The organism is Arcanobacterium phocisimile (genome assembly GCF_016904675.1).
GTDB lineage: Bacteria > Actinomycetota > Actinomycetes > Actinomycetales > Actinomycetaceae > Arcanobacterium > Arcanobacterium phocisimile.
This window is the reverse complement of the sequence record NZ_CP070228.1, coordinates 1903160-1988065: the sequence shown is the minus strand read 5'-3', so window position 1 is coordinate 1988065 and position 84906 is coordinate 1903160. Positions and strand designations below refer to the sequence as shown.

The window sequence follows — 84906 nt, the reverse complement described above, 5'->3', positions numbered from 1 at the left end:
GTCTCCCCCTCATGATGTGTTCTTTGTTGTCAGAACTTCTGGTACTCAGTACATGATATTGGAGAAGACGAAGAAAATCTCAAGTTATCCACAGATTTATACACAGCTGTGGATATTACACGCGTGTAATTACATGTTTTGAACGGCGAGATGTCAGACAAAAAATGTATCCACGTAATTATCCACACCTGTGGAAAGGAGTTGGGAAAGATTTCCCACAATAATCTCTTCGTGTGACAATAGTTACGCAGGTAGTGTCTTTTATTGACGATGAGCCAAAAAGTCGCGTAAAGTCATGAAGTCATGTGTGTGCAGTACACACACGGAGTCAAAGGAATTTGAGTCCGTCCGAGATTCGATAAGTGGGAGATCACCCATGTCTACCAAGCGTACGTTCCAGCCGAATAACCGCCGTCGCGCCAAGGTTCACGGCTTCCGTAAGCGTATGGCCACCCGTGCGGGTCGCGCAGTTCTTGCCTCCCGCCGTCGTAAGGGCCGCGCACGCCTAGCAGCGTAAATGTTGCCAGCCGCTAACCGATTACGAACATCGGGCGATTTTGCTCGAACAGTTCGTCATGGGAGGCGGAGCGGAAACAGTCTTGTCGTTGTCTATTTTTTAGAAGATAGCGACCATAACGAAGCCGACCTTTCTACAAAGGTCGGCTTCGTCGTGGGAAAAAAGGTCGGAAATTCAGTCATCCGGCACACAGTCTCACGCAAACTCCGCCACGTCGTTCGTAACTTCCTTGAAGAAGTCAAACCCGGAATAATCGTCGTGCGAGCAAACCCTGACGCGGCAACGGCGACGTCGTCAGAACTCCACAACGCTCTTACCCGGGCCTTACATCGAGCCCAAGCCTGGACCTCGGATAAATCATGATTGGACGTTTCCTCACCTGGGCCATTCGCTGGTATCAGCGAAATATTTCCGCCGGATTACCCCGGCGTTGCAAATACCAACCAACATGCTCGCAATACGCTATCGATTCCATTCGGGTTCACGGCGCAATAAAAGGTACACTTTTGACTGTATGGCGATTACTGCGATGCAATCCGTGGAGTCATGGCGGCGTGGACTGGGTACCTGAACCTGGAGCTTGGCCAGCAAAACCCCTCGGATACATCGAACTTATGGCGCACCGCGCTAAAGAAGAATCATCAGGCCACAGCGGCCATGGCGATGATTAACACACCGGCAACTGCCCCCAACTGAAAGAAGAACTGTGGATACTATCCTCCTCCCCATTAAGTGGGTCATCTCGTGGATCATGTTCGGCATTCACACCGTACTCACCACTCTTGGAATGAGTACCGGGTCTGGTGCTGCATGGGTTTTGTCCATCGTCGGTCTGACGATTATTATTCGAATCCTTATCATTCCACTGTTCAACAAGCAGATTCGCGCTATGCGCATGGGTCAAGAATTGCAGCCAGAAATTCAGAAACTGCAAAAGAAGTACAAGGGTCGTACGGACGCAGTTTCTAAGCAGCGTCAACAAGAAGAAATGATGGCACTCTACCGGGAGCATGGTACGTCACCATTCGCGTCCTGTATGCCATTGCTTATTCAGATGCCAATCTTCTTTTCGCTATTCGGGTTGTTGAATAACGTCAACTTGGTCTCCAAAGGCGCTGAAAGCATCGGTGCAGTTGATCAACGTGTGGCGACGGAGATCGCTAACTCTACGCTTTTCGGCGCGCCACTATCGTCGTCGCTCGGAACTGCGGGCTCATTCAATCTGACATTGAATGTCCAAGTCGTGACAGTGGTCTTGATCGTCCTGATGATGGCAACTCTGTTCTTCTCGCAGAAGATGATCATGACGAAGAACCTGCCAGAATCGGCTCAGGACCCTGATAACCCTGCATACAAAATGCAGAAGATGATGCTTTACGGCATGCCGTTGATCTACGTCTTCAGTGGTTTTGCTTTCCAGGTTGGTGTGCTTGTTTACTGGCTGACTTCCAACATTTGGAACATCGGCCAGCAGTACTGGTTGATCACCTACAACCCAACTCCTGGCTCACCGGCATACAAGAAGCGTCAAGAAAAGCTCCGTGCTAAGCGCATTGCGGCTGGATTACCACCAGAAGAAGAGCCTGCAGAGCCAGTTCAGCCACGTATTCAGCCATTGGGTAAGGAACGTTCGAAGAAAGCCGGCGGTAAGAAGATTCCAGCTGAGCTACAGACCCAGGAATCCTTCTCTGAGAGCCAGTCTGGTGAGGTTCGTGGACTAGACGGGCTGACTGATGCTGAGCGTGCACAGAAGCGATACGAGCGTCGTATGGCGCAACGCCAACGTGCGAATGAAAAGAAGAAAGCTCGCCAGCAGAAGGCCAAGCAAAACAAGAAGAATCGTAATTTTTAATCGTCTATCACAGATGAAATTAACTCGAAGGAATCATCATGACTGAAGAAAATGTTGATATGCGGGCGTTGCTCGACGAAGAAGGCGATATTGCTGCAGATTATCTAGAAGAACTTCTCGATATTACTGATATTGACGGCGATATCGAAATTACGGTTGAAGCTGACCGTGCCGCTGTAGGAATTGTTGCTGACGACGGTGGAGATCGTCGATTGAAGCGCCTGATCGGTAAGCAAGGAGATACTCTCGATGCTATCCAGGAGTTGACCCGGTTAGCTGTTCAACAACAGACCGGTGAGCGTTCGCGTTTAATGCTCGATATCCTTGGCTACCGTCAGCAGCACCGTCAAGAAATCGCTGAGATTGCTCACGAAGCAATCGATCGAGTCGAGGAGTCAGGTGAGCCTGTAGCATTGAAGCCAATGAACCCATTCGAGCGCAAGGTTGTCCATGACGTCGTTGCAGAAGCTGGCTTGTTCTCGGATTCATCCGGTATCGGTGCTGCTCGTCATGTGGTTATTTCCTTGCCCGACGAGGAAGTTGATGACGAAAACGATGTTTTAGCGGAAAGTACTCAATCAGAAGATTCAATCGATGCCGTCGAGTGACCTCAATAGTTTTGGCCCGCATGATGCGGGCCAAAACTATATCTGTCAAAGTGAAGCAGGCGGTGGGTCCACGTTTATAAGTTCACGTCTCACTGAGGAAATCGTCATTTACCGGGTTTGTGGAGTTGATATGTTACTTTACTGAGCGTGTGAGTATCTGCTTTTTCGTTGTTCGACGATGTGTAGCTTTCGACCCTGCCGTATACTCCGGTATACTCATCGGTTGTATAGGTCAATCATTGTCTATTTCTATAGCCATCATTGCGTGATTCATATTTTTGATAGCTTCTAAGCATCATTATTTATCTTTGGAGTTTTTAATGCATGTTGAACATGTGCCACACGGTGGTGATCGACATTTCGGTGTGGATATCTGGGATCGTCTTGTTCGATTTGCCCAGCTTTTAGAATCTGAAGGAGAACTTCGTGGTTTGATCGGTCCTCGAGAAATGGACAAGTTGTGGTCTCGACATATCCTTAACTCCACCGCCATTCTCGATTTTGTTCCAGAAAATTCCTCCCTCATCGATGTGGGATCGGGTGCTGGTTTTCCAGGTATTGTTACAGCTATCACGCGCCCAGATGTCACTATCCATCTTATTGATTCTCTCGGCCGTAGAACGGATTGGCTGTCCTATGTGGTGCAGGATCTCGATCTCCCTAATGTTTTTGTTCACCATAATCGAGCTGAGGAACTTCATGGTCAATTGGTAGCTGATATTGTCACTGCTCGTGCCGTAGCTGCACTCAAGAAGTTACTTCCGTGGACCATGCCGTTAGTTAAAAGTAAAGGACAATTAGTAGCTCTTAAAGGTGGTAGAGCTGAGCAAGAAATCGACGATGCGCATAAAGAGTTGCGGAAATTCAAAGCGGCTTGGGCTGAAGTACATGACATTGATGTCTGGGGCGCTGATGAAGGAACTCGTGTTGTTGTTGTAGAGAAGCTCTAGACTACTCTCGTAATTTGATAGATCTTTATATGTTTCACGTGAAACTTATAAAGATTCCTTCTCATTTTCAACATATTGGTGATCATCGCCTTTTCGGGTGCTGATCTTTAATATTTTACGAATAGCGTATTCGTAATAAATATTTGATAATGTTGACCTTCTCATTGGAAGAACGTTTCACGTGAAACAATAGAATATCTTTTTGTTTGGTGAAAAAGGTACAGAAGAAATAACGAATGATGAGGTCCGTCATTAGTTTTCCACAGATCTCATGCAGAAATCCCCAATTGTGGGAAAGTCTGTGGATAACATCCTGCTGTGGTTTGAGAGGTTACGAAACCGTCGTTTCCTAGTAGACTTAGATTAATTAAATGATAGGAGCTTTTTGGATGGTCGATCCGCGAAAACGTGCTGCAAGATATTCTGAAGATTCTGATACTTTTCCTGATGCGACATCGTTGTTCAACGACATCAATTCCCCTGTAGGGGCTGATTTATTGCGGGATAGAGAGTTGATGCGCAAACTTGAAAAGGCGCATTTCCGTAAACCCGACCGAACACGGATCATTACTGTTGCGAACCAAAAAGGAGGCGTTGGAAAAACGACCTCTGCAGTTAATGTCGCTGCTGCTTTAGCTCAGGGGGGCTTGAAAGTCATTCTTATTGACGCAGATCCCCAAGGCAATGCGACAACTGCACTCGGCGTTCACCATATCTCTGGAACGCCATCGCTATACAACGTCCTTGAAAATGAGATGCAACTAGTTGATGTGCTCCAGCCGTGCCCGGACGTCCCTGGGCTACTCGTTGCTCCTTCAACGATTGATTTATCGAGTGTTGAAATTTCGCTTGTAATGCAAGAACGCCGAGAATACCGACTTCGGGATGCGGTACAGGCACTCCTTGAGGATTCTCGTCATGGTAGCAACCAGGTTGATTACATTATTATCGATTGTCCACCTAGCTTAGGCCTTCTCACACTCAACGCGCTTGTTGGTGCTGATGAAGTGATGATTCCTATCCAAACTGAGTATTATGCTTTAGAAGGTCTCACACAATTGATGAAGACCATTACAATGGTAAAAGAATCGTTGAATCCGGCGCTCCACATTTCGACGATCTTATTAACGATGTTTGATCGACGTACCAATCTGTCCCAAGATGTTGCTGCTGAAGTTCGAGAATTTTTTCCACGCGAAACATTATCGGTGGAGATTCCCCGAAATATTCGTATTTCTGAAGCACCGAGCTTTCAGCAGACTGTCGTTACCTACGATCCTCGCTCGTCAGGTGCTTTGGCGTATCGAGCAGCCGCATTTGAGATGACAGAGCAGATCGTTAAAGAGGAGAAGTAAGAATATGGCTGAAAAGCGTCGTGGTCTAGGACGTGGTATTGGAGCTCTGTTTCCAGCTGAGCAGGAAGAAACTCGCAAGCGTCCGATTGATATTTTCTTCAGTAATAGCGAAAAGAAAGAACCTTCGGGAGTATCGTCAGGACAAGAATCGCTGAGCCAACTGCAGATTTCTGAGTCTAGTGCAACAGTTGATAAATCTAAGGGAAAGAGTGTAGCTGAAACGAGTATAGCTTCAACTCCCGAGATCGTAGAACCTGCTGAGCGACCTGATAAAGGAACAATAAAGACTGATAGCAAGGATGATAGATCCGCCACGAAACGCGCCTTAAAAGCTAAAAAGTTGTCAGCCAAAACGAACCCGACTGAAATTCAACCTGGTGACGATGCGCAGGAAGTCGATAACGCAGTCATTCACGGAAGTGAAGTCTCTGATCTCGATAATAATGTTTCACGTGAAACACGGGATTCCGTTTCACGTGAAACATTAGGTACCGAAGGATATTCCACTGAGCAAATAGATACCGGCGACCAGCAATTACAGCAGATTCCCGGAGCAACTTTTGGTGAGTTATCACTTGATGAAATTATTCCGAATATGCAACAGCCACGGCAGGTTTTTGATGAGGATGATCTTGCTGAACTTTCGGCTTCTATTCGGGAAGTCGGAGTTCTACAACCGATTGTTGTACGTCCTTTAGCGAGGCCGCTCGAAGAATCTCCAGAAGTGCGCTATGAATTGATCATGGGTGAGCGACGCTGGCGTGCGTCTCGTTTGGCTGGAAATACGACTATACCAGCTATTGTGCGCCATACAGACACTGGGGATATGCTCCGCGATGCTCTTTTGGAGAACTTACATCGTGCACAATTGAACGCTTTGGAAGAGGCTGCTGCTTATCAGCAGTTAATGGAAGATTTCCAATGTACTCAAGAAGAACTATCTCGTCGGATTGCGCGTTCACGACCACAGATATCTAATACTCTACGTCTTTTGAAATTACCACCACTTGTCCAACGCCGTGTTGCTGCGAACGTCATTTCAGCCGGTCACGCACGTGCACTTCTCGGACTTTCGGATCCTTCAGCGATGGAACGTCTTGCGCAACGAATTGTTGCAGAAAACTTGTCTGTCCGAGCTGTAGAAGAGCTCGTAGCAATGGATGACGGTGGAGATACGCCGAAGAAAACAGCCCGTTCCCGAACGTCCCGCTATCAGCCGGAGTTGACCGGCTTAGCCGTACGATTAATGGATCGTTTTGACACCCGAGTCAAAGTTGTCATGGGGCAAAAGAAAGGGCGCATCTCGATTGATTTCGGTTCTATTGATGATCTTAATCGTATCTTAGAGATGATTAATGAGAGCTCCGTCGATGTTTCACGTGAAACATCGGGTCAATGATTCAAGTGTAAGTGTAGATTGAGGAAAACAAACTTTTCTTCGAAGCTATGTTATTAAGCCGAGTTCAGTAGATAATTTGTGAGGGAAGATCGCTAGGATCTTCCCTCACAAATTATCTCGGCCGTAATTATATGTGAAGCTCGTTCACTAGGTGGAACTATTTAGGATCAATAATGAGCGTAGATGGGCGATACCTAGGCGGCTTAGCTACTGAGCGGCTTGAACTACTGCGTGGTTTGAGCTACCAAGCGGATGAAGCTAATGACTCCAAGGACCCAACGCTAAACGGATTCCTTGTGAGACTACCCGATACGATCAGTAAAAGAGTTGTCTTGAACGATCCTATTCCTAGATTAAATCTAACCTCATCGATTGATCTTTCTCGTGACTTCAACTCAAGATGAACGAGCAAGCTCTTCCTGGATAGTTTTAGCCAGACGCTTGACACCTTCAGTGATTTGCTCTGGTGTCGGATAACAGAAAGACAGCCGGATATGATCTGAACCCTGGCCATCGGCGTAAAATGCTGTACCCGATACGTATGCAACGCCATTATCTACAGCACGTGGAAGCATTTCTCGAGCATTAATACCATCAGGAAGCTTTACCCAGATGTAGAAGCCACCGCCAGGAACTGTCCACTCACACTGCGGAAGGTAGGTTTCTAAAGCTTCGTTCATCGCATTTCGGCGGTCACAATACATGGCCCGGTAATCCTTAATTTGACCAAGCCAGTCGTAGGTACGCAAATACTCAGCGATCGATAGTTGACCAACCTTCGTAGGAGAAAGTACCGCATTTTCATTAGCAAGAATAAGTCGGGCAGTGAGTTCTTCGCTGGCAAGTGCCCAACCGACCCGATATCCGGGGGCGAAAATCTTCGAGAAAGATCCTAGGTAGATAACGCCGTCGGGATTCCAATTATAAAGCGCCCGGTTTGTCTGGTCGTCGAATCCGAGCATTCCATAGGGATTGTCTTCAAGGATGATGACCTTGTGGCGTCGAGCTATTTCGACGATCTGTGGCCGACGTTCGATAGCCAAGCAAACACCACCAGGATTATGGAAGTTCGGTACTGTGTAAATGAACTTGACTGGCTTTCCCGCCTCTTCGAGTTCAGTTAAAGTGCGTTCGAGTTCTCCTGGAATGAGTCCATCGCTGTCCATCGGGACATGGACGACGTTTGCTTCGTGTGCAGCAAAGACGCCGAGCGCGCCAACATACGATGGTGCTTCGGCGACGATGATATCACCAGGATTGACAAGTACCTGGGTGACGATATCTAATGCGGCTTGCGAACCAGTTGTCACAGTTATCTGGTCTGGTGATGCATGGACGCCTTCTTGTTCGAGGAGGTGAACAATTTGTTCGCGTAACTCAAGTTCGCCTTGGCCCCCACCATACTGGAGTAGTTGAGTTCCTCGTTCTTTCATCAGTTTTGCTGACATCTCGGCGAGAAAATCCAACGGCAATCCAGAAATATTGGGCATACCACCCGCGAGCGAGACGACCTCTGGACGATTTGCTACTGCGAAAAGCGACCGTGTCTCAGATTGTTTCGTGTTCAGAGCACGATTGGAATATACATGTCCCCACATTTCTTCTTCGCCGTGAGGGTCAATTGGATGGAAAGGTTCCGAGCTATCACCGCTGGCAGCGGCGGCAGCGGCGGAATTAAGGATATGTGTGCTGCCATCCGTTTGTTCTGCCATTTTTACTCCTTTGTTACACGAGCTTTATTGCTGTGTATCTCTAACGCGGTGATGAGATCACTACGTAATGCCAGTTTCGGTCTCGCTCCGATGAGAGTTATGAGATCCTGGCTGTTTGTTGATAACTGGATAGTAGGAACTTTTGTTATACCGTGAGTTTCCACAGGTGCTGGTTCTTGATCGACATCAACAACCAGCACACGAAGTGGTGTTCCCGATAACTCAGGTACGTTTTTTACGTGGCGGTCCAGATCTAATGCTACTTCATCAAATATATGTCGCATCTGTTTGCTTGGGAGTGACCATGATGCGAAATAGAATCGTAGCGTTATCTCAGAATCTGCTACATTCATGGCTTCGTTACTTATTCAGCCTCCAAGTTAATCAAGTAAGTCTCGGCATCGAGCGCTGCTACGCATCCGCTACCGGCAGCTGTCACAGCCTGCTGGTAAGTAGAGTCGACGACGTCGCCACAGGCAAAAACTCCTGGAATGGAGGTTTTTGCAGAAGGCGAATCAACCTTGATATAGCCGTGCGAATCTAGGTCAACTTGACCGTTAAGAACAGCTGTTCGAGGATCGTGACCGATTGCAACAAACATTCCTGAAATGGGCAATTCTGATTGTTCTCCAGTTATCGTATCTTCGAGGGTAAGTGACTCGAGTCCACCTGCTCCGTTGATTTCAGCAACTTTGGAGTTCCAGTGCACCTTGATGTTTTCAATATCGGCGATGCGCTTGGCCATAACTTTAGAAGCACGCAATTCGTCACGACGATGGATGAGGTGAACAGTAGTACCAAAACGAGAAAGGAAGATTGCTTCAGTTACTGCCGAATCGCCACCGCCAATGACGGCGATTTCCTTCCCTTTGAAGAAGAAACCGTCACACGTCGCGCAGTAGGAAACGCCCTTACCAGAATAAGTTGTTTCCCCTTCTAGCCCAAGTTTGCGATATTCAGATCCCAGTGCGAGAATGACGGTTTTTGTGTGATAGGTAGCGTCGTCAGTGGTGACGGTTTTGATGTCGGAAGATAAGTCGAAAGAGATTGCATCTTCATAGCGAACTTCAGCGCCAAAACGCTCTGCTTGTTCTTGCATACGCATCATCAACTCAGGACCCATGATGGGCTCTGGCCAACCGGGGAAGTTTTCAACTTCTGTGGTTGTCATGAGGGCGCCACCAGCGGCAAGTGTCCCGGCAAGCACAATTGGCTTAAGTCCGGCACGTCCGGTGTAGGTTGCTGCAGTCCAGCCAGCTGGACCAGAACCGACGATGACGACGTCGTGAATTTTACTCATGAAAAACCTCTTTGCTTGTGGATATAACAGGTATAACTATATACGTATTGTTGTTGTGGATTATTCCACCGAAATGTCAGCCAAGGAAATGCGGTTGAGTCCCGCGTTATCGACTGGTAATTCAGTGAACCAGATGAGTAAGTCTGCGGTTACTGGCTTCTGATCGAAGGTCACTGTGGTCAGTCCATCGACTGGCCCTTCATATAAGAGTTCGCCAGCGTTCGGGTCAGCTCCAGTCTTAATTTGAACGTTGCCACCCTTTCCAGCAATATTCATAACTAACGCTGATACGTGTGCTTCTTTTTCGAAGATGGCGTGCAGTCCGATTCCGGAGATTGCACCCATCCCTGGCTCATTGAAATACCACGATTGCCAGACTGTTTCGGGGTTACCGTCAGCTATCCGTCCGACATTTTCTGGATAGTTCGGTTCGTCGTCGTCGGGGAAGAATTGGGCACTATCGGGGTCAACCAGCTCTACCGATGCGAGCGCTGGTTTTACAGCTGCCTCACCAGAGGCTTGTTTTGCTTCACTGTCTTGTTGTTCTGAGGTAGCGTCCTGGGAGTCTGGTAAAACTATCGAAACGTCCCGCAATGGCTTAAGTAAATTCGAGATTCCAAAAACAGCGGCAATAACTACGATAGCAACCAGGATGAGGATAACAAATGTTGATGAATTGATCGTCATCTTCCGTTTTTTCTGGATATTTTCACCAGCTGACTGTAGTGCACTAGATGCTTGAGAGATTTTTGCATTAAGGCTACCGTGTAGTTTCGTCGTCGTACTCGGTACAGGTGGCGTTATCTGTGGGTCGTCTTCAATGACGGCAACCGCCCGAGCTGCAACAACCCCTGGCTCATCTTGACCTTCTGAAGTCTCGTTAACCACCAGAGTTTCGCTATCTTCACGATTTTCAGCTGACTCGGAGGCTTCATCTGTCTGTGGTGCCGACGGCTCTATCTCGCCGATCTTTGGCCAAGAATCGATTTCCGGAGCATCTGCATCTGCTGAAATCCCCAGAAGTGTATTGATCTTTTCTGCTGCTTGTTCCGGGGTTTGTACAGGGTCATCGAGTAGCTCCGCATCGACGTCGGATTCTTTAGTATCGGCGACAGTGAAAACCTCGTCGGTGCCGGCGGTTTCCATATCTGAATCAGCAACAGGAGTTTCATCGGATGTAGAATTACCCTCACCAAGTTCGTTTTCTTGGTCATTGCCTTCTTCGGCCGTTCCGTTATCGTCGTCGAAAATCTTCGGGAAAGCGGTTGCCGAGAAATCAATAGCGATGTCGGCTGGCTCAGCCGTGTCCACAGCTATTTCTGGAACGGTTGGTGCAAAGTGTGAGAGTGCAGTGACATCGATGTCTTCCCACGGTACGAGTTCGAGTAGTAAGTTGTTGCTCGACGCAGGTGCCTTGCCTTCGAGATAGGTCTCTAGAATACTCTTAATTTCGGTCGGTAAGTCCGGGATAGAAACTGCATCTTGGATGAGGTCAGTATCGAGACTGTCGAAAGTTTCACGTGAAACATGGCGTCCAAGAAGCAGGCTCGCCATGAGGGACACGAGTCCTTCGGCTTCACGGCGATCGAGTTCAGGTGTTTCAAGATCACGTGGAACACTATTCATCACGGCATTGATGCCGTATCCGTCGATAACAACATTGCCGGCGTCGGTGATATAAATATCGTCTGCATCCAGAGCAAGATGCCGGATCCCTTGGTGTCGCACTGAATTGATCGCAGAGGTTATTTCGCCAATAATCGATCGAACGAGTTCGGGTTCGAGTGGTCGATCAGCCAGGAAATCAGACAATGGCCTGCCGGGTGGAACCTCGGTGAAAACGGCATAGTCACCACCTTGCCCGACGACGGCGACAGTCATCACCATGGAAGCAGCAACGTCGTCGCTATTTTGAAGATATGACGTACGCCGCGCGGCGTCCAATACAGCATCAACGTCCGGAAAATCAGGGTCGATTACGATAGCGCGGATCTCTACTGACCGCGCAGTATCGCGAGCGGCCCATACCGATGAACGATACCGATTTGCCCGTGTGGAGACGGGAAACATGAGTTCAAAACGGTCAGCTATGCGTTTTCCTGCAAAGGCATAGGTTTTACCCACAGTCGTCTCCTTATATGTTCATCTTTCAGTAGCTGGACACACTACAGCTTTAGTCTACTCTGAGTTCGGTAGATCCCGCGTGTTGTGGGTGTGGAGTCGTTGTGCGGTCGCGAGAGAAGCCGCGCGAGGATCTAGAGGTTGGGAGCGTCGCCCCTTCTTAATTGACTTATAGACGCCGGTGATAAACAGTGCTCCGACTAGTAAAGCGATCACCGCAGTCCCAGTATTTTCCCAATCGGCGCGCACACGAACGTGAACTTGGGAGGATTCACCGATAGTCAATCCACTTGCTGTGGTGATATTGACAGTGATGTTCAGATTTCCTGACCCCCATGCCTCTACTGGAATCATCGCTTGGGCGGAACTATTAGCTGGAATGGTTAGGCGATCAGAATCGGTTGGGTGTAAACGTGAATCTGGAACGTCGAGAGATACTGTCACGGTGATTGGATAATTATAGGAGTTCTTTACTCTCACGGGTAGTGAAGAACTGGTAGAAATCAAATTGATCGTCGACGATTTTTCGACCCTGATTGCCTGCCTATCGATAATCTTGAATGCGTCGATAAAAGTGTCACGGTTTTGTGGATCTTGACGCCAAGCGCTACTAAGAACAGTACCGGCGTACTTATCGATTGCGAGTTCGAGCCGGGAACCAACGTTGAAAATACCGGCAACTTGGTGAGCTACCGATAAAGCTTGGTCGTAATTCCGAAGGCCTTGATCGTTGATCTCGCCATTTGATATAAGAGTTTCCGGTAGATTTTCATAATCAAAATCCACGGTTGGTGTGGATAGAAGTGTGGTAAGCGAGGCTGCTTTATTCCAGGGAGCTTGCGCCAAGGCTGCAACGTTGCGTGCTGCATGAGGTATTTGCGGCGAATCTATTTTCGTTCGAGGTAATAGTACGGCTACAGCACGCTGGTTATTCGGTTGCTGACGGTACAACACTGCGGAGATAGCTAAGGCAGCTTGGCGGCTATCAAGTGGGTCAAGATCAATATTCTCGCCATTGACCAGCAGATGACCGTTGATCGCATGCGATAGTGTGGCGTTGGCGACGACGATAGGCATCGGTTCGCCGTCGACATCAAGCGTTGTGTGTGCGTCGTCGTTATAAAGCTGCGCAGAGGCGGGAACGAGCTCAGAATCACTGAGGATTGCGGTGGATATCCCGGAAGCTCGGACAGTTCTCAGCGTTGTGAGATCTGTTGGTCCAGCTGGAATGAACGTGTGTGGAATTCCAGTGCGCAGGAATTTGTTGACACGTTCGGGATTTTGTGAGTGCGCTAGGGCTGCAAGGTCGGCATCGAATGATGGTAGTGGTTGGTGTTCGGCAACCTTGAAATCTAGCTGTTGGTCACTCATTGGGTCGGACATGATGGTGACGCCCGGGAAGTCCCATTGTGCAGAAAAGTCTAATCCTGCTTGTGTCTGAGCTTTTTGGGATTCGGCGCCAGATTCGGTGTTTCCAGCGCCAGAGTTAGTGCTTCCAGTCCCGGATTCGAGGGTTTCGTTTTCAGTTTCGGCTAAAACGTTTCCGATGAGTTCTGGGATTGTTACGGCATGCGATGGCAGGGGCTGAACAACCGGTACGACTGCGGTAAAAGTCGTGCGCGTCAACTCAACATCGGGAGTAACGATGACGAACGAGCGATCAGATAGTTCATCACCGTCGCCAGTGAAGGCGTTGACTTCGATTCCGCGCGGCCCCCAGGCACTAGCAGTATTTGCCCATTCGATAGTTGAACGTGGAATAGTGAGCGTGTGGGTGATGCTTTGGCCAGCGGGTATGGCAAGTTCGGCGTCGGCTGAGAATAAGGAGTAGCCGTAGGTTCTTCCGGAAAGCCAGGTGGAGACAGCAACGGTCGTCGTTGCAGGCCAGGATTGGGATCGGACATTGAATCCGGTAATAGTCATTGGTTCGCCGGTGGGGTTTATCAGCTCGACGCTGAGCGTAAGGTCCGCCCCGGGAGCAAGTGTTGGTTCGCCGACTGAGGTGATGGTCAGTTGTGGTTCTTGCGGGCTGGCGTATGCGAACGTGGTTTGGGATATGGGTGAGTGGGTGGGGAGGAAAACCCCGCCCAGTGGAATAGCCACTGCGGTGAGCGTTGCAAGGATGCTATTGACAATCTGTCGTTTCATCTACGCCTCCAGGAGTGTGCGTGCGACGCTGATGATGCGTCGTTCGTTTGGGTATGCGAGGCGGGCTGCCACCTGATCGATACGTACCCATTCAACCATTTCAGCTTCGTGGTCCGGATCGTTCTCGACGGTGAGAGTGCCGTGGAGAGCTTCGAGGAGGAAGTGGTGAACGACCTTATGGACTCGCCGGTCGTGGCCGGAGAACCAGTAGTCGATGGAGGCTAGGTGGCGCAGGACGCGCCCGGTGATGCCGGTTTCTTCGGAGATTTCTCGCACGGCTGCTTGTTGTGCGGTTTCGAGGCCTTCAAGGTGGCCTTTGGGTAGGCACCATTCGAGGCGTCCGCCGCGGTTCCTACGTGCGATAACGGCGACGTAGGCGCGACCTTCTTTTACTGAAATAATGACTCCACCAGCTGAGGTTTCGTTCACAATGGGTAGAGGTGAACGCCGCGCCGAATGGCTTCGACGCGGTCCGTTTGGTGGCGGAGCCGGATATTTTCGCGACATAACTTCTACTTCACAGTCGCTGAGAATGTGCTTAACAGCGCCTTTCGTGGCACTCTAGGAGGGTGACTTCAAGCGATTCTGTATTCAATTCTCATACGACGACGACGGACACTGATGTTAATCAGCGTGCCCGGCTACTTACTCAAGCGCATCGGCGCCTCAGTGAGTTGCCTGCGGCAATTCTGGAACTAGGTTCTATTTTCGCACGTAATGGCTACGAATTGGCAATGGTAGGTGGACCTGTTCGCGATGCGCTTCTTGGTTTACCGATTCATGATTATGATTTCACGACGTCGGCGCGCCCTGATGAAACCGAACGGTTGCTAGCATCGTGGGGTAGTGCGCATTGGGATATTGGTCGTGATTTTGGCACGATCGGAGCCTCAAAAGACGGTTATGTGGTTGAAGTCACAACATACCGTACGGAGGAGTATGACGCCGACTCTCGTAAGCCGGGAGTCCACTACGGCGATACCCTTGAAGGTGACGTCACCCGCCGCGACTTCACTGTCAACGCGATGGCAATCCGCCTTCCATCTATGGAACTTGCAGACACAACCGGCGGCCTCGACGATCTGATCGCCGGGGTTATACGCACCCCGGTTACTGCCCGGCAAAGTTTCGACGACGATCCGCTGCGCATTATGCGTGCCGCGCGCTTCACTGCCCAACTTGGTTTCGAGGTTGCCGACGACGTGCGCGAAGCCATGACCGATATGGCACAACGTCTCGAGATCGTCTCTGTTGAACGAGTCCAATCCGAACTTCACCGGCTTATTATTTCGTCACACGCCCGCAAAGGTCTTGAGCTTCTGGTCGACACTGGCGTCGCCGATATCGTTTTGCCAGAACTAGCCCAACTGCGTGACACCGTCGATGAACACGGGCTGCATAAAGACGTCTACACACATACTCTCACCGTGCTCGATCAGGCGATTGCTCTCGAAACTGATGACGACGGCGAAGTACCTAGCCCAGATTTTATTTTGCGGTTCGCCGCGCTCATGCATGATATTGGCAAACCAGCTACTCGCCGTTACGAATCCGACGGCACTGTGACGTTCCATGCGCACGACGTCGTCGGCGCCCGAATGGTTGCCAAGCGCATGAAGGCGTTACGGTTCGATAAGGCGACGACGAAAGCTGTGGCACGTCTGGTTGAACTGCATTTACGATTCCATGGTTATGGAGAACAACGGTGGTCAGATTCGGCAGTTCGCCGCTATGTCGCTGATGCTGGAGCGCAACTAGAGCGCCTTAATCGTCTCACGCGCGCCGATGTGACGACCCGAAATAAGCGCAAAGCTCGCTGGCTCGCTGCTGGTATGGACGATCTTGAAGAACGTATCGCATTGTTGAAAGAACAAGAAGAAATCGATGCGATCCGCCCAGATCTCAACGGTCAACAAATCATGGAGCTACTTGATCTGAAACCGGGCCCGGAAGTGGGCCAAGCATACAGTTTCTTACTGGAGCTGCGCATGGAAGAAGGACCGCTAGGAGAAGAGGTCGCAACTGAACGTCTTCAAGCGTGGTGGCAGCAACGCAACGCTTAATCAATGATGGATGTGCATCTTAACCGGATCCTTCCCTATCCGCTCTTTCGTCAACTGCTCACTGTCAGGTTGTTTTCACAAATTGGAGACGGCTTATTCCAAGCAGGCTTAGCGAGTGTGATTCTATTTTCCCCATATCGGGCGGGGAATGTGGCGGATGTTGCGCTCGCGTTTGCGGTGATGTTGTTGCCGTTTACGGTGGTGGTGCCGTTTGTGGGTCCGCTTCTAGATCGGTGGGATCGACGTCGAATTCTGGTGTGGGGTAATTGTCTGCGCGCTGGTGGCGTACTGGGGTTAGCTGGGTTGCTGGCTATCGATCCTGGTACATCAGCTATATTCGTTGGTGCGTTACTGTTACTGGGAGTTAATCGGTTTATTTTGGCGGCGCTTTCTGCCGGGCTGCCGCATACGCTGCCACAGCGGCTGCTCGTGGTGGCGAATTCGATTGTTCCAACCGTAGGGTCGATTGCGGCTAGCTGTGGTGCTGCGATCGGTTTCGGGTTAACTGCCACGCTCGACGTTGGGGTGTGGCGTGATATTACCGCGTTGCTTTTAGCAGGCTTATTGTTCATTGCAGCGAGTGCGACAGCAGGGGCAATGCAGGAGCGAAGCCTGGGGCCGCGAGAGATCCGGCACTGGTCGGCACACCAGATTTTCACGCAACTTGCTGATGGGGTGCGCTACGTGATCGCGCAACGCACGCCCGGATATGCGCTTGCCTTAATGGCGTTGCATCGACTGCTCTACGGCTTGTCCCTCATGATGTTACTGGTGATGAGCCGAAATATATTGGTTGACTCGTCCGTGTCAGATTTTGCCACAACAGATTCTGGTTTTACGGTTTTCGCGGCTATCCTTGCCGTGTCATTTATCGGTCATGCGTGCGCGATTGTTGCCACACCTTTTGCACACCGGTTGATAGGCGCCCACTTATGGATTTTGGTGTGTTTGGCACTCAGTGCTGGCGGGCAGTTAGCTTGGTCATTCAGTTACCGGTTACCGCTCCTCTTCGTGGTTTTCGGAATTTTTGGGTTGAGTGTTCAAGGAGTAAAAATTTCGGTTGATACCATCATCCAACGCGATACGGCAGATAGATATCGTGGCCGGGCTTTTTCGCTTTACGACATGCTCTTTAACGCCGCTCTAGTAGGATCCTCGGTCTTAGCGACGATAGTGTTGCCAATATCGGGATGGTCACCAACAGTCAACATTGGCTGTGCCCTAGCTTATAGTGCAGGTGCGCTCATTTATCATAGTGTTGTTCGGTTACCGCACTAGCAGTGGTATTTTGGCACAATAGGAGCACGTATGCATATACGTCACTCTTATTTAAGGAGAACAGCATGAGTCAAGAAAAGGTTGACGACGCCGTCGTCGTCGCTGAGGACCACAATCGCCACGGTGATGGTGATGAATCCGTCGTCGACATGAACACCAACGGTTTCATGATTCTCGCTGTTTTAGCGTTGCTCACTGTTGTAGGGATAGGTGTTCATTCGATAGCTGACGTCTTCACGCCGTTGTTTTTAGCGTTCACGTTAGTGTTGGCATTGCGTCCCTTCGGCCAGTTTATGATGCGTCATCACCTCCCGTCATGGTTTGCCTCGCTAACAACGCTGGTCTTAACATTGGCAATTATCGTTGCACTACTGGCGTTAACTGTATGGTCGCTGACGCCTGTGCCAGACATGGTCGTTGAATATTCTGGCAAGTTCGAATCCACCATGTACGGATTTTTGCAGTGGTTGCAGGGTCAAGGTGTGAACACACGTGATCTGATGTCATATGCCAACCAACTCAACGTTAATTCAATCGTGGCATGGACGTGGAGCCTTATTGGCGGACTGTTCTCTGTAGCTGGATTGATGTCTATCGTTGCTATCGCAGCTTTCTTCCTAACAATCGATACGACGGTGACGCGCTCGCGAGCCGCCATCGTTTCACAAGATCATTGGAACATGGGCGAAGCATTGCGCGGTTTTGAAAAGCGGGTACGCCACTATTGGATCGTGACAACGGTTTTCGGACTTTTAGTTGCAGGTATCGATGGCATCGTTTTGCAGTGGATGGCGATTCCGCTAGCGTGGACCTGGGCCTACTGGGCTTTTATTACGAACTATGTGCCAAATATTGGTTTCGTGGTGGGTGTTATTCCGCCGATGCTCATTGGTCTTCTTGATTCTGGTTGGCAGACGATGGTGTGGGTCCTCATCGCATACACAGTGATCAACGTCGTTATCCAAACCTTGATCCAACCGAAACTAACGGGCGATATTGTCGGGCTTTCGCCGTCGGTCACATTCTTCTCCCTGATTGTGTGGACCTCGATTGTGGGTATGCTCGGATCAATTCTGGCTGTCCCGTTGACCTTGTTCTTTAAGGCTTTGCTTGTTGATTCGGATCCGCGTACTCGGTGGCTTGATGTGTATCTGGTTTCTGAAAACCAGGCCGGACGTCGTTTCAAGGATGGTTATTATGACTCAGCAGCAGGGCGTGAGGACGATCTTCCAGAATTCCTTAATCCGTTTTCGGAACTTGAACGTAAAGCACGGATGCATTATCGGCCGAAGCTCGAAGCGTTGAGCCGGCAGTTGAAGCGTTCGTCGAAGAAAGAAAGCAAGTAAAAGTGAGCCCAAAGAAGAAGACGAAAAAGCCACGTAAACGTGGATGGAATTATCCGCGGGCAGGCTATGGTCCGGTGCATCGGTGGATTCCTTCATGGCGAGTAGTTCTCGGCACGATATTTGCGTCCTTTGCGTTAGGTATTGGAACATTTATCGGGTTGTATGTGGCAATCAATGTCCCAGAGCCAGATGATTTCGCGTTGGCGCAATCCACCGAGGTTTATTACGGCGATGGGTCTGAAATGCTCGGGAAGTTCGCGGAAGCTGATCGGCGTTCGGTTGAGCTTGCAGATATTTCTGAAGCTTTACAGCATGCGGTTATTTCCTCAGAGGATCGTGGTTTTTACGAAAACAACGGTGTTGATCCGAAGGGTATTGCGCGAGCATTGTGGAATAACATCCAGGGTAACCCTACCCAGGGTGGATCGACGCTCACCCAGCAGTATGCGGAGCGTTACTATACCGGTCAAAATACGTCGCTGACCGGTAAGGTTCGGGAACTTATCTTGGCGATTAAGATCGACCGGGAGCAGTCTAAGGAACAGATTCTTAATAGTTATTTGAACACGATTTATTTTGGCCGCGGCGCATACGGAATTGAGTCTGCTGCACGGAACTATTTCGGTGTTTCCGCTAAGGATCTGGATATTTCTCAGTCTGCGTTGTTAGCGGCTGTTATTCCGGCACCGTCGGCGTGGGATCCAGCTGTTGATCCGGATACGGCGAAGGTGAAGTTTGACCGTGTTCTGCGGCGTATGGTTGAAGATGAATGGATTACTCAAGCTGATGCTGATGCTGTTGTGTTCCCTGAAACTCTTGATCCGAGTGCCTCGCAGTCAGGTATGAGCGGCACGGATGGTTATTTGCTTCAAGAGGTTCGTTCTGAGTTGATTAACGACGCTGGGTTTACCGATGAGCAGATTGACCGTGGTGGTTTTACGATTGTGACGACGATCGATAAGGCGAAGCAGCAAGCTGCCGTAGATGCGGTTAATTCGCTTCCTGAGGATCGCCCGGAGAATAACTATGTGGGTTTGATGTCGGTTGATCCAACGAACGGTGAAACTGTGGCGATGTATGGTGGCCGTGACTATGCGACCCGGCAACGCAATAGCGCTACCCAAGATCGTGCCCAGGCAGGATCGGTGTTCAAGGTTTTTGGTGTGGCTGCCGCACTCAAGAGTGGGTTGTCACCTAACACGAGTTTTAGTTCGCCTGCTTCATATACGATTCCGGGAACTAATCTGACTTTCAGTAATTTCGGTAACGCCTCATTTGGAAACCTGCCGTTACGAGACATGATCGCCTACTCAGTTAATACTGGGTTTATTAAGCTTAATGAAAAGATTGGTCCGGCAGCTACAGCAAAGATGGCGGTAGATCTTGGTCTGCCGAAGGATCTGGTTGGGTTGGATAATAATGCTGGAAACATTTTGGGTTCGGCGTCGCCAACCGCTAAAGAAATGTCGCGGGCTTTGTCCTCCTTGGCTAGCGGTGGTCGCCGACCAAATGCGGTACATATTGTTCGCGAAGTGCAAGATCCACAAGGCAACGTGATTTATCGCGGCGATACTTCTTCGGAGCAGGTTCTCACTGCCGATGTTGCAACGATGGCAACTTATGTTATTCAAGGTGGTACTGCACCGTATGGAACGGCTTCCGATCTAGCAACTTTGAACCGGGATATTGCAGCAAAGACGGGTACTTCTACCGGTCCGCGTTCTGGGTGGGTAGCATCCTATACTCCGAACCTGGTTACGGTTGTTGACATGTATCAGGTGGGTGAAGATGGTAGCGAAGAGGATATCACCCCGTTTGGTGGCGTGAGCTTAGTGACCGGTTCTACGTGGCCGCAGCATATTGCGTTGAATTATTTAGAGGTCGCCTTAGAAGGTATGGAGAAACTGAAGTTCCCGAATGCGAGGAACATTATTAACAAGCGTTTCCCGCCTCCTCCTCCGCCGCCGCCAGTTGAGGAGCCGAAGGAAGAAGAGCCAGCCGTCGAGCAACCTGATGAGGATCCTTCGCAGCCAGTTCCGCCGCCGCAACCAATGCCAGCGCCGGAGAAGCCAGCGGAAGATGCTGGCGAAGGCAATGCTCCTGCAGAACAACCGAATAACAATGATCCGGAGAATCAAGACGGGGGAGCCAATCAACGAAATAATTGATAGCTGGGCCGTGATCTGATTGATTTTCGTGACGAGGACGATAGCGCTGTGTGGTGAAAAACGCACGGCGCTATCGTCATTCTTCAGGTAGTCTTTATACAGTGCGTCCAATGCGCACAGCATGACCCTCCTGTCATGGAAAGACCATGACCGTATTTAGTCCAGAGGAGGTGGGTACACATGCGTCAGTACGAGATGATGATCATCCTCGATCCTGAAACCGATGAGCGTACTCTCCAGGGAACCCTAGAGAAGTTGCTCGCCGTTGTCCCAGCAGAGGGTGGAACCCTCGATAACGTGGACATCCTCGGTAAGCGCCGTCTCGCTTACTCGATTAATAAGAAGTCCGAAGGTATCTACGTAGTTGTCTACATGACTGCTACCCCGGCTACCGCTCAGGAACTTGACCGCCAGCTCGGCTTGAATGAGTCGATCATGCGCACCAAGCTTCTGCGCTACGAGCCAGTAGCTACCACCGAAGCCTGAAAGAAACTGGAGTAAACCATGGCTGGCGAACCGATTATCACCGTCGTCGGAAATCTCACTGCAGATCCGGAACTCAAGTACGTTGGCTCGGGTACGCCTGTTGCCTCGTTTACCGTGGCTTCCACTCCACGTAACCTGAACCGTCAAACAAACGAATGGGAAGATGGCGAAGCCATGTTCATTCGTTGTTCTGTTTGGCGTGAATATGCTGAGAACGTGACTGAAACCCTGTCGAAAGGCATGCGTGTTGTGGTTACTGGAAAGCTCCAGGTGCGTAACTATCAGCGTCAAGATGGCTCACAGGGCACATCGATTGAGATGCAGGTAGATGAAGTTGGTCCATCTTTGCGTTACGCAACCGCGCAGGTGACGCGTACTCAAGGTGGAGCAAACCGTGGGGGCTTCAACCAGAATCAAGGTGGCTTTAACCAGGGAGGTGGCCAGCAAGGTCGCGCTTCCTACGATGCTCCGGCCGGCGGATCCGCATACGATCCGTGGGGTCAAGCACCAGCCGGTGGCTCGTCGTTTGATGATGCTCCACCGTTCTAAGACTTTTTGGGATAACCGCGTTTCACGCTCGGTTATCTCGCAATCGAAAGAGGAATCACAATGGCAAAGCCTGTATTGCGCAAGCCAAAGAAGAAGTCCAATCCGTTGAAGGTAGCTAAGATTGCCGTCATCGATTATAAGGACACCGCAACCCTACGCAAGTTCATCTCGGACCGCGGTAAGATCCGCTCCCGCCGAGTTACTGGCGTTTCCGTTCAAGAGCAGCGTCAGATCGCTCGTGCAGTGAAGAACGCACGCGAGATGGCTCTCTTGCCGTACACGAGCTCCGCTCGCTGATTGAGAGAGGAAAGATAGATTATGAAGATTATCCTCACTCACGAAGTTGAGAACCTCGGTGGTGCTGGCGAAGTCGTTACCGTCAAGGACGGCTACGCTCGTAACTTCTTGATCCCACGTGGCTACGCTACAGTGTGGACCAAGGGTGCACAGCGTCAGATCGATCAGATCGCAGAATCACGCCGTAAGCGTGCAACTGAAGATATCGAAGCATCGCGCGAAATGCGTGACGCTCTCGAAGCAACCGTTCTCACCATCACCAAGACTGCTGGTGCTAACGGTCGCCTCTTCGGCGCTGTGACAACTGCTGATGTTGCTGTTGCAGCATCCGAGGTTGCCGGCAAGCCAGTTGATCGCCGATCGGTCAACCTGCACACTAACATCAAGTCTGTTGGTGACTACACCGGTCAGATCAAGCTTCATGCTGAGGTTGTAGCTAGTATTAAAATTGCTGTTATTGCCGAGTGAAAATTTGTGGTTTTCACCACGAAATGAGATGCGGTGGTATGGATCAAAAGTCCTGCCACCGCATTTTTTATTCGCTTTTACCGCAGGAGTCTGTTGTAGGCTTATAGGCCAGATCGTGTTGTTTTTCGGGCTACTTTTCGTTGATGTAGCAGGTAATAGTCGGTTTTGATTTGGGTTTGACTCGAATTCGTGGTTGGCCATTTCGTGTTGCTGGAAACGTGGTTTTTACTTGGTGTGTTGCCCGAAAGTTGGTGTTGAATTCGGTATGGATTGAGGAATGAAATATCCTCGATGCAAAATGTGTGGCAATGTCATGATCAAACACGGTAAGACAAGTGCTGGCCGGCAGCGTTTCCGGTGTAAGCCTTGTTCGTCTACCCAGAGTCGTTCTTATGATGTTCGCGTTCGTCATTTCACAGCGTTTTTAGACTTTGTTACTGGTAAATACACGTTGGCTGATCACGGGGTAAAAGCACGCACGCTACGACGACGTAACGAGCGTTTTTGGCACCTATGGCCGGTCAGTCCTGTTGTTGATGAGGTCCATCATGTGGTGTTTATTGATGGCATCTATCTTTCTCGCACACTCGTGGTGTTGATAGCGTGCACGAAAACCCATGTCCTTGGCTGGTATGTGGCTAAAGGAGAAACAATGCGTGCCTGGCAGGCGTTAATGTCTCGGATCGCGCCCCAGATGTTGTGGTGTGTGATGGCGGGCAGGCAATAGCTAGCGCGGTAAAGACCACCTGGCCTGGTACGCGAATTCAACGCTGTGTTTTTCATGCCTTTAGCATGGAAAACGCAAGACCACGACCCGTCCTTACACCCAGGCAGGTGTTGACCTATATGCTCTGGGAAAAGCATTACTACATATCACAAGCTTTGATCAGGCAGTGGAATGGATGAGCCAACTCGCAAACTGGAACACCACGTATCACACGTTTTTAGCTCAACAAACCCGACCATCAAATGGTAGCTGGGTTCCCACTCATGCCCGGTTGGTTCAGGCTAAGAACTCGTTAAACACCCTGGTGAAGAAAGGTACCTTGTTTACCTATCTTGACCCCGCACTCCACATCGATGGTGATCCTATTGCATCAACATCGAATCATATCGAGGGTGGGATTAACGCCCAGCTACGGTCACTGTTACGTGTTCACCGGGGGATGAGCCTTGATCGTCAAGTGAAAACCGTGTTGTGGTGGTGCTACTTGCATACTGAATTACCCGCAACACCAGCACGCATCCTACAAACAGTGATCACTGACGAACAAATCATTGACCTGTTCGAGCAAGCCAGGCATCGAGCCAGCGCACAAGCCCAGATCGAACGCTGGGGAACCGCGGTCAACTGGACTCAACTTCCACCACGGAGCAACCTGGCATGAAACCTACTAACCCCCAGCAACACATTTTGGCCTATAAGCCCTGTTGTACTACAACTGTTTGTAAGGTAAGCGTTGAGATAGTATGGAAATATGTTTTTCCGCACTAGCGCAAGAAAATGAATTGAACTACCTTTCCCTATATGCGAACATTAAGTATCTGTCTTTACGTATGTTTATCGAGATTCCATAGGTTTTTGAGATAGTAGCCCTAAGAACTGAGACATATCACGTGCGTCATTCTCAGGATTGATTTTTTGAGGGTAAAAAGGGAGCGATGTCGTTGTAATGGTCTCTAGGCATAGCGGTAAAGGATCGCTGTCTCCCAGATCCTAGATTTCAAGACTCAGTTGAGTATTTATTAGGAAGGAACACTACGAGTGTCATTAAATTTAACAAATAGATACAGTCTGGGGGGCATATCTGTTAAGCGCTGGCGTAAGCCAGTGGCCTTACTGGGAACAGTAGGTTTGCTTAGCGGTATGTTCTTATCCGGAGCTTTAAGCTCTACCTCCTACGCAGCGACCAACTTACTCACTGCTAATCAGCCATTAGCAAGTGATTCAGATAGTTATCTTGGTCAGGAAGTTATCGAATCTGCAGTTGCTAATCCGAAAGATCCACGTACAATCACCGGTACTGTGCGAATTGAAGGTAGCCGAGAGGGTGGTGCGTCGACATATAACATCGGTGCTTATAAAAAGGATACTCCGGTGGAAGCAGATGCTGGAACGACTTTTACGGTTCCAGTTGTTGTGACATATCCAAATAATGGTGGTAGTGAAAGCCTCAATGCTAAGTTTGTTGTGGCGCAAAAGGCTCCAATGTGGGATAAGGAAGGAACTGTTGTTCCTGGTGGCGAGATTACCTTTGAAAACAAGGGAGGGCCAGTACCAGAGGGTTCTCATATTGGAAATCTATCCAATAATGGTACGGCAAGTATGGGGAAAGATGGTACTGTTCGTATCAGTGCGTTCCCAACTGCTAAACCTGGTGAGAAGATTACAGTTGATATTGTTGGTCGCCAGAATAATGTGATACACACGATTACTGTTACTGTTGTGGCTAAGCCTGATTCTGATGGTAATGGTGTTCCTGATCCGAAGGATGATCCTGCTAATCCACAGCCTGGTGAGGATCAGTGTGCTGATACTCCTGCAGGTGCCAAGGTTGACGAAAACGGTTGTGCTCTAGCACCTTCCGTTGGTGATGTTCCTACAATCAATGGCGAAAAGGATAAGTTGATCAATCCGATCACTATCCCGATCGAGAATCTTGGTAAGGCTACCGGTCTTGTTTGTTCAATTGCAGGACTCCCTGACGGGTTAATGATTAAGCTCAACGAAGATGGTAATGGCTGTGTTGTTTCTGGTACTCCTACTGAAGCTACTGATGGTCCTGTTACTGTTACTGTTTTTCTTCACTACAAGAAGCCTGATGGTGTCAAAGGTCCGGGTATTGTAACTAAGGATGGCATTGCTAACATTATTGTCCCAGTTCCGGGTGATTCTGATGGTGATGGTGTTCCTGATCCGAAGGATCCTGCTAATCCGCAGCCTGGTGAGGATCAGTGTGCTGATACTCCTGCAGGTGCCAAGGTTGACAAGAATGGTTGTGCTCTAGCACCTTCCGTTGGTGATGTTCGTGAGGTGAAGGGTGAGAAGGGCAAGGAGATTACTCCGGTTGTCGTTCCTGTTGAGAATCCTGGTAAGGCTACCGGCCTTGTATGTAAGGCCACGGATCTTCCTGATGGTTTGACGGTTACTTATGATAAGGCTAAGGGTGGCTGTGTTATCTCTGGTACTCCAACTGAAGACACGACTCAGAACCAGCTTTTCGCTGTGACGGTTGAGTTTACTAAGCCTGACGGTGATAAGAGTGCTGGTACTCCGATTGTGAAGCATGGAAAGGTGAATATCACTCTTCCAGCTCTAGACGTGAACCCAGATCCTGCTAATCCGCAGCCTGGTGAGGATCAGTGTGCTGATACTCCTGCAGGTGCCAAGGTTGACAAGAATGGTTGTGCTCTAGCACCTTCCGTTGGTGATGTTCCTGAGGTGAAGGGTGAGAAGGGCAAGGAGATTACTCCGGTTGTCGTTCCTGTTGAGAATCCTGGTAAGGCTACCGGCCTTGTATGTAAGGCCACGGATCTTCCTGATGGTTTGACGGTTACTTATGATAAGGCTAAGGGTGGCTGTGTTATCTCTGGTACTCCAACTGAAGACACGACTCAGAACCAGCTTTTCGCTGTGACGGTTGAGTTTACTAAGCCTGACGGTGATAAGAGTGCTGGTACTCCGATTGTGAAGCATGGAAAGGTGAATATCACTCTTCCAGCTCTAGACGTGAACCCAGATACTGCTAAGAAGGATTCTGATGGTGATGGTGTTCCTGATCCGAAGGATCCTGCTAATCCGCAGCCTGGTGAGGATCAGTGTGCTGATACTCCTGCAGGTGCCAAGGTTGACAAGAATGGTTGTGCTCTAGCACCTTCCGTGGAAGGTGACCTTCCAACCATCAACGGTCAGATTGATACTCCAATCAAGGACATTGTTATCCCAATCCAGAATCCTGGAAAGGCTACCGACCTTGTATGCAAGGCTGAAGGTCTTGCTACAGGCCTGACCATCAAGTACGTCGAAGGTAAGGGCTGTGTCATCTCTGGCACCCCAACCGAGACAAAGGATGGCGACTACACAATCACGATTGAATCCAAGCGTCCAGACGGCGACAAGGGTGCAAACACTCTAATCGTTAAGGACTCCGGAAAGATCAAGACCACCGAAGGCCCAGCTGCGCCAAACTGGGAAGACAAGACTGGTCACGCAGGTGACGAGATTGCCGTTCCAAATATTGGTGGCGATGTTCCTGGTGGTACAACCATCGAGACTGAAGGTCCTGGTAAGGGTATGCTTGACAAGGATGGCTCCATTAAGGTAACCATCAATGACAATGCAAAGCCTGGCGACAAGATCATCGTTACCGTGAAGGACAAGGACGGCAACGTCCTCGACACCATCACAGTGACCGTGGCTGAAACCCCAGTTGCTCCAACTATTAAGGAAAAGCTAGCTAAGACTGGTCTTAATATTGCTGGTTTGGTAGCAATCGGACTAGGCTCGCTCCTTGCCGGTGCATTCGCAGTGCGCCGTCGCAAGAACAGCTGACCTCACCAGACAAGCGAGTAATCGCTAGTTAATGCAAAGGGTGGGCATGAACGAAAAAGTTCATGCCCACCCTTTGCATTGGTATTTATAAATGCATCCACTCGGTCCCGCGGGTGCGAACAAATTGAGTACCTGCACGAACAGCCATCGTCACGCCCCCATACCCGAGCCAGAGTACTGCCATACCGGATGTTTGAGTGAACCACTGTGGATTCCACAGAATGATTCCCGCAATTGGAGAAAAAGCAGCAAGAGTTGCCAGCATGTACCACGCTAGACGGTTCGTGTCGCCAGCACCGATGAGTATCCCGTCGAGCATAAAAGCAATCGACGCTAGAGGGATCGCAATACTGGCAATCCACAGTACGGTACGAGAGAGGCTTTGCACGTCACCATCAGTCGTCATGATTGACGGTACGACGAACGATAGTCCAGCAACGATCACACCTAGACCAATACCGACCCACAGCCCCCACAGCATACACCGATTGAGAACGTGCCTGACAGTTTTCGGCTGCTTGAGACCAAGTGCTTGGCCAACCAAAATTTGGGCAGCCGTGGCCAGCGAATCTAGCCCGTAAGACATAAAATTCCACACAGTCATGACGATCTGATTTGTTGCCAACGCAACCGTCCCAAGCCCAGAAGCACCAGCAATCAGCAGGAGAATCGCGGCACGTAACGACAAGGTACGAATAATTAGTGGTATTGCCTGGGCTAAGGAGCCCAATACGCCCGCTCCGGAAGCCAGCAGAGAAGTATGTTCTGCACGTGCTCGCCGAGCAATAATGACGATTAACACCAACGCCATACTAGTTTGAGCCAACGCGGTACCAAGTCCAGCTCCAATAATTCCCCATCCGAATACGTAGATCAGTAATGCGTTAATTGGAATGTTTGCTAGGGCTCCACCGGTGGCAACTTTGAATGGTGTACGAGCATCAGCAAATCCCCGTAAGGTGCCTGTAGCTGCCAACACAATGAGCATTCCGGGTAGCCCCCAGGAACTTGCGTGGAGATACGCCACCGCTTGGGTACTGACTGCCGGGTCTGGACCAAACCAACTGATGATCATCGGGCCGCCAAAGTAAAGAACAGCGCCGAGGAAGGCTCCTAGTCCAGCTGCAAGCCACATGCCGTCGATTCCGTATCGATAACCTTGGCTTTTATTCCCTGCACCGACAGCGCGCGCAGTAGCTGCAGTCGTTGCATAGGTGAGGAAAATACATAACCCAACAAGTGTCGTCAGAATTGTGGAGGCGAGTGAGAGTCCCGCCAGTGGTGCAGTACCGGGGAGTCTGCCGATCATCGTCGTGTCGACGGCGACAAGCAGTGGTTCTGCGAGCAACGCACCGAGTGAGGGTAAAGCGAGCCGAATAATGGATGCGTCAACATCGGCAAGTTCGTTGCGAGACAAGGGGAGTCCTCAAATCTGTTGGGTTAGTGTGGTCAGGGTTGTTAGTTCCAGCCTACCGAAACACCGACGACGTCGACGACACACGAAAACTTAAAGTGGTTGATGTCTATTTGTGAATATATCTTGCAAGAAATGTTCGAAATAACCACAGGTTATCCACATTCGTGGAGAAATTTCTGGCGAAGTTTCGCCGAATCTGCGAAACTATTCCACACACGTGGATAAAATTGTGAAATTCTGTGGATAACTAATGTAGTTAACCACAGGTTTATACACAAATCCACGGAACTTGTCCACATAAAAACTTCAAGTACTCGCAGGCCTGTGGATATCTTTAGGTAGGTATGCGGATAACGACAGCAATTTTGTGGAAAATAGGCAATAATTACCAGAGGTAAAGCACGACTCGAAACTGATGTGACAAGCAGGGGACATCCGCAGACGTCGAATACGTGCTCGTAGCTGCACCTAGAAGAAGCCAAACAGTTAGTGATAGAGGAATTATCGTGAGTGATATGTCGAACTCGCAGTATGAACGTACGCCACCACACGATATTGAAGCAGAGCGCTCAGTTCTCGGCGGAATGATGCTCAGTAAAGACGCCCTAGCTGACGTCCTCGAAATGCTTGACGCAAAAGATTTCTATCGCCCAGCACACGCCACTATATACACCACTATTCTCAACTTATTCGGCACCGGCCAACCAGCGGATGCCATCACAGTCGCCGCAGAGCTTCAACGTCAAGGGCTTCTCGAACAAGTCGGTGGCCGCGCAGTTCTCCACGATCTCGTATCCGCAGTACCCACCGCAGCAAACGCATCCTATTACGCCCAAATTGTTCGCGATCAGGCAATGCTACGCCGGCTCGTTGAAACCGGAACCAGAATCGCACAGTTAGGATACACCACCGACGGCGGCGACGTCACCGAACTACTCAACCTCGCCCAATCCGAAGTCTATGCGATGAGCGAATCGAAATCGTCAAACGATTACGCACAACTTCGCACCATCATCCCCGGCCTCGTCGAAGAACTCGAAATGAACTCTGCACGAGACGGTCAACTAGCTGGCCTAGCTACCGGCTTCCACGATCTTGATAAAGTTCTTCTTGGCCTGCGACCCAACCAAATGATTATCGTCGCTGCCCGCCCAGGTATGGGTAAAACGACGCTCGCTATGGACTTCTGCCGCCATATCGCGATCAAAGACAATAAGCCAGTCGCATTCTTCTCCCTCGAAATGAACCGCAACGAATTAGCGATGCGTATGTTGGCTGCCGAATCCGAAGTATGGCTATCGAAACTCATCGGCGGCGAACTCGAACAGCGCGACTGGGAACGCATCTCGCGCACCCTAGAACGCATCGCTGAAGCGCCACTTTTCGTCGACGATTCACCAAACCTGACCATGATGGAAATTCGATCCAAGGCACGGCGGATGCGCCAACAGCACGGAATCGAAATGATCGTTATCGACTATCTCCAGCTGCTCACCTCTGGCGGACGTAGCCCGGAATCGCGCCAGCAAGAAGTCTCAGAATTCTCACGTTCCATCAAACTATTGGCGAAAGAACTCGAGATTCCAATTATCGCTATCGCCCAGTTGAACCGTGAAACTGAACGTCGCGACTCGAAGAAGCCACAAGTATCGGATCTGCGTGAATCAGGTTCGTTGGAGCAGGACGCCGACGTCGTTATCCTCATTAATCGTCCAAAAGAACGTGACGAGATGGGCGCCTTGCCGCCAGCCCAGATTATCGTCGGGAAGAACCGATCAGGCCCAACATCAGACGATATCGAGCTCGAATTCCAAGGCTCGTTGACTCGCTTCGCGAACTACGCTTCCGCCGACGATTACTAAACAGCTCGCCGATTAACCGATTTCTTCCGCCAATCGGGCAAAGAATGAACGTTGCACATCGACCGCTTCCCGCCACAACCGGGTAGCGGTGGCTGTTGCGCACGGCTGGTTCCACAACCAATCGAGCTTGCCACGATAGCCAGCTAACCAGGTGCGCTGCTCGGCTGTAGGAAGTTCCATGAAGCGAATATATTTCAACGTATCTGCCACCCGGTAAGCACCGAAGCGGTCGATATTATCGCAATCCCCGATCGAACGCGCCAACAAACTCGGCTCGCTATCGAACACCAAATACGGATTACCATGAACATCGTAAGATGTGCCTTCGTCGTCGGTACGCGGATTCCACAGATCGTCAGTATGCATAGCGATACCTTGAACAATCTCTAACCGTTGAGCACTAGGCAAACCCAGCTCGGTTAAAAACTTATCGGCTATCAACGCGCCAGCACGCCCATGGTCAACAGCCCGTTCTGCGTCGAATTTACCCACATCATGGAGCAAGCACCCTAACGCCAACAAATCAGCATCAAAGCCTTCGCCGTCAGCAACTAGCCTGCCAATACGTGCCACCCGCTGGCTATGCTCAAAACGGTAACGTCGAGCCCCGTCACGCACCGGTTCGCCGTCAACCATACGATCTGGAGAAAGCAAATGTTGTTGCAGAAAAGCTAACGCAGGTTCATACGCTTCACGGGCACTAATCATGGGTTACATCTTCGAAAAGTCGTTCGGGTGCGGACTGCGGCGGCCAGCCTCGCCACGATCAAGTCCACGAATCGCCGCGAGATCTTCTCCATCCAGCGTCACGCGCAGTGAATCGAAGTTTTCGCGTTGCCGATCCAAACTCGACGATTTTGGAATAGCCACAAAATTTTCTGCCAAATGCCACGCCAACACCACTTGAGCAGCAGTCACGTTATGCTTGCGAGCAATATCCACGATCACCGGATCTTTGAGATCGTCACCGCGTCCCAACGGCGACCACGACTCCACAGTGATCCCCATTTCACGACAGAAAGCAACAACTTCACGGTTTTGGAAATACGGATGAATCTCGATCTGGTTCACCGCCGGCATCGAACACCCAGCAGCCAGCAGCTTCTCGATGTGTTCGATCTCGAAATTGGAAACACCAACTGAGCGGGCACGCCCCTCACTCATGAAAGACTCCAAAACTTCAAACGTCGAAACGAAATCGCCGTCGTAATACATCGGCAACGGCCAATGAATCAAAAACAGATCAACATAGTCAGTACGCAAGTTACGCAACGATTGAGCGAAAGATTCGCGTGCCTTATCCGCCTCATGGTTCGGGTTATCGAGCTTGGTCGTAATAAAAATACTCTCCCGCGGAATACCGGATTCAACTAGTGCGCGACCTACGCCTGTTTCATTGCCATACATTTGTGCCGTATCAATATGCCGGTAACCTACGGCAAACGCCTGCTGTACCAAACTAGCGGTATCAGCTTCCGGCACCTGATAGGTTCCAAAGCCAAGCGAGGGCATCGTGTAACCAGTAGAAAGTCGAGTCATGTGTCAGTCCTCCACGGGGGATTCGTCGCGCAGGCGCGGCTGCGATGTCAGTTCCGGATTGATTCCGGCAATATTTGCGTAAAATTCTCGGATTCGATCCATATCTGCTTTACGATCGCCAGTAAGCATAAATGAATCACGCCAACCGTATGTTCGAGTACGTGAATCAATGAAGCCGAAAACCACCGGCACTCCGGCCTCATACGCAATATGGTAGAAACCCGAACGCCACGTATCACGCTTACCGCGCGTACCCTTCGGTGCCAGACACAGCGTGAAATCGTCCGACTCGCGGAACTGGCGAGCAATATCGCTCACCACCCCATGCGCCGAATTACGATCCACACCAACCGCGCCAACTGCTCGCGCAAGCGGCCCAAGCGGACTGTGGATCACCGAATCTTTAACTAAGAAGCGCAAGTTACGATCAGCATGCCAAAATGCCACCAGCATATAGATCGCATCCCAATTGGAAGTATGCGGAGCGCCAATCACCACAGCCTTCGGCGGAAGAGGATCAAGTTGTAGTTCCCAGCGGGAAAACTTTTGGAATGTGCGAGAAATGAATCGCTTGAGAGACATACGTATTCCTTGTGTTGATGTGGCTCTAGTGCACTGTGGGAAGAAGAGATCAGGAACGCTGGCGTTCAGATTCAATAGTGGCGAGGAACTTATCGGCTGGCAACGCGCCAGAGACGAAACTGTATCCGATGAGGAAAGCAGGGGTGCCAGAAATTCCCAACGATAACCCGCGGTTACGTTCATCGTTGATAGCTGCCACAGTTTCTGGAGAAACAAGATCAGCGGCAAACTTTTCCGTATCCATGCCAAGCTTTCCAGCCAGCGCAGTTAATGCTTCTGGAGTAGTTTCTGGTGGGTTAGCGAAAAGTTCGGTGTGGTAGTCCCAAAACTTATTTTGCAGAGCAGCAGCGTGGGAAGCCTGAGCGGCAAGAATCGAGGCGTCACCCAAAATCGGGAGAGAATTATATTCAATACGCACGGTTCCATCGTCGATCAAACCCTGAAGTTGCGGCAACGTAGTTAACGACCAGTCGCGGCAGTGTCCACATCGATAGTCAGAATACATTTCGATAATCACCGGCGCATCAATCGAGCCTAGGGCTCGCGGATCGTGAGGATCATTGCGATGCTCAGCTTCTACGGCTTGCTTGAGTTGTGGATCAAGCTCGTTGGTTGCTGGAGCAGATTCACTACCGTCAGCATTCTTGGGAGTGTTCTGCGCATCGCCACTAGCGGTTGTATTTTGTGCCGGCGCCGGTTTGCTGGCTGGCTGGCTAATAAAAGCTCCCGAAATCACGAGCGTAATGATCAACACTGCCACTGTTAACAGTGCAATGAGTGCCGCAATAGTATTGCGCTTACGCTTTGTTGCGTTCGTTGGCTGACTCATAGATTTACCCTATCTGCAATCCGGTAGTAGAACCTGCCGCCATAGCAATATGACGAAGTATGTCTAGCCTAGTGGACAACGAGGCGTTGGTTCCAATGCTTACCTTTGCGCCCATCAGCGAAATCTGCTGTTTTCCCGCTGTGCGTGCAACGTCAGCAACGTGGGCTGAGGTCATTAACGACGTTGGCTCGTTAGTATCGAGTGGAACATGATCATCATTCCATGCCGGGCCGAACGCATTCGGTTCGGCATGCGCACCAGAGAACATCACGCCTGCCAACGCTTGAGCATGAGCGGCGATCTCCACATGTTCGCACGGAGTTGTTGCGTTGCGCCCTTCGATTGCAGACCGTCCCCAGTTGATGACGATGCCAATACCATGTGCCCGGGCGGCAGCAATTTCATCCTCTAAGCTGAGGAAACCTTTTTGCGGAACTTGGCCTTCGATGAACTTATCTTGATGTTCAATCACCAGTTTCGCGCCATCCCAATCCCACTGAGTGACAACATCGAGTGAATTATTGAAAACTACTGGATCAGCTATAGCTGTCGGCGCTGAATGTAAGGCAATATGGGTAAAAACCTGGCGGTTTGCAGCATCGTTTATTGCTTTGATTGCCCAAGAAGCATTGAGTAAATAATCCAAGGCAGCAGTCTGGCCACTTTCATCTGGTGACGCTAGACCGAAAAGTGGATCTTTGCCCACGCGGTGCATCACACCAGGAATAGGAGTCAGCATGTTAGTGGTGAAATTTTCCGAGAGCTGCGAAACAAACCATTCGACGTCATCAGTGATGGAATCACGGAATGGAATCTCTAACCCGTTCACCCACGGTTGGGCCGCAAGTATCTGATAGTACTCGGCTTGTTCCTGTTTCGTTGCCGGAAGTGACGTGTAAGCGCCAATAATGAACGGGACAGACATCTCAGCTACCTTTCGACCAAAACTAAGATCATGTTATTCCAGTTTACGGCTAGCGGGTCAAAGGTGGTATTTTGACAAGCATGAAGGCCGGCATATCTCAGTTTCGTACGATCGTCACCGTCATTGTTGTGATGATCGTTGTTTCCGTTGGCTTTATTGGGATGTATAACGTTGCCAGTAAGAATGATGCTGAAATGGGTTTTCACATGTATTCAGATATCTCTTACCGAACACACAATCCCAGTGAGTCCTATCAATATGCAGCCGATCATGTCGGCGATCAAGAAAACACAAATAAGCTATTACAAAGCTTGCCGCTGAACACCGATATTTCTAGCGTCCAAATCATTGACTCTGGCATAAAAGTAAATCTGCTGAATGTGAATTTAGAAGATGAAATGACTCAGCGCAATATCCTCTACTCGGCTGCAGTCATTATCACTATGGTTAAAGACGTAACTTATGTGTCATACACCAGCGGTACGAAAATTATTGAAGTGACCCGTAGCGACGTCGAAGCATTTATCCCCGAAGAAATGTTTTTCACCTTCAATGAACAGTCGTGGGACCGGGTACGTCGTGCCATCCCCGAAGCCGTCTGGGCAATTATTGAAGTTCGAAAGACCACAACGAAGATCAAAGAACTCTAAGCTCCCGTAAACTAAAGCCCATGGAGCATCTCGGAATCAACGCAATTCACCCAACCGCCCCCGAATATTTAACTGCGGCTGGTTTATTTACCGCGCCGATCGACGTCGGCACTGCAGTTCAACGAATCCGCAATCTGTGGGGTGAGGATATTGAACCGCGTTGGGTCAATGTTGAGGCAGAGAAAACTGGCGGATTAAGCGGCGCGATCTTAACGTTCACGTTGCAAGGCGTTCAGGTCATGATCACTCCAGTTACCGGGCAACTGCAGATCGATAAAGGCCAGCTCCCCGAACATCACACGCATGTGGCAATGACCTTCTACGCTCCGCTTTCTGGGCAAGCGCAAGGCAAACTGGCCGGCGAACGCCCACTGACCGGCGATAACGCTACCGAACTCACTCGCCGTCACCGTATGGTTTCCGCCCACATCGCCTACACCCAGGTTGCTGATGCACTGATGCGCGAAGAGGCGGCTTTAGGCGTCTACCGTCACGAACTAGGAGTCATTCACCCGCCGCACATGGTCAGCGCGCTCGCGGATTCGTTAACCAAGGGCCAAGCTCCGTTGCCGTTGTGGATCAATATTCGTCTCGGTGACGGGCAGACCACACGGGCACGAACCCTCGGTTTGCCGCTCTTTGGGCACCTCGATCTGGAAGTCACGGGCACGGGCCGTTCGCTCGAGGAAACCGCTGCGTTTGTTGAAGCCAGTGCGGACTATATTGTGATGGGTGACAGTTATTTGCTTCCCGGCCAAACAATCGGAGCGAACGACGGCGGTAGCTATCCGGTTTCCCAAGAAGTTTCGGTAGCAGACGGATCCACGGTTATTCGGGTCGACTTTTAACGAAATTGACGATGAACGAACGAAAACAATGAAGGTTGAGCCGTCAGGGCATGACGGATGAACAGCGATAGGTAGAGACGATGTTTGAAATAGAGAATCGACTAGACGGCCAGCTTGGTCGAACTGGCACAATCCATACTCCACACGGCGACATTCAAACCCCGGCGTTTATTCCGGTGGCAACTAAAGCAACCGTGAAGAGCGTGTTGCCAGAAACTATGCGGGAGATCGGTGCACAGGCGTTGCTGTCGAACGCCTATCATCTGTACCTCCAGCCTGGTTCGGACATTGTTGATGAAGCTGGCGGTGTGGGTGCGTTTGAGAATTGGGACGGCCCAACATTCACTGACTCTGGCGGTTTCCAAGTGTTGAGCTTGGGTTCAGGGTTTAAGAAAGTGCTCTCGGAGGAGTTTAACGGTTCGGCACACGTGGATGGCAAAGTTGCCCCCAACAAGGAACGGTTAGCGAATGTGGACGACGACGGAGTATGGTTCCGTTCGCACCTCGATGGTTCGAAGCATCGGTTTACGCCAGAGATTTCGATGCGGATCCAACACGAATTGGGTGCCGATATTATTTTTGCGTTCGACGAATTAACGACGTTGCTCAATTCGCGCGGTTATCAAGAAGAAGCGTTGGAACGTACTCGGTTGTGGGCGCAACGGTGTTTGCGTGCTCATAAGCAGCTCACCGAAGAACGGGAAACGAAGCCCTACCAGCAGTTGTTTGGTGTGATCCAAGGGGCCCAATATGAAGATTTGCGGCGTAAAGCTGCCCGCGACTTGGGGAATATGGACATTGACGGGCAGCGCTTCGATGGTTTCGGCGTCGGCGGCGCGTTAGAAAAAGAAAACCTGGGCACGATCGTGCGGTGGGTGAACGAAGAACTACCCGAAGATCGGGCACGTCATTTGCTCGGCATTTCTGAACCAGATGACCTGTTCGCCGGTGTCGAAAATGGTATCGATACTTTCGACTGTGTCAACCCCTCACGTGTGGCACGCAACGCCGCTATCTATTCGCCAGATGGCCGTTTCAACGTTAATCGCGCCCAACATAAGCGCGAGTTTATTCCGCTGGTTGAAGGCTGTGAATGTTACACCTGTACGCATTACACGCGCGCCTATATTCATCACTTATTTAAGGCAAAGGAAATGGTGGTCAATACGTTGACCACCATCCACAACGAATACTTCACCATCAAACTGGTGGAGGATATCCGTCAGCATATGAATGCCGGAACCTACTGGGAGTTTAAGGAAGAAACCCTCGGCCGGTTCTATACAAACCGTAACAAGTAGCAGCTAGAAGTCGCGAGCACTAGAACTCGCGGTCGGTTGCCGCGCTGAGCTTCTCGAGGGTTTGCGCATCAGGGAATCCGTTGACTTTCCAGCGCGGCGGCCAAGCGTCGTCGTCACGTGTGAAACCTTCGCTCCAGATCTCGCGCGCAACCTGCGAACGTAACGTGATCGATACGGCTGGTTCAGGTTCAAACGGATGCGGGGATTGTTCGCGGGTGAAGGTGATCATTTCCGTATCGGGCACCGAACCGTGATGGTCGGTGGCATCCCAGGTAGTGACGCCAACCAGATCGCCAGTCGGCGCTTCCATGACGCGATAGTGTTTTGTGTTACCGAGGTCTGCCCACCGGTCCATGATCGTAGCTTGTTCATTGTAGATCCACTGCCGGTAGGTGGTCCGTAGCTCGCTGAGTTTCCGAGAAAGGTCATCACCAGGCAATGGAATCCACTCTGTCCATCCGTCGGTGGAAAGCGTGTGCGGTAGCGGATAAACCATCGTTTCAGGGTTGGACGTAGCAATCAACGCATCGAACACGTCGATCAGATGCGGATCGTCTGCGAACGCAATGAAATAGTGGTCGAGAGCAACCGGAATAAACAGCGGGATATCACCCGGGCGATCCGCGATGACTTGTTCTGCAATATTCGCCATCATTTCCACGTCGCACCACCAAGAGAGTTCATATCCGGGTGGAGACATGAATGAGACAACCTGGCCTTTGCCGAGCTGAGCAAAACCGAGCGTAATCTGGTTTTCTTTTCCGCCGCTATTGACGCCCAGCCGTAAATTAGCAACGCCTTCGGAGAGTAACTCACCAATATCACGCAAGTCTCCTTCGGTTTGGGAATAGTAGACCGGGACTTGGCCAAGTGGCGTTTCGCGTACCAACCCCACCGCAACGAAATCGGTGATAGGCAGGTAGATAATCGAATCACCATCGTTATGCGAGCGCAGGAAGAACGGGGCTGAATCTACCCGCGGGAAATAGTTCACGTCAGGGCCGGCGGTGAGGGTAGAAAATGTGGTGTCGTCGTCGCAATCGCTGTGAGAAAGTGGGCTTTGTTCCGAACGTGTGGCACCGGCATCGAAGAAGGAGGAAATAAGCGAATCAAGGTTAGGTTCGCTGGAGTCAACCGGCTCAGGTTCGCTAGTGGTGTTGTGTTCTGGAGTGGTTGGCGCAACGGCCTGTGCGATACCGATAGTGAGCAGACGATTCAAAATATCAGTTCGTGCATCTAAGTTGGCATCCTTGCGGATTAGCGCCCCTGGGCGGAATCGGAAAGAACGACCATCAGCCAATAAAATATCGAGCCACTCGTCATCAACAGTGATGAGCGCGTCTTGTAATTGTGAATGTTTCGATGCCACCTGGTGTGCCCATGTCATAAAGTCCATAACAGCATTGTCGCATGAACTCTTCATTTCGCACACAATCCAATCCACAGTCAGCGATTTAGCAACTAAATGTCTATGGTGTTCAGTGTGTCGATGTGACTGCGCGCGCGAGCACTGGACTTTGGTAGTAGTTGGTTTTACATTACGATGTAGGCTTAGACTGTTATCTATAACGACGTTATGTTACGTGCTTGTCACGGCGTTAAGAAAGGAATGGCGATGCCGCGGATCTCTGCTCCTACGGTGAAAGAGCATCACGATATCGTTTTCGAAAAGCTTATTAACTCCGCCGAGGAGATTCTACGATCACCCAAAGAACAGGCGTTTACTGCCGGAGCGATCGCCAAAAAAGCGGGTATAGCACGTAACTCCATCTATCGATACGTGCAATCAGTCGACCATCTCCGTCTGCTGGTGCTGGAACGCTACTTACCGATTTGGAAAGAGCGCGCCACGGCTGCCACACAGGCTGTAGATGCCCCTGCCGATAAACTGATAGCACTAGTAGATGTCAGTTTAGAATTGGGTGCACAAACCGGCCATCAGTGGCTGATCAACGTATTGAAGAAAACTAAGTTCACGCCAGAAACATTTGCGTCGATGGAGAACTTGCCTCCGTCGGTAGTCAACTTCCATCGCGAACTTGCCCACACGGTAGTGGAACTGTGTCAACAAATTGATCCGATGCGGGCTGCAATGAATGCCCGGATTGTGCGCAGCTTGATGGATTGTGGGTTGCGTGCGCTCGACGACGGTTTGCCGCTAGAAGACGTCCGCCAATCAGTTCTGCATTCGGTACGTTCGCTACTCGACGCGTGAACTGGCAATACGTGAAATTTTCTCAAATTTGTGCTGCTCCGCCAGACCTTCCCGTGCGGCAAGCTCTTGGTGAGATCGTTGACCAAACAGCAAACTTGGTTATCGCAGCTCCGCCCGGAAGCGGAAAAACAACGCTGGTTCCGGTTGCGTGTGCGGCCCGGTTAGAGAGCGCTGCTGGGTTAGCTGATGATTCCGACGTCGAACACCGTAAAGTCATTGTGGTTCAACCCCGGCGCGTGGCGGCCCGCGCAGCTGCCCGGCGAATCGCACAGTTACTGAACGAACCGGTCGGCGTGCAAGTAGGATATCGGGTTCGGGGCGAAACAAAACCCGGAACTCGGATAGAGATGGTCACCCCTGGCGTGTTGTTGCGCATGTTGCAATCTGAACCGGAACTGCCCGGTGTCGGTTGCGTGATTATCGACGAGATTCACGAACGCGACCTCGATACTGATCTTGCTACCGCGTTCGTGCTCGACTCCCAAAGCGCGTTGCGCCCAGACCTACAAGTTGTTGCCATGTCAGCTACGGTGGCATTAGAGCAAACCGCTGCTCTGCTCGATGCCCGCATTATCGAGGTGCCCGGACTTCTTCATCCAGTAGACGAGGTGGAAGTGCCTGGCCCGCAGCCGCTCACCACCACTGGGTCTGGCGCGATTGTGGTAGCTGACAGCTTCCTCGACCACATCGTGCAGGTAATACGCCAAGCCCACCGCGAACACGCCGGTTCGATTCTGGTGTTTGTGCCGGGCGTGCGTGAAATTTCGGCGATTGTTAGCCGGTTGAGCAATATTGATATTCCGGTGTTTGGGTTGCACGGCCAGCTCGATCCGCGTGAACAAGATCGGGTGTTGGAAGCGCGTGGCGAGCGCGTAATCGTCGCAACCGCGTTGGCCGAATCATCGCTGACCGTACCAGGTGTGCGGATCGTCGTCGACGGCGGACTGGCCCGGCAAGCCCGCGTGGATGCCGGAATCGGCGGGCTAGTGACCGTCTTTGCTTCCCAAGCATCCATGATTCAACGTGCCGGACGTGCCGGGCGTGAAGGCCCCGGCTTCGCATATCGGTGTATTCAGCTCGGACGTGCCGAGAAGTATTCGCTTCCCGAGATTCGAACCGCAGACCTCACCGACGCATTGTTGCAATGCGCGGCATGGGGTGCGCCGGGCATGCACGGCATTGCACTGCTTGACGAACCGCATCCCGGCAATCTTGCACATGCTACCGCTGAACTCTCCGCACTCGGCTTTATCGATGAAACCGGAACGATTACTCCCCGCGGCCAGCGCGCCGCCCAACTGCCACTTAAAGCTAATTTGGCCCGCGCACTGCTTGACGGCAGCACATACGTTCGCCCAGATACGGTTGCCGAAATCGTGGCTTTTCTGGCCAGCGACAGTCGGGTAGATGGGGGAGAGGTTGCGAGCGCAATTCGCCGACGCCGTAACGATCCGGTGTTGGCACGCGAACGACGCCGGTTACGCAAAACCCTCGAAACGCCGGGCGCAACTTCCCGCGGCGCAAGTTCCGGCGAAACCCGCACCGCAACCTCAGGTGAACCCGCCCCCGATCCGACACCCACTTGGGACGACGCCGTCGGTATCGTCGTCGGACTTGCCCACCCGCACTGGATCGCGCGCGCTCGCGGACGCGGATACGTACTCGCCAACGGCACCGGCGCCGTGCTACCCGCCTCCTCGCCACTGGTCGGCGAAGAATGGCTCGCAATTGCCGACCTTGGCAAAGCACAAGGCCGATCCGAAGCCCTCATCTACGCAGCTACACCGATCGACGTCGTGACCGCAACCGTCGTCGGCAAACACCTACTTACAGAAACAACCGAGATCGACGACGAAACCCTGCGCGGCTCGCGGGTGCGCTGGCTGGGCGCAATCGAACTGTCGCGTACCCCCGCCAAACTCTCCGTCGCAGAGCTCCTCGCCGCCCGGCAAGAACAGGTGCGTCGCAGACCAATCGCCAACCTGCCGTGGACCGAAGCTCTCACCGCGACCCGGCAGCGGTTAGCATTCTTGCACCGCGCACTCGGGCAGCCCTGGCCAGACGTCTCCGACCAGGTTTTAGCTGACAGTGTTGAGGCGTGGCTGATGCCCTTCGTTACCGCCCGCGGAATCGATCTCGACGGTGCGGTCGCCAGTCTGAAACCTTGGGAACAAGCGCATATGTTCGACGAACTTGCACCCGAACGCATCGACACCCCGTTAGGCAGTGCGCGCGTGGACTACGTCGGAGAACGGCCGCGAGTGCGAATGCGCATCCAAGAAGCATTCGGATGGGAGGCCACCCCGGAAATATGCGGCGTGCCAGTCACCCTCGAACTGCTCTCGCCAGCCCAACGCCCGCTCGCCATCACCGACGACCTCGCCTCATTTTGGGCCGGACCGTATGCGGGCGTGCGCGCTGATATGCGCGGGCGATACCCGCGTCACCCGTGGCCCGAAGATCCCGCGCACGCTGAACCTACCCGGCGGGCGAAGAAGCGGAAGTAAAATGATTGTGGGTGCGTTAGAAAAACGCACCCACATGAAGTTTAAGAGGTAATAAAACCCTTGAAGCAGCTACAGACCATAACAGTCAGGACCGCTAAGATAGCTACAGACCATAACAGTCAGGACCATCTATGTCGCCAGTTTATCGCATGAGTGCTGATTTTATCTAGTCTGAGCAGTTTTGATGCTGACAAGATATTGCTTTATGTCAGCAAAGCTATCGAGACTGTATACCTGTTGAATATATCTAACTAGTTGTCCCTTGGGGGACGAGCCAGAGACATTACCACTGGTAAGTCCTGCCAAGGATTTTCTTTCATAGTTGACCGCACCAGCGAATAAATCTGCTAATTGAAGTTCAGTGCTGGCACGAGAATCAATATCCATTGCTCCAACGATAGCCAGACAGTCCAATTGTGAATTAATTTGAGACTTCACGGATTCAGCCAGCGACGTGCCTTTAGGCGTAGTAATAATATCGGTGACAACTGTCCCTAGTTCCCCTCGCTTCATTGTTCCGCGAATTAGTTGCGCGGTCAGCTGTGCTTGGACAGCCCAAGTCGGACGATCCCCGAACTGATCAGATGTTCTAGAATCGAGAACGAATGCTCCGAATAAAGTTTTCGACGTATAGGCAACATCGATAAGCTGCTTGTAAATTGGTAGAGTATCGTTTTTACTTTCGCGAACTTAAATTCATCTTTGAATGAATGACGTTCGCGAATATGGCGCATTTCCCATGAGAGCTTCCAGGGAAGATATGTTTTTGCAAGACCGATGACGAAAAATTTTCCGGCAGAGGATTTTGACTCCGATTCATCAATGAAAAACGTTGCGGTTTTTAGGGTTCTTGAAGGGATTTGTGAGAGGGAAGGCATGGTTTTAGTTTAGTCAGATGACTGCCCAGAGTCTTGGTGGAATGTTTCACGTCGCTAAAAAATGAGACAATAGCAGTATGCGAAAAATTTTATTTGATCTGTTCGGCCTGTTCATGAGCGTACAAAACGACGAAGGCGTTGCTGGTATTCACCGCGCTGCACATCTTAGCGAACTCGGCGTCGACCGTGCCGCATTCGACCACCTCTACCGTGCAAAGCGCGACCCGCTCGATGCTGGAACCCAAGACTACGGCGAGTTCCTTGATGCTATCGGCGCCGAACTCGACGTCGACTTCCGCAGCATTCCTGGACTTGTTGACGAAACCGAACGTGCCGACGTTCAATCCTGGTCACTCCACCACGAGGACATGACCACCTGGCTCCAAGAACTACACGACGGCGGATTTCACCCCAACGTCCTGTCGAACGTGCCCGCAACCCACTTGGCGTGGCTGAAAGAAAACAAGCCGTGGATTCACCTCTTCGACGTTTCACTCTTCTCCTGCGAACTCGGACTCGCCAAGCCAGACCACGCAATCTATCGGGCGGCAATTGATGCACTTGGCGTTGACGGCGATGAGATTTTGTTCTTTGATGACACCTACGCCAACGTCGTCGGCGCCCGCGAAGCCGGGCTACGCGCAGTACACTTCGTCGGGATCGAGCAGGCCAAGCGCGACGTCGCCGCATTCCTCGCCGGCGAAGATATCGGACGGAGTGACATGCAATAGTTTGAGTGCTAGAACGCTTAAGCATTATACTATTGCATAAGGAGGGGAAATGGGGCGAACGCAGATTGAACCGAACGCATACGTTGAGGATGTACTTCTCATCATCGGCAACAATGTACGTATAGCGCGCGCAAACAACCAATGGACTCAAGCAGAACTCGCTCAGCGAGCACACTGCTCGACGAGAACAATAGCATCCATTGAAGCAGGTTCCCCCACCACAGCAATCGCAATAGTTTTACGTGTACTGCAAGTTTTGCGAATCCCGATATTTGGTGAGGAGCTGCCACAAAAAATCGCGGAAATGAGAGCGCGATCAGGGGAACATGTAGCGCTTTTACCTGAACGAATACGACGTGTGGAGCCAATCAATGTCGACTTCTAAAACAAGCGATATTTATGTTTGGACGTGGCTAGCAGAAAGCACAACTCCAGTAGTTGCTGGTGTTTTACATCAGGTCGGCACTAGATTCGATTTTGCTTACGCTAAATCCTATCTGGCACGGGAGAACGCTATCGCGCTCGCTGAAGATCTGCCCCTTAGCCGACACGTCTTCTTACCGCCGGCAGGTTTATCCCTCCACGGCGTCTTTACCGATGGCCTGCCGGATGGCTGGGGAAAGATGGTTATCGACTACCGGCACGGAAACATCGAACAATCTACTGAAACCTACTTGTTGGAATCAGGATCTAATAGATTTGGCGCATTAGATTTCCAAACATCACCAACGCACTATGCACCACGGGAAAATGGAAATATTTCACTAGACGAACTGGAAGAATCAATCCAGGATCTTCTAGCGCACAAACGCCTCGATCAGAGCGTCCATATTGCGCTGAACCATGGCACATCCATTGGCGGGTCACGTCCGAAAATCATTATTGACTCAAAGATCGTCAAGTTGTCGACATCAAGTGAAACTAGACCGCTCATACGAACTGAAGCGTGTGCGCTATTTTTAGCTCAGAAAATGGGTTTAGTTGTACCAGAATTTTCTGTGGAAAAAATAAACGGTCGCGATGCTCTGATAATTGATCGCTTCGACCGGAACGGGCAACTGCGTTCCCATACCCGGTCACTTGTGACGCTCTATAACGAAGAGAACGCATTGATTCCGCGAGTGTCATACCTAGATCTAGCAGAAAAATCTGGGAACCCTCGCGAAGTTTTTAGACGTATCGTCACCAATATCCTTATAGGGAACACGGATGACCACGCGCGAAACCATGCCTTCATCTGGGATGGGGACCAGTACCAGTTAGCGCCAGTTTTCGATCTTGAAACAACACGGCAATCTGGGTGGGACGCGAATAGTGCTATGGCGTATGGAAGAAATGGTGAACGTACCTATAATCTGATGAGTGTGGTAAACCAAGCACCGAATTATGGGATCCGGGAAAAGGATGCGTTTGCCATGATTTCGGAGATGGTGGCGATATGTGCCGATAGCTTTTCAGATGCTTGTGACTTCGCTGGAGTTGAACAACAAGAAGTACCGGGAATCTTACATAAATCAATATTCGACAACTGGAAGAAAACTCTTTGATGCTTAAAAACTCTCACAATGTTCGAGTTACGATACATGATCGCCCAGTAAACTCACAGGTCCTGAATTGCGACTATTTCCAACGGGGAAAATGCCGCTCGTGCACCGAGCTACTCACGCCATACCCGCAGCAGCTGGCGGAAAAACAACACCGCGCCACAGAACTCATCGCTGCCGGCGAATGGGAAGAACCATTCGCCTCGCGTCCACAAGCCTTCCGCAACAAAGTCAAACTCGTGGTGACTGGCAGTGTTAAACGGCCACAACTGGGCACCCTTGGCGTCGACGGGCGCGGCGTCGACCTGCGCGACTGCCCACTCCCAACTCCAGGTATCCGCGGCGCAATCCCTGCAATCGCGCGCTTCATCACCGCCTGCCAGCTCGAACCATATTCGCCCGCCACTGATTTCGGCGTGCTCAAGTACGTTATTATCACCGAGTCTGACGACGGCGAACTCATGGTCCGATTCGTCGCCCGCCGACGCGGAGTGCAAGGCATTTTATTCAAACGCAAAGACGAACTTATGGCAGCCGTGCCAACAATTCGGGTGATCACGCTCAACGTCCAGCCTGAACATAAGGCGATCATTGAAGGCGACGAAGAAATCCTGATCAGCGACTCGCACACTCTGCCGATGACGCTCGACATTCCAGAACTGGATCAGCCACTGATGCTCAATCTGCGTCCACAATCCTTCTTTCAAACCAACACTGATGCTACCGCGCAACTCTACCGCACAGCAGTGCGCTGGTTGGGCGATGTTGATAGCGTCTGGGATCTGTACTGTGGTGTGGGCGGATTCGCGCTCGTATTAGCGGCAGGGCGCACCCGCGGAAATATCGTTGGCGTGGAAACCTCCGAACAAGCAGTCCAAGCAGCGACCCAGACGGCGAAGCAGATAGGATGCGCCGATCGCGTTCAGTTTATTGCCGGCGATGCAACCGAGTGGGTGGCTGGTGCTGATGGTTCGGCTCCACGGGGTGCTGGCGAGACCCCGGACGCCGTCGTCGTCAATCCACCGCGGCGCGGGCTAAGTACACAACTGTGCGAATGGCTGAATAACTCTGGCGTTGAACAAGTGCTGTACTCGTCATGCAATATGGACTCGCTGGCACGTGACTTGGCATCGATGCCGAATTACGCTGTGGCGCGCGGGCAGGTGATTGATATGTTCCCACATACTCAGCATTGCGAAGTGATCGTACTGTTGACGCTGGTTAGTCGCTGAATAGAACCAACATTTAAAATTCTACAAGCGCACATACATCAATGCAGAATGTGATGCTAATCAGATTTACCAAAATGAAGAATATTTTTCTTGACATTTTACTGGTTTTTATCAAAAAATAATTCTTGCTAAAAATCAAACGAGTAAATTTGAAAAGAGTATCAATGATTAAATCTAAAAAAATCATGGCTGGGCTAGTCGCGGGAACTATTATCACCGGATGGCAAGTTGTTCCTGCCGGTGTTGCATTTGCGGATGATATTTCTGAGGTAGTAGCCGAACAAGGTGCATATTCCCTTGATGGGGCAGTAGTTGCTAGGCAAGTGCCACGCTGGCAAAAGGAAGCCACAATCAGCCCAGGTGAAACTCTTGTAATTAAGCGTAGCGGCGGAGACGCTGCACCAGATTCAGTGGTCGTAGGAACTTCTACCGGTCTAGTTCAAGGTGAAGTCTCGATGAATTGGCAGGATGAGATTACTGTGAAAGCCGCAGCTAATGCGGAAATAGGGAGTAAAATCATCATCAACATTCGAGACAAAGAAGAAAATCTATTGCTACAGCAAATCGTAGTGACTGTTGTTGCCCCTCGGCCAGCACCTAAGCCGAAAGAGCCGGAGGCTACACCAAAGCCGGAAGCTCCGAAGCAGGATGATGTGAAGCCTCAGCCACAGCCGGAGCCTGAAGTTAAGCCTCAGCCACAGCCGGAGCCTGAAGCTCCGAAGCAGGATGATGTTAAACCTATGCCAAAGCCGGAAGCTCCGAAGCAGGATCAGCGTAAGCATGATGACTCGTCAAAGTCGGAGAAACCAGGCATTGATAAGAAGGCTCAAGATCAGGACGGTAAGGCCAACTCTGGTAAACAGCAGTCCGGCCAAGGTCAGGCTGAGCAACAGTCACCGTCTATGCCACAGCCTCAAGCTCCGCAGCCGGATGTGAAGCCTCAGCCACAGCCGGAGCCTGAAGCTCCGAAGCAGGATGATGTTAAACCTATGCCAAAGCCGGAAGCTCCGAAGCAGGATCAGCGTAAGCATGATGACTCGTCAAAGTCGGAGAAACCAGGCATTGATAAGAAGGCTCAAGATCAGGACGGTAAGGCCAACTCTGGTAAACAGCAGTCCGGCCAAGGTCAGGCTGAGCAACAGTCACCGTCTATGCCACAGCCTCAAGCTCCGCAGCAGTCCCAGAGCACTCAGTTAGCAAAGACTGGTGTTGAGGGTTTGGTTTTGGCTATGGTTGCTGGACTACTGGGTTTGCTAGGCACAGCAAGTGTTGTGCTTGGCCGTAAAGCTGATAAGTAAACCAGCAAAGCTAGCTAATTAACAGGGACGCGATGGTGATCATCGCGTCCCTGTTTTCTTGTAATCCGGCATAATTCACTGCACAAAATCACGCCCAGCGAAAAGGCAGTGGCCAGGTAGTGAAAATACGTTAACTCCTATTTATACAACTCCGTCAACTCCCAATCCGACGAGTATTTTGCATGATATTACCGGCGGAGATTTGTCCGGCCTCCGGTTAACGGATAGGTGTTCGGGTGCAGTTTCTGTTACACCTGATGGGCATGATATGAGTGCGCTTCATCCAGCAACATGTCAAATAGGGGCAACTGTTGGGAATTATGACGTGCCGGAAGTTCCCCTTACAATCACGTCTGCAGGGAGTCCCGGTGGGCCACACTAGCAGAGCTACTGACCTGCGATAAACTGCTCGCGTTCGGCGCGCAAGTCAACCACCCCCGGCACATCCAGTGGCGGAAGCGAATCCCTGGTAGCCATGGCGATAAGCATGTCGGCAAGCTGCGGGTTGCGCGCCAGAACCGGTCCGTGCATGTAGGTGGCAAAAATCGAGCCTTGCACTGCGCCGTCGACCCGCTGGCCGTCCACCTCAGTCACATAACCATCAGGCGTGCCAGCCAAAACCAGTTCCGGATCGGGCGTGCGCGAATCGTTAGTGCGTGCCGGCGCAACACCAGGCACGCCGTTACCGGTACCGAAAGTAACGAATCCAAACGGGGAGGCATCCGGTCCGAGCGCCGTTCCGCCGCCATGATTTTCAAACCCGTACAAGGTTTCACTTACGCCACGAGCCGTCAGCCCAGGCCCAGGCTCGCTACGCAATTCACCGATTGCCCGCAATCCTTGTGGCAGGGTGACAACATCAAGCATGTCAGCGCCGGCAGTTTTCGTTCCGGCCGCGTCGGTATAGTATGTGCCGAGCACCTGTAAAGCGGCACAAATCGCCAACACTGGCCGGCCAGCTGCTACGGCGCGAGCCAGACCGGGGTCAGTTGTGAGTTTGCGGGCTGCGATTGTTTGCGCGATGTCTTCGCCGCCACCGAGGGTGTAAATGTCGAGCGAGTCCGGGATAGCGTCGTCGATGCCAACATGCACGATCTCGGTACCAATTCCGCGAGCCTGCGCTCGAAACGCTAAAATTTCTGCATTTCCCGAATCACCGTAGGTGCCGAGCACTTCCGGGAGGAGAACTCCGATTCGTAGATTCATAGGTCATATCCTCGTTTCTTTAACGCTACGAGAGTGTCGCGGAAGGACGTGTAGTTCAGCAGGACATCGACGTCGCCGGGCGGGGTGGCGAGAATTGCGGAGACTGGGTCGGCAACGAATTCTGCGTCCACCCCGGCGTAATGCAATCGGACGTTCAAGTCTGCTCCGCGTTCACCGCACGCCCACACGTGACGTTCGGCTAGTGCGGAAAACTCGACATCCCACAACCAGGAGAGGTCAACGCCGTCGGCCACTTGCCCGTTGATTCCGACGACGAGTGCCGAATCGGCACGGAGCATGGTCAGCGATTCTTGCCAGCCGGCCGGGTTTTTCGCCAGCAATAACCGTACGTTTCGCCCGTCGATGTTCACGTTCGCGTACCGTCCAGCCACCGACGAAACGCCGGCAATACCGCGGGCGGCGACGGCGGGTTTAACGCCGAGCGCGCAGGCGGCTGCGAGGGCTTGGGTTGCGTTGGAGCGGTTGGCACGGCCGGGAAGGTTGATGACGGCGTTCATGGTTCCATTCGGACCATGAATATCCATCGGCGTGCCGGGTTGGAAGTCGCAGCTGGGTGCCGACCATGACCACTGCGGGTAGGGACGGGCGAAAGAATGGACGTCGGTGGCGTCAGAGGAGCCGTCGGCGTCGAGCGAGATTGCTCGCCACCATACGCTTGTATCGTTACCGGAAGCGAACGGAACGTCAGTGGTTTGTGGGGCGACGGCGTCGTCGGCATACACGATAATTCCGCCGGTTCGCGGCGAGGTGAGCGAATCGCCTGACCAGCCCTGGCCAGCAGCCACCCAGACGGGATTGTGTGAATCCCAGGCGGCGGAGGTGATGAGTGGATCGTCGATATTGGCAACGATGGTGGCGGCTTTGTGTTCGTTGATTGCTTGACGTAACCGCTGTTCGATGGTGGATATTTCGCCGACGCGGTCGAGCTGGTCGCGGCTGAGATTGAGGTAGACGAAGACGTCGGGGTTGACTTCGTTGGCTACGCGAGCTACCCACATTTCGTCCACTTCGAGCACGGCGACGTCGGCGTTAGGGTTTTCAAGGACCGCTGCGAGGACGCCGGGGAGCATGTTGTCTCCACCGCGATTGGTGGCTACGGTGAGCCCACCGGCGGTAACTGCTTCGGCGATCATGCGGGTGGTGGTGGATTTACCGTTCGTGCCGGTAATGATGACTACCTGCATGCGTTGAGTTAAATCGCGCAGGAGATTTGGGGAGATTCGGGAAGCCACCCGACCGCCAATCATTCCGCCGGAGCCGCGGCCTAGCGTGCGCGACGCGGTAGCAGCAAGATGCCCGGCAATCATGCCAACAGTATTGCGTAAGTCAAGAAAAGTCATGAAGTAATTCTACTGTACGTGCACAAAATCTCGCCCACCGGCACAGTAGTGGGGCTATAGGACAAAATGTGTTGCTGGGGGTTAGTCCCAGGTGTTGTGGTAGGGGGTTGTGTAGTGTAGCTCGCTCCAGACTATAGCGTCTCCCCATTGGGGTATTTGGTTTGTTTGGTGTTCGAGGCGAGCAGCGTGCCAAGCATTGTTGATCTGCTGGTCTGTTGGCATGGTCTGGAGGATTTGCCCTGGGGATAAAGGGTGCTCCGTATGCATGTAACACCACCAGAAAATTGCTTTAATTCTCCTCGTTAAACACATCCCTCGATGCTGGTAGAGCATATAGCGCAAGGAAGCGTTAACCCCTCCTTCAATACGATTATTCATTGAGGGGATCGATACTTGCCATACCGGGTCACAAAAGGTGAACAGTAGTCCTTGTTTGATGAGTTTGTTCAGCATTTTACGTGCTTTGACCAGACGTTGATGAGTGTAGCACCATCCAGTTGGAGTGAGAGTTTTCTCGTTAAGGAAATCTTCCCAGTCACTAGCCCATTGAACATATTTCGTTATCCAGGTAATAGCTTGTTCTTTGTTAACAACACGGATACGTTCTTTTCCTAAATCGTATAGTTCGATAGAAGCTTGAAGCTTAGGCCGAGTAGTTATTGCTTGCTTGATTTGGGTAAACACATGGAAAGTACAGCGTTGATGCCGTGTTGTTGGCCAGGTAAGTCGTAACGCTTTAGCAAAACCACTACCCCCATCACTGACCACAACCCGTGCAGGAGCGATACGTTGCAATAAAGCGCTCCAGGCCCGGGTAGTTTCCCGTCGGGCTACATACCATCCCAGGACATAATTTTGACTACAAGCAATTAACACCACCGCTTGACGCCCTAAATAAATCCCGTCAACAAAAACAACATCATGAACCTCGTCAACCACAGGACTAAGCGGCCAGATAGACCATAAATCTTTACAGCGTCGACGAAATGATCTGCCGTGCCCAGGCATGTCTCGTTGCCTTTGACCGCTTAACAGCCATCGAAGGAACTCTTGTAAATGCTTAGCAGTGGAATCAATACTGTTTAAAGATCTCACCCCACACGCTTTACACCGCCAACGCTGCCGCCCCCGGCTCGTACGACCATGACGAATCATTTTACTGCTACATATAGGACATAAAGAAGTGTTCATACAATGAACACAACACCAACAAACTAAAACACGCACTTTCACGCACTACAACAACGAAAACCCGCCCGTCCAGCAACACATTTTGTCCAACCACTTAGTTGACCCCAACAAACTAAAACACGCACTTTCACGCACTACAACAACGAAAACCAAACACAACAACAACACTCAATGTCCTATAGCCCCAGTAGTGCGATATAGCGTGCCGCTGTGCTGAATCCCGAGATTTTGTGGCTCTTCGCGTTTTAGCGGGGTGTGGGGATGCAGAAGTGGTGAAGGTAGTTCATGCTTAGAGTGTGAATCAAAAACCTGAAACTATCTTCACCGCTTATGATCCTACCGTAATTCTTGCTCGGCTTGTGAGTTTGAAAGATATTCGCGTCTTGGCGTATTACCGTTATGGCTCTCAACAGGAAATCGAAATTGAACAAGTCCTTAAGAGACCAACATGCCCGCGTTGTGAAAGTCTTGCACGCGTTAAAGAAAGGCCAAGAGTGCGGTATATAGATTTACCTGTCTATGGTCGGTCTATGAGCTTGTTATGGCGTAAGCACCGCTTGTATTGTCCAAACGTTGCATGTGATGTTGGTTCATGGACAAGTCAAGATAAACGTATTGCTGCTCAACGTTGCCAGATGACTACCAGGGCAGCTAAATGGGCGACCCGGCAAGTAGGCATGGGACGAACAATTAGCGAAGTCGCAGCTGATCTTGGGTGTTCTTGGCACACAGTCAATGATGCAGTAACTATGTATGGTCAAGTGTTACTACAAGCAGACCGTAAGCGTTTAAACAAGACTCACGCAATCGGGCTTGATGAAACAAGTTTCGTTCGCATACAAGGACACCGCACAAGTTATGTCACTACGGTATGTGACGTCGAGCATCATCAAATTATTGATATTATCCCAAGCTGTAACTACATAGACGTAGCCCGCTATTTAAAAGACCAGCCCAACGCTTGGAAAGCACGAATCCGCTATGCCACTTTAGACATGAGCCCAACATGCCGTGCTGTGTATAACGTGGTATTACCTCAGGCAACTCAAATAGCTGATCATTTCCATGTGATTACGTTAGCCAATCGTGTGTTAGATACTGTACGTAGACGCGTGCAAAATCAGACCTTGGGACACCGTGGGCGTAAAAAAGATCCTTTATACAAGATTCGGCGTTTACTGACATATGGTAGTGAAAAACTACTGCCAGCAATGGTCCAGCGTCTAGAAAGCATGCTTGTGTTAGGAGATCCTCACGCTGAAGTAGCGATTGCGTATCGGATAAACGCTTACGAGAGTTTTATCAGCAAACAGATCTTGGTGTTGCGACCACCATGCTTGCAGAATTGATACAAACATGCCTGGATGTGGCTATGCCCCCAGAAATTCAGCAGCTAGGACGCACGCTACAACGATGGCAGCTTCAAATCTTGGCGTATCATCAAACGAATCTTTCTAATTCCATCACCGAGGCGTTAAACAATCTCATCAAACGTATTAAACGTATCGGATTTGGGTTCACGAATTTCAACAACTATCGCATTCGTGCATTACTGTATGCCGGTAAACCTAACTGGAGACTGCTGCATAATATCTTCGTGTAACCTGTTTACCAGTGAGAAGATCACAAGGCATTTTCTATCATCGAGTGTTCCACGCACTAACACCAACGGGTTAACAAAGACAATGTATGTTGCTTACTTTTGTATAGTTATTTCGGGCCACTAAAAATCTCATCACCGCCACATTAACGACAACGAAAACACAGCTACTAACGTTAAAATCACTACACCAGCACCTGATACTAGGCCTGTAAACCCACCGAGTAACAACGTTTCACCCCGCTAAAACGCGAAGAGCCAGTAAGCATGCGTCGTGCCTCAAAAAGTATAAAAATCGACCCAGCGGGATAATTCACCACTGGGCCGAAACGCGCGCTCGAAGGGACTCGAACCCCCAACCTTCTGATCCGTAGTCAGACGCTCTATCCATTGAGCTACGAGCGCAGTGTTCGTTGGAACGTCCTCTAGCTTACAATGATTTTTACCAAGACGCTAATCAGAAAACGTGGCGTAGGAAACAGTTCTGTGGCGAGTTGAGGGAGTGGGGAGGTTGTTCGGTAAAAATGCCTGCCATATCGCTGGAATATTCGAGTTATTATTGTTCGTGGTCCAGGCTTTTAATAACTATCTGGGACGAGAAGCCGCAGTGTTTTTAGCGGTGTTGTTAGCCGTGAAAAGGCGATCGGTGAGAAAAGTTAAGATTGTAGTCAAGGCGTTTTTGATGGATATGATCGCTCTTTTGCTGCTGGTAAATTCGACGACTCCTTACAATACATTTGATCTAATGGTCTCATCGGATTTCGATCCACACATCACCCCAATAACGTGTGAGCAGGCGTATCAGGATAATGTTCATATCCTCAATGATGCGACGCTTGAGTCTTTCTTGTGCCGAAAGAACAAAGAATGGGCGGACATGCCGATGGAGGTTCAGGTTGCCGTGTATTCAACTCATAGATCAAGTATCACGCACATTGGTTGCGATATTTAGAATACCCCCGCGTGTGCGGGGAAGAGCTCGAAATAGGCTGGCCGGCGCACAAATGGAAAGAAATACCCCCGCGTGTGCGGGGAAGAGCCTTCTTGCTCTTGAGGTCTCCATTTTCGTTGTGAAATACCCCCGCGTGTGCGGGGAAGAGGCGAGAATCATCCGTATCTTGAAGATGATTTTGGAAATACCCCCGCGTGTGCGGGGAAGAGCGCGAATACTACGCACAGTATGCGGGCGTTGAAGGAAATACCCCCGCGTGTGCGGGGAAGAGCAACTCACTGAAGCACTAGCAGACATTGAAACGGAAATACCCCCGCGTGTGCGGGGAAGAGCGTTACTGGGGACTGGTGGCATTGGTGCTGTAGGAAATACCCCCGCGTGTGCGGGGAAGAGCCGTTTCGAGTAGCTTTTTATTCTTTTCAACAGGAAATACCCCCGCGTGTGCGGGGAAGAGACGGCGGCGTTTTCGTAGGCTGGGAAGGAAACTGGAAATACCCCCGCGTGTGCGGGGAAGAGTTCCAGACTGACGCGGCACGGTAATGATTACTGGAAATACCCCCGCGTGTGCGGGGAAGAGATTTCCTATAAAAGGAGATGTGAAACACACTTAGGAAATACCCCCGCGTGTGCGGGGAAGAGTCGCGCATGGGCTGTGGATCGATTGCGTCGTCGGAAATACCCCCGCGTGTGCGGGGAAGAGATTCCGGTGTTTTTGATTCGTTGCCGGAATTTGGAAATACCCCCGCGTGTGCGGGGAAGAGAATTTCTTTGCATATCCTCATCATCGAATACCGGAAATACCCCCGCGTGTGCGGGGAAGAGCGCGGGTAGCTTTTCAAGAGTCTCAAGAATCTGGAAATACCCCCGCGTGTGCGGGGAAGAGCCAGATAATTTGCGTATCTGCCGGGGCATGCGGGAAATACCCCCGCGTGTGCGGGGAAGAGTCATTGAAGGCAACAGTAATACATTACTTCCGGGAAATACCCCCGCGTGTGCGGGGAAGAGGCATGCTTAATTATTTCATCGGCTTGACCATAGGAAATACCCCCGCGTGTGCGGGGAAGAGAAGGGCGACCCGGAAGTGTTCACTGAATCTAAGGAAATACCCCCGCGTGTGCGGGGAAGAGATACGAAAATGAGTGAAGAAACCTTAGATACCGGAAATACCCCCGCGTGTGCGGGGAAGAGTCACTGGCGACCATATTCTTGAACTGGCGGAGGGAAATACCCCCGCGTGTGCGGGGAAGAGCTTGTACGGTGCTAGCGACGCGACTCGGAACTGGAAATACCCCCGCGTGTGCGGGGAAGAGAAAGCTCTTTAACTGCTGCGGTTTCCTCAGCCGGAAATACCCCCGCGTGTGCGGGGAAGAGACGATGCTTGCCGGCGATCGGCAATGTACTTCGGAAATACCCCCGCGTGTGCGGGGAAGAGCTTTCTGGATTAACATTCCAATTGCAGCTCCAAGAAATACCCCCGCGTGTGCGGGGAAGAGAAACGCAACCGCGTTTGGCCCTCTTTTTCTATGGAAATACCCCCGCGTGTGCGGGGAAGAGCGCGAACAGGAAGCGTTGAAAGCTTTACGGCAAGAAATACCCCCGCGTGTGCGGGGAAGAGGTTATTTCGGTTGACATAAGCGAAACTGCGTGGGAAATACCCCCGCGTGTGCGGGGAAGAGCCACTAAGAGTCTTCGCAGTGCTAAGAAGAGCTGGAAATACCCCCGCGTGTGCGGGGAAGAGGGTAGTGGGTCTGTTTTTGCGTCGTGACCCCAGGAAATACCCCCGCGTGTGCGGGGAAGAGTTCAAGACTAACGCCGGTGGCGCGATAGCGTCGGAAATACCCCCGCGTGTGCGGGGAAGAGCAAGCTCGCAAACCTTATTGCCGAATACCAGCGGAAATACCCCCGCGTGTGCGGGGAAGAGCCGCAGGAGCACCAATGCAAAGAATTAAAAGTGGAAATACCCCCGCGTGTGCGGGGAAGAGACCAGGACTAGCGCAAAACAAGCAGGGGCAAGGGAAATACCCCCGCGTGTGCGGGGAAGAGCCTCTACTTTCCTAGCGAGGCAGGAGTATAGGGGAAATACCCCCGCGTGTGCGGGGAAGAGCAGCGTCGTATCAAGTAATCTTTCTAGGAGTGCGAAATACCCCCGCGTGTGCGGGGAAGAGCATTTGCGAAGATCGATAAGGGCGCTGTTGTCGGAAATACCCCCGCGTGTGCGGGGAAGAGATCTTTTAGAAGGAGCAGAGAGCATGAATGTTGGAAATACCCCCGCGTGTGCGGGGAAGAGTTGGTCATACGACGTCGCTACCGAAAACCTCAGGAAATACCCCCGCGTGTGCGGGGAAGAGTTCATATAGAAACGCACAGCCGAAATTACTCCGGAAATACCCCCGCGTGTGCGGGGAAGAGGTGGGGAGAGCCGCAAGAAACCGGATTTTATTGGAAATACCCCCGCGTGTGCGGGGAAGAGGGTGAGGAAACACTTGAGGAAGCGGTCGAAGCGGAAATACCCCCGCGTGTGCGGGGAAGAGGACTGCATTTCCAGTCGCCACCGCCACGACCCGGAAATACCCCCGCGTGTGCGGGGAAGAGACTAACGAAACCCTTTATTTTCAACGATCTCGAATTTTGGATTCTCCACGTCCAGGACGCATGGACACAACGGTTAGACCGTCTAAGTCCAATACTTTTCGTGAATTTTTTCCTGCAGTGAGCATCGAGAATCCTTGTTCTTGTCGCGGGTCGCTATAAATCATAGTGGAAGTTCCTTCGTCAAGAGTAGTGCTCACACGTTCCCATAGGCGTTCACGCACGTTCCGAGAAATATTTCCGACGTAAACCCCACTTTCAACCTCAGTGAGAAATCGGCTTACATATCCATGAAGATGCTCGGGAACTGCAGATATTGTTAAGACTGCAAACATCACTCATCATCTTTTCCGTATTGTACGTGCCCAGAAACTTCGCCATGATCGTTAATCAAACGATCATCGTCACGATTCGGTAGGTGAGGTTGTAGTATTTCCATCAGCGTGCCAAGCATATCTTCTAAAATGTGCTTGCTATGAATTTGTCTTCGCAGATCACGTCTGATTTCACTGATCGGATCTTCATCGTGCGCATGATTAAAAACAAGAGGTAAAACAATGCGTGCTTTATAAAGATCAGCCAGATCAAAAAGCAAGGCGCGAATATCTCCGCGGTGAATAATACCTAAAGCAGGATTGACGCCGATTGCTGCACACACTGTTGCCGCTACACCATACATAATAGAATTCGCGACATTAAGGCCAGCATTTATCGGATCACTAGCATTAGTATCTCTCTTGAAGTTTTTGATTTTCGCTTTCTTTGCTAAATCGCGATATGTTGTGCGCATGATACGCCCTTCGATACCGCGCATAACTTTTATCGAAGCATCCCTCACCTGCCCGGCACCAAACTGTTTCGTATAAAGCTTGATTGCAGCAACTTTTTGCGCATCAAGGGAAGAGATCAGGCGTGCTTGTGCTATAGCCCATTTTGCAGAAGACGATAAGGGAGTTGCATGCGCATACGCGTTAACGCCTCCTCCGCCAGAAAAAACGACGGTGCATCCCGAACGCGCACAAGATGTTATTGCCGCATTCGAGATACTAGTTCCTGGTCCGAGGCATAGCACTCCTAACCCGGCGACGGGTAGTTGGATTCGAGTTACGGTTGCTTCGGGGTCTGGGTTATCGTCGTCGTCAGTTGCGTCTCGAATGGCGACGACGCCGGTGCGATCTTGCCGCACGAGGCAATACTCCAGATACAGAAAAGATATTCTGTTTTCAATGCGCACCTGATGATTTGCGGGTATTGTACTGAAAGCGAGTGCTTCTTGGGAATAACTCATAGTGTCACGAATTCTGTAGTGGGCCAGTAAAACCAATGGAAGAATCGTAGAACTGGTCGGCATCGGGAACGAAATAATAACCACTTAAAAGTGAACGAGATTCAGATAACGAGATCGCTTTTAGACGTTCGATAAACTCCTCTTTTGCACGGGGTTTCCTTTGCGAGTTACGCGGTAATGAAAGTGGAATAGAAGCCCGGAGTACTTCCCGAATAGTAGCCTTATCGCGTGAAGATAAAGTCAGAAGCTCTTCTGCTGTTCCATGCCAGGCTCCTGGAATCGTCGATTCTAAGCTTCCCAGAATGAAACGGCCATTAGATCCTTCATCAATGAGCCGGGTTGTAGATTCATCTGCCGGATTATTCGTAGTGAGTGCAGTGAAATTTCCCACGCTGGCGCGGTCTGTTAAGGCGTCTGTTATTCGTGCACGGTTAGATTCCGCGCGCATCAACTTCAAGGTTTCCTCGGTCAGAGCTTCCATGTCTAATTCAGTGAGGGCGTTTTCAAAATTGACATGTGCGGAGTCAATAAATTCCTGAGCGTTATCTGGAATGATGAGCTGGGAATGAGAAGCAAGCCATTCATAGGTACGCTTAAGTTCTGCAGCTAAATATGGGCGATACTGCCAGGATTGATCAGAATTGAACCAGGTTACAGTTAGTGTTTTCTGATGTTCTCCTGGGCATCGGTCTTTGCGCTGAGGATCGGTTCGGCGCCATTGGCGTCCAGCACGTTGCACAAGTGATGGGGCTGGGCATATTTCAGTATTGAGAAAATCAAGATCGATATCTAGGGATGCTTCTATTGCTTGTGTTCCAACAACAGTAATGTTCGTTCCCGTCCCATTTGGCCCAAGTAAATCCAGTAATTGTTGAGCATTCTGCCGGCGGTGTTCTGCAGTCATGCGTGAATGTAAAATCAGAACTGTTTCGCCATTTTCAGCGATTCGTTGTGCAGTTTCTTGCGCCCTAGCAACGGTATTACAGATAATTCCAAGACGTGCTGTGGGGAATTGTCTGCGCACCTGAGTGTGCCAATCAACGTGTGCATCGACAAGCGAATCATATTCTGTTTGGCGTAAGTCTATAGTCATGGAAGCAGTCAGCGAATCTACCGGGATGGAATCTGTGTGCCCTTCAGTAACGACGTCGATCGAAGGGAATATTGGTGAGTCAAGTTTTTCCTCTGCTTGAGAGTATGCGGAAATCAGTTGCTGGCGTTGTTCACTAGGCATTGTTGCAGTTAGGAACGTTACCCGAGTTCGTGTTTTCACTAGCCAAGGAAGGAGCTCTTCTAATAACTTAGTCTGATAAACATCTAGCGTGTGGACTTCATCAATGACCATATGTGCATTAGCTAATGCGAGAAGCCTGAAATGTATCCACTTTCCAGGTAGAGCGGAAGCCAGAGCTTGATCAATTGTGCCTACACAAACTGGGGCAAATAGGCGAGCAGCACCGGCACGAACAAACGATGAAGGATACAGTCCACTAGGCTTGTCAGTTTGGTTTTCTGATGGGTTTTGTCCTGCTTCGTCGTCGTACAAAGAAAGCGGTTGCTGGTAAAAATCTTCCACGGAAGCTAAACCATGAGCCAGTGCTGCCACATTGCTTGTGTTCCGATATGCATGTTGAACTCGGCGCATGATGGCATTGGAAGTTGCTTGTGTAGGGAGGAGGAAAATCAGGCGTTCAGGACGGGTCGAATGCCGAAGCAACGCCGCTTCAGTTTTTCCGCTGCCGGTAGTAGCCATCAACGACCACAACCCATCTCCTGCGTCTAATGCTTCTCGCTGAATCGGGCGCGGATCATAATCGCCTAAGATAGCCTGCTTAGCTGCATCTTCGGTCTCCCACGGAGAATAAATCCCTACTGTTGTGCGAACACGTGATTCGGCCTCTTTTTCCCGTTCGGTTACCCAACGATGCGGATGTTCAAGAATATCAGGGAACTCCTCAAGCAACGTGAATCCACCATCAACGAATGGTTCTCCTGAAGCGATCCGATCAGCTAAAACAATGAGTCCGGAAAGCAATAAAGTTATAGTTGGATCGAGCTTTTGTGGAATATCTTCCCGGTTGAGGCGGCAAGCTGTCAGTACGCCGTCGGTTAAGTCATGTTGGGCAGATGTCCAACCGCCGTAGTCGAGATCTTCGAGGAGATCTTTGGTATCCGAGGCCTTAGTGATGGCAGAGAACTTTCCATGATGCCCACCGAGAACTAAATGAACCCATACTTGACTTGCTGGTTTACGCGATGATGGAAGTACAGGTTGGCTGGCATATGCTGAAAGGCGTTCGTGCCTGCGCGCCTCGTCTTTCGAGCGGTTTAGCGCAATCGAGGTATTTCCAAGATCTTGGTAGTTACCCGATTCCTCTATTGTCTTGCGGATCTTTTCCCACCGTTGCGCTTTGTCTGATGGCCGCAACTGAAATAATGGACTTGCTTTTCCTACGTCGTGGAGACCAGCGATGCATTGGACAATAGATTTAGCGTTGTCTCCTAAGCTCTCGCGGAACAAATCACGTAAGCCTTCCCGTAGCCAGTGGTCGTAGAGGGCTCCAGTAATTGTTACGGTATCAAGAAGATGAGCTAGAAGAGGGTATGTTTTATCAAACCCGTCTTGTTTTGCCCACAGCTCAGATCGAGTGTTCATGCTAGAGCCTGTACTGTCAACAAACCGCACCCGTAGGCTTTGGCTCGGCCAACGCCATGAAGAATAAGATCATTCAATTCGGTTCCATCGGTTACCGTTGCTACTGCGTCTACAGTATCGACTTGAACCGTCATCGATGCTGTGGATTTTCCATTTCGGTCAACGCCCAAAAGTTCACGTTGGTGGTTGGTGATTGTTACGTCATCAAGCGCTTTTTTGAGTTTATTACTCAGCCAGGGAGTCATAGTTTCTTGGGGGTCTGAGGCCACAGAACCTTCTGTCGAAAAATCGAACGGGATCGGCGTGGTAGTTACGTGTGGTTTCGATGGAGCTACGTTGGCTGAAACTGTTTTCCGTCGTATAGCGTTGATGGACAGCCTAAAGCGAACTGGAGTCCCAGCTGGCAGTACCTCAATTTCTCGTTTTATAGTCTGTACGCCGTCTGGCGCATGTGTTGGCGGAATTTTTGACTGGATCAGGAAGAACGGGGCCTGACCGGCGAGGTAATCTGCGCGGAAAAGAATGGCGGCGTTTTTACGGGGATGATCGGAGTCAATCGCATCGAAGATTGCCATAACTGCTCGGTGGCGGAATTTTGGGTCGGTCTCATCCCAGCCGTTTCGTGGTTTGTTAGTGGCTTTCTGACTAAGCGCAAGATGAATAGGATACTTTGTCAGATACAGTGACTCGGCCATGTCCGCCCCTCAGGTATAGATGCTATTATTATCAAGTTCCCCATTGTTATGGGGGTATTTCTGTTATTTCAGATGTTTGATTCCCCGCATAAGCGGGGGTAAAGTCGTTCAGAGCTTTCGGAGAATTTTCCCCTCTTTCAAAATCTACATGGAGTTTTTAATAAAATCAACGTTATTTCAGAAGTTGATTTGTTCATACTTTAGTACTACAGTTCATGTTATACCAATCACTATGAGGAGTAGGGGAAGATGGATATTAATGCATTAACAGACATTAATTGGGTCTCCACAACACAAGGTGACATTTCGGTTCGTGAAGTGTTGTTGCGAGCACATGAACCTGATCTCATGCTGAATCTGCAAAAACCGGCATTTGAGGTTGCGGCAACATTCAGGTTCCTTTTATCTGTTGTCCCGGTTGTGTTGAGATTTGAAGAAAAAACAAAGTGGGACGATGCAGATGATATGGCTGCTTTAGCTACTGATGGTTTCAGTGTATCTGCAGTTGACCGTGCTCTGGAGTCACTGTCTAAGAGCGCAACCCTTTTTGACGCCGCCCATCCGTTTATGCAACGGCCAGTTTTGGCGCCAAAATCAGCTAAAGATACCTCACGTAAAATAGGTCCTGGCGATCAAGAAGTAAAGAAGCTTTCTCCTGCTATGCCCTCGGATCGCGGCGAAGATTATTGGAATCTTATCGTCAGCTTCCCGGTAAAACTTTCTGTCTCAGAAGCAGTTTTGAAGCTAGTTACTTATCACTATTACTCCATGGCTGGAAATAATAAATATGACGGCGATAAAACACGCATGGGCGCACCAGGGATTAGGTTCCTTGGTAAAGGAAATGCGGCTACAGAATTTATGTGGAAAGTTGACGGAGAGAGTTTCTTATATTCGCTATTTGCTTCGTTGCCGAAGAAATGGGTTGATGGGCAAGGGCTTCCGGCGTGGGCTGACCGGGAAATGACCGTATCGAAGCTATCCGATGGGCTACTTCATCCGTTGTGGATGGGTACATGGAGTTCGAATACAGCGGCCTGTTATTGGGAAGAGTCAAATGGGCAGCAGTTCCTTGCAGGAGTTCGGGTCGGGGGTGTTCCACCAGAATGGTTACCAATTGCCTACATCGACAAAGACTCTGAAAAAGCGCTAAAAGAGTGGTGGGATATTCGAAACGAGAACGACCCCATGTACCTCTATATGGGGGATTCGAAATCCAGTGATGGTGCAAAAAAGGCGCAGCGTATCGATTTTGGTCGAGATGGAACAGATCTGGCAATTGAGTGGGCTGCCGAAGATAAACTTGAAGCCTTATTGAACTCAGGCAATACGAATATTCTCCCAAGTGACGCGGAAGATCGTACCCCTATCTTCTTTAGACATCAGATCGAAGGTACAGCTTCTTCACCGAGTGTTAGAGCATCTGATGTGTTTTTTGCGACTCCAGATGTTTGGGGTTTCGGTCTCAGATCCCAGCAACGCAACGAAGTTCGATGGAATGCGCAGTTAATTCGTGCCATTCATCGAAGTGTTACTGGAGTTTTTCGACGTCGAAATGCCTCAGACGCAAAACGTGAAGCGAGTGGTTATCCGGCACTTGCTTTGGATGCGTTGGAGAATTCGAGAGCTGATGCCTCGGCAGAGTTTTGGCGCCAAATAACGCCTGTTTATGAGACATATATGAGTGAACTCCGAGCGGGATCTCAGCCTACTCAGAAACTGTCAACGGGAATATATCGGGCTGCGATGCAAACTTATGACAGTGTCACTGAGCCATTTGTTGGCCAATATTCACAACAAATATATGCAGTGCGAGGAAGCCTTTCTCGCATTATTCAGAAAACTATCAGTGAGCACCACAGTGCTACTAAGGAAGACTAGAAAGAACAGGAGGAGTAGCGTGGTTAATGATGTGCATGATAAATCAGAATTTGCATTGATCTATCAAATTCTTGACCGGCGGAGTGCGGTTACTTTCCGGCAACAAAGAGCTAATATTCGACGCGGAGCTGATCCGTTTACCGAACATTACGCATATCCGTACATATATCCAGCTTTAGGGCCCGATGCGCGATCTGAGGTCCGGAAGACAGCAGTGCGAGTCGCTGCCCTTATCGCTGAATTTACTGATATTCCACAGTCTCAAGAAAATGGGGAACGAAAATTCAAATCATTTGGTAAGTGGTGCAGTGAATTGTCGATAGCGTGGGCTCGGCAAAAGAAACCAGACCAGCAAGTGTCTTTTGATCCGCGAAATCCCGATGCGATAGCTCAACGATTGGCATACATCCACACCCAAGATTTTGAAGAAGCGTACAAGTCAATCTGGAGATTAATGCAAATGGCGAACTCGTTAACGAACCCTCCGGCGTGCGACTATTTCTCAATTTATCGTTTACTCAGCCGATGGGGAAATGGTGTAAGCGAGCAGTCACGTGCGTTAAGAATGCAAATATTAAAAGACTATTACGGCAATATCGGCCAAACTGCTGATGCTTCTGAGAACTAATCATTATCCATATAGCAATTTAAGGAACAACCATGTCAAAGAATCTAACATTACACATCATTTCTAACGTTCCGTATTCGAACCTCAACCGTGATGATTCCGGGACTCCCAAGCGCCTTATGCAAGGTGGTGCATTGCGTGCAATGCATTCGTCACAAAGCATCAAGCGGGGTATTCGTGGGAAATATGAAGAAGCCAGCCTCGATCTTTCAGTGCGTTCTGGAAAACTTGTAGATGAAGTGCTTGATATCGCTGCCAAACTGAATCCAGAAATAGATAAAAAATCATTGAGTAAGCTAGCTGCGAAGCGTATTGGTGAATTGACAAAAGGTGAAGCTACGGAGAAAGAATCGGATCGATCCGCATGGCTTTCAGTGGAAGAACTAACAACTCTTGCGCAAAGTCTAATCGATGGTGAAGAGAATAGTGAATTTATCGCTGATGGCAAGACAGGTTCATTAGCGATCGCCGCATTTGGTCGCATGTTTGCAAATGCACCAGGGAAAAACACTGAAGCAGCGATCGCGGTATCGCCAGGGGTTACTACCCACGCAGCAACTATTGAGTCTGACTACTTCTCCACAGGCGATGACGTGCGCGAACGCGATCGCAAAAAATCGGGTGCAACCTATCTTGGCGTATCACGATACGTGAACGGCACATTCTATCGAACAATATCGATCGATAAGGAACAGCTCAAAGCAGTTTGGACTGCTTTTGAGCTTCCAGAAACACGAGATAACTTACGAGAGTTCATTCGAGCAGCAGTATATGGAATGCCACGAGGTAAACAAAACTCTACTGCACCTTACACAATGCCAAGCCTTGTTTTTGCTGAAGAACAGCGTTACCGTACTGCATACAGCTTTGAAAAGCCAGTAAAAGTGGGCTCCGATGGCGGTTACGAAGCAGAATCGATCAAGGAGCTTGCCGCACAATACCAGCGGGCACGATCGTTTGATCCCGGAAATTTCGGGCCAGTTGAAGTTCTTTCCGGCACTGCGGAATTTTCCGATGATCAGTTTGCAGGTGTGGAACGAGAAACTCTTGATGGTATGATCGATCGCATTGTTGATTGGATTCTGCAATGATTGAGTCGCTGTATATCCGGCTGAGTGGACCACTTCAATCGTGGGCTGGCCCAGCGGTGAGCGGTAACATCATTCGTACTGAGCCGTGGCCCACCCGCTCAGGTCTTCTTGGGCTACTTGCAGGTGCCTTGGGCGCTGAGCGCGGACAATGGCCGGAGTGGTTAAATGATGTTGAATTCGTTGTTCGACAAGATCGCCGGCCTAACATTGTGGATGATTTTCATACAATTAATCCGCGCACAGAATCTACACTTTTCCGCAGGAGACACCAGATCGTCCAAGGTATTTCTGCTGGCAAAGCTAAAGGCAAAGCACTTGTTTTTACTCCCGATGCGCAAGGTGGGACGTCGGTTGTGAACCGTACCTACCTAGCTGACGGCGAGTTTATTGTGCGAATTACATCCGAAAAACATCTTGATGAGCTGGAAAATGCTTTAGCAACACCCGGTTTTGTAACCTATCTTGGACGCAAAGCGTTTGCTCCGGATTTCCCGTTCTATCTGGGGCGGGGATCTGCCGACTGCATTAACGAGATTCCAATAGTTTCCAATCTGCATCGAACTGTTGAGAGCGAACAACCTCAATCTCAGCCGGTAACAATGGTGACTTATGGTCCATTCCATCCGGCTAGTGGGCGACGGAACCAAACAGCTATTACCGTGGTTAACCAACGCGACGAGCAATTATCGTTCATCAGCGGCCATCTGGTTATCCGACGGCAATTAGCTGGCTGATTTATGAGCGAGTAGCAGTGTGGGGAGTAAATCAAGCAGGTTTACTCCCCACAAAATATCTATCACGCACCCAGTAATCACTATTGAGCGTATCGCCGGGGCAAGCTATTGTGTACGCCGAGATCAGCCAGAAAAATTCGCTGCAGTCATAGCGAGATGGATAGCTTTACTTTCTAGTTCCCGTTAGTAAATGTGCTACGATTTTTGCAGTTGTGGAGTGTCATCGTGGACTCTCCAAGCCAGTCGCCGATTTTCCACTGGCACAGCTGAGGGATGCTTATTCTCGTACCGACTACCTGTTATTAGGGGAGTAAATATGAGCGTTGGTCGCTTTACCATACCTACCGAAGAAAACTTTATTCAGCAGTCCACTGAGTTAGCCGAAAAATGGGGTGCGGACGCAATTCGTAATTCAGACGGCACCCACCTCGACGACGACGTTATCAACATGGGCAAACGTATATATTCGGCATACTTCCCTAACCGCGGTCACAACTATTTTATGAAAGATCATATGGACTGCGTGCCCATGGTCTACCTGATGTCAGAACGTACCCGCGCCACGGACACCACAGTCGACGTGCCGCTGATGCACACCTACTTCGCCGAGCAACTCACCATCAATCGTGATGCAAGCCCACATCGATTCTGGGAAGTTATCGATCGTACCTCGGGCGAAGTTCTGCCCACCGACCAGTGGAGCCTCGACGCCGACGCCGACGTCGTTCACATCCACGATGCCCACAAGATGCACGAATACACCGTGACATTCTTGGCGTACGTCATCTGGGATCCGGTACAGATGTACAACCACATCACCAACGATTGGGGCGATAAGGAACACGAAATCGCGTTCGATCCACGTCACCCGGAAATCCAAGAATTTATGCTGAACACCTTGGATAAGTGGCTGGTGGATAACCCGCATGTCGACGTCGTTCGCTTCACTACGTTTTTTTATCAGTTCACGTTGATTTTCAACAACGAGCGCAAAGAGAAGATTGTTGACTGGACCGGTTTTGCGGTGACGGTTTCGCCGCGTGCGCTCGATGAGTTCGAACGTAAGTATGGTTATCGGATGCGCCCAGAACACTTCGTCGACGGCGGATCCTACGGTTCGTCCTTCGTCTACCCAAGCAAAGAACAGCGTGACTGGCTCGACTTCACGGCGGACTTTGTTCACTCGCTGATGAAGCAGATGGTTGAGCGCGTCCAGGCTGCCGGCAAAGAAGCCATGATGTTCCTCGGCGATCAGTGGATCGGCACCGAACCATACAGTTCAACATTCCCGAATGTGGGTATGGATGCGATCGTCGGTTCGGTCGGTGACGGCACAACCACCCGCATGATTGCTGACATTAAGGGCGTGAAGTATCACGAGGGTCGCTTCTTGCCGTACTTCTTCCCGGATTCGTTTTACGAGGGCGCCGATCCGTCGATCGAAGCGTGGGATAATTGGCGCAAGTCTCGCCGCGCTATTTTGCGTTCGCCACTTGAACGCATGGGCTACGGCGGCTACCTCTCCTTGGCAGCGAAGTTCCCGAAGTTCGTAGACGACGTAGCAACTATTGCGAACGAGTTCCGCGATATTTATGACAAGTCTGGTGGTACTGGCGCTCAAGCCCAGCTCACAGTGGCATTGCTAGATGCCTGGGGTGCTCGCCGATCCTGGCAGGAGTTCACGGTTGCTCATGCGTTGCCGAACAAATACAACCGCTCGTTCTACGGCATCCTCGAAGCACTTTCAGGTATGCGCGTCAATGTGCGTTTCTTGAGTTTCGACGACGTCCTCGCCAACGGTATCGATTCCGATATCGACGTCATTATTAACGCCGGTCCACAAGGCACGTCGTATTCTGGTGCCCAAGCCTGGAAGAATCCGCAGCTCGTTTCGCTGATTCGTTCTTGGGTCAGTTCCGGTAAGGGCTTCGTAGGTGTTGGCCAGCCGAGCGCCGTCGAACACGGTGGCCGTCATTTCCAGCTGGCAGATATTCTGGGCGTGGATCAAGAAATCTACCACAGCCTCAACGTAGATAAGTATTGGCCCGAGCTCACAGAGGACCACTTCGTTATCCAAGATATTCCGCGCGAGAGCCTCGATTTCGGCGAAGCTATTATGAACACCTTCCCGATTTCGCAACAGACAACCGTGATTTCTGGGCTCGCCGGCCAAGTTCAGCTCGCAGTCAACAGTTACGACGACGGCCGCGGCGTCTACCTCTCTGGCCTACCATATTCGGCACTGAACGCACGATTGCTCGAACGCGCATTGTTCTATGCGGCACACAAGGAAGACCAGTACGCCGTTTGGGGTTCATCGAACCCAGAATGTGAAGTGGCATACTTTGCCGAGAAAGGTATCTACGCAGTAGTGAACAACTCGGAAAAACCACAGCATACTGTGGTGAGCCTGCCAGGGGGTAAGGCGGCAACATTTGATCTGGCGCCGTCAGCGATTGAATGGACGGCGATATCATGAATGAAGCATGGAGCATTGCACAAAAATTCTGTATTCGCGGGGAACACGTCTCGAGTACTCGTTGGGGTGACGGGCATATTAACCGAACCTATCGAGTGACAACCAGTAGCGACGACTACATCGTGCAGCAGATCAACAAAACCGTGTTTGCGGATGTGGATAGTTTGATGAACAACATCAAGCTCGTCACCGAACATTTAGGGAAGAAAGGCAAAGAGACGCTGGAGATTATTCCGACGCTCGATAACAAGCTGTATCTTCGCCAAGGGGAAGAATATTTCCGCATGTATCGCTATATCGGCAACTCGCGCTCATACAGTTTGGCAACTTCGCCAAACATGGTGCGCTCAGTGGCTGCAGCATTCGGTCAATTCCAGCGTGACTTGGCAGATTTCGATGCCACGTTGTTGGCAGAAACGATACCGTTCTTCCACCACACCCCGACGCGCTATCACAACCTGTTAGCGGCGGTTGAGAAGAATACTTCCGGACGAGTGGCAGAAGTTACTGACGAGATCGAGTTCTTCACCCAGCGAGCAGCTGAATATTCCTACGTGACTGACCTGCTGACAACCGGGGAGATTCCCTCGCGCGTAACCCACAACGACACCAAGATCAACAACATCTTGCTTGATGCAGATACCGGAGAAGTCCGGGCCGTGATCGATCTTGACACCGTCATGCCCGGTTCCTTACTCTACGACTTCGGCGATGCGTTACGTACCGGCGCTGCCCTTGCCGATGAAGACGAAAAAGATCGTTCGAAAGTAGGTTTCAGCCTCGATCTTTACACCGCATACTGCGAAGGCTTCATCCCCACATTGCGTGAAACCCTCACACCAGCCGAACGAGATCTGCTAGCATTTTCAGCGAAACTCATGACCGCCGAATGCGGTATGCGGTTCTTAACAGACTATATCGACGGAGATGTTTACTTTGCGACCGCATATGCCGAACACAATCTGGTACGTGCCCGTAACCAGATCGCGCTCGTTGCTGACATCGAACGCAAATATGACCAGATGTGCGAGATAGCCAACCGAGCCTATAACGGACAAGAGGAGAAGTAACATGAGCGAAGACAAGCTCACGAATTTCTATCAGGCAGTCGATGCCTTAATCGACTATGCCCACACTCATCTCAAACTTGACCCGGTCGATTCAGACTGGTCACGTAACCAGATTTTCGCGCTCTTTGGGTTGAACTCATATCGACCAACCGGTGCCACCGGCACTGGACATGAGCGGCCAGACGTCATCATCGAACAGTTACGGGACACCGGAATTGCAGCCGGCTTGTTTGACGAAAGTCAAGCAGAGTCACTGTGTGACCAGATGATGGGTATCGTGAGCTTGTCCCCGTCGGCAATGAAACGAGGATTCCTTCACGACGTAGAAGCCTACGGCGGTTCCCACGCCATGGCGAACCTCTACAACTATTCGATCAAGAACAACTACGTTCGCCGTTCCGTTCTCGACCAAAACCCACGTTTCGACACCAACGGTCTGATCGTCACGATCAACAAAGCCAAACCAGAATTCAAGAGCGCGGCCAAGGCACAGGCCGGTAACTCCGTCGCCGGCGGATACCCCAAGTGCTCGATCTGCCACGAAAATGAAGGCTTTGCGGGGCGTACCAAGTTCACGCTTCGCACTGTTCCATTGACACTTGACGGGCAGGACTGGTTCTGGCAATTCTCCCCATACGGCTACCTGTACGAACACGGTATTGCGGTGAACTATGAGCACACCCCGATGCATGTCGATCGAGGCACGTTCCGCCGATTGATGGACTTCGTCGACCAATACCCAGATCTGTTCATCGGCTCAAACGCCGCCCTGCCACGAATCGGCGGTTCGGTATTAGGCCACGACCACTACCAGGCCGGTGGTGAAAAGCTACCTATGCACGTAGCAGGTAGCTGGAAGAGTTTCCGCAGTGCTGACTTCCCGCAGGCAGAAATCGAAATCCTTGACTGGCACAACACTGCTGTGCGCGTCGTCTCCACAGACCGCGAAGCGATCGAAGAGCTATCGACACGCATCCACGAAGCCTGGATCAACTACCGAAACGACGAACTGGGCATTATTCCGCGCGCCGGCAACGACGTCTTCTCCGCCATCTCACCAACTGTGCGCCTGACCGAACGTGGATACGAAATGTCGATCATTTTGCGGTCGAATATCACCAGCGAAGAATATCCAGAAGGTATTTTCCACGCCCACCCAGAATTCTTCGCCATCAAACAAGAATCCATCGGATTGATCGAAGCGCAAGGCCTGTTTATTCTACCCGGACGCCTTGATACCCAGCTGGCTCAACTAGCCCAGCTGCTCGAAAACAATCAGGAGCTACCCGCAGAACTCAACGAATTTGCTGGAGTGTTTGCCGAACTACAAGAACTCATCGGAGAAAACCGCGACGCTGACGTTATCGCTCAAGCAATTCGTGACGAGCTTGGAAGCGTCTGCCAGCGTATCCTAGAAAATACTGCAGTGTTTAAGGACCACAGCATCACGCAAAGTTTCCTTGAAGATCTCGGTTTCACTACTGAAAACTAAACGACAACCCTCAAAAATCAACTAAGACAGGTAACGGACATGACAACAGTTCTCGTCGCAGGTGGCGCCGGATATATCGGCACCCACACCACCGTAGCCCTCGTAGAAAAAGGATTCGACGTCGTCTGCGTCGATAACTATTCCAACTCGTCCCCAGAAGCTCTCAAGCGCGTCGAACAGATTATCGGAAAACCAGTGCGCGCCTATGAAGGCGATCTGCGCGACGAAGAACTCCTCGACCAGATTTTCACTGAAAACAACATTGACTGGGTTATTCATTTCGCTGGTATGAAAGCGGTGGGTGAATCGGTAGAAAAGCCACTCGAATATTATGACAACAACGTCGGTGGAGCACTCGTCTTGTTGCGTTCTATGCGCCGTCACGGAGTAAAGAAGATCATCTTCTCATCCTCGGCAACCGTCTATGGTGATCCGCAAACTTTGCCTATCACCGAAGAAACTCCAGCCGCGCAAGCAACTAACCCTTACGGTTGGACGAAGGTGTTTGAAGAACAAATCCTCACCGATCTGCATCGCGCCGATCCGGACTGGACCGTCGTCTTGCTGCGTTACTTCAACCCAGTGGGGGCACACGAATCCGGTTTGATTGGTGAAGACCCGAAGGGTATTCCAGCAAACCTGACCCCATACGTGGCCAAGGTTGCTATTGGTGAACTCGACAAGGTCAACGTCTTTGGGGACGACTACAACACCGCTGACGGTACCGGCGTGCGCGACTACATCCACGTTATGGATCTTGCCCAAGGGCATGTCGCTGCCGCTTCGAATATCAACAAGACCGGCGTCTATGTTTACAATCTTGGAACCGGTCACGGTTATTCGGTACTCGAAGTGATCAAGGCTTACGAGAAGGCTGTGGGTAAGGCCATCCCTTATGTTATCCAGCCACGTCGTGATGGTGATGTTGCCTCTTCTTACGCGGATGCTTCTAAAGCTCAGCATGACTTGCATTGGCAGGCCCGGTACACGATGGATGATATGGCGGCGACGTCGATGAATTGGCAGCAAAACAATCCACACGGATATCAGAAGTAAAGCTTTTTCCGCATATCCACACATAGAGGGCCACGCAGTGCGTGGCCCTCAGCTTTATGATGACGTATGGAACGTTACGTGCCGATCGCGTGGGTGCGTGGAGGTTTCCCGCCCACGCATATATGCTAGGCGCGTGGACGCTTACGAACTGGATGTTGGGAGACGACCGAGACGCGGTTGAACGCATTGATCGCAATGATTCCCCATTCCAGAGCAACGAGTTGTTCCTTCGTGAAGTGTTCGCGGGCACGGGTGAGGAGTTCTTCGTAGGAGGCATCTTCGGGAAGACGGGTGATGACCTCAGCGAGTTCAATCGCCATCTTTTCCGCATCGGAGTAAACCTTCTTTGCGTGGCGCCACGATGGAAGAAGATCAATTTGTTGTTGGGAAACACCAACGCTTAACGCGCGTGGAACATGTACTGACAGGCAGGTGCTGCAACCGTTGAGTTGGGATGCGCGAACGTAAGCTAGTTCAACAATTGTGCGGGAGAGGTCAACGTCGTCGAATGCTGAACTTAGCGCAACTGCAACGCCTTCCATAGCGTTGTATACCGATGGCATTTCGACGTCGATATATGGTGGTTTGATACGTGCAGATCCGGTTGCGGAAGCTGGAACGTCAGTCATCTTTTCTCCTTTAAATCGTTATATCGTGATGATTAAAAATTGTACTATAGCTAACTGTAAACAATCAGCGACCAGAAGCCCATAGTGCCAAGCTCTGAGCAAAATTCGATACTATCGAGGATGTCCACCAGGCCTGAGATTATCTGTGAGTGAGTTTTCTGGGAACTTCGTGGGTTTGCTTGGCGCGGGTGATATGTGCGCGAGTAGTGTGGTGAGAGCTAGGTAGGTTTGTATTTGTAAGGACTGATCGTGCGGTTGTCGGTGACTGAAACAGGAAGAAACTTCGATGGCATTATTGTTGCGTTCCATGGGGTTACGGATAATGCTGTATCACTTGCTGATCTAGCTACTCATTTCGGATCCACGTGGCAGGTTGTTTTAGTTGATTCTCTCGGGCACGGTTTTTCCGAACGGTTTTCCGACGACAATCTGGAAGATCCATTCACTGCTGCGTGTGAGGCTGCGAGCACGGTTGTTCAACGTTACGCGCGTGAGTCTGGTAGCGGGAAAGTGGTTCTTGCTGGCCATTCGATGGGCGGGGCGATCGCGGCATGGGTGGCGGTTACCTACCCGGAGTTCGTGGCTGGGGTGGTATTGGAAGATCCAGCGATTTTGACTGCTCGCCAAGTGAGGAAGTATCGGGAATCTGCACCTGATTTAGTTGCTAGTGTGCGTGGAGTGTGCGGTGATCCGGGCAGGGCGCTGACGGATATTCGGGCCGCACATCCGGCCTGGTCAGTATCCGAATGCGCTGGGTGGGTACAAGGAAAAACCCAAGTGGATATGCGTCTGGTCGAAACTGGTGTTGTAGGAACTACGGATGAAAGTTTGTTTGCCAAACTTTCTGTGCCGACGCTACTGATAACTGGGGATAGTGGCAATGTTTTGTTCGACGAAGATAGGCTTGGGATGATAGCCAACCCAGTAATCACTATTGAGCGTATCGCCGGGGCAAGCCATTGTGTACGCCGAGATCAGCCAGAAAAATTCGCTGCAGCGGTTACTGCTTGGTTAAAGACGAATATATAGTCAGTCAGATAGTACTTGTTATGCTTTTAGCCCGATCTCACTATTGGGGGTGGTGTGCGTAAGGAGAACTTTGGATCGGGTGCAACGTACCTTAATGTATCGCAATATGTGATCCTCATTGCTTCAGAAAATACAGTTTTAGCTGAGAATATAGCGGAAAAATGTGGTTTTAAATGCCTGAAATCACGCTCTAGGGAGTAGTGCTTTCGTCAATCTTCACGGATATTTGTCAGCTGGCTACACGGGCACTTCTTGTTCCGTTAGCTCAGTGTGGAAAGAAGTGTAGTGAGAAAAGAAAATGTCCCGGTAGGAAATCTACCGGGACATTTGGCGGAGACGGCGGGATTTGAACCCGCGAGCCGCTTTTAGGCGACTACTCCCTTAGCAGGGGAGCGCTTTCGGCCACTCAGCCACGTCTCCTTTGTGTTTGTGTGAAACAAACAGCGGAGAGTAAGGGATTCGAACCCTTGATGCAGGGTTACTGCATACTGGTTTTCAAGACCAGCTCATTCGGCCGCTCTGACAACTCTCCTTAGCCTCAAGAAACCACGAGGGATTCTTAACACTTCCATTATTGTAAGGGAATTGTTGCTCAAGTAAAAACTGGTAAGGCAGATATTTGTTCTACTATGGAGAGGTAGAGACAAGAAGGGGCAGATGTGCGGCTACGAATAATTTCGATATTGATAGTGATACTAGGCTTTTTTAGCGCTCTTGGCGCAGGCCAGTCGGCTGTCGCGACTCCCGCCTCAACCGAGACTTCTGCTAGCGATTCTCTACTTTTTATCGGCATGGCTGGAGTTCGTCCGCACGATCTGGACTTCACCGATCGACAATTATCAACGCTACTTTCCGACTACTCCTTCGCTGCCCTCACCCCACGTTCAGTGTCTCCTCTCACATGTCCATCTGAAGGGTGGATGCAGTTACGTACATCACGCGACATCTCCGATCGGCTCCCTGAATCCTTCATCGTGAAATATGGAGACGAATGTCATCCCACCACAATTCTCGAAGATCCAGCCAGCCTGACCAACACATCTGCCCAGCCGGTTCACATTCGTAATTTCGTACAGCATCTCGGCGAAACACAGTGGCCGGAAAATCATCTTTTTTCGGACGACGTCGTTGCCATCGGCCTCAATGCCGCCATCCCGGTAGCTTCCGAGGTAGGCACAGTAAAACAATGGTATGCCCTGCCCGACGGCGGAAACCCCGAAAACGCTGCCAAAGCACAGCACGAACTCACGCGCATTTTAGATAATTCACCTGCCGACATCGTCGCCGATATCGGTACCGTACGCGGAGCACCACGCTACCTCGACGTCCCCACCCAAATACAACTCACCCAGCAAAAGCTGATAGACATCTTAACCGCCAATAAAAACAGCGCCCACCCGCGAACAGTTATGATCGCCTCCCTAGGAGATCAATGGCGGCGTGCCCACCTACACTTCTTCGCCACCAACATGACAATCGACGGCCGCAACGGGCCCGGAACAATCGGATCAGACCTCACCCGTGCAACCGGGTTCATCACCGCAGCCGACCTGCGCAACATGATCACCGGTAAACTTAACGGACTCCATATCCATCCCGCAACATCACAGAGTGCCGCGTTGAATCCAGTGCTCGACGTTGCCAAACATGCCTACACGGCCGCCTCATCGTCAGCGAAATGGTATCAATACTTCAACATGGTGGCATTGATTGGTGTAGTCGGACTACTTGCCGTTTTCCTCGTCAAGCCCGCTCGGCAAGGCCACCGTTGGGGTGCCCCACAATGGGTATGGGTGGCCCTCGAAAAGTTCAACCTATGGGTATTCGCCTGGGTGCCCTCGGCAATGATATTAAACTTCCTTCCCTGGTGGGATCTCCCTGGACGGCCCGGTGCGATGCAAGCCTGGGCGATTCTACTCACCAGCCTCATAGCAATCACTCTGGTGGCTCTGGCACACCTAACCCCACATCGTGCCGGCTTCATTGCAATGGTTGCTACCGCCATTTTAAGCCTGGATATTATTGCCGGTTCACCACACCAGCGCAACGGTTTCATGGGATCCCTCATGCTCACCTCGCGCAGATACTACGGCATCTCCAACCGTACCTACCTCATACTGGTCGCTGGCGGACTCATGGCAGCGCTGTTCATTATCGCTTATCTGCGCCAACGAGCGAATAAACAGCGAGTGTCCGCGCTAAACACAGCCGGCAAACGTATTGTCGGCACGCGCATGGCTAGCAAACGTATAAAAAACCAGCTCGCAACCGCCAGCGCTTACGCAATAGCCGGCGTCGGCGTCGTGATGCTCGCCGTAGATGCGATGCCACGATGGGGAGCAGACTTCGGAGGACCACCCGGCATTATTGCCGGATTCGCCATCGCCGCACTCTTAGTTGCCGGCAAGAAACTGCGCTGGTGGCATATCCTCCTATGGATAATCGCCACCGTGGCTGTCATGTCCGCTGTAGGTTTTGTGGACGCTACACGCGGCGGAGAATCACATATTGGCAGATTTTGGTCAAAGTTCGGTAGCTCTGATAGTTGGGCGATTATCGGCGGAAAAATTCGCGACGTCACCCGCTCCTTCGTTGGCCGTCCAGACCTGCTCATCTTGATTGTAGCGGCCGTAATCGTGGCAGTAGGAGCTATTTTTGCCACCCGCTACCTCAACTCCCGCAGCGGAGTACACCTAGCCTCCCTGCATGAGATCACCTCAGGGTATGGATTTGTTCCGATCGCAATCGGTATCGCAGCCGGAATCCTGATAGCTGTACCAATCAACGATTCCGGAGCCATCATGATCAAAGAAGGACTCTACATTTCCCTGCCAGCCCTCGCCGCAGTTATCGCTGGCCAAGCCGCCACACGCACCCCAGAATTTGAAAACCGCCCCGAAACGGAGCGGAAATCGAGCTGACCAGTCTCTCAAGATATGGCCAGGAGTTAGAGCAAAGCTTCGAGCACCGCTGCGCAACCGTCGTCGTCAACATGATCAGTAAATGCATCGGCAGACTCGCGAACATACTGCGGAGCATTGCCCATCGCAACACCTACGTTTGCCCACTCCAACATCGCCACATCGTTACCTGAATCGCCAACAGCGACCGTATTGTATGGATCGATACCGAACCGCACACGCAATTCCTCCAAGGCAGAAGCCTTCGAAACACCCTCAGGTGTGATATCCATCCAGGCAGACCAACCCACAGCATACTCAACGCCGTGCAAACCAAGGTCAGCAACTGCGTCAAGAAGCTCACGAGCAGTCATTTTCGCAGCGCGAACCGTCAACCGGGTAGCCTTCGTCGACGCCAACTCCTCCAACGGCACCAGCCGGCTCGGGCCAGAAAGTTCATCCGGCGGGAACGGGTAAGTCACCCGCGTCGGCTCATCCAATGTTTCTAACGCAAACCACACATCACTCGGCAACCCAGCAGAAAGAATCTCAATCTCCCGAGTCGGATCAAAGGTGTGCGAATCAACTAGGCGGAACACCGGCCCATTCGCGCCCAAAAAATCTGGCAGCGCAGTAGTTTCCGAATCCGGAAGCACGCCCCCAATCGAGGTCGTAACCGCACCATTACACACCACTGCAATACCGCGCTCAATACCCACGTCACTCAACGCCACCTGGGTGCCAGTAATACCGCGCCCGGTAGCGAAAATCAGGGTCGTGCCGGCAGCGATATGAGCATGAACAGCCTCACGCATCCGGGCAGACAGCGTCGCGTCATGATGTAAGGTCGTGCCATCGAGATCGATAGCGAGTAATAAATCCGGTCCTGCCTTCGGTAATGAAGCAGAGCGCAGGACATCTTTAAAGTAGGGCAACGGCCCGGGAATTGCGTTCCCGGACCGTCGAGAATTGTCAATATTCACGTTATTTAGTAGCACCAATCGGTGAAACAAGCTCACGGCCACCAAGATATGGACGCATCGCTTGAGGGATGTATAGGGAGCCATCAGCCTGCTGATGGTTTTCGAACATAGCAACCAGCCAGCGCGTTGTAGCCAACGTACCGTTCAAGGTGGCAACTGCTTGGGTTGAACCGTCGGTTGCGCGCTCGCGGATACCTAGGCGGCGAGCCTGGAAAGTTGTACAGTTTGACGTTGACGTCACTTCCATGTACCGGTTTTGGGTTGGAAGCCAAGCTTCACAGTCAAACTTTTGAGCAGCTGAAGAACCAAGGTCACCAGCAGCAGTATTAATCACGCGGTAGGGAAGTTCCATCTTCTGGATCATTTCTTCTTCCCACGCCAAGAAACGCTGATGTTCTTCCACGGCCTCATCGGCGGTGCAGAAGGAGAACATTTCTACCTTGTTGAACTGGTGAACACGAATAATTCCGCGCGTATCGCGGCCATAAGAGCCAGCTTCGCGACGGTAACACGTAGACCATCCAGCGTAGCGCTTTGCACCCGCACTCAAATCGAGAATCTCATCTGAATGATAACCAGCCAAGGCAACTTCGGAGGTACCGGTCAGGTATAAATCATCGGCCGGCAAGTAATAGATTTCGTCAGTGTGCGCACCCAAGAAACCAGTGCCACCCATAACATCTGGGCGAACCAAAGTGGGAGTGTTCATCAACGTGAACCCGTTAGCTTCAGCCTGATCGGCTGCCATGGTGAGTAGTGCTAGCTCGAGACGAGCACCGATACCTTTCAGATAGTAGAAGCGCGAACCAGAAACCTTCGTGCCGCGCTCCATATCGACCGCACCCAAACCTTCAGCCACATCGAGGTGATCGAGTGGCTCAAAACCTTCAGCAACAAAATCACGAACCGTGCCTACTTCGCGCAAAACTTCGTAATCGTCCTCGCCACCAGCTGGGACACCTGGAAGCACCGGGTTGGCAATCTTCAGCATGGCAGCCTGGAAATCAGCGGCTGCCGCATTAGCTTCAGCTTCTAACGCCTTAACTTGTTCAGACATTTTCTTTGCCTGAGCCAAAATCGCTGGGCGTTCCTCAGGTGAGGCTTTGCCAACCGTGCGAGACAGGTTCTTTTGCTGGGCGCGCAGATCCTCAAATGCCTGCTGAGAGGAGCGGCGCTTTTCATCTGCGCTAAGAACTGCATCAACAAATGCTGGATCATCGCCGCGAGCACGTTGCGAGGCGCGGACTGCTTCTGGATTTTCCCGAAGGGTACGAATATCGATCATAGGTATAAGTTTAGTGCGTTTGAACGCTGTGGCCTAATGGTAAGTGAGCAATGAGACGAAGCAGTGGGCAACATCGAGTAGAATCGTGACTATGAAATGGGATTTAGTGCTCTTGATTACGACCTTTGTGCTTGCGCTCGTAGCGCTCATTGGCGCACTCCAAAACCGTCGAGCCATTCGGTTGCTCGTCGCTGAACGACGCCGAACCAGCACTTTACTCATCAATGAAGACGAATTGAGCGCACCAGTTCCACCACCTAACCAAGGGCCTGCCCACGTCATTTACAATCCGACGAAGAAAGCTAACTGGGATCAGATTCGCCAACAGCTCGCTCGAGTTGCCCGCGATGCTTCCATGCCAGAGCCCATCTGGCTAGAAACGACTGCTAAGGATCCAGGCGTGAGCCAGACTCAGGCAGCTATAGATGCCGGCGCTTCGGTAGTAATTGCCGCCGGTGGTGACGGCACAGTCCGAGTGGTTGCCGAAGGTTTAGTCGATACCGGAATCCCAATCGGGTTGCTCCCTCTGGGAACTGGAAACTTATTGGCACGAAACCTCAACTTACCGTTAGATGACACCCAACAACTGGCACGGATTGCGTTGACCGGCGTGAATCGCAAGATCGACGTTGGTGTGCTTACAGTGCGTGAACCTTCCGTTCCGATCGTCAGTAAACGACATCGCGAACCCAGCCATGTTGCGCAACCAGGAAGGTATGTGTTCGTTGTTAATGCCGGGATGGGGCTCGATGCCGAAATTATGGCCGAAGCTGAAGCTAACCAAACATTGAAAGAACACATCGGTTGGGTGGCTTACTTCAAAGCAGCGTTACCGCATATTTTGGCGCCAAAAATGAAAGCCAAAATCACGGCGGGTCGTGATGGTAAGCCAGTTAAAACAGAGGCACGCACCGTCATGTTCCTGAACTGTGGTGAGCTTGTTGGTGGCATTATTCTTGATACGACTGCCAAAGCGGATGATGGCTGGATTGAACTAGCCGTTATCGACACCAAGCTTGGACTCATCGGATGGGTCGATTTACTACGCCGTGCTGGCAATCAGAGTCGCGGGCAAACCAGCTCCGAAATCCCTGGTGTCCCAGCACAGGCAGCCCTCGATATTCACCGTATCACCCAAGCTTCCCTAGAAACTGAAGACGCCCACCCAGTACAAGTCGACGGCGACGTCCTCGGCTACACCAATCGCGTTCATTCCCAGATTCTTCCGCAAGCGCTTAACGTTCGGGTACCTAGATGAGCCAATCGGCACACAACTCCACCGGCACTGGGCATATTGACGCCAGCCAGTACACAAACTCTAGGCGTGTACTACGGCGATGGTGGGCGACCATCAGCGTACTAGTGATCGCGCTTGTCACCATCGTTGTAGCCCCAGCTTGGCGCGGAATGACGATCGATAACGACGGCGCAGTGCGGGTTGATCCGGGCCATAAAACCGTGGTTATCGGATTTAGTGGCGTAACTTGGGCGGATATTTCGCCGGAAAAAACACCTGCCCTAGTCGGTTTAGTGAAACGTGGAGCTTCCGCAAATGTTGCCGTGAAAACTCTCGGAGTCACTACGTGCCCAAACGCGGGCTGGCTAACGCTCAGCCAAGGCGTACGTGCTGCAGACCCCATTGCTGAGGGCTGTGCACAACCCGTCACCGCTTCATCTAACGGTGTTTTACCAAACGACGTCGAAACTGCTCGTAGTGAGGCCGAAAAACTCTCCCCTTACGATGCACCCGGAACAACCCTTGGAGACGAGCTCGCACGCGCTAATATCTCCGTAGCAACAATCGGTTCTGGTGCGGCGCTCGCGGCGCGATCGTCGTCGAACACTGCGCTACCACATCGCTACCACGCAGATGCGAAAACCGAAGATGGGCTCACTGTCAATGCGGCACAGCGTTATCCGCAGGTCGCCAACGCTGACCTTGTTATGATCGACATGGGGCGGATCGACAACGAACCTAGTACTGGAGCCTCAGCTGTTGGGCAAACCAAATCAAAAGGCATGCTGGCAGATCTACGTGCCGCATTTGCCGCCCCTGCTCAGCGAAGTCCACAAGCTAGCTCCGCGATTGCACAACTTGACCAGCACATCGGAGAACTCCTCGAACAGATTGATCCAGGTACGACGATTATCGTCGCTTCGCTCGCTGATTCTGATACGAGCACTGCGCATCTACAATTCTTTACCGCCACTGGGACGCAGATCGAACCAGGAACCTTGGCGTACACCAATTCAACCCGTCATCGCGGACTCGTTCAACTTACTGATCTCCCGCAACTGATCGTCACTCAACTAGGGCTGCGTCCACTACCAGACTTTGTCGGCTCCGCGATCGCCATGACTGACACTCACCAACGTGCCTTCGCCGACATTTCCGCTACTTTGCGAGCTGGTGACGCCCGAGCAATCGCAGTACGACCAGCAGTTGGTCCGTTCTACGTGCTGTTTAGTGCGCTCGCAGTAATTTTCCTGGGATGGTCGGGTGTGCGCTTATGGCGTGCGGCTCGTGGCCGTCAAATAGCGAAGAGTAGTCGTGCTCATGAATTGGTTGGCTTGACGGTGGCAATAATGCCAGTGGCCTCGTTTATCGTCAACCTGCTCCCATGGTGGAACTGGACGTCGCCAACAGTTGTTTTCTTGCTTCTTGTCATGACGTTTAGTCTATTCGGTGCCTATATGAGCGTTATGAGCTCCTGGCCAGCAGGAGCTGTTGCGCTCTTGAGTGCTGGGGTGCTAAGCGTCGATGTTCTCACTGGTTCGCTTTTACATTCGTCGTCAGTGCTCGGTGACCAACCGCAACAAGGCGGTCGTTTCTATGGTTTTTCAAACGCCCCATTTACTGTTTTTGCGATCTCGATGCTCTGGCTCACCATTGTTGCTGTTCATGTTCTTCGCGAACACCACCGTCAGATCACGGTTCCCGGAACAGTGATTGTGATGGGTATAGTGGCCCTCATTCTTGATGGGGCAGGCTCACTCGGTGCCGACTTCGGTGGCGTACCAGCGCTTTTCATTGCGTTCTTCGTCTTGTTTGTTGCGCTCGGTGGTCGCACCCTCACCGCCCGAACCATGATTATTGTGCTTGGTGTGGGGGCCGGTGTGAGCATCGGGGTAGCATTCATTGACTGGCTGCGCCCGCAAGAGTCCTGGACTCATTTGGCGCGATTCTTTCAAAGTGTGATCGACGGTGGGGCCGTAGCGGTAGTCTACCGCAAGCTGATGGCTATGCTCGGTTCAGCGCCTTGGTTCGTATGGGTGATCGTGGTTTTCGTTGCGGCAACGATATGGCTGTATCGTTCACGGATGCAACAGCTTTTCGCTACCTCGAGTGCGAAAAGTGCGCTGGTGAATGTCGATCCAGATATTCGTTGGGTGGATCGATCCGTCCTCACTCTGGTTCTTGTGGCGGTTGCACTCAACGATTCCGGACTCGTGATTTTGCTCATTGGTGTAGCTTTTGGGGCGCCACTATCGATTGTGGAGCGCCAACGAGCTAGCCGGCGATTACAGGCGTCGGAACTTTAAGGCTCTGAGTGGCCTTTACGCTTCGTATGCCTTTACGCTCCGTATGCGTTGAACGGTTCGCCGTCGATAACCGGTGGTCGGTGCGAGGTATGTACCTTATGGCGTTGGATAGTACGCGAAGCGAGTGCCTTTAAAACTCCACGTAGCTGTGCGGCACGGTGGAGCTGCCCGGCAAAATCGTTCGTCGAAACTCGATGGCGCAGGTCGCATGGCACTTCTTGGACCGTGAAGCCAGCAACAAGCAGATCTATCGTCATACCAACTTCCACGCCCCAGCCGGGAGCCAATGGAGTAATAACATCAAAAGCAGTGCGGGTAATACAGCGCTGGCCAGATAGTGGCTGACGCGGATTCCATCCGGTAAGAGCTTTGATGCCTTTGCGTCCAGTGTTGGTGACAATCCCGTGACCGCCAGCACCGGCCTGTGGTGGCAGATAAGCGATTGCGCAATCAACACCGCCATCGAAAATTGTTTGAACAAGCGGTGCGCATTCAATAGCGGATTCACCCAGGTCGGCGTCGAGGAAAAGGAGTGCCCGTGCTGGTTGGCCTTCAACGTCACGCATCGCAACAACAGCTACTCCGGTTTCCATCGCGGCGGCTTTGCCACGATTAACGGCATGCCGGACGACTGTCGCACCGTTTTGCCGAGCAACGTCTTGCGTCTTATCGGACGAGCCATCGTCGACGACGACGACCAGATCCACGTGGGGGATCGTGCGGGCTGCGCTGATGGTAGCGGAAACTCGATCTTCTTCATTCATTGCCGGGATAATAACTGCAACGCGCTGTTCGGTATTCACAATATGTAACAATACTCCATATATTCAGTAAGGGTCCCGTGAGTGTCGGAAATATCAGACTGGTGGACACACCTACACTAGATAAAACAGGGGGTGGTAGAAAAATTCTCTACCACCCCTTGCAACAACACACACTTAGCGCAAAGTCACCTGGCGAGAAATAATACCCGCACGAGCGCGACGCTCTTCTGGGGTCAACGCATCCGTCACTGCAAGTGCTTTTTCGAAACGCTCAGCAAACACAGCCATTGGCTTGGTCATCTCATCAGCTTCGCTACTGGCATCGAGCTCAAAAACTGGAATCATCAAACCGAGCGCACGGAAAGCGCCAACGAAACGACCACCGTCGAACCCGAGCTCACGAGCCTGGTGTAGGCGCGCCAACGCGTCCAAAACCTGAGCTTCTGGCTCCGGGCGCACCCAGCGCACGAACTCGCGCTGCATCCGGCACCAGAACGCGCCCTCGATCTCTGGAACGTGAGCAGTTGGCAGAACCTGGTCGCGAGTCTGCTCAATAGCCGACTTCATTTCTGGATCATCAAGCTCAGCTGGATCAACCCAGAAAGCATAATTCTCATGCAACGTCATCTCAGATTCGGCGCTGAGGTCAAGAATATCTTGCAGGCGCGGGCCAGGAACTGGCTGGTCGGTCTGCTGGAGAGTATCGCCAGCCTTCAACTCCATACCCTTAATAACACGGTCAGCAATATCAAGCGACACATCGCCAGAATTCATCACGGTTTGCGCAGCAACCAGGAGAACGCCATCTTTGCGACGCAACGCCGCAGCCATACCGGGAAGCAACGTGACGATCATCAGATCTTCGCCACCGAATTCGGCGGTAGTACGCACTGGCAATGTTGCAGCTGGAATAATCTCACGCATTGCAACAAGCTGCGGCTCAAACGGTAGGCCTTCAAACGGACGATCCACAAACTGGATACGTGCCTTCTTTGGCTTCTTTTCTTTGTTTCGGCGGCTTGCCTTGCCCATCGGCATCTCCTTTTAGATAGAACAGGTTAGGCCGCCAAAAGCGGCACATGATACGTATATTAACAGTAAACGGTAGAAGTAAATGGCGCGAATTAACGGCCGAGTTGGCGTAACGCCCAACGGATCGTCTCGCGTGTATAACGATTACGTGCAGGTTTTTCTGACAGAGAAAGATCGTGGCGACCGCCAATAATCTCCACTGTTTCGACGTTTCTGCCGAGCGTTGGAGCCAAGCGTTTCATGTCAGCGACGTCGAGAACGACGTCGGTATGTGCCAGTTCGGCAGCAGTTGGATGCATGACGCTACCGGACTGATCCGAATGTGCAAGCAGCACGGGCTCTTTGATATTCAAGCCTTGCGCAACCATCGCGTGCCCGCGGCGGGCAGCAGTGAAGAATCCGGCAAAGACGGTAGCTGACGTGAGAGGCTTATGGAGCGGATTGAACGAAAACTCTCCGCCATAATCAACATGCAGGCTGCGCGCATAGGCCGGCTTTAGCCGAGCAATCGGAGAAAGCGGAGAAACCCGTGCGATTTTTTCTACCGCCGATGTCGCAACTGTGCGCTGCCATCGCGGACCATTATGATCTAGCCACGGTGAATTAAGAATCACCGCATCGACTTCACCTGGATGACGATCGGCAAACAAGGCAGCCTGCAAGCCACCAGTTGAATGACCAATCAAAACAATCTGCTCAGCGCCTTGAGCTCGCAGATGAGCTAGCGCTGCATGGATTTCCTCTTCACGGATCAACAGATCGCGCACATCATCGCGGCGCGACGGCACCCGCAACGCCCGCCCAGAACGGCGAAAATCCAAACCATACAACGCAATACCAGCCTTGCCCCACGCTTGGGCTTGTTCCACATGGAAAAACGAATCCAAAAACCCAGGCAACCACAGCGCGGCAACACCAGAACGCCTAACGCGCGCATCGGCGTCGACCTCACTGACCAGAACCGCAACATCGGGACGGCCAGGCGGGGTACCGGCGTCGACCTCATTCAAAAAAGCCGTACGTGCCACCCAATCCGGACCCAAATAATCTGGAACCCGCGGGCCAAACGTGGGGATCAGACCGGTGTACATATTAATCGACGATTCCATACAAACGATCGCCAGCATCGCCCAATCCAGGAACAATGAAGCCCTTCTCGTTTAGCTTCTCGTCAACTGCAGCGACGATGATGCGGACGTTTCCGCGATCGCCGATGTGCTTTTCGAGAGCCTCCAAGCCTTCTGG

At 51.2% G+C, this 84906-nt stretch carries 69 protein-coding genes, 3 tRNA genes, 2 pseudogenes and 1 CRISPR repeat array (1 of these 75 running past the window's edge); of the genes and pseudogenes, 42 read left to right on the top strand and 32 right to left on the bottom strand.

The genetic code is table 11. The features are described from left to right. Nucleotides 1-376: 376 nt before the first annotated feature. The 8 genes from rpmH (at nucleotide 377) to JTE88_RS08965 (ending at nucleotide 6681) form a co-directional block, all read left to right on the top strand. Nucleotides 377-517: a 50S ribosomal protein L34 gene (gene rpmH, locus JTE88_RS09000; RefSeq protein WP_013170982.1), complete on the top strand. Its 141-nt coding sequence runs from the start codon at nucleotides 377-379 to the stop codon at nucleotides 515-517. Continuing rightward, nucleotides 518-880, top strand: coding sequence for a ribonuclease P protein component (gene rnpA / locus JTE88_RS08995; RefSeq protein WP_204424493.1), 363 nt, complete (start codon nucleotides 518-520; stop codon nucleotides 878-880). Beyond that, nucleotides 877-1188 carry a membrane protein insertion efficiency factor YidD gene (yidD, locus tag JTE88_RS08990; protein WP_204424491.1) on the top strand — a complete coding sequence of 104 codons (312 nt, stop codon included), beginning with the start codon at nucleotides 877-879 and terminating at the stop codon, nucleotides 1186-1188. Before rnpA ends, yidD begins: the two co-directional genes overlap by 4 nt. A gap of 35 nt (nucleotides 1189-1223) precedes the next feature. Further along, on the top strand, nucleotides 1224-2369 hold the full coding sequence (yidC, locus tag JTE88_RS08985; RefSeq protein ID WP_204424489.1) for a membrane protein insertase YidC: 1146 nt from the start codon (nucleotides 1224-1226) through the stop codon (nucleotides 2367-2369). Between the two features lie 38 nt (nucleotides 2370-2407). Next, a complete protein-coding gene (locus JTE88_RS08980) occupies nucleotides 2408-2977 on the top strand; it encodes a Jag family protein (RefSeq protein ID WP_204424488.1) in 570 nt (189 codons plus the stop codon). Nucleotides 2978-3297: 320 nt separating this feature from the next. Further along, complete coding sequence (rsmG, locus tag JTE88_RS08975) at nucleotides 3298-3927, top strand: 16S rRNA (guanine(527)-N(7))-methyltransferase RsmG (RefSeq protein WP_204424486.1); 630 nt, start codon at nucleotides 3298-3300, stop codon at nucleotides 3925-3927. A gap of 371 nt (nucleotides 3928-4298) precedes the next feature. Continuing rightward, nucleotides 4299-5282 carry a ParA family protein gene (locus JTE88_RS08970; RefSeq protein ID WP_420826934.1) on the top strand — a complete coding sequence of 328 codons (984 nt, stop codon included), beginning with the start codon at nucleotides 4299-4301 and terminating at the stop codon, nucleotides 5280-5282. 4 nt (nucleotides 5283-5286) lie between these two features. Then, a complete protein-coding gene (locus JTE88_RS08965) occupies nucleotides 5287-6681 on the top strand; it encodes a ParB/RepB/Spo0J family partition protein (RefSeq protein ID WP_204424484.1) in 1395 nt (464 codons plus the stop codon). A 395-nt stretch (nucleotides 6682-7076) separates the two neighbouring features. Here the strand turns inward: JTE88_RS08965 and JTE88_RS08960 are convergent, their stop codons facing one another. From JTE88_RS08960 to JTE88_RS08935, 6 genes are read right to left on the bottom strand one after another with little or no spacing between them, the layout of a single operon-like run. Beyond that, a complete protein-coding gene (locus JTE88_RS08960; RefSeq protein WP_204424482.1) occupies nucleotides 7077-8393 on the bottom strand; it encodes an aminotransferase-like domain-containing protein in 1317 nt (438 codons plus the stop codon). Between the two features lie 2 nt (nucleotides 8394-8395). Further along, on the bottom strand, nucleotides 8396-8746 hold the full coding sequence (locus JTE88_RS08955) for a thioredoxin domain-containing protein (RefSeq protein ID WP_204424480.1): 351 nt from the start codon (nucleotides 8744-8746) through the stop codon (nucleotides 8396-8398). Between the two features lie 11 nt (nucleotides 8747-8757). Next, nucleotides 8758-9693 (bottom strand): thioredoxin-disulfide reductase, encoded by a 936-nt coding sequence (gene trxB / locus JTE88_RS08950; RefSeq protein WP_204424479.1) that lies wholly within the window; start codon nucleotides 9691-9693, stop codon nucleotides 8758-8760. A 60-nt stretch (nucleotides 9694-9753) separates the two neighbouring features. Then, entirely contained in the window at nucleotides 9754-11817 is a 2064-nt protein-coding gene (locus JTE88_RS08945; RefSeq protein ID WP_204424478.1) for a protein kinase family protein, read from the bottom strand. Nucleotides 11818-11871: 54 nt separating this feature from the next. After that, nucleotides 11872-13962 carry a DUF6049 family protein gene (locus JTE88_RS08940; RefSeq protein ID WP_204424476.1) on the bottom strand — a complete coding sequence of 697 codons (2091 nt, stop codon included), beginning with the start codon at nucleotides 13960-13962 and terminating at the stop codon, nucleotides 11872-11874. Then, nucleotides 13963-14469: an NUDIX hydrolase gene (locus JTE88_RS08935; protein ID WP_204424474.1), complete on the bottom strand. Its 507-nt coding sequence runs from the start codon at nucleotides 14467-14469 to the stop codon at nucleotides 13963-13965. Between the two features lie 62 nt (nucleotides 14470-14531). Between JTE88_RS08935 and JTE88_RS08930 the strand changes: the two genes are divergently transcribed. From JTE88_RS08930 to JTE88_RS08885, 10 genes and pseudogenes are all read left to right on the top strand, one after another. Next, a complete protein-coding gene (locus JTE88_RS08930; protein ID WP_204424473.1) occupies nucleotides 14532-16025 on the top strand; it encodes a CCA tRNA nucleotidyltransferase in 1494 nt (497 codons plus the stop codon). Between the two features lie 3 nt (nucleotides 16026-16028). Beyond that, a complete protein-coding gene (locus JTE88_RS08925) occupies nucleotides 16029-17303 on the top strand; it encodes an MFS transporter (protein ID WP_204424471.1) in 1275 nt (424 codons plus the stop codon). A gap of 65 nt (nucleotides 17304-17368) precedes the next feature. Continuing rightward, the gene (locus JTE88_RS08920; RefSeq protein ID WP_204424469.1) at nucleotides 17369-18649 is read left to right on the top strand and encodes an AI-2E family transporter; all 1281 of its coding nucleotides are present in this window, start codon (nucleotides 17369-17371) and stop codon (nucleotides 18647-18649) included. Between the two features lie 2 nt (nucleotides 18650-18651). After that, nucleotides 18652-20817 (top strand): transglycosylase domain-containing protein, encoded by a 2166-nt coding sequence (locus JTE88_RS08915; protein ID WP_204424468.1) that lies wholly within the window; start codon nucleotides 18652-18654, stop codon nucleotides 20815-20817. Between the two features lie 180 nt (nucleotides 20818-20997). Beyond that, nucleotides 20998-21303 (top strand): 30S ribosomal protein S6, encoded by a 306-nt coding sequence (gene rpsF / locus JTE88_RS08910; RefSeq protein ID WP_204424466.1) that lies wholly within the window; start codon nucleotides 20998-21000, stop codon nucleotides 21301-21303. Between the two features lie 18 nt (nucleotides 21304-21321). Continuing rightward, on the top strand, nucleotides 21322-21852 hold the full coding sequence (locus JTE88_RS08905) for a single-stranded DNA-binding protein (RefSeq protein ID WP_204424463.1): 531 nt from the start codon (nucleotides 21322-21324) through the stop codon (nucleotides 21850-21852). Between the two features lie 60 nt (nucleotides 21853-21912). Then, entirely contained in the window at nucleotides 21913-22149 is a 237-nt protein-coding gene (gene rpsR, locus JTE88_RS08900; protein WP_204424462.1) for a 30S ribosomal protein S18, read from the top strand. A gap of 21 nt (nucleotides 22150-22170) precedes the next feature. Continuing rightward, a complete protein-coding gene (gene rplI / locus JTE88_RS08895; protein ID WP_204424460.1) occupies nucleotides 22171-22617 on the top strand; it encodes a 50S ribosomal protein L9 in 447 nt (148 codons plus the stop codon). A gap of 277 nt (nucleotides 22618-22894) precedes the next feature. Continuing rightward, nucleotides 22895-24015, top strand: a pseudogene (locus tag JTE88_RS08890) (IS1249 family transposase). A gap of 367 nt (nucleotides 24016-24382) precedes the next feature. After that, on the top strand, nucleotides 24383-27169 hold the full coding sequence (locus JTE88_RS08885; protein ID WP_204424458.1) for a hypothetical protein: 2787 nt from the start codon (nucleotides 24383-24385) through the stop codon (nucleotides 27167-27169). Nucleotides 27170-27254: 85 nt separating this feature from the next. Here the strand turns inward: JTE88_RS08885 and JTE88_RS08880 are convergent, their stop codons facing one another. Beyond that, nucleotides 27255-28586, bottom strand: coding sequence for an MATE family efflux transporter (locus tag JTE88_RS08880; protein ID WP_204424456.1), 1332 nt, complete (start codon nucleotides 28584-28586; stop codon nucleotides 27255-27257). A 515-nt stretch (nucleotides 28587-29101) separates the two neighbouring features. On the opposite strand from JTE88_RS08880, the gene dnaB reads away from it, so the two are divergent. Beyond that, on the top strand, nucleotides 29102-30448 hold the full coding sequence (gene dnaB, locus JTE88_RS08875) for a replicative DNA helicase (RefSeq protein ID WP_204425852.1): 1347 nt from the start codon (nucleotides 29102-29104) through the stop codon (nucleotides 30446-30448). A 12-nt stretch (nucleotides 30449-30460) separates the two neighbouring features. Here dnaB and JTE88_RS08870 read toward each other — a convergent pair whose 3' ends face one another. The 5 genes from JTE88_RS08870 to JTE88_RS08850 are packed head-to-tail and all read right to left on the bottom strand — an operon-like array spanning nucleotide 30461 to nucleotide 34323. Next, nucleotides 30461-31156 carry an HD domain-containing protein gene (locus tag JTE88_RS08870; RefSeq protein ID WP_204424454.1) on the bottom strand — a complete coding sequence of 232 codons (696 nt, stop codon included), beginning with the start codon at nucleotides 31154-31156 and terminating at the stop codon, nucleotides 30461-30463. A 3-nt stretch (nucleotides 31157-31159) separates the two neighbouring features. Then, the gene (locus JTE88_RS08865; RefSeq protein ID WP_204424453.1) at nucleotides 31160-31987 is read right to left on the bottom strand and encodes an aldo/keto reductase; all 828 of its coding nucleotides are present in this window, start codon (nucleotides 31985-31987) and stop codon (nucleotides 31160-31162) included. A 3-nt stretch (nucleotides 31988-31990) separates the two neighbouring features. Further along, complete coding sequence (locus JTE88_RS08860) at nucleotides 31991-32569, bottom strand: 1-acyl-sn-glycerol-3-phosphate acyltransferase (protein ID WP_204424451.1); 579 nt, start codon at nucleotides 32567-32569, stop codon at nucleotides 31991-31993. A 49-nt stretch (nucleotides 32570-32618) separates the two neighbouring features. Beyond that, entirely contained in the window at nucleotides 32619-33398 is a 780-nt protein-coding gene (locus JTE88_RS08855; protein WP_204424450.1) for a DsbA family protein, read from the bottom strand. A gap of 4 nt (nucleotides 33399-33402) precedes the next feature. After that, complete coding sequence (locus JTE88_RS08850; protein ID WP_204424448.1) at nucleotides 33403-34323, bottom strand: DUF4862 family protein; 921 nt, start codon at nucleotides 34321-34323, stop codon at nucleotides 33403-33405. Nucleotides 34324-34394: 71 nt separating this feature from the next. Here JTE88_RS08850 and JTE88_RS08845 point away from each other — a divergent pair, with 71 nt between their 5' ends. The 3 genes from JTE88_RS08845 (at nucleotide 34395) to tgt (ending at nucleotide 37122) form a co-directional block, all read left to right on the top strand. Continuing rightward, entirely contained in the window at nucleotides 34395-34973 is a 579-nt protein-coding gene (locus JTE88_RS08845) for a DUF4825 domain-containing protein (RefSeq protein WP_204424447.1), read from the top strand. Nucleotides 34974-34993: 20 nt separating this feature from the next. Then, entirely contained in the window at nucleotides 34994-35821 is an 828-nt protein-coding gene (locus JTE88_RS08840; RefSeq protein ID WP_204424445.1) for a DUF4261 domain-containing protein, read from the top strand. A gap of 80 nt (nucleotides 35822-35901) precedes the next feature. Beyond that, nucleotides 35902-37122 carry a tRNA guanosine(34) transglycosylase Tgt gene (gene tgt / locus JTE88_RS08835; protein ID WP_204424444.1) on the top strand — a complete coding sequence of 407 codons (1221 nt, stop codon included), beginning with the start codon at nucleotides 35902-35904 and terminating at the stop codon, nucleotides 37120-37122. Between the two features lie 19 nt (nucleotides 37123-37141). Here the strand turns inward: tgt and JTE88_RS08830 are convergent, their stop codons facing one another. After that, on the bottom strand, nucleotides 37142-38518 hold the full coding sequence (locus JTE88_RS08830; protein WP_204424443.1) for a hypothetical protein: 1377 nt from the start codon (nucleotides 38516-38518) through the stop codon (nucleotides 37142-37144). A 219-nt stretch (nucleotides 38519-38737) separates the two neighbouring features. Between JTE88_RS08830 and JTE88_RS08825 the strand changes: the two genes are divergently transcribed. Both JTE88_RS08825 and hrpB read left to right on the top strand, forming a co-directional pair. Then, complete coding sequence (locus JTE88_RS08825) at nucleotides 38738-39337, top strand: TetR/AcrR family transcriptional regulator (protein ID WP_204424441.1); 600 nt, start codon at nucleotides 38738-38740, stop codon at nucleotides 39335-39337. Beyond that, nucleotides 39334-41844 carry an ATP-dependent helicase HrpB gene (gene hrpB / locus JTE88_RS08820; RefSeq protein WP_239519519.1) on the top strand — a complete coding sequence of 837 codons (2511 nt, stop codon included), beginning with the start codon at nucleotides 39334-39336 and terminating at the stop codon, nucleotides 41842-41844. Before JTE88_RS08825 ends, hrpB begins: the two co-directional genes overlap by 4 nt. A gap of 162 nt (nucleotides 41845-42006) precedes the next feature. On the opposite strand, the gene JTE88_RS08815 is transcribed toward hrpB, so the two are convergent. After that, the gene (locus JTE88_RS08815; RefSeq protein ID WP_204424440.1) at nucleotides 42007-42231 is read right to left on the bottom strand and encodes a hypothetical protein; all 225 of its coding nucleotides are present in this window, start codon (nucleotides 42229-42231) and stop codon (nucleotides 42007-42009) included. 149 nt (nucleotides 42232-42380) lie between these two features. After that, nucleotides 42381-42722 (bottom strand): DUF3800 domain-containing protein, encoded by a 342-nt coding sequence (locus tag JTE88_RS08810; RefSeq protein ID WP_204424439.1) that lies wholly within the window; start codon nucleotides 42720-42722, stop codon nucleotides 42381-42383. A gap of 77 nt (nucleotides 42723-42799) precedes the next feature. Between JTE88_RS08810 and JTE88_RS08805 the strand changes: the two genes are divergently transcribed. From JTE88_RS08805 to JTE88_RS08785, 5 genes are all read left to right on the top strand, one after another. Beyond that, nucleotides 42800-43453 carry an HAD-IA family hydrolase gene (locus JTE88_RS08805; RefSeq protein WP_204424437.1) on the top strand — a complete coding sequence of 218 codons (654 nt, stop codon included), beginning with the start codon at nucleotides 42800-42802 and terminating at the stop codon, nucleotides 43451-43453. A 49-nt stretch (nucleotides 43454-43502) separates the two neighbouring features. Next, nucleotides 43503-43838 (top strand): helix-turn-helix transcriptional regulator, encoded by a 336-nt coding sequence (locus tag JTE88_RS08800; protein ID WP_204424435.1) that lies wholly within the window; start codon nucleotides 43503-43505, stop codon nucleotides 43836-43838. Beyond that, entirely contained in the window at nucleotides 43825-45000 is a 1176-nt protein-coding gene (locus JTE88_RS08795) for a type II toxin-antitoxin system HipA family toxin (RefSeq protein WP_204424433.1), read from the top strand. The genes JTE88_RS08800 and JTE88_RS08795 overlap by 14 nt, the downstream gene beginning before the upstream one ends. Further along, nucleotides 45000-46229 carry a methyltransferase domain-containing protein gene (locus JTE88_RS08790; protein ID WP_204424431.1) on the top strand — a complete coding sequence of 410 codons (1230 nt, stop codon included), beginning with the start codon at nucleotides 45000-45002 and terminating at the stop codon, nucleotides 46227-46229. Before JTE88_RS08795 ends, JTE88_RS08790 begins: the two co-directional genes overlap by 1 nt. A gap of 164 nt (nucleotides 46230-46393) precedes the next feature. Then, a complete protein-coding gene (locus JTE88_RS08785; protein ID WP_204424430.1) occupies nucleotides 46394-47527 on the top strand; it encodes a hypothetical protein in 1134 nt (377 codons plus the stop codon). A 387-nt stretch (nucleotides 47528-47914) separates the two neighbouring features. On the opposite strand, the gene JTE88_RS08780 is transcribed toward JTE88_RS08785, so the two are convergent. From JTE88_RS08780 to JTE88_RS08770, 3 genes are all read right to left on the bottom strand, one after another. Beyond that, a complete protein-coding gene (locus JTE88_RS08780; protein WP_204424428.1) occupies nucleotides 47915-48733 on the bottom strand; it encodes a type 1 glutamine amidotransferase in 819 nt (272 codons plus the stop codon). Next, nucleotides 48730-50094, bottom strand: coding sequence for a MurT ligase domain-containing protein (locus JTE88_RS08775; protein WP_204424426.1), 1365 nt, complete (start codon nucleotides 50092-50094; stop codon nucleotides 48730-48732). Before JTE88_RS08775 ends, JTE88_RS08780 begins: the two co-directional genes overlap by 4 nt. A gap of 81 nt (nucleotides 50095-50175) precedes the next feature. Beyond that, complete coding sequence (locus tag JTE88_RS08770) at nucleotides 50176-51285, bottom strand: IS1249 family transposase (protein WP_204424425.1); 1110 nt, start codon at nucleotides 51283-51285, stop codon at nucleotides 50176-50178. A gap of 296 nt (nucleotides 51286-51581) precedes the next feature. Here JTE88_RS08770 and JTE88_RS08765 point away from each other — a divergent pair. After that, nucleotides 51582-52888 (top strand): annotated as a pseudogene (locus JTE88_RS08765) (ISL3 family transposase). A 329-nt stretch (nucleotides 52889-53217) separates the two neighbouring features. Here JTE88_RS08765 and JTE88_RS08755 read toward each other — a convergent pair. From JTE88_RS08755 to cas6e, 5 genes are all read right to left on the bottom strand, one after another. After that, a tRNA-Arg gene (locus JTE88_RS08755) sits at nucleotides 53218-53290 on the bottom strand. Between the two features lie 544 nt (nucleotides 53291-53834). After that, nucleotides 53835-56429: a CRISPR direct-repeat array (repeat unit 29 nt; unit sequence GGAAATACCCCCGCGTGTGCGGGGAAGAG). 20 nt (nucleotides 56430-56449) lie between these two features. Continuing rightward, nucleotides 56450-56761 (bottom strand): type I-E CRISPR-associated endoribonuclease Cas2e, encoded by a 312-nt coding sequence (gene cas2e / locus JTE88_RS08750; RefSeq protein ID WP_204425848.1) that lies wholly within the window; start codon nucleotides 56759-56761, stop codon nucleotides 56450-56452. Next, nucleotides 56761-57612, bottom strand: coding sequence for a CRISPR-associated endonuclease Cas1 (gene cas1, locus JTE88_RS08745; RefSeq protein WP_239519518.1), 852 nt, complete (start codon nucleotides 57610-57612; stop codon nucleotides 56761-56763). The genes cas2e and cas1 overlap by 1 nt, the downstream gene beginning before the upstream one ends. A gap of 106 nt (nucleotides 57613-57718) precedes the next feature. Further along, nucleotides 57719-60370: a CRISPR-associated helicase Cas3' gene (gene cas3 / locus JTE88_RS08740; RefSeq protein WP_204424421.1), complete on the bottom strand. Its 2652-nt coding sequence runs from the start codon at nucleotides 60368-60370 to the stop codon at nucleotides 57719-57721. Then, nucleotides 60367-61065 (bottom strand): type I-E CRISPR-associated protein Cas6/Cse3/CasE, encoded by a 699-nt coding sequence (gene cas6e / locus JTE88_RS08735; protein ID WP_204424419.1) that lies wholly within the window; start codon nucleotides 61063-61065, stop codon nucleotides 60367-60369. Before cas6e ends, cas3 begins: the two co-directional genes overlap by 4 nt. Before the next feature lie 249 nt (nucleotides 61066-61314). Between cas6e and JTE88_RS08730 the strand changes: the two genes are divergently transcribed. From JTE88_RS08730 to galE, 8 genes are all read left to right on the top strand, one after another. Further along, nucleotides 61315-62946, top strand: coding sequence for a type I-E CRISPR-associated protein Cse1/CasA (locus JTE88_RS08730; RefSeq protein WP_204424417.1), 1632 nt, complete (start codon nucleotides 61315-61317; stop codon nucleotides 62944-62946). A gap of 19 nt (nucleotides 62947-62965) precedes the next feature. Beyond that, nucleotides 62966-63574: a type I-E CRISPR-associated protein Cse2/CasB gene (casB, locus tag JTE88_RS08725; RefSeq protein WP_204424415.1), complete on the top strand. Its 609-nt coding sequence runs from the start codon at nucleotides 62966-62968 to the stop codon at nucleotides 63572-63574. 32 nt (nucleotides 63575-63606) lie between these two features. Next, a complete protein-coding gene (cas7e, locus tag JTE88_RS08720; RefSeq protein ID WP_204424414.1) occupies nucleotides 63607-64665 on the top strand; it encodes a type I-E CRISPR-associated protein Cas7/Cse4/CasC in 1059 nt (352 codons plus the stop codon). Next, a complete protein-coding gene (cas5e, locus tag JTE88_RS08715) occupies nucleotides 64662-65399 on the top strand; it encodes a type I-E CRISPR-associated protein Cas5/CasD (RefSeq protein ID WP_204424412.1) in 738 nt (245 codons plus the stop codon). The genes cas7e and cas5e overlap by 4 nt, the downstream gene beginning before the upstream one ends. Before the next feature lie 316 nt (nucleotides 65400-65715). After that, the gene (gene gnpA / locus JTE88_RS08710) at nucleotides 65716-67878 is read left to right on the top strand and encodes a 1,3-beta-galactosyl-N-acetylhexosamine phosphorylase (RefSeq protein WP_204424410.1); all 2163 of its coding nucleotides are present in this window, start codon (nucleotides 65716-65718) and stop codon (nucleotides 67876-67878) included. After that, entirely contained in the window at nucleotides 67875-68948 is a 1074-nt protein-coding gene (locus JTE88_RS08705) for a phosphotransferase enzyme family protein (protein WP_204424408.1), read from the top strand. Before gnpA ends, JTE88_RS08705 begins: the two co-directional genes overlap by 4 nt. 1 nt (nucleotide 68949) lies before the next feature. Continuing rightward, nucleotides 68950-70440: a galactose-1-phosphate uridylyltransferase gene (locus JTE88_RS08700; RefSeq protein ID WP_204424406.1), complete on the top strand. Its 1491-nt coding sequence runs from the start codon at nucleotides 68950-68952 to the stop codon at nucleotides 70438-70440. A gap of 39 nt (nucleotides 70441-70479) precedes the next feature. Continuing rightward, nucleotides 70480-71496, top strand: a complete 1017-nt coding sequence (gene galE, locus JTE88_RS08695) for a UDP-glucose 4-epimerase GalE (RefSeq protein ID WP_204424404.1) — start codon at nucleotides 70480-70482, stop codon at nucleotides 71494-71496. Between the two features lie 125 nt (nucleotides 71497-71621). Here the strand turns inward: galE and JTE88_RS08690 are convergent, their stop codons facing one another. After that, nucleotides 71622-72125, bottom strand: a complete 504-nt coding sequence (locus JTE88_RS08690; protein ID WP_204424402.1) for a carboxymuconolactone decarboxylase family protein — start codon at nucleotides 72123-72125, stop codon at nucleotides 71622-71624. Nucleotides 72126-72374: 249 nt separating this feature from the next. Here JTE88_RS08690 and JTE88_RS08685 point away from each other — a divergent pair, with 249 nt between their 5' ends. Next, a complete protein-coding gene (locus JTE88_RS08685) occupies nucleotides 72375-73154 on the top strand; it encodes an alpha/beta fold hydrolase (protein ID WP_204424401.1) in 780 nt (259 codons plus the stop codon). Between the two features lie 328 nt (nucleotides 73155-73482). On the opposite strand, the gene JTE88_RS08680 is transcribed toward JTE88_RS08685, so the two are convergent. Both JTE88_RS08680 and JTE88_RS08675 read right to left on the bottom strand, forming a co-directional pair. Next, nucleotides 73483-73574: transfer RNA gene (locus JTE88_RS08680), tRNA-Ser, on the bottom strand. 24 nt (nucleotides 73575-73598) lie between these two features. Next, a tRNA-Ser gene (locus JTE88_RS08675) sits at nucleotides 73599-73686 on the bottom strand. A gap of 259 nt (nucleotides 73687-73945) precedes the next feature. Between JTE88_RS08675 and JTE88_RS08670 the strand changes: the two genes are divergently transcribed. Beyond that, nucleotides 73946-76075 (top strand): hypothetical protein, encoded by a 2130-nt coding sequence (locus JTE88_RS08670; protein WP_204424399.1) that lies wholly within the window; start codon nucleotides 73946-73948, stop codon nucleotides 76073-76075. 26 nt (nucleotides 76076-76101) lie between these two features. Here JTE88_RS08670 and JTE88_RS08665 read toward each other — a convergent pair whose 3' ends face one another. Both JTE88_RS08665 and serS read right to left on the bottom strand, forming a co-directional pair. After that, complete coding sequence (locus tag JTE88_RS08665; protein WP_204424398.1) at nucleotides 76102-77037, bottom strand: HAD family hydrolase; 936 nt, start codon at nucleotides 77035-77037, stop codon at nucleotides 76102-76104. Between the two features lies 1 nt (nucleotide 77038). Beyond that, nucleotides 77039-78322 carry a serine--tRNA ligase gene (serS, locus tag JTE88_RS08660; RefSeq protein ID WP_204424396.1) on the bottom strand — a complete coding sequence of 428 codons (1284 nt, stop codon included), beginning with the start codon at nucleotides 78320-78322 and terminating at the stop codon, nucleotides 77039-77041. A gap of 91 nt (nucleotides 78323-78413) precedes the next feature. Here serS and JTE88_RS08655 point away from each other — a divergent pair, with 91 nt between their 5' ends. Together JTE88_RS08655 and JTE88_RS08650 are read left to right on the top strand one after the other, a co-directional pair. Then, entirely contained in the window at nucleotides 78414-79580 is a 1167-nt protein-coding gene (locus tag JTE88_RS08655) for a diacylglycerol/lipid kinase family protein (RefSeq protein WP_204424395.1), read from the top strand. Next, nucleotides 79577-81865 (top strand): hypothetical protein, encoded by a 2289-nt coding sequence (locus JTE88_RS08650; protein WP_204424393.1) that lies wholly within the window; start codon nucleotides 79577-79579, stop codon nucleotides 81863-81865. The genes JTE88_RS08655 and JTE88_RS08650 overlap by 4 nt, the downstream gene beginning before the upstream one ends. A 32-nt stretch (nucleotides 81866-81897) precedes the next feature. Here the strand turns inward: JTE88_RS08650 and JTE88_RS08645 are convergent, their stop codons facing one another. From JTE88_RS08645 to upp, 4 genes are all read right to left on the bottom strand, one after another. Beyond that, nucleotides 81898-82668: a glycosyltransferase gene (locus JTE88_RS08645; protein WP_204424391.1), complete on the bottom strand. Its 771-nt coding sequence runs from the start codon at nucleotides 82666-82668 to the stop codon at nucleotides 81898-81900. 135 nt (nucleotides 82669-82803) lie between these two features. After that, nucleotides 82804-83661, bottom strand: a complete 858-nt coding sequence (locus tag JTE88_RS08640; protein ID WP_204424389.1) for a DUF5926 family protein — start codon at nucleotides 83659-83661, stop codon at nucleotides 82804-82806. A 92-nt stretch (nucleotides 83662-83753) separates the two neighbouring features. Beyond that, nucleotides 83754-84788 (bottom strand): alpha/beta hydrolase, encoded by a 1035-nt coding sequence (locus JTE88_RS08635; RefSeq protein WP_239519517.1) that lies wholly within the window; start codon nucleotides 84786-84788, stop codon nucleotides 83754-83756. Continuing rightward, nucleotides 84754-84906, bottom strand: the end of a protein-coding gene (upp, locus tag JTE88_RS08630) for a uracil phosphoribosyltransferase (RefSeq protein ID WP_204424387.1). The gene runs 486 nt beyond the window's last position; only the last 153 of its 639 coding nucleotides appear in the window; its start codon lies off the right edge, out of view; it ends in the stop codon at nucleotides 84754-84756. Before upp ends, JTE88_RS08635 begins: the two co-directional genes overlap by 35 nt.

What these genes read in the sequence shown, in the direction of transcription:
- JTE88_RS08775 (WP_204424426.1), bottom strand. Translation starts at nt 50,094, where the DNA reads ATGACTTTTCTTGACTTACGCAATACTGTTGGCATGATTGCCGGGCAT.
- tgt (WP_204424444.1), top strand. Translation starts at nt 35,902, where the DNA reads ATGTTTGAAATAGAGAATCGACTAGACGGCCAGCTTGGTCGAACTGGC.
- JTE88_RS08670 (WP_204424399.1), top strand. Translation starts at nt 73,946, where the DNA reads ATGGCTGGAGTTCGTCCGCACGATCTGGACTTCACCGATCGACAATTA.
- cas2e (WP_204425848.1), bottom strand. Translation starts at nt 56,761, where the DNA reads ATGTTTGCAGTCTTAACAATATCTGCAGTTCCCGAGCATCTTCATGGA.
- serS (WP_204424396.1), bottom strand. Translation starts at nt 78,322, where the DNA reads ATGATCGATATTCGTACCCTTCGGGAAAATCCAGAAGCAGTCCGCGCC.
- JTE88_RS08770 (WP_204424425.1), bottom strand. Translation starts at nt 51,285, where the DNA reads ATGAACACTTCTTTATGTCCTATATGTAGCAGTAAAATGATTCGTCAT.
- JTE88_RS08870 (WP_204424454.1), bottom strand. Translation starts at nt 31,156, where the DNA reads ATGATTAGTGCCCGTGAAGCGTATGAACCTGCGTTAGCTTTTCTGCAA.
- JTE88_RS08795 (WP_204424433.1), top strand. Translation starts at nt 43,825, where the DNA reads ATGTCGACTTCTAAAACAAGCGATATTTATGTTTGGACGTGGCTAGCA.
- JTE88_RS08980 (WP_204424488.1), top strand. Translation starts at nt 2,408, where the DNA reads ATGACTGAAGAAAATGTTGATATGCGGGCGTTGCTCGACGAAGAAGGC.
- JTE88_RS08970 (WP_420826934.1), top strand. Translation starts at nt 4,299, where the DNA reads ATGATAGGAGCTTTTTGGATGGTCGATCCGCGAAAACGTGCTGCAAGA.
- JTE88_RS08825 (WP_204424441.1), top strand. Translation starts at nt 38,738, where the DNA reads ATGCCGCGGATCTCTGCTCCTACGGTGAAAGAGCATCACGATATCGTT.
- JTE88_RS08960 (WP_204424482.1), bottom strand. Translation starts at nt 8,393, where the DNA reads ATGGCAGAACAAACGGATGGCAGCACACATATCCTTAATTCCGCCGCT.
- JTE88_RS08790 (WP_204424431.1), top strand. Translation starts at nt 45,000, where the DNA reads ATGCTTAAAAACTCTCACAATGTTCGAGTTACGATACATGATCGCCCA.
- JTE88_RS08935 (WP_204424474.1), bottom strand. Translation starts at nt 14,469, where the DNA reads ATGTCGCGAAAATATCCGGCTCCGCCACCAAACGGACCGCGTCGAAGC.
- JTE88_RS08780 (WP_204424428.1), bottom strand. Translation starts at nt 48,733, where the DNA reads ATGAATCTACGAATCGGAGTTCTCCTCCCGGAAGTGCTCGGCACCTAC.
- JTE88_RS08810 (WP_204424439.1), bottom strand. Translation starts at nt 42,722, where the DNA reads ATGCCTTCCCTCTCACAAATCCCTTCAAGAACCCTAAAAACCGCAACG.
- rpmH (WP_013170982.1), top strand. Translation starts at nt 377, where the DNA reads ATGTCTACCAAGCGTACGTTCCAGCCGAATAACCGCCGTCGCGCCAAG.
- rsmG (WP_204424486.1), top strand. Translation starts at nt 3,298, where the DNA reads ATGCATGTTGAACATGTGCCACACGGTGGTGATCGACATTTCGGTGTG.
- dnaB (WP_204425852.1), top strand. Translation starts at nt 29,102, where the DNA reads ATGTCGAACTCGCAGTATGAACGTACGCCACCACACGATATTGAAGCA.
- rpsF (WP_204424466.1), top strand. Translation starts at nt 20,998, where the DNA reads ATGCGTCAGTACGAGATGATGATCATCCTCGATCCTGAAACCGATGAG.
- JTE88_RS08860 (WP_204424451.1), bottom strand. Translation starts at nt 32,569, where the DNA reads ATGTCTCTCAAGCGATTCATTTCTCGCACATTCCAAAAGTTTTCCCGC.
- JTE88_RS08690 (WP_204424402.1), bottom strand. Translation starts at nt 72,125, where the DNA reads ATGACTGACGTTCCAGCTTCCGCAACCGGATCTGCACGTATCAAACCA.
- JTE88_RS08805 (WP_204424437.1), top strand. Translation starts at nt 42,800, where the DNA reads ATGCGAAAAATTTTATTTGATCTGTTCGGCCTGTTCATGAGCGTACAA.
- JTE88_RS08855 (WP_204424450.1), bottom strand. Translation starts at nt 33,398, where the DNA reads ATGAGTCAGCCAACGAACGCAACAAAGCGTAAGCGCAATACTATTGCG.
- rnpA (WP_204424493.1), top strand. Translation starts at nt 518, where the DNA reads ATGTTGCCAGCCGCTAACCGATTACGAACATCGGGCGATTTTGCTCGA.
- JTE88_RS08850 (WP_204424448.1), bottom strand. Translation starts at nt 34,323, where the DNA reads ATGTCTGTCCCGTTCATTATTGGCGCTTACACGTCACTTCCGGCAACG.
- JTE88_RS08965 (WP_204424484.1), top strand. Translation starts at nt 5,287, where the DNA reads ATGGCTGAAAAGCGTCGTGGTCTAGGACGTGGTATTGGAGCTCTGTTT.
- JTE88_RS08925 (WP_204424471.1), top strand. Translation starts at nt 16,029, where the DNA reads ATGATGGATGTGCATCTTAACCGGATCCTTCCCTATCCGCTCTTTCGT.
- JTE88_RS08830 (WP_204424443.1), bottom strand. Translation starts at nt 38,518, where the DNA reads ATGGACTTTATGACATGGGCACACCAGGTGGCATCGAAACATTCACAA.
- JTE88_RS08955 (WP_204424480.1), bottom strand. Translation starts at nt 8,746, where the DNA reads ATGAATGTAGCAGATTCTGAGATAACGCTACGATTCTATTTCGCATCA.
- yidD (WP_204424491.1), top strand. Translation starts at nt 877, where the DNA reads ATGATTGGACGTTTCCTCACCTGGGCCATTCGCTGGTATCAGCGAAAT.
- JTE88_RS08815 (WP_204424440.1), bottom strand. Translation starts at nt 42,231, where the DNA reads ATGGATATTGATTCTCGTGCCAGCACTGAACTTCAATTAGCAGATTTA.
- JTE88_RS08655 (WP_204424395.1), top strand. Translation starts at nt 78,414, where the DNA reads ATGAAATGGGATTTAGTGCTCTTGATTACGACCTTTGTGCTTGCGCTC.
- rplI (WP_204424460.1), top strand. Translation starts at nt 22,171, where the DNA reads ATGAAGATTATCCTCACTCACGAAGTTGAGAACCTCGGTGGTGCTGGC.
- JTE88_RS08705 (WP_204424408.1), top strand. Translation starts at nt 67,875, where the DNA reads ATGAATGAAGCATGGAGCATTGCACAAAAATTCTGTATTCGCGGGGAA.
- JTE88_RS08785 (WP_204424430.1), top strand. Translation starts at nt 46,394, where the DNA reads ATGATTAAATCTAAAAAAATCATGGCTGGGCTAGTCGCGGGAACTATT.
- JTE88_RS08640 (WP_204424389.1), bottom strand. Translation starts at nt 83,661, where the DNA reads ATGGGCAAGGCAAGCCGCCGAAACAAAGAAAAGAAGCCAAAGAAGGCA.
- rpsR (WP_204424462.1), top strand. Translation starts at nt 21,913, where the DNA reads ATGGCAAAGCCTGTATTGCGCAAGCCAAAGAAGAAGTCCAATCCGTTG.
- JTE88_RS08940 (WP_204424476.1), bottom strand. Translation starts at nt 13,962, where the DNA reads ATGAAACGACAGATTGTCAATAGCATCCTTGCAACGCTCACCGCAGTG.
- JTE88_RS08650 (WP_204424393.1), top strand. Translation starts at nt 79,577, where the DNA reads ATGAGCCAATCGGCACACAACTCCACCGGCACTGGGCATATTGACGCC.
- cas5e (WP_204424412.1), top strand. Translation starts at nt 64,662, where the DNA reads ATGATTGAGTCGCTGTATATCCGGCTGAGTGGACCACTTCAATCGTGG.
- cas7e (WP_204424414.1), top strand. Translation starts at nt 63,607, where the DNA reads ATGTCAAAGAATCTAACATTACACATCATTTCTAACGTTCCGTATTCG.
- JTE88_RS08920 (WP_204424469.1), top strand. Translation starts at nt 17,369, where the DNA reads ATGAGTCAAGAAAAGGTTGACGACGCCGTCGTCGTCGCTGAGGACCAC.
- JTE88_RS08905 (WP_204424463.1), top strand. Translation starts at nt 21,322, where the DNA reads ATGGCTGGCGAACCGATTATCACCGTCGTCGGAAATCTCACTGCAGAT.
- JTE88_RS08700 (WP_204424406.1), top strand. Translation starts at nt 68,950, where the DNA reads ATGAGCGAAGACAAGCTCACGAATTTCTATCAGGCAGTCGATGCCTTA.
- galE (WP_204424404.1), top strand. Translation starts at nt 70,480, where the DNA reads ATGACAACAGTTCTCGTCGCAGGTGGCGCCGGATATATCGGCACCCAC.
- JTE88_RS08800 (WP_204424435.1), top strand. Translation starts at nt 43,503, where the DNA reads ATGGGGCGAACGCAGATTGAACCGAACGCATACGTTGAGGATGTACTT.
- JTE88_RS08635 (WP_239519517.1), bottom strand. Translation starts at nt 84,788, where the DNA reads ATGCTGGCGATCGTTTGTATGGAATCGTCGATTAATATGTACACCGGT.
- cas3 (WP_204424421.1), bottom strand. Translation starts at nt 60,370, where the DNA reads ATGAACACTCGATCTGAGCTGTGGGCAAAACAAGACGGGTTTGATAAA.
- trxB (WP_204424479.1), bottom strand. Translation starts at nt 9,693, where the DNA reads ATGAGTAAAATTCACGACGTCGTCATCGTCGGTTCTGGTCCAGCTGGC.
- JTE88_RS08840 (WP_204424445.1), top strand. Translation starts at nt 34,994, where the DNA reads ATGGAGCATCTCGGAATCAACGCAATTCACCCAACCGCCCCCGAATAT.
- JTE88_RS08865 (WP_204424453.1), bottom strand. Translation starts at nt 31,987, where the DNA reads ATGACTCGACTTTCTACTGGTTACACGATGCCCTCGCTTGGCTTTGGA.
- cas6e (WP_204424419.1), bottom strand. Translation starts at nt 61,065, where the DNA reads ATGGCCGAGTCACTGTATCTGACAAAGTATCCTATTCATCTTGCGCTT.
- gnpA (WP_204424410.1), top strand. Translation starts at nt 65,716, where the DNA reads ATGAGCGTTGGTCGCTTTACCATACCTACCGAAGAAAACTTTATTCAG.
- JTE88_RS08730 (WP_204424417.1), top strand. Translation starts at nt 61,315, where the DNA reads ATGGATATTAATGCATTAACAGACATTAATTGGGTCTCCACAACACAA.